This is a genomic window from Acidovorax sp. NN32 (genome assembly GCF_057597245.1).
The window spans coordinates 2,090,028-2,195,657 of record NZ_CP199679.1; the positions used below are offsets into that span (position 1 = coordinate 2,090,028).

Annotated in this window: 129 protein-coding genes, 5 tRNA genes and 1 pseudogene (2 of these 135 running past the window's edge); 71 read left to right on the top strand and 64 right to left on the bottom strand. The window is 63.0% G+C overall.

Going from position 1 to position 105,630, the window contains the following annotated elements; translation table 11 throughout:
* The 8 genes from ACT89O_RS09670 to ACT89O_RS09705 form a co-directional block, all read left to right on the top strand.
* Nucleotides 1-18 carry the final stretch of an ABC transporter ATP-binding protein gene (locus ACT89O_RS09670; RefSeq protein ID WP_487262461.1) on the top strand. Its footprint begins 1,053 nt before the window's first position, so 18 of the gene's 1,071 nt are visible here — the last part of the coding sequence; its start codon lies off the left edge, out of view; it ends in the stop codon at nucleotides 16-18.
* Nucleotides 19-78: 60 nt separating this feature from the next.
* Nucleotides 79-1,371 carry an ABC transporter substrate-binding protein gene (locus tag ACT89O_RS09675; RefSeq protein ID WP_487262462.1) on the top strand — a complete coding sequence of 431 codons (1,293 nt, stop codon included), beginning with the start codon at nucleotides 79-81 and terminating at the stop codon, nucleotides 1,369-1,371.
* 181 nt (nucleotides 1,372-1,552) lie between these two features.
* Complete coding sequence (locus ACT89O_RS09680) at nucleotides 1,553-2,464, top strand: ABC transporter permease (protein ID WP_487262463.1); 912 nt, start codon at nucleotides 1,553-1,555, stop codon at nucleotides 2,462-2,464.
* A 1-nt stretch (nucleotide 2,465) separates the two neighbouring features.
* A complete protein-coding gene (locus tag ACT89O_RS09685; protein WP_487262464.1) occupies nucleotides 2,466-3,353 on the top strand; it encodes an ABC transporter permease in 888 nt (295 codons plus the stop codon).
* A gap of 13 nt (nucleotides 3,354-3,366) precedes the next feature.
* Nucleotides 3,367-4,128, top strand: a complete 762-nt coding sequence (locus ACT89O_RS09690) for a GntR family transcriptional regulator (RefSeq protein WP_121506904.1) — start codon at nucleotides 3,367-3,369, stop codon at nucleotides 4,126-4,128.
* Between the two features lie 16 nt (nucleotides 4,129-4,144).
* Nucleotides 4,145-4,891, top strand: a complete 747-nt coding sequence (locus tag ACT89O_RS09695) for an aspartate/glutamate racemase family protein (RefSeq protein ID WP_218299429.1) — start codon at nucleotides 4,145-4,147, stop codon at nucleotides 4,889-4,891.
* A gap of 52 nt (nucleotides 4,892-4,943) precedes the next feature.
* Nucleotides 4,944-5,168: an AbrB/MazE/SpoVT family DNA-binding domain-containing protein gene (locus ACT89O_RS09700; RefSeq protein WP_056169497.1), complete on the top strand. Its 225-nt coding sequence runs from the start codon at nucleotides 4,944-4,946 to the stop codon at nucleotides 5,166-5,168.
* A complete protein-coding gene (locus ACT89O_RS09705) occupies nucleotides 5,165-5,557 on the top strand; it encodes a type II toxin-antitoxin system death-on-curing family toxin (protein WP_487262465.1) in 393 nt (130 codons plus the stop codon). Before ACT89O_RS09700 ends, ACT89O_RS09705 begins: the two co-directional genes overlap by 4 nt.
* 89 nt (nucleotides 5,558-5,646) lie before the next feature.
* On the opposite strand, the gene nth is transcribed toward ACT89O_RS09705, so the two are convergent.
* Nucleotides 5,647-6,285, bottom strand: coding sequence for an endonuclease III (gene nth, locus ACT89O_RS09710; RefSeq protein WP_487262466.1), 639 nt, complete (start codon nucleotides 6,283-6,285; stop codon nucleotides 5,647-5,649).
* Between the two features lie 88 nt (nucleotides 6,286-6,373).
* The gene (locus ACT89O_RS09715) at nucleotides 6,374-6,850 is read right to left on the bottom strand and encodes an AraC family transcriptional regulator (protein WP_487262467.1); all 477 of its coding nucleotides are present in this window, start codon (nucleotides 6,848-6,850) and stop codon (nucleotides 6,374-6,376) included.
* A 120-nt stretch (nucleotides 6,851-6,970) separates the two neighbouring features.
* Between ACT89O_RS09715 and ACT89O_RS09720 the strand changes: the two genes are divergently transcribed.
* Both ACT89O_RS09720 and ACT89O_RS09725 read left to right on the top strand, forming a co-directional pair.
* A complete protein-coding gene (locus tag ACT89O_RS09720; protein ID WP_487262468.1) occupies nucleotides 6,971-8,161 on the top strand; it encodes an aminotransferase-like domain-containing protein in 1,191 nt (396 codons plus the stop codon).
* Between the two features lie 7 nt (nucleotides 8,162-8,168).
* Complete coding sequence (locus ACT89O_RS09725) at nucleotides 8,169-8,396, top strand: SlyX family protein (RefSeq protein ID WP_015014770.1); 228 nt, start codon at nucleotides 8,169-8,171, stop codon at nucleotides 8,394-8,396.
* Nucleotides 8,397-8,420: 24 nt separating this feature from the next.
* Here the strand turns inward: ACT89O_RS09725 and ACT89O_RS09730 are convergent, their stop codons facing one another.
* Nucleotides 8,421-9,053, bottom strand: a complete 633-nt coding sequence (locus tag ACT89O_RS09730; protein ID WP_487262469.1) for a TetR/AcrR family transcriptional regulator — start codon at nucleotides 9,051-9,053, stop codon at nucleotides 8,421-8,423.
* 97 nt (nucleotides 9,054-9,150) lie between these two features.
* Between ACT89O_RS09730 and ACT89O_RS09735 the strand changes: the two genes are divergently transcribed.
* Nucleotides 9,151-11,205 (top strand): oxidoreductase, encoded by a 2,055-nt coding sequence (locus tag ACT89O_RS09735; protein ID WP_487262842.1) that lies wholly within the window; start codon nucleotides 9,151-9,153, stop codon nucleotides 11,203-11,205.
* Nucleotides 11,206-11,384: 179 nt separating this feature from the next.
* Here ACT89O_RS09735 and ACT89O_RS09740 read toward each other — a convergent pair whose 3' ends face one another.
* The 3 genes from ACT89O_RS09740 to pstS all read right to left on the bottom strand — a co-directional run bounded on the left by ACT89O_RS09740 (nucleotide 11,385) and on the right by pstS (nucleotide 14,813).
* A complete protein-coding gene (locus ACT89O_RS09740; RefSeq protein WP_487262470.1) occupies nucleotides 11,385-12,026 on the bottom strand; it encodes a 3'-5' exonuclease in 642 nt (213 codons plus the stop codon).
* Nucleotides 12,027-12,107: 81 nt separating this feature from the next.
* Nucleotides 12,108-13,643, bottom strand: a complete 1,536-nt coding sequence (locus tag ACT89O_RS09745; protein WP_487262471.1) for a CYTH and CHAD domain-containing protein — start codon at nucleotides 13,641-13,643, stop codon at nucleotides 12,108-12,110.
* Between the two features lie 99 nt (nucleotides 13,644-13,742).
* Nucleotides 13,743-14,813, bottom strand: a complete 1,071-nt coding sequence (pstS, locus tag ACT89O_RS09750; RefSeq protein ID WP_487262472.1) for a phosphate ABC transporter substrate-binding protein PstS — start codon at nucleotides 14,811-14,813, stop codon at nucleotides 13,743-13,745.
* Nucleotides 14,814-15,108: 295 nt separating this feature from the next.
* Between pstS and ACT89O_RS09755 the strand changes: the two genes are divergently transcribed.
* A complete protein-coding gene (locus ACT89O_RS09755) occupies nucleotides 15,109-16,761 on the top strand; it encodes a methyl-accepting chemotaxis protein (RefSeq protein WP_487262473.1) in 1,653 nt (550 codons plus the stop codon).
* Nucleotides 16,762-16,824: 63 nt separating this feature from the next.
* Nucleotides 16,825-17,028 (top strand): hypothetical protein, encoded by a 204-nt coding sequence (locus ACT89O_RS09760; protein WP_487262474.1) that lies wholly within the window; start codon nucleotides 16,825-16,827, stop codon nucleotides 17,026-17,028.
* An 18-nt stretch (nucleotides 17,029-17,046) separates the two neighbouring features.
* Here the strand turns inward: ACT89O_RS09760 and ACT89O_RS09765 are convergent, their stop codons facing one another.
* Nucleotides 17,047-18,333 (bottom strand): sensor domain-containing diguanylate cyclase, encoded by a 1,287-nt coding sequence (locus tag ACT89O_RS09765; protein ID WP_055402290.1) that lies wholly within the window; start codon nucleotides 18,331-18,333, stop codon nucleotides 17,047-17,049.
* Nucleotides 18,334-18,424: 91 nt separating this feature from the next.
* Here ACT89O_RS09765 and ACT89O_RS09770 point away from each other — a divergent pair, with 91 nt between their 5' ends.
* Nucleotides 18,425-18,769, top strand: a complete 345-nt coding sequence (locus ACT89O_RS09770; protein WP_487262475.1) for a DUF6172 family protein — start codon at nucleotides 18,425-18,427, stop codon at nucleotides 18,767-18,769.
* Nucleotides 18,770-18,820: 51 nt separating this feature from the next.
* Here the strand turns inward: ACT89O_RS09770 and ACT89O_RS09775 are convergent, their stop codons facing one another.
* The gene (locus ACT89O_RS09775) at nucleotides 18,821-20,101 is read right to left on the bottom strand and encodes a DEAD/DEAH box helicase (protein WP_487262476.1); all 1,281 of its coding nucleotides are present in this window, start codon (nucleotides 20,099-20,101) and stop codon (nucleotides 18,821-18,823) included.
* Between the two features lie 214 nt (nucleotides 20,102-20,315).
* On the opposite strand from ACT89O_RS09775, the gene ACT89O_RS09780 reads away from it, so the two are divergent.
* The 5 genes from ACT89O_RS09780 to ACT89O_RS09800 all read left to right on the top strand — a co-directional run bounded on the left by ACT89O_RS09780 (nucleotide 20,316) and on the right by ACT89O_RS09800 (nucleotide 22,209).
* Nucleotides 20,316-20,786, top strand: a complete 471-nt coding sequence (locus ACT89O_RS09780) for a DUF2721 domain-containing protein (protein ID WP_121419656.1) — start codon at nucleotides 20,316-20,318, stop codon at nucleotides 20,784-20,786.
* Nucleotides 20,783-21,145 carry a translation initiation factor Sui1 gene (locus ACT89O_RS09785; protein WP_487262477.1) on the top strand — a complete coding sequence of 121 codons (363 nt, stop codon included), beginning with the start codon at nucleotides 20,783-20,785 and terminating at the stop codon, nucleotides 21,143-21,145. The genes ACT89O_RS09780 and ACT89O_RS09785 overlap by 4 nt, the downstream gene beginning before the upstream one ends.
* A 13-nt stretch (nucleotides 21,146-21,158) precedes the next feature.
* Nucleotides 21,159-21,413 (top strand): DUF3820 family protein, encoded by a 255-nt coding sequence (locus ACT89O_RS09790; protein WP_409860715.1) that lies wholly within the window; start codon nucleotides 21,159-21,161, stop codon nucleotides 21,411-21,413.
* Nucleotides 21,410-21,946, top strand: a complete 537-nt coding sequence (locus tag ACT89O_RS09795; protein ID WP_218299447.1) for a hypothetical protein — start codon at nucleotides 21,410-21,412, stop codon at nucleotides 21,944-21,946. The genes ACT89O_RS09790 and ACT89O_RS09795 overlap by 4 nt, the downstream gene beginning before the upstream one ends.
* Nucleotides 21,947-22,035: 89 nt before the next feature.
* A complete protein-coding gene (locus ACT89O_RS09800) occupies nucleotides 22,036-22,209 on the top strand; it encodes a LiaI-LiaF-like domain-containing protein (protein ID WP_171012331.1) in 174 nt (57 codons plus the stop codon).
* 33 nt (nucleotides 22,210-22,242) lie between these two features.
* Here the strand turns inward: ACT89O_RS09800 and ACT89O_RS09805 are convergent, their stop codons facing one another.
* Together ACT89O_RS09805 and ytfE are read right to left on the bottom strand one after the other, a co-directional pair.
* Nucleotides 22,243-22,692, bottom strand: coding sequence for a group III truncated hemoglobin (locus tag ACT89O_RS09805; RefSeq protein WP_409860718.1), 450 nt, complete (start codon nucleotides 22,690-22,692; stop codon nucleotides 22,243-22,245).
* The gene (gene ytfE / locus ACT89O_RS09810; RefSeq protein WP_487262478.1) at nucleotides 22,689-23,459 is read right to left on the bottom strand and encodes an iron-sulfur cluster repair protein YtfE; all 771 of its coding nucleotides are present in this window, start codon (nucleotides 23,457-23,459) and stop codon (nucleotides 22,689-22,691) included. The genes ACT89O_RS09805 and ytfE overlap by 4 nt, the downstream gene beginning before the upstream one ends.
* Nucleotides 23,460-23,551: 92 nt before the next feature.
* Here ytfE and ACT89O_RS09815 point away from each other — a divergent pair, with 92 nt between their 5' ends.
* The gene (locus ACT89O_RS09815; RefSeq protein WP_121506885.1) at nucleotides 23,552-24,082 is read left to right on the top strand and encodes an RrF2 family transcriptional regulator; all 531 of its coding nucleotides are present in this window, start codon (nucleotides 23,552-23,554) and stop codon (nucleotides 24,080-24,082) included.
* A gap of 39 nt (nucleotides 24,083-24,121) precedes the next feature.
* Here ACT89O_RS09815 and ACT89O_RS09820 read toward each other — a convergent pair whose 3' ends face one another.
* From ACT89O_RS09820 to serB, 5 genes are all read right to left on the bottom strand, one after another.
* Nucleotides 24,122-25,156, bottom strand: a complete 1,035-nt coding sequence (locus ACT89O_RS09820; protein WP_121506884.1) for a helix-turn-helix transcriptional regulator — start codon at nucleotides 25,154-25,156, stop codon at nucleotides 24,122-24,124.
* A gap of 195 nt (nucleotides 25,157-25,351) precedes the next feature.
* Nucleotides 25,352-27,460, bottom strand: coding sequence for a xanthine dehydrogenase family protein molybdopterin-binding subunit (locus ACT89O_RS09825; protein WP_487262479.1), 2,109 nt, complete (start codon nucleotides 27,458-27,460; stop codon nucleotides 25,352-25,354).
* Nucleotides 27,457-27,921: a (2Fe-2S)-binding protein gene (locus ACT89O_RS09830; RefSeq protein ID WP_487262480.1), complete on the bottom strand. Its 465-nt coding sequence runs from the start codon at nucleotides 27,919-27,921 to the stop codon at nucleotides 27,457-27,459. Before ACT89O_RS09830 ends, ACT89O_RS09825 begins: the two co-directional genes overlap by 4 nt.
* 157 nt (nucleotides 27,922-28,078) lie before the next feature.
* The gene (locus tag ACT89O_RS09835; RefSeq protein ID WP_487262481.1) at nucleotides 28,079-28,660 is read right to left on the bottom strand and encodes a redoxin domain-containing protein; all 582 of its coding nucleotides are present in this window, start codon (nucleotides 28,658-28,660) and stop codon (nucleotides 28,079-28,081) included.
* Nucleotides 28,661-28,682: 22 nt separating this feature from the next.
* Entirely contained in the window at nucleotides 28,683-29,396 is a 714-nt protein-coding gene (serB, locus tag ACT89O_RS09840; protein WP_121419666.1) for a phosphoserine phosphatase SerB, read from the bottom strand.
* Nucleotides 29,397-29,625: 229 nt separating this feature from the next.
* On the opposite strand from serB, the gene ACT89O_RS09845 reads away from it, so the two are divergent.
* Together ACT89O_RS09845 and ACT89O_RS09850 are read left to right on the top strand one after the other, a co-directional pair.
* Entirely contained in the window at nucleotides 29,626-31,284 is a 1,659-nt protein-coding gene (locus ACT89O_RS09845; RefSeq protein ID WP_487262482.1) for a serine hydrolase domain-containing protein, read from the top strand.
* A gap of 253 nt (nucleotides 31,285-31,537) precedes the next feature.
* On the top strand, nucleotides 31,538-31,756 hold the full coding sequence (locus tag ACT89O_RS09850; protein WP_055400951.1) for a hypothetical protein: 219 nt from the start codon (nucleotides 31,538-31,540) through the stop codon (nucleotides 31,754-31,756).
* A gap of 203 nt (nucleotides 31,757-31,959) precedes the next feature.
* Here ACT89O_RS09850 and ACT89O_RS09855 read toward each other — a convergent pair whose 3' ends face one another.
* The 3 genes from ACT89O_RS09855 to mfd all read right to left on the bottom strand — a co-directional run bounded on the left by ACT89O_RS09855 (nucleotide 31,960) and on the right by mfd (nucleotide 36,440).
* On the bottom strand, nucleotides 31,960-32,148 hold the full coding sequence (locus tag ACT89O_RS09855) for a DUF3149 domain-containing protein (RefSeq protein ID WP_228894656.1): 189 nt from the start codon (nucleotides 32,146-32,148) through the stop codon (nucleotides 31,960-31,962).
* Nucleotides 32,149-32,242: 94 nt separating this feature from the next.
* Complete coding sequence (locus ACT89O_RS09860; RefSeq protein WP_228894658.1) at nucleotides 32,243-32,902, bottom strand: hypothetical protein; 660 nt, start codon at nucleotides 32,900-32,902, stop codon at nucleotides 32,243-32,245.
* A gap of 73 nt (nucleotides 32,903-32,975) precedes the next feature.
* On the bottom strand, nucleotides 32,976-36,440 hold the full coding sequence (mfd, locus tag ACT89O_RS09865) for a transcription-repair coupling factor (protein ID WP_487262483.1): 3,465 nt from the start codon (nucleotides 36,438-36,440) through the stop codon (nucleotides 32,976-32,978).
* Nucleotides 36,441-36,536: 96 nt separating this feature from the next.
* Here mfd and ACT89O_RS09870 point away from each other — a divergent pair, with 96 nt between their 5' ends.
* Nucleotides 36,537-37,451: an IspD/TarI family cytidylyltransferase gene (locus ACT89O_RS09870; protein WP_487262484.1), complete on the top strand. Its 915-nt coding sequence runs from the start codon at nucleotides 36,537-36,539 to the stop codon at nucleotides 37,449-37,451.
* Between the two features lie 109 nt (nucleotides 37,452-37,560).
* Nucleotides 37,561-38,040, top strand: a complete 480-nt coding sequence (gene ispF / locus ACT89O_RS09875; RefSeq protein WP_218299458.1) for a 2-C-methyl-D-erythritol 2,4-cyclodiphosphate synthase — start codon at nucleotides 37,561-37,563, stop codon at nucleotides 38,038-38,040.
* Between the two features lie 215 nt (nucleotides 38,041-38,255).
* Here the strand turns inward: ispF and ACT89O_RS09880 are convergent, their stop codons facing one another.
* Nucleotides 38,256-39,251, bottom strand: coding sequence for a Bug family tripartite tricarboxylate transporter substrate binding protein (locus tag ACT89O_RS09880; RefSeq protein ID WP_487262485.1), 996 nt, complete (start codon nucleotides 39,249-39,251; stop codon nucleotides 38,256-38,258).
* Nucleotides 39,252-39,265: 14 nt separating this feature from the next.
* A complete protein-coding gene (locus tag ACT89O_RS09885) occupies nucleotides 39,266-40,306 on the bottom strand; it encodes a porin (protein ID WP_487262486.1) in 1,041 nt (346 codons plus the stop codon).
* A gap of 209 nt (nucleotides 40,307-40,515) precedes the next feature.
* On the opposite strand from ACT89O_RS09885, the gene ACT89O_RS09890 reads away from it, so the two are divergent.
* Nucleotides 40,516-41,865 carry a class-II fumarase/aspartase family protein gene (locus ACT89O_RS09890; RefSeq protein ID WP_487262487.1) on the top strand — a complete coding sequence of 450 codons (1,350 nt, stop codon included), beginning with the start codon at nucleotides 40,516-40,518 and terminating at the stop codon, nucleotides 41,863-41,865.
* Here ACT89O_RS09890 and ACT89O_RS09895 read toward each other — a convergent pair whose 3' ends face one another.
* The 4 genes from ACT89O_RS09895 to ACT89O_RS09910 form a co-directional block, all read right to left on the bottom strand.
* A complete protein-coding gene (locus ACT89O_RS09895; RefSeq protein ID WP_121506872.1) occupies nucleotides 41,866-43,020 on the bottom strand; it encodes a GntR family transcriptional regulator in 1,155 nt (384 codons plus the stop codon).
* 86 nt (nucleotides 43,021-43,106) lie between these two features.
* On the bottom strand, nucleotides 43,107-44,150 hold the full coding sequence (locus tag ACT89O_RS09900) for a LacI family DNA-binding transcriptional regulator (protein ID WP_487262488.1): 1,044 nt from the start codon (nucleotides 44,148-44,150) through the stop codon (nucleotides 43,107-43,109).
* 107 nt (nucleotides 44,151-44,257) lie between these two features.
* The gene (locus tag ACT89O_RS09905; protein WP_487262489.1) at nucleotides 44,258-44,509 is read right to left on the bottom strand and encodes a hypothetical protein; all 252 of its coding nucleotides are present in this window, start codon (nucleotides 44,507-44,509) and stop codon (nucleotides 44,258-44,260) included.
* A gap of 539 nt (nucleotides 44,510-45,048) precedes the next feature.
* On the bottom strand, nucleotides 45,049-45,603 hold the full coding sequence (locus tag ACT89O_RS09910; protein ID WP_487262490.1) for a hypothetical protein: 555 nt from the start codon (nucleotides 45,601-45,603) through the stop codon (nucleotides 45,049-45,051).
* A gap of 367 nt (nucleotides 45,604-45,970) precedes the next feature.
* Between ACT89O_RS09910 and ACT89O_RS09915 the strand changes: the two genes are divergently transcribed.
* Together ACT89O_RS09915 and gudD are read left to right on the top strand one after the other, a co-directional pair.
* Nucleotides 45,971-46,945 carry a Bug family tripartite tricarboxylate transporter substrate binding protein gene (locus ACT89O_RS09915; protein ID WP_121506869.1) on the top strand — a complete coding sequence of 325 codons (975 nt, stop codon included), beginning with the start codon at nucleotides 45,971-45,973 and terminating at the stop codon, nucleotides 46,943-46,945.
* A gap of 50 nt (nucleotides 46,946-46,995) precedes the next feature.
* Complete coding sequence (gudD, locus tag ACT89O_RS09920; protein WP_487262491.1) at nucleotides 46,996-48,348, top strand: glucarate dehydratase; 1,353 nt, start codon at nucleotides 46,996-46,998, stop codon at nucleotides 48,346-48,348.
* Nucleotides 48,349-48,451: 103 nt separating this feature from the next.
* Here gudD and ACT89O_RS09925 read toward each other — a convergent pair whose 3' ends face one another.
* Both ACT89O_RS09925 and ompR read right to left on the bottom strand, forming a co-directional pair.
* Nucleotides 48,452-49,993, bottom strand: a complete 1,542-nt coding sequence (locus ACT89O_RS09925; protein ID WP_228894678.1) for an ATP-binding protein — start codon at nucleotides 49,991-49,993, stop codon at nucleotides 48,452-48,454.
* A gap of 19 nt (nucleotides 49,994-50,012) precedes the next feature.
* Complete coding sequence (ompR, locus tag ACT89O_RS09930; protein WP_010460834.1) at nucleotides 50,013-50,744, bottom strand: osmolarity response regulator transcription factor OmpR; 732 nt, start codon at nucleotides 50,742-50,744, stop codon at nucleotides 50,013-50,015.
* 217 nt (nucleotides 50,745-50,961) lie between these two features.
* On the opposite strand from ompR, the gene ACT89O_RS09935 reads away from it, so the two are divergent.
* Complete coding sequence (locus ACT89O_RS09935; RefSeq protein WP_487262492.1) at nucleotides 50,962-51,675, top strand: SIMPL domain-containing protein; 714 nt, start codon at nucleotides 50,962-50,964, stop codon at nucleotides 51,673-51,675.
* Between the two features lie 121 nt (nucleotides 51,676-51,796).
* Here the strand turns inward: ACT89O_RS09935 and ACT89O_RS09940 are convergent, their stop codons facing one another.
* Entirely contained in the window at nucleotides 51,797-52,579 is a 783-nt protein-coding gene (locus ACT89O_RS09940; RefSeq protein WP_121506865.1) for a 3-hydroxybutyrate dehydrogenase, read from the bottom strand.
* Between the two features lie 115 nt (nucleotides 52,580-52,694).
* Between ACT89O_RS09940 and ACT89O_RS09945 the strand changes: the two genes are divergently transcribed.
* From ACT89O_RS09945 to ACT89O_RS09960, 4 genes are all read left to right on the top strand, one after another.
* Nucleotides 52,695-53,666, top strand: a complete 972-nt coding sequence (locus ACT89O_RS09945) for an alpha/beta fold hydrolase (RefSeq protein ID WP_487262493.1) — start codon at nucleotides 52,695-52,697, stop codon at nucleotides 53,664-53,666.
* Entirely contained in the window at nucleotides 53,663-55,879 is a 2,217-nt protein-coding gene (locus tag ACT89O_RS09950; protein ID WP_228894684.1) for a RelA/SpoT family protein, read from the top strand. The genes ACT89O_RS09945 and ACT89O_RS09950 overlap by 4 nt, the downstream gene beginning before the upstream one ends.
* Before the next feature lie 114 nt (nucleotides 55,880-55,993).
* Nucleotides 55,994-56,070: transfer RNA gene (locus ACT89O_RS09955), tRNA-Val, on the top strand.
* 45 nt (nucleotides 56,071-56,115) lie between these two features.
* Nucleotides 56,116-56,559 (top strand): hypothetical protein, encoded by a 444-nt coding sequence (locus ACT89O_RS09960; protein WP_487262494.1) that lies wholly within the window; start codon nucleotides 56,116-56,118, stop codon nucleotides 56,557-56,559.
* Between the two features lie 87 nt (nucleotides 56,560-56,646).
* Here ACT89O_RS09960 and ACT89O_RS09965 read toward each other — a convergent pair whose 3' ends face one another.
* Nucleotides 56,647-57,735 carry a mechanosensitive ion channel family protein gene (locus ACT89O_RS09965; protein WP_487262495.1) on the bottom strand — a complete coding sequence of 363 codons (1,089 nt, stop codon included), beginning with the start codon at nucleotides 57,733-57,735 and terminating at the stop codon, nucleotides 56,647-56,649.
* Nucleotides 57,736-57,971: 236 nt separating this feature from the next.
* On the opposite strand from ACT89O_RS09965, the gene phaR reads away from it, so the two are divergent.
* Together phaR and rimO are read left to right on the top strand one after the other, a co-directional pair.
* On the top strand, nucleotides 57,972-58,532 hold the full coding sequence (phaR, locus tag ACT89O_RS09970; RefSeq protein WP_055402453.1) for a polyhydroxyalkanoate synthesis repressor PhaR: 561 nt from the start codon (nucleotides 57,972-57,974) through the stop codon (nucleotides 58,530-58,532).
* Between the two features lie 181 nt (nucleotides 58,533-58,713).
* Nucleotides 58,714-60,105, top strand: a complete 1,392-nt coding sequence (gene rimO, locus ACT89O_RS09975) for a 30S ribosomal protein S12 methylthiotransferase RimO (RefSeq protein WP_487262496.1) — start codon at nucleotides 58,714-58,716, stop codon at nucleotides 60,103-60,105.
* 83 nt (nucleotides 60,106-60,188) lie between these two features.
* Here rimO and ACT89O_RS09980 read toward each other — a convergent pair.
* Nucleotides 60,189-61,258: pseudogene (locus ACT89O_RS09980) on the bottom strand (IS3 family transposase); the annotation flags it as partial.
* 42 nt (nucleotides 61,259-61,300) lie between these two features.
* On the opposite strand from ACT89O_RS09980, the gene ACT89O_RS09985 reads away from it, so the two are divergent.
* A protein-coding gene (locus ACT89O_RS09985; protein WP_487262497.1) for an IS3 family transposase occupies nucleotides 61,301-62,526 on the top strand; the annotation gives its coding sequence in 2 pieces (ribosomal slippage) (nucleotides 61,301-61,658 and nucleotides 61,658-62,526; 1,227 coding nt in all).
* 88 nt (nucleotides 62,527-62,614) lie between these two features.
* Here the strand turns inward: ACT89O_RS09985 and efp are convergent.
* The 3 genes from efp to ACT89O_RS10000 all read right to left on the bottom strand — a co-directional run bounded on the left by efp (nucleotide 62,615) and on the right by ACT89O_RS10000 (nucleotide 65,363).
* On the bottom strand, nucleotides 62,615-63,169 hold the full coding sequence (gene efp, locus ACT89O_RS09990; protein WP_008906801.1) for an elongation factor P: 555 nt from the start codon (nucleotides 63,167-63,169) through the stop codon (nucleotides 62,615-62,617).
* Nucleotides 63,170-63,309: 140 nt separating this feature from the next.
* On the bottom strand, nucleotides 63,310-64,464 hold the full coding sequence (gene earP / locus ACT89O_RS09995; RefSeq protein ID WP_487262498.1) for an elongation factor P maturation arginine rhamnosyltransferase EarP: 1,155 nt from the start codon (nucleotides 64,462-64,464) through the stop codon (nucleotides 63,310-63,312).
* Entirely contained in the window at nucleotides 64,461-65,363 is a 903-nt protein-coding gene (locus ACT89O_RS10000; protein WP_142145203.1) for a LysR family transcriptional regulator, read from the bottom strand. The genes earP and ACT89O_RS10000 overlap by 4 nt, the downstream gene beginning before the upstream one ends.
* Nucleotides 65,364-65,768: 405 nt before the next feature.
* Here ACT89O_RS10000 and ACT89O_RS10005 point away from each other — a divergent pair, with 405 nt between their 5' ends.
* The 10 genes from ACT89O_RS10005 (at nucleotide 65,769) to ACT89O_RS10050 (ending at nucleotide 75,591) form a co-directional block, all read left to right on the top strand.
* A complete protein-coding gene (locus tag ACT89O_RS10005; RefSeq protein WP_487262499.1) occupies nucleotides 65,769-66,974 on the top strand; it encodes a CaiB/BaiF CoA transferase family protein in 1,206 nt (401 codons plus the stop codon).
* Nucleotides 66,971-67,951 (top strand): hydroxymethylglutaryl-CoA lyase, encoded by a 981-nt coding sequence (locus ACT89O_RS10010; protein WP_487262500.1) that lies wholly within the window; start codon nucleotides 66,971-66,973, stop codon nucleotides 67,949-67,951. Before ACT89O_RS10005 ends, ACT89O_RS10010 begins: the two co-directional genes overlap by 4 nt.
* A gap of 46 nt (nucleotides 67,952-67,997) precedes the next feature.
* Entirely contained in the window at nucleotides 67,998-68,978 is a 981-nt protein-coding gene (locus tag ACT89O_RS10015; protein ID WP_487262501.1) for a Bug family tripartite tricarboxylate transporter substrate binding protein, read from the top strand.
* Nucleotides 68,979-69,063: 85 nt separating this feature from the next.
* Entirely contained in the window at nucleotides 69,064-70,044 is a 981-nt protein-coding gene (locus ACT89O_RS10020; RefSeq protein WP_121419688.1) for a Bug family tripartite tricarboxylate transporter substrate binding protein, read from the top strand.
* A gap of 97 nt (nucleotides 70,045-70,141) precedes the next feature.
* Nucleotides 70,142-72,133, top strand: a complete 1,992-nt coding sequence (uvrC, locus tag ACT89O_RS10025; protein WP_487262502.1) for an excinuclease ABC subunit UvrC — start codon at nucleotides 70,142-70,144, stop codon at nucleotides 72,131-72,133.
* Nucleotides 72,134-72,175: 42 nt separating this feature from the next.
* Nucleotides 72,176-72,742: a CDP-diacylglycerol--glycerol-3-phosphate 3-phosphatidyltransferase gene (gene pgsA / locus ACT89O_RS10030; RefSeq protein ID WP_055400785.1), complete on the top strand. Its 567-nt coding sequence runs from the start codon at nucleotides 72,176-72,178 to the stop codon at nucleotides 72,740-72,742.
* A gap of 368 nt (nucleotides 72,743-73,110) precedes the next feature.
* Entirely contained in the window at nucleotides 73,111-73,383 is a 273-nt protein-coding gene (locus ACT89O_RS10035; protein WP_008906675.1) for an HU family DNA-binding protein, read from the top strand.
* Between the two features lie 15 nt (nucleotides 73,384-73,398).
* A tRNA-Val gene (locus ACT89O_RS10040) sits at nucleotides 73,399-73,474 on the top strand.
* Nucleotides 73,475-73,534: 60 nt separating this feature from the next.
* Entirely contained in the window at nucleotides 73,535-75,466 is a 1,932-nt protein-coding gene (locus tag ACT89O_RS10045; protein ID WP_487262503.1) for a SurA N-terminal domain-containing protein, read from the top strand.
* A gap of 49 nt (nucleotides 75,467-75,515) precedes the next feature.
* Nucleotides 75,516-75,591: transfer RNA gene (locus ACT89O_RS10050), tRNA-His, on the top strand.
* A gap of 74 nt (nucleotides 75,592-75,665) precedes the next feature.
* On the opposite strand, the gene ACT89O_RS10055 is transcribed toward ACT89O_RS10050, so the two are convergent.
* The 32 genes from ACT89O_RS10055 to ACT89O_RS10210 form a co-directional block, all read right to left on the bottom strand.
* Nucleotides 75,666-76,685, bottom strand: a complete 1,020-nt coding sequence (locus ACT89O_RS10055; RefSeq protein WP_487262504.1) for a tyrosine-type recombinase/integrase — start codon at nucleotides 76,683-76,685, stop codon at nucleotides 75,666-75,668.
* A gap of 54 nt (nucleotides 76,686-76,739) precedes the next feature.
* Nucleotides 76,740-76,985, bottom strand: a complete 246-nt coding sequence (locus ACT89O_RS10060; protein ID WP_487262505.1) for a hypothetical protein — start codon at nucleotides 76,983-76,985, stop codon at nucleotides 76,740-76,742.
* A gap of 64 nt (nucleotides 76,986-77,049) precedes the next feature.
* Complete coding sequence (locus ACT89O_RS10065; RefSeq protein WP_487262506.1) at nucleotides 77,050-77,970, bottom strand: recombination-associated protein RdgC; 921 nt, start codon at nucleotides 77,968-77,970, stop codon at nucleotides 77,050-77,052.
* 74 nt (nucleotides 77,971-78,044) lie between these two features.
* Nucleotides 78,045-78,542, bottom strand: coding sequence for an HD domain-containing protein (locus ACT89O_RS10070; RefSeq protein ID WP_487262507.1), 498 nt, complete (start codon nucleotides 78,540-78,542; stop codon nucleotides 78,045-78,047).
* A gap of 41 nt (nucleotides 78,543-78,583) precedes the next feature.
* Complete coding sequence (locus tag ACT89O_RS10075; protein ID WP_487262508.1) at nucleotides 78,584-79,198, bottom strand: hypothetical protein; 615 nt, start codon at nucleotides 79,196-79,198, stop codon at nucleotides 78,584-78,586.
* A gap of 34 nt (nucleotides 79,199-79,232) precedes the next feature.
* Entirely contained in the window at nucleotides 79,233-79,385 is a 153-nt protein-coding gene (locus ACT89O_RS10080) for a hypothetical protein (RefSeq protein WP_487262509.1), read from the bottom strand.
* On the bottom strand, nucleotides 79,382-79,702 hold the full coding sequence (locus ACT89O_RS10085) for a hypothetical protein (RefSeq protein WP_487262510.1): 321 nt from the start codon (nucleotides 79,700-79,702) through the stop codon (nucleotides 79,382-79,384). Before ACT89O_RS10085 ends, ACT89O_RS10080 begins: the two co-directional genes overlap by 4 nt.
* Nucleotides 79,689-80,024 (bottom strand): hypothetical protein, encoded by a 336-nt coding sequence (locus ACT89O_RS10090; protein ID WP_487262511.1) that lies wholly within the window; start codon nucleotides 80,022-80,024, stop codon nucleotides 79,689-79,691. The genes ACT89O_RS10085 and ACT89O_RS10090 overlap by 14 nt, the downstream gene beginning before the upstream one ends.
* Before the next feature lie 134 nt (nucleotides 80,025-80,158).
* Nucleotides 80,159-80,317 carry a hypothetical protein gene (locus ACT89O_RS10095; RefSeq protein WP_487262512.1) on the bottom strand — a complete coding sequence of 53 codons (159 nt, stop codon included), beginning with the start codon at nucleotides 80,315-80,317 and terminating at the stop codon, nucleotides 80,159-80,161.
* On the bottom strand, nucleotides 80,314-80,820 hold the full coding sequence (locus tag ACT89O_RS10100; RefSeq protein ID WP_487262513.1) for an HNH endonuclease: 507 nt from the start codon (nucleotides 80,818-80,820) through the stop codon (nucleotides 80,314-80,316). The genes ACT89O_RS10095 and ACT89O_RS10100 overlap by 4 nt, the downstream gene beginning before the upstream one ends.
* On the bottom strand, nucleotides 80,813-81,628 hold the full coding sequence (locus ACT89O_RS10105; protein WP_487262514.1) for a hypothetical protein: 816 nt from the start codon (nucleotides 81,626-81,628) through the stop codon (nucleotides 80,813-80,815). The genes ACT89O_RS10100 and ACT89O_RS10105 overlap by 8 nt, the downstream gene beginning before the upstream one ends.
* A complete protein-coding gene (locus tag ACT89O_RS10110) occupies nucleotides 81,625-81,783 on the bottom strand; it encodes a hypothetical protein (protein WP_487262515.1) in 159 nt (52 codons plus the stop codon). Before ACT89O_RS10110 ends, ACT89O_RS10105 begins: the two co-directional genes overlap by 4 nt.
* Nucleotides 81,770-83,116 (bottom strand): hypothetical protein, encoded by a 1,347-nt coding sequence (locus tag ACT89O_RS10115; protein WP_487262516.1) that lies wholly within the window; start codon nucleotides 83,114-83,116, stop codon nucleotides 81,770-81,772. The genes ACT89O_RS10110 and ACT89O_RS10115 overlap by 14 nt, the downstream gene beginning before the upstream one ends.
* Entirely contained in the window at nucleotides 83,113-83,277 is a 165-nt protein-coding gene (locus ACT89O_RS10120; protein WP_487262517.1) for a hypothetical protein, read from the bottom strand. The genes ACT89O_RS10115 and ACT89O_RS10120 overlap by 4 nt, the downstream gene beginning before the upstream one ends.
* Entirely contained in the window at nucleotides 83,277-84,509 is a 1,233-nt protein-coding gene (locus tag ACT89O_RS10125) for a hypothetical protein (RefSeq protein WP_487262518.1), read from the bottom strand. Before ACT89O_RS10125 ends, ACT89O_RS10120 begins: the two co-directional genes overlap by 1 nt.
* Nucleotides 84,510-84,540: 31 nt before the next feature.
* The gene (locus ACT89O_RS10130; protein ID WP_487262519.1) at nucleotides 84,541-84,873 is read right to left on the bottom strand and encodes a hypothetical protein; all 333 of its coding nucleotides are present in this window, start codon (nucleotides 84,871-84,873) and stop codon (nucleotides 84,541-84,543) included.
* Nucleotides 84,874-84,931: 58 nt separating this feature from the next.
* Nucleotides 84,932-85,426 carry a siphovirus Gp157 family protein gene (locus ACT89O_RS10135; protein WP_487262520.1) on the bottom strand — a complete coding sequence of 165 codons (495 nt, stop codon included), beginning with the start codon at nucleotides 85,424-85,426 and terminating at the stop codon, nucleotides 84,932-84,934.
* A gap of 162 nt (nucleotides 85,427-85,588) precedes the next feature.
* The gene (locus ACT89O_RS10140) at nucleotides 85,589-86,038 is read right to left on the bottom strand and encodes a hypothetical protein (protein ID WP_487262521.1); all 450 of its coding nucleotides are present in this window, start codon (nucleotides 86,036-86,038) and stop codon (nucleotides 85,589-85,591) included.
* Nucleotides 86,039-86,046: 8 nt separating this feature from the next.
* Nucleotides 86,047-86,697, bottom strand: a complete 651-nt coding sequence (locus tag ACT89O_RS10145; RefSeq protein ID WP_487262522.1) for a hypothetical protein — start codon at nucleotides 86,695-86,697, stop codon at nucleotides 86,047-86,049.
* Between the two features lie 26 nt (nucleotides 86,698-86,723).
* A complete protein-coding gene (locus ACT89O_RS10150) occupies nucleotides 86,724-87,374 on the bottom strand; it encodes a DEAD/DEAH box helicase family protein (protein ID WP_487262523.1) in 651 nt (216 codons plus the stop codon).
* A gap of 195 nt (nucleotides 87,375-87,569) precedes the next feature.
* Nucleotides 87,570-87,809 (bottom strand): hypothetical protein, encoded by a 240-nt coding sequence (locus ACT89O_RS10155; RefSeq protein WP_487262524.1) that lies wholly within the window; start codon nucleotides 87,807-87,809, stop codon nucleotides 87,570-87,572.
* A gap of 123 nt (nucleotides 87,810-87,932) precedes the next feature.
* Complete coding sequence (locus ACT89O_RS10160) at nucleotides 87,933-88,613, bottom strand: hypothetical protein (protein ID WP_487262525.1); 681 nt, start codon at nucleotides 88,611-88,613, stop codon at nucleotides 87,933-87,935.
* A complete protein-coding gene (locus ACT89O_RS10165) occupies nucleotides 88,606-88,782 on the bottom strand; it encodes a hypothetical protein (protein ID WP_487262526.1) in 177 nt (58 codons plus the stop codon). Before ACT89O_RS10165 ends, ACT89O_RS10160 begins: the two co-directional genes overlap by 8 nt.
* Complete coding sequence (locus tag ACT89O_RS10170) at nucleotides 88,761-89,021, bottom strand: hypothetical protein (protein ID WP_487262527.1); 261 nt, start codon at nucleotides 89,019-89,021, stop codon at nucleotides 88,761-88,763. Before ACT89O_RS10170 ends, ACT89O_RS10165 begins: the two co-directional genes overlap by 22 nt.
* Nucleotides 89,018-89,281 (bottom strand): hypothetical protein, encoded by a 264-nt coding sequence (locus ACT89O_RS10175; protein ID WP_487262528.1) that lies wholly within the window; start codon nucleotides 89,279-89,281, stop codon nucleotides 89,018-89,020. Before ACT89O_RS10175 ends, ACT89O_RS10170 begins: the two co-directional genes overlap by 4 nt.
* Nucleotides 89,278-89,601 carry a hypothetical protein gene (locus ACT89O_RS10180; RefSeq protein WP_487262529.1) on the bottom strand — a complete coding sequence of 108 codons (324 nt, stop codon included), beginning with the start codon at nucleotides 89,599-89,601 and terminating at the stop codon, nucleotides 89,278-89,280. Before ACT89O_RS10180 ends, ACT89O_RS10175 begins: the two co-directional genes overlap by 4 nt.
* On the bottom strand, nucleotides 89,594-89,770 hold the full coding sequence (locus ACT89O_RS10185; protein WP_487262530.1) for a hypothetical protein: 177 nt from the start codon (nucleotides 89,768-89,770) through the stop codon (nucleotides 89,594-89,596). Before ACT89O_RS10185 ends, ACT89O_RS10180 begins: the two co-directional genes overlap by 8 nt.
* A gap of 444 nt (nucleotides 89,771-90,214) precedes the next feature.
* Nucleotides 90,215-90,580 (bottom strand): DNA cytosine methyltransferase, encoded by a 366-nt coding sequence (locus ACT89O_RS10190; protein WP_487262531.1) that lies wholly within the window; start codon nucleotides 90,578-90,580, stop codon nucleotides 90,215-90,217.
* Nucleotides 90,581-90,671: 91 nt separating this feature from the next.
* Entirely contained in the window at nucleotides 90,672-90,827 is a 156-nt protein-coding gene (locus ACT89O_RS10195; protein WP_487262532.1) for a hypothetical protein, read from the bottom strand.
* A gap of 290 nt (nucleotides 90,828-91,117) precedes the next feature.
* Nucleotides 91,118-91,333: a hypothetical protein gene (locus ACT89O_RS10200; protein ID WP_487262533.1), complete on the bottom strand. Its 216-nt coding sequence runs from the start codon at nucleotides 91,331-91,333 to the stop codon at nucleotides 91,118-91,120.
* A 46-nt stretch (nucleotides 91,334-91,379) separates the two neighbouring features.
* A complete protein-coding gene (locus tag ACT89O_RS10205) occupies nucleotides 91,380-92,120 on the bottom strand; it encodes a methyltransferase (RefSeq protein ID WP_487262534.1) in 741 nt (246 codons plus the stop codon).
* A 514-nt stretch (nucleotides 92,121-92,634) separates the two neighbouring features.
* Nucleotides 92,635-93,291, bottom strand: coding sequence for a LexA family protein (locus tag ACT89O_RS10210; protein WP_487262535.1), 657 nt, complete (start codon nucleotides 93,289-93,291; stop codon nucleotides 92,635-92,637).
* A 72-nt stretch (nucleotides 93,292-93,363) separates the two neighbouring features.
* On the opposite strand from ACT89O_RS10210, the gene ACT89O_RS10215 reads away from it, so the two are divergent.
* The 26 genes from ACT89O_RS10215 to ACT89O_RS10340 all read left to right on the top strand — a co-directional run.
* Complete coding sequence (locus tag ACT89O_RS10215) at nucleotides 93,364-93,576, top strand: Cro/CI family transcriptional regulator (RefSeq protein ID WP_487262536.1); 213 nt, start codon at nucleotides 93,364-93,366, stop codon at nucleotides 93,574-93,576.
* Nucleotides 93,577-93,579: 3 nt separating this feature from the next.
* The gene (locus ACT89O_RS10220; RefSeq protein ID WP_487262537.1) at nucleotides 93,580-93,972 is read left to right on the top strand and encodes a hypothetical protein; all 393 of its coding nucleotides are present in this window, start codon (nucleotides 93,580-93,582) and stop codon (nucleotides 93,970-93,972) included.
* Nucleotides 93,973-93,975: 3 nt separating this feature from the next.
* Nucleotides 93,976-94,152, top strand: a complete 177-nt coding sequence (locus tag ACT89O_RS10225; RefSeq protein WP_487262538.1) for a hypothetical protein — start codon at nucleotides 93,976-93,978, stop codon at nucleotides 94,150-94,152.
* 3 nt (nucleotides 94,153-94,155) lie between these two features.
* Complete coding sequence (locus ACT89O_RS10230; RefSeq protein WP_487262539.1) at nucleotides 94,156-94,314, top strand: hypothetical protein; 159 nt, start codon at nucleotides 94,156-94,158, stop codon at nucleotides 94,312-94,314.
* A complete protein-coding gene (locus ACT89O_RS10235; protein ID WP_487262540.1) occupies nucleotides 94,311-94,727 on the top strand; it encodes a transcriptional regulator in 417 nt (138 codons plus the stop codon). The genes ACT89O_RS10230 and ACT89O_RS10235 overlap by 4 nt, the downstream gene beginning before the upstream one ends.
* Nucleotides 94,724-94,975 carry a hypothetical protein gene (locus tag ACT89O_RS10240; protein WP_487262541.1) on the top strand — a complete coding sequence of 84 codons (252 nt, stop codon included), beginning with the start codon at nucleotides 94,724-94,726 and terminating at the stop codon, nucleotides 94,973-94,975. Before ACT89O_RS10235 ends, ACT89O_RS10240 begins: the two co-directional genes overlap by 4 nt.
* Nucleotides 94,976-95,075: 100 nt before the next feature.
* Entirely contained in the window at nucleotides 95,076-95,936 is an 861-nt protein-coding gene (locus ACT89O_RS10245) for a hypothetical protein (protein WP_487262542.1), read from the top strand.
* Nucleotides 95,933-97,471, top strand: coding sequence for a DEAD/DEAH box helicase (locus ACT89O_RS10250; RefSeq protein ID WP_487262543.1), 1,539 nt, complete (start codon nucleotides 95,933-95,935; stop codon nucleotides 97,469-97,471). Before ACT89O_RS10245 ends, ACT89O_RS10250 begins: the two co-directional genes overlap by 4 nt.
* Nucleotides 97,468-98,325: a toprim domain-containing protein gene (locus tag ACT89O_RS10255; RefSeq protein ID WP_487262544.1), complete on the top strand. Its 858-nt coding sequence runs from the start codon at nucleotides 97,468-97,470 to the stop codon at nucleotides 98,323-98,325. Before ACT89O_RS10250 ends, ACT89O_RS10255 begins: the two co-directional genes overlap by 4 nt.
* 467 nt (nucleotides 98,326-98,792) lie before the next feature.
* Complete coding sequence (locus ACT89O_RS10260) at nucleotides 98,793-99,035, top strand: LexA family protein (protein WP_487262545.1); 243 nt, start codon at nucleotides 98,793-98,795, stop codon at nucleotides 99,033-99,035.
* The gene (locus ACT89O_RS10265; protein ID WP_487262546.1) at nucleotides 99,029-99,448 is read left to right on the top strand and encodes a hypothetical protein; all 420 of its coding nucleotides are present in this window, start codon (nucleotides 99,029-99,031) and stop codon (nucleotides 99,446-99,448) included. The genes ACT89O_RS10260 and ACT89O_RS10265 overlap by 7 nt, the downstream gene beginning before the upstream one ends.
* The gene (locus tag ACT89O_RS10270) at nucleotides 99,445-99,897 is read left to right on the top strand and encodes a DUF1367 family protein (protein WP_487262547.1); all 453 of its coding nucleotides are present in this window, start codon (nucleotides 99,445-99,447) and stop codon (nucleotides 99,895-99,897) included. Before ACT89O_RS10265 ends, ACT89O_RS10270 begins: the two co-directional genes overlap by 4 nt.
* Nucleotides 99,894-100,025 (top strand): hypothetical protein, encoded by a 132-nt coding sequence (locus ACT89O_RS10275; RefSeq protein WP_487262548.1) that lies wholly within the window; start codon nucleotides 99,894-99,896, stop codon nucleotides 100,023-100,025. The genes ACT89O_RS10270 and ACT89O_RS10275 overlap by 4 nt, the downstream gene beginning before the upstream one ends.
* On the top strand, nucleotides 100,022-100,294 hold the full coding sequence (locus ACT89O_RS10280) for a hypothetical protein (RefSeq protein ID WP_487262549.1): 273 nt from the start codon (nucleotides 100,022-100,024) through the stop codon (nucleotides 100,292-100,294). The genes ACT89O_RS10275 and ACT89O_RS10280 overlap by 4 nt, the downstream gene beginning before the upstream one ends.
* A complete protein-coding gene (locus ACT89O_RS10285; RefSeq protein ID WP_487262550.1) occupies nucleotides 100,291-100,797 on the top strand; it encodes a DUF968 domain-containing protein in 507 nt (168 codons plus the stop codon). The genes ACT89O_RS10280 and ACT89O_RS10285 overlap by 4 nt, the downstream gene beginning before the upstream one ends.
* Nucleotides 100,794-101,135: a hypothetical protein gene (locus tag ACT89O_RS10290; RefSeq protein ID WP_487262551.1), complete on the top strand. Its 342-nt coding sequence runs from the start codon at nucleotides 100,794-100,796 to the stop codon at nucleotides 101,133-101,135. The genes ACT89O_RS10285 and ACT89O_RS10290 overlap by 4 nt, the downstream gene beginning before the upstream one ends.
* Nucleotides 101,132-101,398, top strand: coding sequence for a hypothetical protein (locus ACT89O_RS10295; RefSeq protein ID WP_487262552.1), 267 nt, complete (start codon nucleotides 101,132-101,134; stop codon nucleotides 101,396-101,398). Before ACT89O_RS10290 ends, ACT89O_RS10295 begins: the two co-directional genes overlap by 4 nt.
* 75 nt (nucleotides 101,399-101,473) lie before the next feature.
* Nucleotides 101,474-102,007: a hypothetical protein gene (locus ACT89O_RS10300; protein ID WP_487262553.1), complete on the top strand. Its 534-nt coding sequence runs from the start codon at nucleotides 101,474-101,476 to the stop codon at nucleotides 102,005-102,007.
* Between the two features lie 228 nt (nucleotides 102,008-102,235).
* Entirely contained in the window at nucleotides 102,236-102,460 is a 225-nt protein-coding gene (locus tag ACT89O_RS10305; protein ID WP_487262554.1) for a hypothetical protein, read from the top strand.
* A 15-nt stretch (nucleotides 102,461-102,475) separates the two neighbouring features.
* Nucleotides 102,476-102,754, top strand: coding sequence for a hypothetical protein (locus ACT89O_RS10310; RefSeq protein WP_487262555.1), 279 nt, complete (start codon nucleotides 102,476-102,478; stop codon nucleotides 102,752-102,754).
* Between the two features lie 166 nt (nucleotides 102,755-102,920).
* Nucleotides 102,921-103,385 (top strand): hypothetical protein, encoded by a 465-nt coding sequence (locus ACT89O_RS10315; protein WP_487262556.1) that lies wholly within the window; start codon nucleotides 102,921-102,923, stop codon nucleotides 103,383-103,385.
* A gap of 147 nt (nucleotides 103,386-103,532) precedes the next feature.
* Nucleotides 103,533-103,608, top strand: a tRNA-Met gene (locus ACT89O_RS10320).
* A 4-nt stretch (nucleotides 103,609-103,612) separates the two neighbouring features.
* A tRNA-Trp gene (locus ACT89O_RS10325) sits at nucleotides 103,613-103,688 on the top strand.
* 107 nt (nucleotides 103,689-103,795) lie between these two features.
* Nucleotides 103,796-104,011: a hypothetical protein gene (locus ACT89O_RS10330; RefSeq protein ID WP_487262557.1), complete on the top strand. Its 216-nt coding sequence runs from the start codon at nucleotides 103,796-103,798 to the stop codon at nucleotides 104,009-104,011.
* A gap of 242 nt (nucleotides 104,012-104,253) precedes the next feature.
* Nucleotides 104,254-104,970 carry a hypothetical protein gene (locus tag ACT89O_RS10335; protein ID WP_487262558.1) on the top strand — a complete coding sequence of 239 codons (717 nt, stop codon included), beginning with the start codon at nucleotides 104,254-104,256 and terminating at the stop codon, nucleotides 104,968-104,970.
* Between the two features lie 25 nt (nucleotides 104,971-104,995).
* Nucleotides 104,996-105,630, top strand: the 5' portion of a protein-coding gene (locus tag ACT89O_RS10340) for a terminase large subunit domain-containing protein (RefSeq protein WP_487262559.1). It continues 58 nt past the right edge of the window; only the first 635 of its 693 coding nucleotides appear in the window; it begins with the start codon at nucleotides 104,996-104,998; its stop codon lies off the right edge, out of view.

The window sequence follows — 105,630 nt, forward strand, 5'->3', positions numbered from 1 at the left end:
ATGGCCGTAGCCGCCTGACCGCGTCGCCACGCTCCTCTTTTTTCACCCGTCCCCTTCCGCAACCCAAGGAGTTTTCCCATGTCCGATGCTTCCCGTGCTGATTCCCCTGTTGTTGTCCCTGAAGCCACTGGTGTGGCGCGCCGCTCGCTGCTCAAGGGCACGGCGGGCATCCTGGCCGCTGGCATGTTCCCGGCCGTGCATGCGCAAGAGAAGATCGTGCTGCGCTACTTGGGCACGGCGGTGAACCAGGACAAGGCGATTGCCGAGAAGTTCAAGGCCGACACCGGCATCGAGATCCAGTACGTGGCCGTGACCACGGACGACGTGACCAAGCGCGCCGTCACCGCGCCCAACAGCTTTGACCTGATCGACACCGAGTACTTCTCGCTCAAGAAGATCGTGCCCACGGGCAACCTCAAGGGCATCGATACCAAGAAGATCAAGAACGCCGACAAGATCACCACGCTGTTCACCACCGGCATGGTGGCGGGCAAGGCCGTGGGCGACCAGGGCACCGCGCCCAAGAAAGTGATCTACCTGGAAGGCGAGAAGTCCAAGAAGTTCGCGACTGCGCCCACGCAGTTCATGAGCCTGATCCCCACCGTGTACAACGCCGACACCCTGGGCATCCGCCCCGACCTGATCAAGCGCCCCATCAACTCCTGGGCCGAGCTGCTCAACCCCGAGTTCAAGGGCAAGACCGCGATTTTGAACATCCCCTCCATCGGCATCATGGACGCCGCCATGGTGGTTGAGGCCATGGGCATCTACAAGTACCCCGACAAGGGCAACATGACCAAGAAGGAGATTGATCTCACGATCAAGACCCTGATCGAAGCCAAGAAGCAGGGCCAGTTCCGTGCGCTGTGGAAGGACTTCAACGAGTCGGTGAACCTGATGGCTTCGGGCGAAGTGGTGATCCAGTCGATGTGGAGCCCGGCCGTCACCGCCGTGCGCACCAAGGGCATCGCCTGCAACTTCCAGCCCCTGAAGGAAGGCTACCGCGCCTGGGCCGCAGGCTTTGGCCTGCCCTCCACGCTGAGTGGCCGCAAGCTCGATGGCGCGTACGAGTTCATCAACTGGTTCCTCGACGGCTGGGCCGGTGCCTACCTGAACCGCCAGGGCTACTACAGCGCCGTGCTGGAGACCGCCAAGTCCAAGATGGAAGCCTACGAGTGGGCCTACTGGATGGAAGGCAAGCCCGCCACGCAGGACATCAAGAGCCCCAATGGCGATGTGCTGGCCAAGGCCGGTGCAGTGCGCGACGGCGGCAGTTATGAGTCGCGCATGGGCGGCATCGCTTGCTGGAACGCGTTGATGGACGAGAACAACTACATGGTGCAGAAGTGGAATGAATTCGTTGCTGCATAAGGAGTGCACCCCCTGAGGCGCTGCGCGCCTTCACCCCTCTCTCGACCCGCTGTGCGGGTCGGGAGGGGGACGCTCCCGGCGCGGCGGGGCGGCCCTTGCGCGGGAGCACTGGCATTGGGCCGCGACGGTTTCAACAGCCGGCTGCGAAGCACAGCCCGCTAGATATTTGATTGCAAACACCATGAGCACGACCACACAGTCCTTACCTGCTGCAGCTGTCCCCGGCCGCAGCATTGCCGCCTGGTGGCAGGCCGCGCCGTTCACGCTGGTGTTCGCACTGTTCTTCCTGGTGCCGCTGGCGCTGATCGTGATGGTCAGCTTCTGGGACTTCAACGAATACGAGCTGTTGCCGGGCTTCACGTTCAAGAACTACGTGTCGATCTTCGCGGGCTGTGGCGATGCGTCAGACGGCCTGTGTGTCACGCTCAAGACGTATTGGTCCACGCTCAAGTTCAGTTTTCTGGTGTGGCTGATCACGCTGGTGATCGGCTTCACCGTGGCCTATTTTTTGGCCTTCCATGTGCGCTCTTCGGGCATGCAGACGCTGCTGTTCGTGCTGTGCACCATTCCGTTCTGGACGTCGAATGTGATCCGCATGATCTCGTGGGTGCCGCTGCTGGGGCGCAACGGTTTGGTGAACCAAACCTTGATGGGCATGAACCTCATCGAGACACCTGTGGAGTGGCTGCTGTTCTCGGACTTCTCGGTGGTGCTGGCCTTTGTGCACCTGTACACCATGTTCATGATCGTGCCCATCTTCAACAGCATGATGCGCATCGACCGCAGCCTCATCGAGGCGGCCAGCGACAGTGGCGCGAGTGGCTGGCAGACGCTGTGGAACGTGATCGTGCCGCTCTCGCGCACCGGCATCATCATCGGCTCGATCTTTGTGATCACCATCGTCATGGGCGATTTCGTGACAATCGGCGTGATGGGCGGGCAGCAGATCGCATCGATTGGCAAGATCATCCAGGTGCAGACGTCCTACCTGCAGTTCCCGCTGGCGGCGGCCAATGCCGTGATCCTGCTGGCCGTGGTGCTGATGATCATCTGGGGCCTCACGCGCCTCGTCGATATCCGCAAGGAGCTGTGAGATGAAAGTGCACGATTCCCGCCCCGCCAGCTTCTGGCCCCTGGCCATCTTCTTTGCGCTGTTCGTGCTGTTCATGTACGGGCCCATGTTCGTCATCTTCATCCTGAGCTTCCAGGGGCCTGAAGGTGGGCTCACGTTTCCTATGCGCGGCGTGTCGTTGCACTGGTTCACCAAGCTGGCCGAGGGCCTGGGCGTGGTGGACATCGGTGCGGCGCTGTGGCGCTCACTGGGTCTGGGTGTGGCGGTGATGCTGTGCACCGTGGTGTTGTCGGTGCTGGCCGGGCTGGCGTTTCGCAAGCGGCTGGCGGGCGGCAACACGCTGTTCTTCATCGTGGTGGCCAGCCTCATCATGCCGTCCATCATCGTGTCGCTGGGCATCGGGCTGGAGTTCCGGCTTATCGACAACGGCATCAAGGCGGCCCTTGAATGGCTGGGCATGGAGAGTGCGCTGGAGGGCTACGGCACGTCGCTGGGCCTGTTCACCTCGGCCCTGGGCGCGCACCTGACCTGGACGCTGCCGTTTGGCCTGCTCATCATGTTTGCGGTGTTCAACCGCTTCAACCCTGCGTACGAAGAAGCCGCACGCGACCTGGGCGCCACGCCCTGGCAGGGCTTTGCGCATGTGGTGCTGCCGCTGATCGCTCCCTCGGTCGTGGGCATTGGCATGTTCGGCTTCACGCTCAGCTGGGACGAGATCGCCCGCACCTCGCAGGCCATTGGCGACGTGAACACGCTGCCGCTGGAGCTGCAGGGCCTCACCAGCACAGTGACCACTCCCTCCATCTACGCACTGGGAACGCTGACCACCGTGGTCTCCTTCGTTGTCATGGGTATCACGCTGGCGCTGGTGTGGGCCTTGGGCCGCAGGCGCAAGGGCCGTTCGGGGTAAAAACGGCGCCCTTATGACAACCACCCTCCCCAAGCCCCGACGCGCGCGCGCTGCGGTCACCGAACCGCCCGTGCAGCCCGACACGACAGGCCAGCTCAGCGACAACGACATGTACGACCGCATGATCTCGGCCATCCTCGACCACCGCCTGCCACCCGGCACCAAGCTGGTGGAGGACAAGCTGGCGGCGGCCTTTGGCGTGTCGCGCACACGCGTGCGGCCCGTGCTGGTGCGGCTGGCCAACGAACAGGTCGTCACGCTCACACCCAACCGGGGCGCATCGATAGCGCAGCCCACGCCGCAAGAGGCGCTGGAAGTGTTCGAGGCCCGCCGCCTGCTCGAGCCGCGTCTGGTGGAGCTGTTCATCGCCAACGCCACCGATGCCGACATCGCCGCACTGCGCACCTGCATCGACGACGAAGAGGCCGCGCGCGCCAGCGGTGACATGCGTCGTGCGATCCGCCTGTCGGGTGATTTCCACCTGCACATCGCGCAGGCCGCAGGGCACCAGACGCTGGGCCGTATCCTGCGCGAGCTGGTCTCGCGCACCTCGCTCATCCTCATGACTTACAGCCCCAGCCACGCGCGAGAGCGCGAGGAGGCTACCGCCTGCGGCTGCCGCGAGCACCGTGCGTTGATTGATGCGATCCGCCTGCGCGATGCGCGCGAGGCCGCGCGCCTCATGCTCAAGCATTTGGCGCGCATTGAAACGCAGCTGGAGTTCACGCCACCGGCTGCCGACACGCCCGACCTGGCACAACTGCTGGGCGCCTGAATCCTGCCACCTTGTTATGCGCCAACTGCTCGTCATCAACCCCAATACATCGGCCAGCGTCAGCGCCTTGCTTCAGCGGCATGTGCAGGCTGCAGCGGGCTTGCATGTAGCGGTGCGCACGGCCACGGCGCGTTTCGGCGCCCCCTACATCGCCTGCGAGGCCAGCTATGCAGTGGCGGCCCACGCCGCGCTGGATGCCTGGGCGAATGAACTGTCACAACACCAGCCGCAGCCTGATGCCGTGCTGATAGGCTGTTTTGGCGACCCGGGCCTGATGGCACTGCGCGAAAGCAGCCCCGTGCCTGTGACTGGGCTGGCCGAAGCGTCTTTCATCGAAGCCGCTCGCCACGGGCGCTATGCCATCGTTACGGGCGGCGAGCGCTGGGGGCCCATGCTGCAGCGCCTGGCACAGGCGCTGGGCCACGCGCACGCGCTGGCTGGAATCCACACCGTGGCACCCACCGGCGCTCAGCTGGCGGCCGACCCCGAAGCCGCCCGCACGCTGCTCGCCCAGGCCTGCCGCGACGTGGTGCGGCAAATGGGTGTGCAGGCCGTCATCCTGGGCGGGGCGGGGCTGGCCGGCATGGCTGCTCTGGTGCAGCCGCAGGTGACGGTACCGGTGATCGATAGTGTGGTGGCTGGTGCCACCTGGGCGCTGCGTGCGCACCCCGTGCCTCCAGAGCGCAAAGTGCCTGGATTCGATGTGGCGTGGGCGGGGGTGTCGGGGGAGATGACAGCGCTGGGAGTGGCCGGGGTGGTTTGACGCGGGGTGGTAGAAAGTCTAGTATTACGTTTGTAATTACTCGGGGTTTCCCATGCACACTCTCAAACTCACCCAGGTGGGCAACTCTGTCGGCGCGATTTTCCCAAAGGAACTGCTGGCGCGGTTGCAGCTGGAAAAGGGCGACGAGCTGTATGTGACGGAATCGCCTGACGGTTTGCGGATCACCACCCATAACCCCGAATTTGAAGCGCAGATGCGCGTGGCGCGCGAGATTATGAAAGAGCGCCGGGCCGTACTGCACGAGCTGGCCAAATGAGCGAATGGGTCTGGCTGAACCGCGCCGTCATCATTGCCATCCACGAAGTGCAACTGGCCGAACATGGGGGCGGGACAGGCGTTCGCGATCCAGGCTTGCTGGATTCGGCCCTGGGCAAGCCGCAGCAGCTGAACAACTATGGCGAGCCGCCGCCTGATGCAGCCGCGCTGGCAGCCTCGTATGGCTATGGAATTTCGCGCAACCATCCGTTTATTGATGGAAACAAGCGAACGGGCTATGTGTCTGCCGAATTGTTTCTGCGGCTCAATGGCTGGCGCCTCACCGCCGACGATGCATCGTGCGTGGTCACCATGCTCGCTGTTGCCGCTGGCGATATCACCGAAGAGGCCTTCGCCGCCTGGCTGCGGGCACATGCCGTCGCTTGCTAACGGAGATTTCAAGCATTTTCCGCCCTAGCGCTTGACCAATAAGCGCTAGTTGCTATAAAAACAGAAGCAATTTACCTGGTTCGCTCAACTCAAGGCGCCAACGTCTTCGGCTGGTAGTCGCAATACCTGCTCACCGCACACTCCCAGCAGCGCGGCTTGCGTGCCTGGCACACGTAGCGGCCGTGCAGGATGAGCCAGTGGTGCGAATCCACCGCATAGGCGGCGGGCACGCGCTTCATCAGCTGCAGTTCCACCGCCAGCGGGTTCTTGCCGGGCGCGAGGCCCGTGCGGTTGCTTACGCGAAAGATGTGCGTATCGACCGCCATGGTCGGCTCGCCGAAGGCCACGTTCAGCACCACATTGGCCGTCTTGCGGCCCACACCGGGCAGGGCTTCCAGGGCTTCGCGCGTGCGCGGCACCTGGCCCCCATGCTGCTCCACCAGGATGCGGCAGGTCTCCATCAGGTTCTTGGCCTTGGTGCGGTACAGGCCGATGGTCTTGACATAGCCCTCCAGTCGCTCAAGCCCCAGGTCCAGGATGGCCTGCGGCGTGCCCGCTACCGGGAACAGCTTGCGCGTGGCCTTGTTCACGCCCACGTCCGTGGCCTGGGCCGACAGCAGCACGGCAGCCAGCAGCTCGAACGGCGTCGTGTATTCGAGCTCCGTGTTGGGCATGGGGTTGGCGGCCTTCAAGGTGGCAAAGAAAGGCTCGATGTCAGACGTCTTCATGGGGGGCGGGGTGGGTTGTTTATGTACTGCGGCATGCGGGGCTGCGCCCGCGCCTGCATCGTTTTCGCGAGGGTTAGAACGAACTGCCTCAGTGGGTGCGCTGCACCGCCAGGCACAGCCAGCAGGGGAACGCGCCCGTAGCGGGGTTGACGGCAAAGTCTTCGTCGTAGACCTCGATGGCGGGCCGGAGGGCAGCTTCCCAGCCTGCGGGGATCTGGCCTGGGGCCATCATGCTGGCCCAGGCTGCGCCAATCTCCGGCCCGGTACCGACGAAACGCAGGCAGGCGTAATCGCCACCGGCAAAGTCCTGGATCATGGCCTCCGTGCCGGTGCGCAGCCCCACGCCCACTTGCACGCAGGCGTCGTAGCGGCATTGCGCGGGCGGGGTGCATGCGGGGTTGTCCAGGCTGATGCCGTAGTACTTGGGGCGTGGCTCGCTCAAACGATTTGCTTCGCACCAGCGGCCGAACCGCTCCCAAAGTTGCGTGAGCGAAGGGCCATAAGGGCCTGTCTGGCGCATATAGGCAAGGCGCATGCGGGGCAACTGACGGATTTCGAGGGGCATGGTTAGTCTCGGTGGTTGTGCGGTCGGCCAGGTTTTTGCCCCTGCAGTCTAAGCCGCAGGAAACCTGCACGCCAATTGGCGACAATGCGGAATCCTTTGCCACCAACTCCTGCCCACGCCATGCAATTCGCCGACCGCCTGAACAACGTAGAAACCTCCGCCATCCGCGAACTCTTCAAGCTGCTGGGCAAGCCCGGCATCATCAGCTTTGCGGGCGGCTTCCCTGACAGCGCCATGTTCGACGTGGAGGGCATCCGCGCTGCCAGCAACGCCGCCCTGGCCGAAGAACCCGGCGCCGCGCTGCAATACGGTGCGACCGAAGGCTACAACCCATTGCGCGAGCAGCTGGCCGCCTTCATGAACAGCAAGGGCACCAGGGATGTCGCGGCCGACAACCTCATCGTCACCACTGGCAGCCAGCAGGCGCTGGATCTGCTGGGCAAAACCCTCATCAGCCCCGGCGACAAGGTGATTGTGGAAGGCCCGACCTTCCTCGCCACCATCCAGTGCTTTCGCCTGTACGGCGCCGAACTCATCAGCGCGCCCATCGATGGCAACGGCGTGAAGACCGACGAGCTGGAAAAGCTCATCGCCGAGCACAAACCCAAGTTCGTCTACCTGATCCCCACCTTCGGCAACCCCAGCGGTGCCATGCTGAGCCTGGAACGCCGCAAGGCCGTGCTGGAGATGGCCGTCAAGCACAACACGCTGATCGTCGAAGACGATCCTTATGGCGACCTGTACTTTGGCGATGCACCCCCGCCCAGTCTGCTCAACCTGTCGGCTACCGTGCCCGGCAGCCGCGATCTGCTGGTGCACTGCGGCAGCTTGAGCAAGGTGCTGTCGCCCGGCCTGCGCGTGGGCTGGATGATTGCCCCCGCCGAGCTGCTGGGCAAAGCCACCATGTGCAAGCAGTTCAGCGATGCACACACCAGCACCTTTGCCCAGGCCACGGCCGCGCAGTACCTCAAGGCCGGCCGCATGCCCGCCACGCTGGCCCATGTGCGCAAGGTGTACGCCGAGCGCGCACAGGCCATGGGCGATGCGCTGCGCAAGGAGCTGGGGAACGCCATCGAGTTTGTGCAGCCCCAGGGCGGCCTGTTTGTGTGGGCGCGCCTGACGGGTGCTGGCGGCAAGGTGGCTGACGGCAATGTGCTGGCCAAGCGCGCGATTGAAAAGGGTGTGGCCTTTGTGCCCGGCACGCCGTTCTTCTGCGCCAACCCCGACCACGCCACCTTCCGCCTGTCGTTCGCCACGGCCGATGTGGACAAGATCCGCGAAGGCGTGGCGCGCCTGGGCCAGGCCATCTGAAGCGTCGATGTCTGACGCCAACGATCTCGCCAACGTTCTCCAGCGCCTAGAAAGCCTGGAGATCAAGGCCAGCTTTACCGAAGACCTGCTGGACCAGTTGAACATGACCATCTACCAGCAGCAGCAACTGATCGACCGGTTGACGCACGAGGTCATCCAGTTGCGCCAGCAGGCGCCCGAAGGTGGCTCGAACGGCCCGCGCAACCTGCGCGACGAGCTGCCGCCGCATTACTGATCGGAGCTGATCCGATCGCTCGGTCTACGCCCTGACGGACCGCCACGCTGCGTCCGCCAGCTCTGCGCGGTACGTGGTGGGCGAGGGCAGGCCGCCCTGGCCTGCATTGCCTGACAGCCACGCCCTGCAATAGCTCTGCACCGGCCCCATCACCAGCGACGGCATCAGCTCGCACGGCAGGTTGCGCAGCGCGCCCGATTGGCGGTGGGGCTCGAACCAGGCCACCAGCGCCTGGTTGCGGCGCCGCGCTGCCTCGGCCAGGTCGGGCGTTCGCGGGCCCGCTGCCATGGCGCCCCGGGACTGGAAAAGAAAACGCGCCCGCTCGGGCTGCGCCACCACCCAGTCCAGATAGCCGGTGACCAGGGCCAACACGCCCGCCTCCACGCCCTGGGCGGCATCCAGTTGCGCCTGCACGCTGCGCGACTGGTCGTGAAAGATGTCAAAGAACAGCGCCGCCACGATGCCGTCGCGGTTGCCAAAGTGGTGATAAATGCTGCCCACGCTGGCCCCGCAGCGCGCACGCACGCCGTCGATGGTCACCGCGTCCACGCCCCCTTCGGCCGCACAGGCCAGGGCGGCGTTCAGGATGTCCTGGCGGCGGTCGGTGGTTGCGTCGGCAGGGGATGAGGTGGGGGTCGGGGAATTGCGGCTTGCCATGGAACGGGATTCTAGAATAAAGTTCTAGAAAATACTTCTAGTCCACGATCCTTCCATGCATTCCTCTCCCATTGCCGCCCCTGCAGCCGCTGCCTCCATGCCCGGCACTGCCTTGTACCCGCACCTGCTTGCCCCGCTCGATCTGGGCTTCACCACCCTCAAGAACCGTGTGCTCATGGGCTCCATGCACACGGGCCTGGAGGACGGGCGCGACCTGTCTCGCATGGCGGCGTACTTCCGCGAGCGGGCCGAGGGGGATGTGGGCCTGATCGTGACGGGTGGCTTTGCGCCCAACATCGCGGGCTGGGCCAAGCCGTTTGCGGGCACGCTGGCGACCTCGGGCGCCGCCAAACGCCACCGCGTGGTGACGGACGCGGTGCATGGTGCGGGCGGCAAGATCGCGCTGCAGATCCTGCACACGGGGCGCTACGCCTACCATCCGCTGGCGGTGGCGCCCTCGCGGCTGCAGTCGCCCATCTCGCCGTTCACACCGTTCGCGCTGTCGGCGCGCGGGGTGGAGCGGCAAATTCGTGCGTTTGTGAACTGTGCCGTGAAAGCGCGCGAGGCGGGCTACGACGGCGTGGAGGTGATGGGATCGGAGGGCTATTTCATCAACCAGTTCCTGTCGCAAACCACCAACCTGCGCACCGACGCCTGGGGCGGCGACTACAGCCACCGCATGCGCCTGCCGGTGGAGATCCTGGCCCGCATGCGCGAGGCCGTTGGCAAGGACTTCATCATCATCTACCGCCTGTCGATGATCGACCTGGTGCCCGGCGGCAGTGCGTGGGACGAGATCGTCACTCTGGGCAAGGCCGTCGCTACGGGCGGGGCCAACATCGTCAACACCGGCATCGGCTGGCACGAGGCGCGGGTGCCCACTATTGCCACCAGCGTGCCGCGCGCAGCGTTTGCCTGGGTCACGCAGAAGATGAAAGCCGAGTTTGCAGCGGCGGGCATTTCCACGCCGCTGGTCACCTCCAACCGCATCAACACGCCCGAGGTGGCCGAGCAGGTGCTGGCCGATGGCTGCGCCGACATGGTGTCGATGGCGCGGCCACTGCTGGCTGATGCGGCGTTTGTGAAAAAGGCCGCCGAGGGTCGGGCAGACCGCATCAACACCTGCATCGCGTGCAACCAAGCCTGCCTGGACCACGTGTTCCAGAACAAGACCAGCAGCTGTCTGGTGAACCCGCGCGCTTGCCACGAGACCGAACTGGTGTACCGCCCGGTGTCGTCGCGCAAGCGTGTGGCGGTGGTGGGCGCAGGGCCAGCGGGCCTGACCGCCGCCACCGTGGCCGCCGAACGCGGGCACGAGGTGCATCTGTTCGACGCCGCGCCCGCCATCGGTGGTCAGCTCAACATGGCCAAGGTGATTCCTGGCAAGGAAGAGTTCCACGAAATGCTGCGCTACCTGGCCACGCGGGTGGAGGACACCGGCGTGCAATTGCACCTGAACCAGCGCATGTTGGCCACCGACCTGGCGGGCTATGACGAGGTGGTGATTGCCACTGGTGTGGAGCCACGCGACCCGAAGATCCCCGGCCAGGACCACCCCAAGGTGCTGAGCTACATCGACGTGCTGCGCCATGGCAAGCCGGTGGGCGAGCGCGTGGCCATCATCGGCGCGGGCGGCATCGGCTTTGACGTGGCGGAATTCTTGACACATGGCGACCACCCCTCCACCACGCTCGATTTGCCCGCCTGGAAGGCCGAATGGGGCATCACCGACCCGGCTGAGGCGCGCGGTGGCCTGGCCGCCAGCGGCCCGCGCGTGACGCCCCCTGCACGGCAGGTGACGCTGCTGCAGCGCAAGAAGGGCAAGCTGGGCGGCGGCCTGGGCAAGACCACCGGCTGGATCCACCGCACCACGCTCAAGATGAAACAGGTGCAGATGGTGAGCGGCGTGAACTACGAGCGCATTGCCGACGAAGGGCTGCTGGTGTCATACGGCGACAAGCGCGAAGACCCCACCTGGATTGCGTGCGACACCGTGGTGCTGTGCGCGGGGCAGGTGCCGTTGCGCAGCCTGGCGCAGGAACTGGAGGCCCAGGGCCGCAAGCCCCACCTCATCGGTGGTGCGCTGGAGGCCGGCGAGCTGGACGCCAAGCGCGCCATCGACCAGGCGGCGCGGCTGGCAGCCCGGCTGTAGGTCGGTGCGTACATCGCCTGCAGGGGCTCACAGGGCCTCACAGGGCCTGTCAGGCGTGTTGTTGAGGTCTTTTTGGCTGGTAGCGCCAGTGGAATATGTCTGAGCAGCTATATTTTTGATAGTGAATACAGGATGGCGACTGCCGTGATGGGTCACGGCGGCTGTGCCCTCCTTGTCCCTCAGGCGGACAGATTCAAGGCGTTGAACACCCGCAGCGCTGCCCACGCATCGTTGGCTGCGTAGACCAGTTGGGCCTCAGTCAGCCGGGCGTTGGCCCAGTTCGATGTCGCGGCTTTCTTGGACTTGATGAAGCGCTTGTTGAACAGCACGGCCACGGCGCCTTTCACGCCCATGTCTTTGCGGTAACCACGCTGTCGGAACACGGTGTTGAGCTCCAGCACATCGGCTGGTTGCACGCCCAGTTTGTGCTGGATGCGTTTGGTGTCATCCCCCAGCCCAAAGCCCGCCTTGGTCACGCCGCGCAGGGCCAGCAGCTCGGCCACGCGGGCACGGCAACCGGGGTCGTGCAGCTGGAACACCCAGGCGGTTTCCAGCGTGGCCAGCTGCACGATGTGGGGCCCGTCGGACTGTTCGCCCTGCACAAAGGTGGGTTTGGATTCGGTGTCGAACCCCCAGGCGCTGGCCGCTGCCAGAGCATCACAGGCCTTGTCGGCCTGTTCTGGGGTGGCAACGAGGCTGATGCGGTCCGTGCCCAGGCGCTCGAAAGGTTCCAGCAGGGCGATCTGGTCTTTGTCGGGGGTGCTGCGGTGGGCGGTGCGCGAAGGCGGGTGGGTGCGCTGGGGAGGGGGAGATGCCGTCATGGGCCCATTGTGCCGTGCCAACTTGGGAACCCCGCTGTGACCCGCGATGGGGGTACGGCGCGTCTACTGCAGCTACCGCTCTCAGCGCTTGCCCGCCTTGCGCAGGCGGGGCATGTCGGCAAGGTGGGCCAAGGCCTTTTCGCAGTCAGCCACCGTCAACGCCTCCCGTGCAGCCAGCCAGCCCACGCCAAACCAGGCCCGCGGGTCCGTGGCAGCGATGTCGCTGTACAGCACGCGGGCCACACGCTCATCGCCCAGCCGGCCCAGAGCCGTCAGCGCAGGCTGCAGGCTGGCGAGGAACGATTCCCCCTCGGCGTCCAGCGCAGGCGCGACAAATTCCGTCAGGTAGCGCAAACGCTTCAAGCGCTTGCGCAGGCGGTGTTGTTCCTCCACCGGCAGGGCGGCAAAGTCTTGGGAGCCGTGGCGCACCTTGGCGTGCAGGCGGCGCAATCGCTTCTGCAGCAGGCGGCGGGTGTCCTTCGCGTCCAGGGCTTCTTCTGCGGCCGCCGGCGGGGCGTCCTCGCCCTGGGCCGTGAACGCCATGAGGGCGATCAACGCTGCCTGGAACGCTGGCATGCGCACGATGGCTGCGGCGGATGGGGCGGGGGCGTGCCCCGCCGCCACAATCACATCCAGGGCAGGCGCACCCGCATCGCGCAGATCGGCAACGATGGACTGCAGGGCTTGGCCCTGGTCGCGCAGTTGGCCCAGGCGCTGGAACACCTCCACCAGCGGCGGCTCCCAGGCGGGGTCGAATGCGCCGGGTGCCAACGGCGCCAACTCGCGCAAGGCGGTGCGTAAGCGGCGGATGCCGATGCGCAACTGGTGCACATGCTCTTCATCGCCCCCGCCTTCGACGATCTCGCTGGCGTTGGCCAGGATCTGGTGGAGGCAATGGGCCACTGCCGCGCGCTGCAACGCGCGCCCGTTCAGGAAGTGCTTTGGGATGCCACTGGCCTTCATCGGGGTGGCCTTGGTGGCGGGCCGTGCCCATTGCGGGGCCAGCAGACGCTCGCCTCGCTCAGCCTTGGACACCGTGCTCAGAAACAGCCCATGCCGTGTGGCCCACCGGGTGGCGATGGCCACCAGGCCCGCCAGCGGGCCGGCCTTGAGTTCCAGCTCCAGCTCGCAGACGCGGGCCTCTTTCTGATGCGGCGTACCGCGATGGGCGATGACTCGGCCGGTGTCCAGAGCCAGCTCCACCACACCGCCCTTGAAGGCGATGTCCCGTGTCACGCGGTCCATCTCGGTGCCGTAGGTTTCGGTCAGAGGGCCGCTGGCGGCCTGCAGAGCACCCAGCAGCCGTGTGCCCGCCACGGTGCCTGCGTGCAACTCAGGCTGGGGCTCTGGGGCGGGGCCTGTGGCGTGGGCTTGGCCCCGGTCCACGTTGTGCTCCTCGCGGTCCAGCGGTCCGTTGCCCAGGGCCTTGACGGTTTGCACCCACTGGTCGCCCTCGCGGCGCAGCCGAAAAGCAATGCCACGCGACGACAGCGCTGCATCGGGCGTATCGAAGTAGCGGGCCTCCATACGGATGTGCGCGTGTGTGCCCCTGCGCGCGGCGGCCTGCACCGCAGCCAGGCGCTCTGGGGGGATGCAGAACTTGAACTCGATTTCCATGAAGACGGCGCCTGGTGGTGGGGGCGGCAGAGCCTGCCGGTGAAAGATTAATAGAAATCCCAATGATCGATTTTAAGGGTGGAAATCATGAGTGCCGGATTATTGCTGCAAGGGTGCGGACGATGAAATCAGGCTCATGCCCAGGGGAGTGCCATTTTTATCGCGGATGGAGGTAATTGCCTTGAAAGCCGATGCCTGAACCCGGTCTGGTAATCGCACAAAATTGTTTTCATGGACGAGGGTGTCGCCATTGAGAAACGACCAGATAATGAATTTGAGGGCCAGGGTGGTTTGCTCTGGATTTTGAGTGACTTTGGGGAACACCACAAACGTGCCCATGGTGATGGGCCACACGGCTTTGCCGGGTTTTTGTGTCAGCGTATTGTGGAAGGCCCCGGTGGCTGGCCACTCGCTGTTGGCCAGTGCGGATTTGAAAGCGTCGATGGAGGGTTTCACAAAAACACCCTCGGCATTTTTCATCTGCACCGATGCCAGGCCATATTCGGCCACATACCCAAAATCCACATAACCGATGGCACCCGCCGTGTCGCGCACACCCTTGGCCACCCCATCGCTCCCCTTGAAGGCCAGAAATCCTTCGGGCCATTGGATGCTGGTCTTAGCCCCGTGGGAAGCCTTCCATTTCGGGCTGACCTTGCCCAGGTAATCGGCGAAGTTGTAGGTGGTGCCCGAGCCGTCGGCACGCACCACCACCTTGATGGGCATATCGGGCAGCGGAGTCTCGGGGTTCAGCGCGGTGATCTCGGGGGCATTCCAGCGGCTGATTTCGCCCAGGAAGATGCGGCTGAGCACCTCGCCCGTCAGGCGCAGCTGTGCGTTTTGGACTTTGGGCAGGTTGACGATGGGGCTGATGCCGGTGATGGCCACGGGCAGTGCGAGCAAGCCGTGTTCGATGAGGTCCTTGTCAGGCGGGTAGACATCGGTGGCGCCGAAGCCCACGGCCTGTTGCTGGATCTTTTTCATGCCTGCGCTGGAGCCCACCGGGTCGTAGTCCACCCTGGAGCCGGTGGCTCTGGCGTAGGCCTTGGCCCAGCTGCGGTAGATGGGGGCTGCGGCCGACGAGCCCGCGCCCGTTACGGCTTGTGCCCTGGCCTGGTCCGCCTGCAGCAGTGCAAGTGCCAGCATGAATACGGTATAGATATATTTCATGAATTTTTGTGTGTTGGTTTTAATTAATAAGGATGTGGCTGTGAAATTCTGACCATGGGCCTATGCCCGGCAGGGGCATTAGAGTGATTTATGAAGTCTCAGCTTGTCAATGCGGCGCCGATTTTAACCACTGGAATGAATGGGGAATGTTTATCCCATCGTCATTATTTTGTCACTTGAAACAATTAGTATCAGCCGCGGCAGACGTAGACCTTGCTGGCAAGGCGTGCGCGCCAGCTGATGCGGTGGCAATGACCCCGGCTGCCCACCCAGTGAACCTTCATGAGAGATTCAGATGCTTCAAAAAATCAAGATTGGCACCCGGCTGGCGCTGGCGTTTGCAGTGCTTTTGCTGCTGATTTCTGCACTGGCTGCGGGGGGCATCAGCGGTGCCAAGCGCCTGACCGAGCGCAGCGCGGCGCTGTATGGTGACCGCACGGTGCCCCTGGGCGTGCTGGCAGAGATCAGCCACCTCACGCAGCGCAACCGGGTGCTGGTGATGGACATGCTGATGGACCCGGGTACTAGCAACCTGCAGGCCAGCCACGCCGCGTTGACTGCCAACGTGGAGCGCATCCACACGCTGTGGACGGCGTATTCCGGCAAGGCGCTGGTTGCTGAGGAGCAAGGCCTGGCTCAGGCCTTTGCCGATGCCAATGCCACCTACCTGGACAAGGGTCTCATCCCGGCTGCCTCGGCATTGGTGGCAGGCAAGTACGACGATGGTTCCGAGCTTTATATCAACCAGATCCGCCCCAATGCGGCCAAGGTGCAGGACGCCATCGAGAAGCTGGTGGCCCTGCAGATCAACGTGGCGGCGGCAGAGTTTGCCGGCGCACGGGAGATGAGCAACACCATTCACTGGTGGATGCTGGCGGCCACCGGGCTGGCCCTGGTGGCGGGGGCTGCGATGGCGTGGGTCATCACCCGCTCCATCTCGCGCCCTTTGCGCCAGGCGGTGGTGCTGGCCCGCACGGTGGCGGGTGGCGATCTGAGCGCACAGATCGATGTGCGCGGCACGGATGAAACCGCAGAACTGCTGGGCGCTCTGCGGGAGATGAACCACCAGCTGGTGCGCGTGATCACCGAGGTGCGCTCCAGCACCGAAACGGTGGCACAGGAGGCCGTGCTGATTGCGGGCGGCACCGAAGACCTGGCGCGCCGTACCGAGGTGCAGGCGTCCAATCTCCAGGAGACGGCCGCCTCGATGGAGCAGCTCACCATCACCGTGCAACACAACACGGACAACGCCCACCGCGCCACCGAGCTGGCCCAAGAGGCCGCCAAGGTGGCCAACGAGGGCGGTAGCGTGATGCGCGACGTGATCACCACCATGCAGGAGATCAGCGTGCAGTCGCAAAAGGTCACCGACATCATCAAGGTGATTGATGACATCGCGTTCCAGACCAACCTGCTGGCCCTCAATGCGGCGGTGGAGGCGGCCCGCGCGGGTGAGCAGGGACGCGGCTTTGCCGTGGTGGCGGGCGAGGTGCGTGGACTGTCCCAGCGCAGCAGCACGGCCGCCCGCGAGATTCGGGGCCTGATTGCTGCCAGTGTGCGTGGTGTGGAGCGCGGGTCCACCCTGGTGGGCCAGGCGGGCGAGCGGGTGGCCAGCACCGTGCAGCGTGTGGACGAGGTGATGGAACTCATCAGCGAGATCAAGGATGCGGGGCAGGAGCAGGCCCGCGGCATTGCGCAGATCGGCGAAGCCGTGCGGCAGCTGGACGCCGCCACGCAGAAAAATGCCGCGCTGGTGGACGACAGTTCGTCGGCATCCACCGGCATGAAGAACCAGGTTAGGCGCCTGCTGGAGGTCGTTCACCAGTTCAGGCTGGCGCCTGACGGCGCTGGGGATGCCTTGGAAGGAGGCTACCGAGGTACGCAGCCACTGCCTGCCCTGCCAGCAAGGGCTTCATCCCCCAAGCAATTGTCCCTGGCACCCCGCTGACTGGACGCACAGGACCGGTGCGGTGCAGGTCATCAGATTCTTTTGCTATGGGGAAGATGCTCCATGAACCGCACAGACGTACTCATCGCCATTGCCGAGATTGCGCGGACGGGCGGTGCCTCTGCGCCCGAAGACGCCATCTCGCAGCTTGCCGTGATCATTGATGGCCTGGAGCTGTCGGGCAGCGGCTCTGAACAGGTGATGGAGATGCTGCTGCGGATTGCCGCCTGCCTGTGGAACCTGCAGCAGGAACGCATGCGTTGGTAAGGCGCAGCCGCAGATAGGTTATTCGGCTACTTGGCGATTCGGCTGTTCGCCCAAGGGTTCCAGCGAAGCGATCTGGTCGCGCCCCTGGTTTTTGGCCAGGTACAGAGCCTGGTCGGCGCGGTCGAGCATGTCGCGCAGGCTGCGGTCTGCCTGGCGGAAGGTGCTCAGGCCCAGGCTGGCCGTGATGCCGTAGGCGTGGCCTGCCTCGTCGCTCAGCTGCAGGGCGCGAACGCCATGCAGGATGCGTTTCGCCACTTCCAGGCCCTCGTCCATGCTGGTCAGCGGCAGCAGCACGCCAAACTCTTCGCCGCCCAGTCGGCCCACGGTGTCGCTGGCGCGCAGCTGGTTTTTGACGGCCTGCGCAAACGCCACCAGGGCGCGGTCGCCTTCCAGGTGGCCAAAACGGTCGTTGATGGATTTGAAATGGTCCAGGTCCAGCATCAGCAGCGTGAGCGGCTCGCCATTGCTGCGTGAATGGGCATACACCGACTCCGCGCATTCCAGAAATGCGCGGCGGTTGGCCATGCCGGTCAGCATGTCGGTGGTGGCCAGGCGCTGCAGCTCACGCTCCAGGTTCTTGCGCTGGGTCACGTCGCGGTAAATGCCCTCCACCCCTGCGAAATTGCCAGCATGGTCGTACAAGGCGTGGCTGCTGATGGAGATGTCGATCACGGTGCCGTCGCGCCGCACCATCTGGCCCGGAAAATCCGACACCTCGCCATGCTCCATGATGGCGGCCTTGAACGCGTCGCGGTCAGTGCTTTGCGGGTAGTACGACTCGGCCGTGCGGCCCTCGATTTCGTGGGGCTCGTAGCCCAGCACCCGGCGCACGCCAGGGCCCACATGCTGCACGATGCCCTGGGCATCGGTGCGGTAGTAGACGTCCTGCATGTTCTCAAAAAGGCGACGGAAGTTCTGCTCGCTCTCGCGCAGCTGGGCCTCGATCTCGCTCTGGTGGGTCATGTCCAGACCACACATCAGCACGGCGGGGGCTCCGTTCCATTCCACAGCTACGCTGCTGATGAGCACCATGCGCAGGTTGCCCTGCAGTGTGCGGATGCGAAATTCAGACGATTTGTTGGGCCGCCCGCCCTGTTCGGGCACAGCGACCTGCTGGATGCGGTTGGTAGAACGCACCCGGTCCATGGGATGCACAAAATCGCCCGAGAGGCGGCCGATCAGGCTATCGGTGCTGGGCGCTTCCAGCAGCGCCATGCTGGCAGCGTTGGCAAAGCGGATGGCGCCCTCCTGCGTGACGAGCACGGCCGCTGGCAGTGTGTGCAGCAGACTGAGGTCGTGGAACATCGGGCTTGGCGGTAACCAAAAGTAATGCACCATTGTGGCACTGGGGTGCCCGGCTGGGAATCCATATCTGTCACAGGCGGTACCATCACCCATGAGAAAAACTTTCCAACTCCATGTTGAAGGCAAGAACCGGGACCGCGTTCTGGATGCCGTCAAGCACGAAATCCGCAAGTACATCAAGCGCGAACGGCGCCGCGACCTGCCCGAAGGCGCTGATTTTTGGGACTTTGACTGCCAGTTTGGCCGCACCAAGGAAGACGCCGCCGTGGCGCACCTGTCGGCCTTGACCGGGCTGATCAACGGTGTGGCCGCTGAGGGCGGTGCGCAGTTCTATGTCGAGATTCTGGCCAAGCCCGCCAAGCGCACGCCACGGGCGCCGGGCGAGCCGCAAGGTGCTGATGCGGATGGCATGGACGACGACGGCGAAGAGGTCTGAGACTGAGGCTGCTTGGGCGGCCGCCCTTCATGGCGCTTCCAAAGGCTCCTCTCAGGAGCCTTTTTTATGGGCGGCGGAGGGCGATTCCGGAGCTACCACTGCTGCTGCGCGCAGCTTGTCCTTTTTGCTGGGCCGCTTGCCCTTGATGCCGCCGGTGCCCTGGGGATCTGTGGATGAAGCGGGCGCAGGGGCCTCGGTGGGTTCAAAACCCGCAATGTGTTCGCGCGGGATGGTGAGGTGCTGACGTTTTTCGATGAGGCGGAAATGTGCTTCGGCATCGGCCGTCACAAAGCTCACGGCCACACCGCTTTCGCCCGCGCGGCCCGTGCGGCCGATGCGGTGCACATAGTCCACGGCCGAGCGTGGCAGGTCGTAATTGACCACCGCAGGCAACTGCGCAATGTCGATGCCGCGTGCGGCCAGGTCGGTGGTCACCACCACCTGCCAGCGTTCATCCTTGAACTCCTGCAGCACCTGTTTGCGCGCGCCCTGGCTCAGGCCGCCGTGGAAGGGCGTGGCAAAGATACCCGCTTTGTAGAGCTTTTCGGCCACATGCTCGGCAGCGTATTGCGTGGCCACAAACACCAGCACGCGCGACCAGTTGTGTTCCTTGACCAGATGGCGCAGCAGTTGGGTGCGGCGCACGGCGTCCACCGCAATGGCCCGTTGCTCGATGGCCGGTTCGTTGCCCGGCGTGTGGGGCACCTCCACGCGCAACGGGTTGTTCAGCAGGCCATCGGCCAGCGCTTGCACGGCGGCAGGGAAGGTGGCCGAGAAGAACAGGTTCTGCCGCTGCGCAGGCAGCAGCGCCAGCACGCGCTGCAGTTCTTCGGCAAAGCCCAGGTCCAGCAGGCGGTCGGCCTCGTCCAGCACCAGGTGCGCCACGGCAGACAGGCGCAGCGCTTTGTGGTCTACCAGGTCCAGCAGGCGGCCCGGCGTGGCCACCACAATGTCTGCGCCGCCACGCAGGCCCAGCATTTGCGGGTTGATCGAGACGCCGCCGAACACAATGGCCACTTTCAGCGGCTGCTGCAGGTGCTGTGCCAGGCTGCGCAGCACCTCGCCCACCTGGGCGGCCAGCTCGCGCGTGGGCACCAGCACCAGGGCGCGCACCCGGCGTGGGCCGCCGGTGGCGCTCAGCTGCAGCTGCTGCAGCAAGGGCAGGGCAAAAGCGGCTGTCTTGCCCGAACCCGTCTGGGCGGCTCCCAGCAGATCAGCCCCCTGCAGGATGGCCGGGATGGCCCCCGCCTGGATGGGCGTGGGCGCTACAAAACCCGCTTTTTCTGCAGCGTGGACAAGGGCAGGGGACAAACCGAGGGAGGCAAAGGGCATGGAGGCAGCGCTGGGGCGGCGTTGAAAGGGGGACGCACAACAGCGCGATTGGGGGGAAAGGGATGGGGCGATTGTCGCCGCAGTTGCTGCCTAAGCCCCTGCACGCGCGTCAGGCAGTCAAGGCCGTGCGCCGCTGAGCCTGGCTGCGCGCGCCATCACCCTGATAATTGGGCCACCGGCGGTTCGCCGGTTTTTCCTTTGTTTCCCAAGCACCATGGCCCTCACCCTTGACTCCTCTGCCATCACCCACGGCATCCAGCTGGCGGTGGCCCCCGTGTTTTTGCTCACGGCCGTGTCCGGCATGATTGGCGCTGTGGCGGGCCGGTTGGCCCGCATCATCGACCGGGCCCGCGTGGTGGAAGACCGCGCCCGCGCCAACACTGAGCCCGAGTTTCTGGCCCGCGCCTACAACGAACTGGCCGACCTGCGGCTGCGTGGGCGGCTGGCCAATGGCTGCATCGGGCTGCTCACGTTCTGTGCGTTCCTGATCGGCATCACCATCATCCTGCTGTTCCTCGGCGAGACCACCAACTTCCAGTCCAACCGCTTGGCCGTGGCGGGTTTTCTGGCGGGGGTGGTGTCGTTTTTGCTGGCGCTGGTGTGTTTTCTGACCGAGACCATGCTGGCCACCCGGCTGCTCAACTTTCACATGCTGCAGCAAGAGGTGGAAGGAAAAAAGCCATGAAGTCGTTGGCTGACCTGGGCGGCCTGGTGTATTCCACCGAGTCCGGCCGCATGTGCCCCGGCTGCCGCCAGCCCGTGGCGCAGTGCACCTGCAAGCAGAACAAGCCTTTGCCCACCGGAGATGGCATCGTGCGGGTGTCGCGTGAAACCAAAGGCCGGGGCGGCAAGGCTGTGACCCTGGTCAAGGGCGTGCTGGTGGACGCGGCCGCACTGGAGCAGCTGGGCAAGCAGCTCAAAGCCGCTTGCGGCAGCGGTGGCACGGTGAAGGACGGCGTGATCGAAGTGCAGGGCGACCATGTGGAGCGCGTGATGGCCGCACTGCAAAAGCTGGGCCACAAGGTCAAGCGGGCAGGCGGCTGAGGAGGGCTGTCCGATGGACTCGGAAAAATTGCAGCGCCTGGTCACCACCGAGATGCCCTACGGCAAATACACAGGCACGCTGTTGGCCGACCTGCCCGGCAACTACCTGAACTGGTTTGCGCGCGAGGGCTTCCCCAAAGGCGAGCTGGGGCAATTGCTGGCGCTGATGCACGAGATTGACCACAATGGGCTGTCGGACCTGCTCGCGCCATTGCGCGCGGTAGGCGGTGTCGCGCCGACCCAGCCACTGAAAAAGGAAATCCCATGAAGGCCACGCCGGTTGTTGTCACGTTGTGTGTGATGGCGCATGTGGGGGCCGCGCAAGCAGCCTTTTGCACCTTTCCTATCTTCGATGGCCCCTATCGCAACGTTTCTGCGGCGGGATACGCATCGGCGGATCGGCCCGTGATCGCTTGCACCATGGTGCAGAGCGATTCCGCCCAGTACGGAGCCACGGCTGTGATGGCCGAGACGCTGGAGGGTGACGCGAAGCTGGAGGTCCGGTATACCGACAAGCCCTATCCCGTCCGGATTGCCGACGACTGGCGGCAAGACCTGTCGCCCTATTACCAGGACGTGCTGAGAGTGCGACTTCGCGCCCCTGCGCGCGAGACCGATGCGGCCCTGGCGCTGACTGCCGCACCCGGCGCACCCCTCGGCATGGGGTTCGGCATGTGTGTCTACGGCTATCCAAAGGCCGGCACGGCCTGGACCAGCGTGTCCATCAGCAGCCTGGGCAAATATGTTGCCGCCAGCGACACCTGCTACGAGCCTCCCCCGCTTTACTTCGAGCGCAACTGATGGCGGCGGCCCAGCGGTCTCCTGCCATGGGCAGGCGTGGGCAGGCATGTGATACTGACTCCAGTCACAACAACTCCGAGGGAATGTACATGAAAGGCCATATCGCAGCGATCGTCCTGGTCGTTTTGGGCGTGTTTTTTTTGCTGACCAATCTGGGGCTGATCAGCATCAGTCTGCGCGAGCTGCTGCGGGTGTGGTGGCCGGTGGCGCTGATCGCGGTGGGCCTGGCGCTGTTCTTCACACCGGGCGACAAGAAGAAGTAGCCCTGGCGCAAAGGCCCAGGCCAGGGCCTTGATTCAGTGCCCGCCGTGCCCAGTGTGTCCGCTGTGCGGCGTCACAAACGCCGGGTCGCTGCCAAAGAAACCCCGGAACAAATTGCGCGCAATGCCGTGTGCTGCTACCTGCAGGTCGTGCGCCACCTTGGGGGCAAACAGGCGGCTGGTGTGCTGCTGCCACAGCCCCACCCAGGCGGCAAAGTGGGCGGGAGTCACGCCCTCCAGCGCCATGTGTTTGCCAAACACGTCGCCCTTGAAGCTGCGCGTGCCCAGTGCCACCGTGCTCCAGAAGTCCACCAGCCGCTGCAGGTGGGCGTCCCACTGGCCGTGCAAGGCTTTTTCAAACACGGGCCCCAGCAGCGGGTCCTGGCGCACATCGCCGTAAAAGCCATGCACCAGCTGCGTGATGCTTTCCACGCTGGGTGGCGCGTGGCTCCCGGGGCTGTCGGATAAAGGCGTTTGCTGCGTCATGCCTGCAGTGTGCCCACACTGCTGCAGGCGCAGCCTGACGGACCGCAACCTTGCGACGAGGGCGCTGCGCCGGCTTCGAACGCCGGGAACAGCACGTTGTTCTCCAGGTGGATGTGGTTGATGAGGTCATCGCCCAGCTGGGCAATGCCTGCATACAACGCGCGCCAGGTATTGCAGGCGCCTTGTGGGGGCGTGGCGTCGTTGGTCAGGGCGTTGAGCTTGTCCAACGCTTCGCCGTGGTCCACGTGTTCGGCTCGCATCATGCCGATGGGCTGGCCCACAAAGGGGTTGCCGCCACTCTTGAGCATGGGGAACAGCACCTGCTCTTCCTTGAGCATGTGCGAGAGCAGCTCTTCGTGCATGGTTTCCAGGTGGTCGGCCAGCCCGGCGGGCACATGGGGGTTGTCGCGGTGCACGGCCTCCACGCGGCGGGCCATGCGGATCAGCTCGGGCAGCTGCTGGCGGTGCACCTCGTGGTAGCGCGCCAGGATGTGGTCGATCAGTGCGCTGGGCGATGCGGCTTCGGGCACGGCGTCGCTGCGTTGCAGGGCCGCCAGCTCGGCCAGCACGGCGTTGGCATCCAGCCCCTTGTCGGCAGCCGCCTTGGCCAGACTCACCTGGCCGCCGCAGCAAAAGTCGAGCTTGAGCCGCCGGAACACCGCCGTGGCACCGGGCAGTTGCACCGCCATCTGGCCGATCTGCTGGTCGGCGCTGAGCGGGGCGGGGTGGGCGGAGGCAGCTTCCAGATGGTCAACACGGGCATTCATGGCAGGTCCTTTTAAAGATTCATTTGATGTGAATATTTTATTCAATAAAATTCGTCCTGCATACCTCTTTCAATTGACCTGCGGCAAAAACCATGCGCCTGACCCAATGGACCGACTACACGCTGCGCGTGCTCATGTACTGCGCAGCCACCGAAGGCCGCGAGCAACCTGTAACGATCATCGAGGTGGCCGAGGGCTACGGCATCTCGCGCAGCCACTTGATGAAGATCGTGCAGCAGCTGGCCGCCCAGGGGCTGCTGGAGACCACGCGCGGGCGGGGCGGTGGCATGCGGCTGATGGTGCCGGCGTCGGCCATCAACATCGGCGCCGTGGTGCGTGCCACCGAGACCGACTTCAACCTGGTGGAATGTTTTGATCCCGGCACCAACCAGTGCCGCCTGAGCAACCACTGTCGCCTCAAGGGCGTGCTGTGGCAGGCCATGCAGGCCTACCTGGCGGTGCTGGACAGCGTGACGTTGGCCGACCTGATGGCACCGGCCGCTGCGGGTGGGTCAGCTGCACGCGCCCTGCTGCCCACGGTGGCGCTGCCCCGGGGCGGCAGCGCCATGCGCAAGCGAGCACCCGTGGCCGGGTTGCCCTCCAAAGCCGAAAATATTGAATAAAATGGCCCATTGCGCTCGATAGATATCGAGTTTTTGCTATCAAATTGATAGTAAATCCGACCCTCGCATGCCTCCGACTGCAAATGCCTGCCGGTAGCGCGCCGGAGTCAGGCCCACATGGCGTGCAAATTCGCGTGTGAAGTGGGGCTGGTCGGAAAAACCGCACGCAAACCCGATTTCTGCGAGGCCATGCGGGCTCTCCAGCAGCCATTGCGCGGCCACGCGAGCGCGGGCCTCGGTCACGATGTGGCGGCAGCTCAGGCCGCTGTCGGTCAGCGCCCGCTGCAGGCTGCGGCGGGCCAGGCCGGTGTGCCGGGCCAGTGCATCCACCGTGTGCTGCGCGGCCGGGTCGTGCAGCACATGGCGCGCCAGCTGGTGCGCCAGCGGCGGCCAGGGCAGGGCATCGCACAGATGGGTGGCGGGCTTGGGCTGCTGAGTGGAGGTTGTGGGTGCGTTGCTGTCGTGAGGTTCCCAGTGCAAGGTCCAATGGCCTAGCAACCTTCGCGCGGCCAGCGGTGCCAGTTGCGCGTGCAGTTCCGCCGGGGTGGCGACAGGGGCTTCCATCCGCAGGTTCACGCGGTGGCCTGCGGCCTCGGGCGCGCCGATCTCCACCCGCACCCCGCGCACGCCCAGGGCCTGGCTGGCACCCACCAGCACGCCCAGCACGGCCAGGCTTTCGGTGGGGTGGGGTTCTTCCGGCACACCGGGGCGCGCGTGGTGGCGCAGTGCCAGCGTGCCCGGGGCGCTGGCGGTGACGCTGACCTGGTGGCGCGAATGCACATATCGCTCCAGCCGCTGCCAGCGCGCCAGTAGCTCTGGCGGGTGGGTGGCGCCCAGCAGCGCACGGTGCACCGGGTCGCCCGCCAGCAGATCCACCCGCTGCGCCAGCTGCAGCAGTGTGCCCAGGCCGCCCTGATGCAGCACGGCTTCGACCACGCTGCGTTTGTAGGCCAGGGGCACGTGGCTCGCGGCCAGCCCGTCGGCACCCGGTGGGGGCGGTGGCGGCACCAGCCCGTGCGCGGCCATGGCGCGCACCAGCAGGCGGACCATGGCGGCGCTGGCAAAGTCTTGCATGGGCGGATTGTGCCGTTGGTGCTGCCCCGCTAGGGATGTCCTGCATAACCCTCGCGAGTCGGTGGTAGTGCGGATCGGGATGGGCCGCAAGGCGTCTTTTCGCAGCCAATAGCCCGGCTATTGGCAAGAAAAGCAACGCAGCGGATCGCCCGAGGCCGCGCTATCACGGACCGCAGGGAGTTATGCAGGACATCCCTAGTCCCGCGTGCTCAAGGCCTGCAGCACATCCGCGCTGCGCACCGGCAGGCGGGCAAAACGCACGCCGGTGGCGTCGCGCAGCGCGTTGGTGATCGCTCCAGCCCCGGCCACCATGGCGGTTTCTCCGGCACCGGTGGGCGGCGCGCTGCTGTCGATCAGGTGCACATGCAGCGGCGGCACGTCGCCCATGCGTGGCAGCGGGTAGTCGGCAAAGCTGGCAGCGGCCACGCCCGAGCGGGCCACGGGCAGTTGCTCGTGCAGCAACATGCCCACGCACCACACGAGGTTGCCCTCGGTCTGCGCACGCACGCCGTCAGGCTGCAGCACCAGGCCGCAGTCGTGCGCGCACCACAGCGCCGTTACGCGCACCTGGCCGGTGGCGCGTTGCACCTCCACGTCGGCCACGGCGGCGGCGTAGCTCACGCCCTTGTAGATACCGCCTGCGATGCCGCGCCCGCGCAAGGTGGTGGCGTCGCTGGCGGGGCGCTCTGGCCAGCGGGCCTCGGCGGCGGCGCGGCGCAGCACCTGGGCCAGGCGTGCATCGGTGGTGTGCTGCAGGCGCCAGTCCAGCGGGTCGGCCCCAACGTGGCGCGCGCATTCGTCCATGGCGCTCTCGACCACCAGGGTGTTGGGCCCCGCACCCAGGCCGCGCCAGGGGCCGGTGTGCACGGGCAGGCGCTGGGCGGTGAACTCGATGCGCTGCTGGGGCACGTCGTACGGCATGTGTGCGCCGCGCGCCACGCCGCTGTCGCCCGCCAGGTCGGCCAGGGTCTGCATCCACACCGGCATGGCGGCGGGTGTGAACAGGATGTGGCTGCTGGCCAGCGCATGCCACCAGTGGGTGATGCGCCCGCCCTGCACCCGTGCCCGCACGCGGTGGCTGGAGGGTGGGCGCTGGAAGCCCTGGGCAAACTCCTGCGCGCGGCTCCATTGCACCTTGACGGGCGCCCCCACAGCCTGGGCGAGCACGGCGGCCTCCAGCTCCACCGTGCACAGCGTGCGGCCGCCAAAGCCGCCGCCGATGCGGCAGGCCTGCACCTCGATACGTTCGGCATCCAGGCCCAGCTGGCGAGCGAGCACGTCGCGCATGTAGAACAGGTCTTGGGTGCCCGCCCATACCTTCAGGGCGATGCCTTGGTCTGCGGCAGCCAGCCAGTGCGCCGTTGCGCTGCGCGGCTCGATGGGCGCGTGGGCGGCCAGGGGCACGTCCATGCGCAGGTCCAGCGTCCATGCTGTGTCTGTGGGCAGGTCGTCCTTGCGCAGCCGGTGCTGCAGCGCGCCCCGGCGCAGGTGGGTGTCGATGTCGATGCGCTCATCGATGGCGGCCTGCTCGAAGGCGCTGCCATCTTCCACCTGCCATTGCACGGCCAGCGCGGCCTCGATGCGGTCGAGAGCCGACGGCGTGCGCGCCACAATGCCCAGCCCCAGGCTGCCCATCTGCGCGAGGCGCGGGTGCTGCACCACGGCCACACAGGCCGGGTCGGCGCGGGCGGCCGCCTCGTCCCACGCCTGCGGGCGCGAGGTGATTTCGGCCGACACCGGTGCGCGCAGCACGCGGCCATAGAGCAGGCCGGGCAGGCGTGTGTCGCCCGCAAACAGCGGCTGGCCGGTGACGAGGGCGTGCAGCTGGCCCGGTGCCACCGCAGTTTCTTTGGTGGCCCCCGTGCGCGGCTGCAGGCTGCGCAGCGCGCTGGGCGCAATGTCGCGCGCGGCCAGCGTGCCCGTGGTCTGGCCTTGCGCCAGGGCCTCGCGCAGCGTGGCGCAGGCACGGGCCAGGGGCAGGGCAAAGTCCTGCACGCTGGCGCTGCCCACGGTGGCGCGCACGCGGGCGATGTGGCGGGTGCTGGGCAGTTGCAGGTGTACCTGCGCGGGCGGCACACCCAGCTCGGCAGCGGCCAGGCCCTGCATGGCGGCGCTGATCTGCTGACCCATTTCGGCGCTGGGCAGCCACAGGGTGTAGCGGCCGTTTTCGTGCCGTATCCAGCCCAGCGCGTCATTGGCGGTGGAAGTGGGGCGCTTGGGGATCACCGGCACCAGGCTGCAGCCCGCCAGCGTGACGGTGAGTACCCCGGCGCCTGCCGCTGCCAAAAACTGGCGGCGCTTCATGACTTCGCACCCTCAGCAGCCTGGTGGATGGCCGCGCGCACCCGGTGCTGGGTGCCGCAGCGGCACAGGTGGGCCGACATGGCGGCGTCGATCTGTGCATCGCTCGGGCGGGGCGTGGCGCGAAGCAAGGCCACGGCGCCCATGATCTGGCCGCTCTGGCAGTAGCCGCACTGGGGCACGCGCAGGTCCAGCCAGGCTTGCTGGATGGGGTGCAGCGTGCCGTCGGGCGCCGCCAGCCCCTCGATGGTGGTGACGGCGCGGCCCTGCAGCCCGCGTGCCGTGTGCAGGCAGGCGCGTTGCGCCACGCCGTCAATGAGCACCGTGCAGGCGCCACATTGGCCCATGCCGCAGCCAAAGCGGGTGCCGGTGAGGCCCAGCGGCTCGCGCAGCAGCCAGAGCAGGGGGTCGTCCTCCCAGCCGGGTGGTACGGGCTGGGGCTGTTGGTTCAGGGTGATGTGCATGCGGGCCTCCGTGGGTGGTACGGGGCCAGTGTGCAAAGGCGGAGGCGGTTGGTCTTGAAGATCTGCGCCAAACAGATCAGAGCGGTAACTTTGGCGTCGGGCCGGGGATTTGAATGAAAATGGCCTCCAGCGCTTTTCCATCAAGCGCTAGAGGCTATCATTTTGGAAGCATTGCACTCCACTGCGGCATGGTTTGCGCCCACCACAGCCGCAGGCGCATGGCCCATTCGGGTGTGTAGCCCGAGGTGGCGAACCGCACTTGGCCGTGCGCGTCGATGACCACCAGCGCGGGCACGGCGCGCACGCCCCAGCTGCGTGACAGGGTGCCCTGCGGGTCCACCGCCGTAGGCCAGACCATGCTGCGCTGGCGCTGCACCTGGGCCACCTTTTCGGCGTTGCCCGACTGCATGGCCACACCCAGCACGGGCCAGTCGGCGGACAGGCTGGCGATGCTGGGCTCTTCCAGCTTGCAGATGGAACACCATTCGGCCCAGAAGTGCACGGCCACGGCCTGACCGGGGTGCTGGGCGCGCCACTGGGCCAGGGTGGTGGGGGCGGTGGCGCCAGCGCTGGGGGCCATCACCAGCGCCACATCGGGCGCAGGGCTCTGGGGCAGGTCGCGCGTGCGCCAGGTGTCTACCGCCACGATGGCGACCCAGGCGAGCGCGAGGGTGGCCAGGTGCTGCTTCCAGCTTTTGCGCAAGGACTGCGCGGCACGGGTGGCAAGGGCCTTCATCATGGCGGGGCTGTGGTGTCGCGAATCAGCGCAGCACTTCCAGCAGCCGGTCCAGCCCGCCCTGGTTGATGGCCACCTTGGCCTGCGCGCGCACGGCGGGCTTGGCGTGGTAGGCCACCGACAGGCCCGCCGCGCCCATCATGGGCAGGTCATTGGCGCCATCGCCCACGGCAATCGCCTGCTGGGGCGAGATGCCCATGAGCGAAGCCACTTCCAGCAACGTGCGGCGCTTTTCGGCGCCATCACAGATATCGCCCCAGGCCTGGTCCACCATGCGGCCGGTGAGTTGGCCATCTTGCACTTCGAGCATGTTGGAGCGGGCGAAATCAATGCCCAGCCCGGCCTTCACGCGGTCGGCAAAAAAGGTGAAACCGCCAGAGACCAGCAGCGTCGTCAGGCCTGCAGCCTTGGCGGCGGTGATCAGCTCCTTGGCGCCTGGGTTAAAGCGCAGGCGCTCGGTGAACACCTGTTCCATGTGCTGCACCGTCACGCCCTTGAGCAGGGCCACGCGCTGGCGCAGGCTTTCCTTGTAGTCGGTGATCACGCCTTGCATGGCCGCTTCGGTGATGGCGGCCACCTCGGCCTTGCGGCCTGCGGCGTCGGCGATTTCGTCCACGCACTCGATGTTGATGAGGGTGGAGTCCATGTCAAACGCGATGAGCTTGTAGCTCGACAGGGACAGGGGGGCTTCAATGCCCTGGACAACAAGGCCGGGCGCGAATTCGGTAGCGTGGGTCATGGCAGAACGTGGGAGTCGATTTTTTGGGGAGCACAACCTGCAATGGTATCGCCCGCGCCTGCGTACTCGACAGCCCCAAACCGTATCGCCCCGCAGGGCATAAATTCCGCGGCTCGCGGCCGAGAGCGGTTGCTTCCAGCTCTTGGGTTTGCCTTGGATGCGGACGATGTGCAGTACGGGCCCATGGGCGCATATGATTTCTGCACAACATGCACTGAGGGTACTGACGATGGCCATGCACAGAGACGGCAACGCGGGAGAGAAAGTCTCCGCGACATGGATCAACCGCAGGCAGGCCACGGCCGTACTGCTGGCCAGCGCGGCGGTGCCTTTTACCCCAGCGGGAGCGCAGGATGCAGCGGCCCCCGCATCACCTGCCGCATCCCCCGCTGCATCGGCTGCCGAAGCCCCTCTCGCCGCTATCTGGCCTGCTGACGACTGGGCAGAAAGCACGCCCGAGGCGCAGGGCATGGACTCCGCAGCGCTGGCCAAGCTCGTCGACTTTGGCGCAGCGCAGGGCATGGACAGCCTGCTCGTCACCCGACACGGCAGCCTGGTGGCCGAGGCCTTCTATGCCCCGTACCGCGAGGGGCTCAAGCATGCCGTCAACTCCACCACCAAGGGTGTCGTCGCCACGCTCACCGGCATGGCCATCCAGGACGGGCTGATCGCCTCGCGCGATGCGCCCGTGCTCGACTTCTTTGCTGACCGCAAGGTCGCCGACGCCGATGCCTCCAAGAAGGCCATGACTGTGGGCCACCTGCTGGACATGACCTCGGGCCTGAACTGGATCGAGCCGCTCAGCGACGCCGTGCCCGAGACCATGCTGCAGCTGACCCGCACGCGCGACTGGCAGGGCTTTGTGCTCGACCGGCCCATGGCCCAGGCGCCCGGCACGGGCTTCAACTACAACAGTGGCAACACCCATCTGCTCTCGGCCATCCTGGCGCACAAGACCGGCGGCAGCACCCTGGCCTATGCGCAAAAACGCCTGTTCGGCCCCCTGGGCATCACCGACGTCCGCTGGCGCAAGGACCCGCAGGGCCTGGAGGTCGGCGGCTGGGGCCTGTACCTGCACCCACGCGACATGGCGCGCATCGGCTACCTCTACCTGCGCAAGGGCCAGTGGAACGGCCGCCAGCTGCTGCCCGCCGCCTGGGTGGAGCAGGTCTTCAATTCCGTGGTGGACATGGGCTTTGGCACCAGCAACGGTGCGCCCGCCTTCAAGTACGCCAACGGCTGGTGGAGCATCCCGTCCAAGCGCGCGTACTTCACGGCCGGCTTCAACCGCCAGCTCATCGTGGTGCTGCCCGACCTCGACGTGGTCGTCGCCGTGACCGGCCGGCGCCACTACCCGCTGCCCCTGTTCATCGACCACATCACCGCCGCCGTGCGCTCGCGCGAGCCCCTGCCTGCTGACGCTGCCGGGCAGGACCATCTGGCCGCCCGTATCCGCGACGCCGGGGTGGAAAAGCCCAGCGCCATCCCCACCACCACGCCCGAACTGGCCGCCACCGTTTCGCGCAAGGCCTGGCTGCTGGAGCGCAACGGCATGGGCATCCAGCGCCTGGTGCTGGATCTCACGCCTGCCAACCCGCGCTATGAGGTCACCTTTGACAGCAGCCGTCCCGATTTGCCGCGCGAGCCGGTTGCCGGCCCGCTGGGCCTGGACGGCAAGTACCGCACCGCGCAGCAGGGACCCAATGCGGTCATCGCCATCAAGGGCCACTGGCTTGATGCGCAGACCTTTCAGCTCATCTCGCGCTCGGTGGCGGATGGCGAGGTCACCGTGGTCACGCTGAAATTCGAGGACGGCGGGAAGGCGGTGAATGTGGGGTTGGAGAACAACTGGGGGTTCAGGGCGCAGGTGCGGGGGCGCGGGGAGTAGCGTTTCGGCTTTGCGCGACCATCGGCAATGAAGCTACCAGGTTCAGCGCCACGGTGACCAGCCCGGCTCTGGCCAGTTTCTTCCATGATCAGGGCTGGATGGTCGCGTTTCCCGAGCGCCGGGGGCTCGGCGTGCCCCGGTTGATATTGGCGCTCTCGGCCGCATGTTGATGGTTGTCAGGTAGCCTTGGGCTTCCACTTCCCAGCACCAGCAGGTGCCCTCGCCAGCAAGACCCGCTACCGATAGACCACCGATGAAGACCATTGACGAAATGCTGCACCTGGACTTGCTCACCGCCGAGCAGCACGTTGACATCAGCGCATGGATTGCGCAGTCAGCCTCTCCCGAAGAAATACTGCAGATGCCTGCGCCCCTGTGGCAGGCCCTGGAGCGCGCCAGCAAAGTGATGGGCATCGACGAGGACCTTTTGCGACCACCGTCGTTCGATGCGGACAGTCTGGCGCTGGGCTAAGACGCTTGTGCCGCTGGCGGCAAGCTTGGCTTGGGTGTCCGGGTCGAAAAGGGCGGCATGCACTGCGCGCTGGAGTTTGGCGGCAACGGGCCGTGGACCATGGCAGAACGTGGGAGCGGTTTTTTAAGGGCTACAGCCCGCAATCGCATCGCCTCCTCGGCTTCCCCGTGCCGGGCTACGGCGCTCAGACCGTGCGGGCCGGATCAGCGCGAAGGCGGCAGGCTCTTGCCGTTGCCCGTGCGCCCGGCGGTGGCGGGGTTGGGCGTAGGTGGTTCGTTCATCTTGACCAGGAACATGCGCAGGAAAAACGCGGCCATGCACAGCATGAACCCGATGCCAATGATGCTCATCAGCCCGTAGTCGGTAGAGAAAAGATCGTTCAGCAGCTTCATGGTGGGGCACTCCTTGTTGGTGTGATGTCCACTATCGCGCTGCAAAGGCGGATACCCCTTGCGCTGTGTCAACCATCGCTGCAGCAGCCGAGGCTCAGTCCGGCCGGGGCAAGTACAGCCGGTCCGACCATGTGGCCAGCCACTCGGGCTTGAAGGCCACAAAAATCGCCGCGAGCATGCCGGTGACAAACCCATCGCCCCAGGCCATCAGCCAGCGCGCCACCAGCGACAGCTCATCGCCCACGCCGGGCAGCAGGTGGCCGCTCCACTGCGACAGGACGCCCGCTGCAAACACACAGACCACGGTGCCCAGAAACGCACGGCCCAGCACATAGACAAACGGTTTGGTGCCCGTGTAGCGCCGCAGCAGCGCACCCAGGCCCAGCCCCAGCGTGGCGGGCACCACGCCCAGCCACACCGTGGCACCCAGCGCATCGGCCCAGGCCATCGCTGGGGAGATCAGGCAGGCCACGATGCCCACGCCCATCAGCACCGGGATCGCCAGCGGCCAGCCCAGCATCAGCACCACCAGGCAGGCGCCCGACCATTGCAGCTGCAGCGGCATGGCGTGCAGTGTGGGCAGGGCCCACAGCCAGGGCAGGAAGACCAGCGTGGCGAGCAGTGGCGTCCACAGCGCAGACGGCGCGCCCTGCGTCTCGTGTGCCAGAGGCTTGCGGTTGGCCAGCATGCGCCAGGGACGGGCCGCCAGAGCGGTAACCAGAGCGACGAGGGCGAGGGCGGCTTCCAGCCACATGGTTCTGTTCGCTATGCTATTAATAGCTACTAGCGCTTTCCAGATAAGCGCTAGAGGCCAATTTCATTAAAAATCAAGCAACCACCAGTGGCTGCCCCAGGCTGCGCAAGATGTCCCGCACCATCTGTGCCCGGTCCTTGGGTTCTTTCAGCTCGCGCTCGATGCGCAGCTTCTCGTTGCCCGCCAGCTTGATGTGCTTGTTTTTCTGGATCAGCTCGATGATGCGCATCGGGTCGATGGGCGGCTGGGGCTTGAAGGTGATGTTGATGACGCCAGGGGCCGCATCCACCTTGACCACGCCGTAGGGCTGGCTCAGCACGCGCAGGCGGTGCACGTCGATGAGGGTCTGGGCCTGCGGCGGCAGCTTGCCGAATCGGTCCACGATCTCTTCGAGCAGGCCGTCGATCTGGTCGGGGTTCTTGGCCGTGGCCAGCTTCTTGTAGAACGACAGGCGCAGGTGCACGTCGCCGCAGTAGTCGTCGGGCAGCAGGGCGGGGGCGTGCAGGTTGATGTCGGTGGTGACGGACAGGGGCGACAGCAGGTCCGGCTCCTTGCCGGCCTTAAGCGCCTTGACGGCTTCGTTGAGCATCTCGTTGTACAGCTGAAAGCCCACCTCCAGCATGTTGCCGCTCTGGTTCTCGCCCAGCACCTCGCCCGCGCCGCGAATCTCCAGGTCGTGCATGGCCAGGTAGAAGCCGCTGCCCAGTTCTTCCATCTGCTGGATGGCTTCGAGCCGCTGCTGCGCTTGCTTGGTCAGTCCTTCCACGTCGGGCACCATGAGATAGGCGTACGCCTGGTGGTGGCTTCGGCCCACGCGCCCGCGCAGCTGGTGCAGCTGCGCCAGGCCGAACTTGTCGGCGCGGCTCATGATGATGGTGTTGGCGGTGGGCACGTCGATCCCGGTCTCGATGATGGTCGAGCACAGGAGGATGTTGTAGCGCTGGGCCACGAAGTCGCGCATCACGCGTTCGAGCTCGCGCTCGGGCATCTGGCCGTGGGCCACGGCGATGCGGGCCTCGGGCAGTATCTCTTCGAGCTTCTGGCGGCGGTTCTCGATGGTCTCCACCTCGTTGTGCAGGAAGTACACCTGCCCGCCGCGCTTCAATTCGCGCAGCACCGCCTCGCGGATCACGCCCGTGCCCTCGTTGCGCACAAAGGTCTTGATCGCCAGGCGCCGCTGCGGCGCGGTGGCGATGACCGACAGGTCGCGCAGGCCTTCGAGTGCCATGCCCAGCGTGCGCGGGATGGGCGTGGCAGTGAGGGTGAGCACGTCCACCTCGGCGCGCAGGGCCTTCATCTGCTCCTTGTGGCGCACGCCAAAGCGGTGCTCCTCGTCGATGATCAAGAGGCCCAGGTTGTGGAACTTGGTGGATTCGCTCAATAGCTTGTGCGTGCCGACCACGATGTCCACCGTGCCGTCGCCGATGCCCTTGATGGCGGCGGTGATCTCCTTGCCCGAGCGAAAGCGCGAGACCTCGGCCACCTTCACCGGCCACTTGGAAAAGCGGTCCACCAGCGTCTGGTAGTGCTGCTCGGCCAGCAGCGTGGTGGGCGCCAGGAAGGCCACCTGCTTGCCGCCCGTGACGGCCACGAAGGCTGCGCGCAGCGCCACCTCGGTCTTGCCGAAGCCCACATCGCCGCAGACCAGGCGGTCCATGGGGCGGGGGCTGATCATGTCCTGGATGACCGCGTGGATGGCGGCGTTCTGGTCGGCCGTTTCTTCAAAGCCGAAGTCGTTGGCAAAGGTCTCGTAGTCTTGCGGGCTGTAGCGGAAGGCATGGCCTTGGCGTAGCGCGCGGCGGGCGTAGATGTTGAGCAGCTCGGCCGCGCTGTCGCGCACCTGTTCGGCGGCCTTGCGCTTGGCCTTTTCCCACTGGCCGCTGCCCAGCTTGTGCAGCGGCGCCTCGTCGGCGCTCACGCCGGTGTAGCGGCTGATGAGCTGCAGCTGACTCACGGGCACATACAGCACCGCCTTGTCGGCGTATTCGAGGTGCAAGAACTCCTGCATGGCGGGCGTGCCGTCGGGGTTCTTGTTGCCCACGTCCATGTTGACCAGGCCGCGGTAGCGCCCGATGCCGTGCTGGCTGTGCACCACCGGGTCGCCCACGTTCAGCTCGGCCAGGTCCTTGATCAGTGCCTCGACATCGCTCACTTGCTCCTGTTTCTTGCGCCGGCGCGTGGTGGGGCCTGCGGCAAACAGCTCGGTCTCGGAGACGAAGTCGATGCCGTCCTCGATCCAGCTGAAGCCCACGGTGAGGCCCGCGGTGGCGATGCCCACCTTTTCGTCGGCTGTGCCCTGGAACTCGGCCAGCGAGTCGAAGGCCGGAGGGTTCACGCCGCTGGCGCGCAGAAAGTCGAGCAGGCTCTCGCGCCGCCCATCGCTCTCGGCCAGCAGCAGCACCCGGTGCTGGGTGTTGCGGAGGTGGGCGTGCAGGCGCGCCAGTGGGTCCTCTGCCCCGCGCACCACCGAGAGGTCGCCGAGCTTCTGGAAGTGGGGGTTGTCGGCAATGTCCTCTACCCCGGGGCGGATGGACAGCTGGGCATGCTCCTTGGCGCGCGTGTAGAACTGATCGGCTGAGAGGAACAGCGCCTCGGGCGGCAGCACTGGGCGCTCCGGGTCGCCTTGCACCAGGCGGAAACGGTCTTTCGTGTCCTGCCAGAAGCGCTGGAACGCGGGCTCCAGGTCGCCATGCAGCACCACCGTGGCCTCGCCGCCCAGGTAATCGAACACGGTGGCCGTTTCGTCGAAGAACAGCGGCAGGTAGTACTCGATGCCGGCCGTGGCCACGCCCGCGCCCATGTCCTTGTAGATGCGGCTCTTGGTCGGGTCGCCCTCGAGCATCTCGCGCCAGCGGCTGCGGAATTTGGCGCGCGCCTCGTCGTCCATGGGGAACTCGCGGCCGGGCAGCAGGCGCACCTCGGGCACGGGGTACAGGCTGCGCTGGCTGTCGGGGTCGAACGTGCGGATGCTGTCAATCTCGTTGTCGAACAGGTCCACGCGGTAGGGCACCAGCGAGCCCATGGGGAACAGGTCGATCAGCCCGCCGCGCACCGCGTATTCGCCAGGGCTGACCACCTGGGACACGTGGCTGTAGCCTGCCAGGGTGAGCTGGGCTTTGAACTTGGCTTCGTCGAGCTTTTGCTTGACCTTGAAGTGGAAGGTGTAGCCCGCCAGGAAGGAGGGCGGCGCGAGGCGGTACAGCGCTGTGGTGGCAGGCACCAGCACCACGTCGGCTTCACCCTGGGAGATGCGCCACAGCGTGGCCAGCCGCTCGCTGATCAGGTCCTGGTGCGGGCTGAAGGTGTCGTAGGGCAGCGTCTCCCAGTCCGGGAACAGCGCGCAGCGCAGGCCCGGCGCAAAAAAGGCCATCTCGTCGATGAGCCGCTGTGCATCGGTGGCGTCGGCCGTGACGATGGCGGTGGTGCGGCCCCCTGCCTTGTCACGTTCGGCCAGACGGGCCAGTAGAAGGGAATCGGCGCTGCCCACGGGGCGGGGCAGGGTGAAACGTTTTCCGGGGGAGAGTTTGGGCAGTTCCATGCGGACGGTGTCGTCTGGGCCCACCGCATCCCCAGGGGCGCGAAACACGCACGGGCTGGATCGGAGGGCAACGGAGGATTTTAGAATGAGCGCTTCATGATTGCTCCCTTGCTCCAACCCCCGCTCGCCCCTTTGTCTGCCCATGGGCGATTCTGGGCGCTGGTGCCCTGTGCCGGAATGGGCCTGCGGGCTGTTGCGGCGGGCGCTGCAGCCCCCGCGTCCGCCTCCGGCAATGCTGCGCCATCGACCTCGACAGTGGCTGCGTTTTCGGCTGTGGACGTTGCGGCGCCCCCGCCCACATCCTCTTTGCCCAAGCAGTACCACCTGGTGGCGGGCCAACCGATGGTGCTGCACACGCTCGCGGCCTTTGCCGGTGTAGGGCGGCTGCTGGGCACCCTGGTCGCGGTGGCCCCCGGGGACCGGTTTTTGGACACGCATGCGCACCCCACCTTTTTTGTGGTGGAGTGTGGCGGCCCTACGCGGGCCGATACGGTGCTGGGCGGCCTCAAGGCGCTGCTGGAACGGGGCGCGCAGCCGGATGACTGGGTGCTGGTGCACGATGCCGCGCGTTGCCTGGTCACGTCCGAGCAGATCGACTCCCTCATCGACCAGTGCGCTGGCGACAGTGTCGGGGGCCTGCTGGCGCACAAGCTGGCCGACACGCTCAAGACCTCCATCGACGGCCCCGGCGGCGTGCGTGTGGCCTCCACGGTGGATCGCAGCGACAAGTGGCTGGCCCAGACGCCGCAGATGTTTCGCATCGGCCCCCTCATGGATGCCATCGACAAGGTGGGTTCCAACGTGACCGACGAGGCCAGCGCCATGGAGGCCATGGGCCTGCACCCGCGCCTGGTGCCAGGTGGGGCGCAGAACTTCAAGGTCACCTATCCGGACGATTTTGCGCTGGCGGCGGCTGTACTGGCTGCGCGTGCGCACGGCACGACGCTGGAGCGTTTTGGGGGCGACCGTGGCCAGGTGACTACCGCACCGGGCAAAAAGAATCTGTTCTAGAACCGTTTCCTTCAGTGCTTTAACCCCGGCCTCACGGCGCCGTGGATGAGTGCGGCGGGGGCGCAAGGCAATACAACGCCGCAAGGCACGCAACAACAAAGGCAAGCGGATGAATTTCAGGATTGGTGAAGGTTGGGACGTGCACGCCCTGGTGCCCGGTCGTCGGCTGGTGATTGGTGGCGTGGACATTGCCCACCCCACGGGGCTGCTGGGCCACTCGGACGCCGATGTGCTGCTGCACGCCATCACCGATGCGCTGCTGGGCGCAGCTGCCCTGGGCGACATTGGCAGCCATTTCCCCGACACCGACGCTGCCTTTCGCGGTGCCGACTCCGGCGTGTTGCTGGCCGAAGCAGCGCGGCGCGTGCGTGCGGCGGGCTATGAGATCGGCAACATCGACAGCACCGTGATCGCGCAAGCTCCGCGACTGGCTGCGCACATTCCCGGCATGCGCGCCGCCATTGCACGGGCCGTGGGCATCGCTGAGGGGCAAGTCAATGTGAAAGCCAAGACGGCCGAGCGCCTTGGGCCCGTGGGGCAGGGACTGGCGATGGAGGCTCGGGCGGCGGCGCTGATCTATGCGGCCTGAATTTTTGCGCTGACCGGGCCGGGCGGCATTGTCTATTCGCAACCTGCGCGGCATCCCCCGTCCGAGGGGGATGTCTGTCTTGCCCACGCTGCGAGGAGTGCGGGGCCTGAACCACCAGGAGAGGGCCACACACTCCGCAATCCGGTATCCAAAGCAAAAAAGAGCGTTGGGGGCTGCGCTGCGTCCCATGGTTTTGCCACGCTTGCCGCGCGACTTCACTCCATCGTGATCTGGGATGTCGTCACGATATCGCGGTACAGCTTCGCCTGCGGTTTGATGAATGTCTTGAATTCAGGACCGTTCAAGGGGGCGACCGTAATGCCTGCTTCCTGCAGCTTCTGCCGCAGCTCGGATTGCGAAAGCGCTTCCTGCAGTGCCTTGTCGGCGGCGTTCACAGTCGCGGCGGGCGTGCCCGCCTTCATGAAGAGGCCTTGCCACAATGGCAGTGCCATGCCGGAGAACCCCTCCTCCTCTCCAATGCGCTTGACGTCAGGCAGCTGCTGCACCCGTGCGGTGTCGGAGACCGACAGCGCCCTGATCTTGCCGTCCTTGAGAAATGGCATGGCCGTGGAGAGCACCAACATGGCGCTGTCCACCTGTCCGCCGACCAGGTCGTTGGTGATGTGGGTGCCACCTCGGTAGGGTACGTGCAGCATGGACACCTTCGCCTGCTTGTTGATCAGCGCGCCGTACAGGTGCTGCATCGTCCCGATGCCCGGCGTGGCGAAGTTGATGCTGTCCTTGCCACCCTTGCGCAGCGCGGCGACAAGATCTTGCAGGTTGGCGTAGGGAGACGCCTTGCGCACGGCAAAGATCATCGGGACGGTGGTCATGCGCCCCACCGGAATGAAATCATTCTCCCAGTCGAGCTTGACCTTGGGGTTGACCATGGGCACGACCACTGTGTCGGTGCCTCCCATGTAGATCAGACTGCCATCGGCCGGGCCGTTGAGCACCCGCTGTGCGGCCAGCATGCCGCTGGCGCCCGCCACGTTCTCGATGATGACGGTACGGCCTAGCCGCTTGCCCAGCTCGGTCGCAACAATGCGCGCGACAAGATCTGCGCTTCCGCCAGCGGAATAGCCCACGATCAGTGAGATGGGTTTGGTATTGCCGCTGTCGCTCTGCGCCTGCGCGGTGTGGTTGATAAGAGTGCCCGTGCTCACAACTGTCATCGCGGCGGCCTGACGGAGGAGTTGTCTGCGTTGCATGTGGTGACTCCTGTTCAGAATGTGTGCTTCACGCCAAAGTCGATGGCTGTGGTGCGTGTGAGGCTGTCGCGCTTGGCTGTGCCGAGGTTGGTGTAGAGCAATGTGCGTTTGCTCAGGTCGTACTGAAGACCAGCGCCGATCATCTGCGAATCGAGTTGGGTGGCGGGTTTCAGGTGCCCAACCATGAGGTAGGTACGACCAAAACTCAGCGGCACCATGGCCGACACGCTGTAGGCCGTGGCATCGCCATTGACCCCGCCTTTGGCGCGGCTGTAGCTGGCCTTGGTGTGAACCACGCCGAAGTCGTACCCGCCTGCCACCAGAGCCAGGTGGGTGCTGGAGTCAAGCCGATCGAACGCAGCGCCCACCCATACGGGCCCGTTCTTGTACTGCAGGTTGCCCGAGGTGGCGTTGCTGCGCACTCCTTCGCCAAAAGCGCCTGCAATCTCCATGCTCACGCCAGAGATCACGGGTGATTTGTAGCCTACGGCGTTTGCCCAACGGATGTTGGATGCTTCTGCGGGAGCCGCCACTGGCGTGTAGTTGGCATAGGTGTAGGCAGAGCCCAACTGGCTCACGTAGCTCCAATAGGTGGGGTCTGCATTGAGAGCCACTGTGTAGGCAGCCGAGTATTCGCGCCCCGCATACACCTCGCCCCACTGCTTGCTGCCTACTGCCACCACCGAGCGGCCCAGCCAGTAGATGCTGGGATTGCTTGGAGCGCCCGTGTCAGCGGCAAAGCGGTGCTCGATCTGAAAGCGGGAGTAGAGACCGCCGTCCATGTCCTCGCGGCCCATGAACCCCAGGCGCGACGTGTTGCCGGCCTTCATGGTCCAGACCCTTGGCGCCACGCCGCGCCCGGGTAGCAGGGCGCCGGGGGTTGTGCCCCCATTGGCACGGGCCAGGCCCTGGTCGACGATGCCATAGATGGTCAGCGAGGACTGGGCCTGCGCTGTACCGCAGGCCCCGAGGCTGGCCAAGGCGACGCACAGCAGTGCGGTGTAGGGCGCTGAAGAGGTTGGGCAAGCCGTGCTTGCCAGGAAATGCCGTGTCATGGATTTGTCTCCGTGGATTGTGGTTTGGCGGTTGCATGTGAATTGTATGTATTGAATTCTGTTAATGCAATACAATGCAATCAAAGGGTGGTCGCTAATTCGCTGGCACTTGGCTTTTGAATGCGGCTTGCCTTCGATGGACAACGCAATACAACACAATCTACGGATATACCCGTAGTTGTATGGATGGAGCACACATGGCGATCGGTATGTTCGAATCTTTCATCACGGGTCACTGGTTCAGTGCACCTGCCAAGGCCATCTGGAGCGATTCGGCCACTCTGCAGGCCTGGCTGGACGTGGAGGCGGCCTTGGCCCACGCCCAGGCCGGGCTGGGGGTGATACCTGCCGAAGTGGCACCGGTGATCGCTGCCCAGGCTCGGGCAGAACTGTTCGACCTGCCGCAATTGGCAAAGGCCATCGCTTTCGCACAACACCCGCTGGTGCCGGTGCTCCACCGGTTCGAGGAGCTGTGCGGTGAGCCTGCGGCTGGCTTCATCCACTGGGGCGCGACCACGCAGAACATCTTCGACACGGCCAGCGCACTGCAGATGGTGCGAACCCACAGGCTGCTGGCAGGGCACTTGGATGCCGCCATAGCAGCATTGGCCGCGCTGGCGTTGGAGCACCAGGCCACGCCCATGGCAGGTCGCACGCATGGCCAGCACGCGTTACCGATGACCCTGGGCTTCAAGCTCGCGGGCTGGGTCGATGAACTGGACCGTGGCCGCCGTCGCCTTGCCGAGCGGCTTGCCTCCTCGTTTCCAGCCAGCATGGGGGGCGCCATCGGCACCTTTGCTGCCACCGGGCCGCTCGGGCCCGCAGTGCAGGCGCTGATGGCGCAGCAACTGGGCCTGCTGTCGGCCGACATGCCGCTGCGGTCGTCCTATGACCGGGCCAGCGACTATCTGGCCGCACTGGGCCTCCTGGCGGGCACGGCACAGAAGATCGCGCAGGACGTGGTCTTCCTGCAGCGCACCGAGGTCGGTGAAGTGGCGGAAGCCTTTCACATCGGGAAGGTGGGCAGTTCCACCATGGCGCAAAAGCGCAACCCTTCCATGGCACTGCTGCTGGTCAGTCTGGCGCGCATGCTGCGTACGCGCACCCAGGCCGCGCTGGAGACCATGGTGCGCATGGACGAGGGTGACTCATCGGCCACCAACGTGGCCGATACGCTGCTGCCCGAGATCGCCATCATCGCCACCTCGGTGGCCGAGACGCTGGCGCGGCTGGCGCAAGGCCTGGCGGTCAACCCGCAGGCAATGTCCCGCAACCTCGCAATGACGCGGGGGTTGATCGCCTCTGAGGCTGTGATGATGCGGCTCACCCGCCTTATGGGCCGGCATGAGGCGCATCGCCTGCTCTACGCGGCGGCGCAGCGCTCGCAGTCTGAGGGCGTGCCTTTCATCGACGCGATCCGCGCACAGCCGCCGTTCAATGGCGGTGCCTTGCCGGATGACTTGCTGCAGGCGCTGGATGCACAAGCCTATGTCGGCGAATCGGCGCGGCTCGTGGTGGACACCGTGGCGCGCGTGGCACCCGGCTGCGTGGAGCCATAGCTACCGCGCAGGGGCTGCTACCGATGTGCCCGCACGGTGCGTGACCGGCGTCAGGTGCACGCCGTAGGGTGTCCCTGCGTCAGCCCAACGCGCCGTGATGGCGCGGTGCAGGGCATCGACCTGGTCAGCCACGCTGCAACCGATCACCTCGAAAAAGTCCGCATGTTCGCTGGCCAGGTCCGTGCGGCCGAGCAATACCACGCTCAGCTGCGCGGGCACTGAAATCCCGCTGTGGGCCAGCAGGCGCTGGAAGAGGGCGCCATCCTCGATGCCCCAGGCCACCAGGGCTGTAAAGGGCAAAGCGCTCGCGCTGTCGGCGCCCTTCGCGCGGACCTGGATCTGTTCCACCAGTCGGGCGGTGTAGTCCTCGTGCGGCAGCATGTCCAGCGTGATTTCCTGCAGCACCACATCGGACAGCGTGGCTTGCAAATACTTAAAGCGCCGACGCCCGAGCTGGGTGGCCAGAAAGGGGTGCGAGGTGCATGCGTAGGCAATGCGCCGGTGGCCTTGCTCCATCAGCAGGGCGATGGCGGCTGCCAGCGGCTCGCCCCACTCGGTGCCCACGGCCTCGACGTCGGCACCCACCAGCGCAGCCCCGTCCACGGCCAGCACGTCGCACTTGTCGCGAAGAGCCGCCAGAAGGGCGATGGGAATGGCCTTGAAGGTGGATTGCACCACGCAGGCATCGAAGCGCGGCAGGCCCTTGAGCACCGTGAGCGCATGGTCCGGGTCGTTGTACGACAGCTCCAGCACCCGGTGCCCGTCGGCCGCAAGGCGGTGCTGCAGACTTTCGATCAGCACGCGCCCGCGCGCAATGCTGATGGAGCGGCGCAGCAGCAGCACCGATTTCACAGTGGAGGTGACTGCCGCAGGGGCTTTGGGATGCGGGCTTTTGCTCGGTAAGGGACTCGTTTCAGTCGTCGTCACAGGTTGCGAACCTGCGCCCAGGAAGTAGGTGCCCCGACCCACCTGGGCATCAATCAGCCCCTTTTCCTTGAGGCCTTGGAAAGCCCGCTGAACCAGCATTTGCGATGCGCCAAAGCGCTTCATCAATTCGCGGATGGTGGGGAGTCGGTCGCCCGGGCGGGCTTCGTGGGCGAGTTGTTCCAGGAATTGCTCGAGATCTGGCGAGGGGCTGCTGCGCATGGTGTTCATACAATACACCACAAATTGAACGGTATTGGCCTGTAGAGATATGCCCGTGCGTCCGACCTGGATCTCTGGTGGTGCCAGGCTACCCGCTATGCGCTCTCGCGCTCCATGATCGAAAAGCCGATATCCACCACCGGCTCCGCCACGGTCTTTCCCTCCGCGCGGTCGGCAATGAATCCTGCCGCCGTCTGGCCCATGCGCGTGCCGTCGATGCGCACGGTCGTGAGGCTGGGGATCACGGTCTGGGCGAACTCGATGTCTCCGAAACCGACGACGGCCAACTGGTCGGGGACCGCCATGGCGCGCGCCCGCGCCTCGGTGAGGACCCCCAAGGCCAGCATGTCGGAGCTGCAGAACACGGCATCGATGTCTGGCTGGGCGGCCAGCAAGGCCGCCAGACCCGCACGCCCTTCGGTGTGGGAGGTGGGTGATTTCTCCAACTGCAAGGCGGGCTCGCGCAAGCCCAGTCGGCCCGCTTCGGCATAAAAGCCTTTTCGCCGCCGCGCGGCGCGCTCATCGTCGCCGCTGAGCAGCCCCAGCCGGCGCCGACCCTTGGCGTGCAGGTGCTTGCACACGGCGGCGCCCAGTTGTTCGTGCGACAGCCCGACCAGCATGTCGATGGGGTTGGGGGTGAAGTCCCAGGTCTCCACCACAGGGATGCCAGAGGCCTGCAGCAGCCGCCGCCCTTCGGGCGAATGCATGATGCCAGTGAGCACAATGCCGTCGGGCCTGCGGCCCACGATGGCGCGCAGCAGTTCGTCTTCGCGCGAATGTGCATAGCCCACCTGGCCCAGCATCACCTGGTAGCCGCGCAACTCCAGCGCGTCGGTGAGCGATTGGACCATCTCGCCGAACAGCTGCCCCGTGGTGGTGGGCACGAGGGCCGTGACCAGGTGGCTGCGTGCTGAGCGCAAGCCCCCCGCAATGAGGTTGGGCACATAGCCCAGGCTGGAGATGGCTGCCTGTACCCGAATGCGTGTGGGCTCGGACACCTGGCTGGGCGTGTTGATGGCGCGAGAGACGGTGATCATGGACACCCCCGCCTGCTCAGCCACTTCACGCAACGTCACCACCGGTCGGTTGCGAATAGGTTCCGGTGTCTCTGGCAGGGTGCTTGGGGGAGGGGGCGGCATCCGCCGAGTCTATCCACGAAGCGATGATTCCTCAGGACGGGCGCCTCGCTGTTGGTCAGAAACTGCCCAGCAGTCCATCCTATGGGGCGCCCGCCGAACCAGTCCTGCTAGATGGCGTACACGTTGATAACGATAGCCCCGGCAGCATGTCCAATCATTGACTGAAATTTGACCGAAATATCGGGCGTGCCAGCGCCGTTGCTCAACTTGTAGATTTCCTCTGTGCTGAATACCGGGATGCCAGGAACGAGCGTCACGTTGGTGAGGCGGTACTGGCCAGGATGCAGGGTGTCGTAGTTGTTGGGGCTGTTTGCCAAAATGCCTGTCTGGCCAAAGCCGGTAGAGAGAGTGCTGGGCATGGTGCTTCCTTGAAAGTGAATAAGTAATGCGGAGACAGCAGTCAAATGCAATTGCATTGACTCTTGTGTACTGCAGGGCCTTTGAAAAAGAGGCCCTTGAGGATGACCTGCACAACTCCCTGCGGTCTGTGATAGCGCGGTCTCGGGCAGTCCACTGCGTTGCTTTTCTTGCCAATAGCGCGGCTATTGGCTGCAAAAAGACGCCTTGTGCCCCATCCCCATCCGCGCTACCACCGTCTCTCGAGGGTTATGCAGGTCATCCTCAACAGCACCACTTCAGAATATCGAGCGGGTTGGGCGCAGGCGATTACAGTCCATTACGCCAGCTGCAAATCCACGCGCGCGAGCGCAACCATCAGGACAGCGGCAAGCTGCGATGCTGTGCACACCCACCCGGGTGCGATGGCCTGCGAGCCTCTTTTTTGCACAGTGGGTGCATATGGCTTTGGCTGAGGGCCACAGGATCAAAGAAGCGCGGTCCGCTGATACCGCTGCTACCGTTTCCGCCTTTTCGCTGAAAAGCGAAGTAGGGCGTGTAGTTACCCAGCCTCAGGTAGATATGCCTTGAAAAGCTGCTCGTGCAAGGCTGCCAGGGAGGGCGTGACCTGCGGATTGCCGAGGTCATAGGGGTAGGCGGGCAGGGCGGTCAGACCCAGGCGCAGAAACCATTGGCGGGTCTCGTCGAACGTTCCGCCGTAGCAACACTGGGTCAGGATGGCACCCGCGATGTTCGCGGTTCCGCACACCGAGAACTGCGCTTCGTTGCTCAGTTGCACCACCACACTGTCGGCAATGGGTGTTGACGACGGCCCGCGCCAGTAGCCAAAGTAATTGCCTTCATCATCGGCTACCACAAAAGCAATGTGGCGGCAGACCTCGGCGATGGCCCGAAGGTTCGCAGCAATCTCGGGGTCGGCCCGCTCGGCTTCGCTCAGGTCGCTGGTGTCCAACCAGGGGGCCCAGTCGGCCGCTGTGCCCATACAGACGCCGGTGCGGCGTTGCAGCTCTTCCTGGTGATGGAGAAGGACTGCAAGGTCCTGTGGCAGAGGCTCGCCCTGCAATCTGAGAAGAGAGAACTGTGTTTGGATGCTCATGGGCTGGCTAGGCGGGTGGATGCCTAGCGTAACGCAGACTGCAGGCCAAACGCTCCGGGGCTTACAAGCGCTTTTCCCATCAATGGGTTGGTGGTCCTATAACTAAGGGTTTTCCATGGTCTTTGATGCAACTGTTAACGTTAACATTTGCCCATCCAGGCATTCAGAATGCGCCTGTTAATAGGTGTTTGAGGCTTGAATCCGGGTTGATTGATTGAATGAATAGCTGCTTGTATGACCTCTTGCTTTTATTGAGCGGATGTTCACGTTGGTGCCAGCTCGTCGTCAACCTGGGCACACACCGGTTCACTTTCCCCAACCAAGGCCTCGTAGAAGGCCCTTTCACAACTGTTCAGGAGACCTCCCCATGTTCAAGAAACTGCTGCTGATTGCCAGTACCTGCACCATCGCTCTGGCTGCATCGGCCCAGACCGCCGCCACCCCCTGGCCCGAAAAACCAGTCACCGTCGTCGTGCCTTTTCCGGCAGGGGGCTCCACCGACATGGTGGCCCGCGCCATGGCGCAGCACATGGGCGACAAGCTGGGCCAGAACTTCGTGGTGGACAACCGCCCCGGTGCCACGGGCACGCTGGGGGCTGGTGCGGTGAAGCGCGCCGCACCCGACGGCTACACGCTGCTGGTGTCGTCGCTCGGTGCGTTTGTGGTGGCGCCGCACTTGCTCAAAAGCGTGCCGTACGACGCCCTCAAGGACTTTGACTACATCACCGTGCCCGTGCAGGCACCCAACGTGCTGGTGGCTGCCCCCAATCAGAAGGCGCGCACCGTGCAAGAGGTGATTGCCCAGCTCAAGGCCAATCCTGGCAAGGTGAGCTTTGCAAGCTCGGGCAACGGCTCGTCGGACCACCTCTCGGCCGAGGTTTTTTGGCAGCAGAGCGGCACCGAAGGCCTGCACATCCCTTACAAGGGCGGCGCACCGGCCATCAACGACCTGCTGGGCGGGCAGGTGGAGTTCTCGTTCCAGAACGTGAACGCCGTGCTGCAGCACATCCGGGCGGGCAAGCTGCACGCGATTGCCGTCACCGGCGACAAGCGCAGCCCCGTGCTGCCCGACGTGCCCACCTTGGCCGAGGCTGGCGTGGCCGGTGCCGAGGTCTACTCGTGGCAAGGCATGGCCGCGCCCAAGGGCCTGCCCGCCGCCGTGAAGAAGAAGCTTTCGGACGCAGCCATCGCCGCCATGAACGACCCCGCCGTGAAGAAGCGCATGCTCGACCAGGGCCTGGAGATCGTGGCCAGCACGCCCGAAGCCTTCACCGCCTACCAGGCGCGCGAATTCGCGCGCTGGAAGACCGTCATCGAAACCCGAAAAATCACTGCCGATTGAGCCTTGTCACGGGGCGCTTTTGCCCGCCCCAACTTCGTTTCCAGACCACCATGACCACCTCCTCCATCCCTTCCGTCGCCAGCACCCCCGTTGTCACCGAGCTGCGCGTGGTGCCCGTGGCGGGCCACGACAGCATGCTCATGAACCTGAGCGGCGCACACGGCCCCTTCTTCACGCGCAACCTGCTCATCCTGCGCGACAGCGCGGGCAACACCGGGGTGGGCGAGGTGCCCGGCGGCGAGAAGATTCGCCAGACCATCGAGGATGCGCGATCGCTGATCATGGGCCGCCCCATCGGGCACCACAACGCCGTGCTCAACGCCATGCGCGCGCAGTTTGCCGACCGCGATGCAGGCGGACGCGGCCTGCAAACCTTTGATCTGCGCATCACCATCCACGCCGTCACGGCCGTGGAGTCCGCCTTCCTGGACCTGCTGGGCCAGCACCTGGATGTGCCGGTGGCCGCGCTGCTGGGCGACGGCGTGCAGCGCGAGGCGGTGCAGATGCTGGGCTACCTGTTCTACGTGGGCGACCGCGAAAAGACCGACCTGGCCTACCGCACCGAGCCCGGTGCCGACAACGACTGGTTCCGCCTGCGCAACGAGAAGGCCATGTCGGCCGACGGCATCGTGCGCCTGGCCGAGGCGGCGTACGAGCGCTATGGCTTTGCCGACTTCAAGCTCAAGGGCGGCGTGCTGCGCGGCGAGGAAGAGGTCGAGGCCATCCGCGCGCTGCATGAGCGCTTTCCCGAAGCGCGCGTCACGCTGGACCCCAATGGCGGCTGGTTGCTGAAAGATGCGATTCGCCTCACGCGTGATCTGCACGGCGTGATGGCCTATGCCGAAGACCCCTGCGGCGCCGAAGGCGTGTTTTCGGGCCGCGAGGTGATGGCGGAATTTCGCCGCGCCACGGGCTTGCCCACCGCCACCAACATGGTCGCCACCGACTGGCGCGAAATGGCGCACAGCCTGGCCCTGCAGTCGGTGGACATCCCGCTGGCCGACCCGCACTTCTGGACCATGGCCGGGTCGGTCCGCGTGGCGCAGATGTGCCAGGCCTTCGGCCTGACCTGGGGTTCGCACTCGAACAACCATTTCGACGTCTCGCTGGCCATGTTCACCCACGTGGGCGCCGCCGCCCCTGGCCGCGTGACGGCGATTGACACGCACTGGATCTGGCAGGACGGTGAGCGGCTGACGAAGGAGCCGTTCCAGATCAAGGACGGCTTCATCCAGCTGCCCAAGAAGCCCGGCCTGGGCGTGGAGCTGGACATGGACGAGGTCGAGCGTGCCCACCGCCTGTACTTGCAGCATGGCCTGGGCGCACGCGACGACGCAGTTGCCATGCAGTTCCTGATCCCAGGCTGGAAGTTCAACAACAAGGCGCCCTGCATGGTGCGCTGAGGGCTCTTGCGGTCTGGTCGCCGCCACCTTCGGATGTCGAGAGGATGCGCCAAAAACAAAGCCCTCCAGGTGAGAGCTTTGTACATGGGGCAGGGCGGGGCGATCACGCCATCCGGTCTTCGGCGCGACGCCGCGGCAGCTGGCGTTTGACAGACGGGCGCTGCAGCCGCTGCTTGGGGTCTGCACCCTCGGGCAGATCAGTGGCCCGCTGCAACTGCAGGTGGGCTACCAGGCCGCCGGTGCTGGAGTTGGCCAGTGCAAAGATGCCGCCCATGCGCTGCACGGTTTTGTCCACGATGGAGAGCCCCAGCCCCGCGCCTGCCGCTGCGGTGCGCGCAGAGTCACCGCGAAAGAAGGGCTTGGTCAGATTCGACAACTGCTCGGGTGGCACGCCGGGGCCATGGTCGCGCAGTTTGACCAGCACCCAGTTCTCACGGCCTTTGGCGGCAATGTCCACGTTGGTGATACCGGTGTCCTCGGCCTTGCCGTAGCGCCGCGCGTTTTCGAGCAGGTTGGAGATCACGCGGGCCAGTTCCACTTCGTCGGCCAGCACGTTGAGGTCTTCGGGCACGGACATCGTGATCTGCAGTTCGCGATGGTCTTGCACCGCATAGACGCAGGACGACACCACAGCATGCAGGTTGACCGGTGTCAGCGTGACATGGTCCGGCCGAGCGTAGTCGAGGAACTTGTCGATCGTGGCGTCGAGCTGCACGATGTCTGCCACCATGTGCTCGCGGGCCACTTCATCGGTCACGCTCATCTCTGTTTCCAGCCGCAGGCGCGCCAGCGGCGTGCGCAGGTCGTGCGAAATGCCTGCCAGCATCACGGCGCGGTCCTGCTCCAGCTTGGCCAATTTTTGCGCCATGCGGTTGAAGCCGATGTTCACTTCGCGGATTTCGCTGGTCACCACTTCCTCGTCGAGGTGGCTGGCTGCGAAGTCGCCGTCCTTGACGCGGTTGGCCGCGTAGGAGAGTTGCTTGAGAGGCCGGTTGATCAGCCGCGCAATGGCCGCCGCACCGGCCAAGGACAACGCCCCTGCCGTGATCAGCCAGATCAGCCAGGTACGGCCACCTGCCGGACTGAAGCGCGAGCGGTCCATCAGCAGCCAGTTGGGGTCGCCATTGATGTTGAAGCCGACCCACAGGCCGGTTTCCCCATTCACGTTCTGCGCCACGATGGTGTCGGGCCCCAGGCGCTGGGTGAGTTCGTCGGTCAGGCGGTTGCCCAGGGCCGTGCCCTCCAGAAGCTCGAACTTGTCGCGCGGCTCGCGCGGCAGGATGCGCACGCCTTCCTGGTCGGCCATGGTCTTGATGAGCGACACACGAGCAATGGCGTCGGAATGCACCAGCGCTGCGCGGCTCAGGTTGACCAGGGATGCGATCTGCTGCGCGGTGTGCAGGGTGCGCGGCTCGAACTCCAGCGCCCGCAGGGTCTGCAGCCACGCCAGAATGCTCCCCACCAACAGCAGCGCCAGCAGGAAGAAAGTGCGCCAGAAGAGATTGAGGCCCACACGCGCCCGCTGCTCCCGGGCCTGTCGCAAGGACTCCAGGGGGGCGGGGCTGGTGGCGTCGGGGGAAGCGGTCACGGACTGCCGGACCGATGATGAAGATCTCGACCTCGAATTGCCGTCGGAATTGTGCATACAGGCAAGGAAAGAGGGGTCAGCTGGTTCCGTCCGGCACGAACACGTAGCCTACCCCCCACACGGTCTGGATGTAGCGCGGGGCGGCGGCATCCACCTCCACCAGCTTGCGCAGGCGCGAGACCTGCACGTCCAGGCTGCGGTCAAACGGCTCAAACTCGCGGCCACGGGCCAGCAGGGCCAGCTTTTCGCGCGAAAGGGGCTGGCGTGGGTGGCGCACCAGCGCCTTGAGCATGGCAAATTCGCCGGTGGTCAGGGGCAGTTCTTCGCCATTGCGCTGCAGTGCGCGGGTGCCCAGGTCGAAGGTAAAGGGACCAAAGGTCACGACCTCGTTGTCGCCCGAGGGGGCGCCAGGCGCTTCCTGTGCGGGGCGGCGGCGCAGCACAGCGTGGATGCGGGCCAACAGTTCGCGGGGGTTGAAGGGCTTGCCCAGGTAGTCGTCGGCGCCCACTTCCAGGCCCACGATGCGGTCCACGTCCTCGCCTTTGGCGGTGAGCATGATGATGGGGGTGCGGTCATTGGCGGCACGCAGGCGGCGGCAGATGGAAAGCCCGTCTTCGCCCGGCATCATCAGGTCGAGCACGATGATGTCCACGGTTTCGCGCAGCAGAAGGCGGTTAAGCGCCTTGCCGTCTTCGGCGACCATGACTTCAAAGCCTTCCTGCGTGAGGTAGCGGCGCAGCAGATCACGGATTCGTGCATCGTCGTCCACCACCAGAACTTTGTCGGTGCGATTGGTTGTTGTGGCCATCTTGATCCCAAGTCCAATTTGTAACAGAGCCGATTCTGACCACTTGGAACGCCGAAGTTCGGGTTTTGGGGCTGGGTTTGACCAACTGTTACAAGTTTTGCCCAGCTTCGCACGCGCGGTGGAGGGGCTTCATCGCAACGCATGGGCAGTGCGGTTAAGGTGGTGCCCCGCATGGCCCGGCCCCGGGCCGTGCACCGATATCAAGGACACCTTTGTGATGAAAATTACTACTAAATTGATAGCTGCTGGCGTTTTGATTGCTTGCGCTGGTGCCTCTTTTGCTCAAAATTCTCCACCCCCCGAGCTGCGCAATGTCGTGCAGCTGTCGGCCACGGGCACGGTGGAGGTGCAGCAGGACCTGCTGGTGCTCAACCTTGCCACCAGCAAGGAGGCTGCCGACGCCGCCACGGTACAGACACAGCTCAAGCAGGCGCTGGACGCAGCCCTGGCCGAAGCCAAGCGCAACGCCCAGCCCGGACAGCTCGATGTGCGTACCGGCCCCTTCGGGCTGTACCCGCGTTATGGCAAGGACGGGAAGATCAACGGCTGGCAGGGTCGTGCCGAGCTGGTGCTGGAAGGCCGCGACTTCGGGCGCATCACGGCCACGGCCGGCAAGATCCAGACGCTGGCCATCAGCAATGTGGCTTTCGGCCTGTCGCGCGAGGCCCGGGCCAAGGTGGAGGGCGAAGCCCAGACCCAGGCCATCGAACAGTTCAAGGCACGCGCGGCCGAACTGGCCAAGGGTTTTGGCTTCAGCAACTACAGCCTGCGCGAGGTGGCGGTGAACAGCAATGAGATGGTGCCCGGGCCACGTCCGCGCATGATGGCCATGGAGGCCAAGGCGGGCTCGTTCTCTGATTCCGCCGTGCCGGTCGAAGCGGGCAAGGCCCAGGTCATCGTGAACGTGTCGGGTTCGGTGCAGATGCGCTGATTTTTTAGGCAATATTGGCCGCCAGCGCATATCTGGTAAGCGCTGGAGGCTATCAATTTTGCAATTTACCGGGCGCCTGTGCGGGCATGCCACCAGCGATCAGACGCTCGCGCGTGCTTTCTCACTGCGCTGCCCAGCCGCCATCCATGTTCCATGCCACGCCACGCACATTGTTGGCGGCGGGGGAGCAGAAGAACACAGCCAGCTCGCCCAGTTCTTCGGGCGTGGTGAACTGCATGGACGGCTCTTTTTCGCCCAGCAGCAGCTTCTTGGCGTCTTCGTTCGACAGGCCGTGTTCGGCCGCCTTGGCATCCACCTGTTTTTGCACCAGGGGCGTCAGCACCCAGCCAGGGCAGATGGCGTTGCAGGTCACGCCGCTGGTGGCGTTCTCCAGCGCCGTCACCTTGGTCAGACCCACGATGCCGTGTTTGGCCGCCACGTACGCAGCCTTCTGTGCCGAGCCCACCAGGCCGTGCACCGATGCCACGTTGATGATGCGGCCCCAGTTGGCACTCTTCATGGCCGGCAGCGCCAGGCGCGATGTGTGAAAGGCGCTTGTGAGGTTGATGGCGATCACTGCATCCCAGCGCTCCACGGGGAAGTCTTCCACATTGGCCACGTGCTGGATGCCTGCGTTGTTCACCAGGATGTCCACGCGCCCGAACTGCGCGGCGCTGTACTTCATCATGTCCTCGATGTCGGCCACCCGGCTCATGTCTGCACCGTGGTAACCCACTTTGGCGCCAGCGGCTTCGCCAGCTGCCAGCACCTCGGCGCGGGGGCCATCCACATCGCCAAAGCCATTGAGCACGATGTTGGCACCTTGGCGGGCCAGCGCCTTGGCGATGCCAAGACCAATGCCACTGGTGGAGCCGGTGACGAGGGCGGTTTTGCCTTTCAGCATGTGAGTCTCTCCGAATGAATTACGATGCAACGCAAGAAAAAGTCGGCACGCATGAACGAACAATGGGTGCCGACGGCTCCTGCATTATCGAGCGCTGCCCCCGGATTTCGCACCCATGATTGAACCTACGCTGAACTACGTACTGTGCCCTGGCCCGGGGGCGCCTGTGGTGTCTTCCGGTAACTCCTCCGCATCTGCGGCTACACACCATCGCATGGCGTATTGGGAGTGGAATGCCACGGGCAACCCGGCGCATCCCCATGTGGTGGTCTGTGTGCATGGCCTCTCGCGCCAGGGGCGCGACTTCGACACCCTGGCCCGTGCGTTGAGCCAGCATGCCCGCGTGATCTGCCCCGACGTGGTCGGGCGCGGCCAGAGCGACTGGCTGGCTGACCCCATGGGCTACCAGATTCCTCAGTACGCCGCCGACATGCTGGCTCTGCTGGCCCAGGTGCACCAGCAGGCCCCCATCACCACCCTCGACTGGGTGGGCACCAGCATGGGGGGGCTCATCGGCATGGGCATTGCGGGCCAGCCGGGGCTGCCTTTGCCGGTGCCTGTGCGCAGGCTGGTACTCAACGACGTGGGCCCCGTCATCCAGTGGGAGGCCCTGCAGCGCATCGGCTTGTACCTGGGGCAACAGGCACGGTTCGAGTCGCTCCAGCAGGCGGCCGACGCCATGTGGGCGATTTCCACCAGCTTTGGCCCCCATACACCCGAGCAGTGGCTGGAACTGTCGCGTGCCATGGTGCGCGCGTTGCCGGAATCTGCGGGTGGTGGCATCACGCTGCACTATGACCCGGCCATCGCGGTGCCGTTCAAAACACTCACGCAAGAGTCCGCAGTGGCTGGTGAGGCCATGCTGTGGCAGCTGTATGACCACATCACGGCCCGCACCTTGCTGTTGCGCGGTGCGCAGTCTGACCTGCTCTTTCGCGAAACCGCGCAGGCCATGGCGCAGCGCGGGCCCCGGGCACACGTGGTCGAATTTGAAGGCGTGGGGCATGCTCCCACGCTGGTGGCGGGCGATCAGGTGGCTGTGGTCACCGGCTTTTTGCTTTCGGCGGAAGGTGTTGTGGCCGGATGAAAACCTACCCTCCCGCACAGGCGTCCCACACACCCCAGGCCGACGCCGTCCCCCAGCTCATTGCCGCTACCGCACACACCCTGCCTGAGCAGGTGAACGCGCTGGCGCGTGCGCGCGCGTTTGCCGAGCCCTTGATGGCTGGCGAAACGCTGGATTCCGGCGAAAACACGCTGGCCCACGCCGACGCTGTAGCTGCCATCCTCAAGGGCATTGGCGGCTCGGAGGCCATGCAGGCCGCCAGCTATCTGGTGCATGCATGCATTCATCTGAACAAGCCTGAAGAGGTGATCGCCAAGGCCTTTGGTGCCAACTTTGCCGCGCTGGCGGTAGAGACCACCAAGCTCATGCGCGTGCAGCAGCAGGCCCGCACCGCAGAGCACCTGGAAGACCCCGCCGTGCAGACTGAGAACGTGCGCAAGATGCTGCTCGCCTTCTCGCGCGACCTGCGTGTGGTGATGCTGCGCCTGGCCTCGCGCCTGCAGACGCTGCGCTTTCATGCGGCCAGCAAGCGCCCCGTATCGCCCAGCCTGGCGCGCGAGTCGCTGCAGGTGTTTGCACCGCTGGCCAACCGCCTTGGTATCTGGCAGGTCAAGTGGGAGCTGGAGGACCTGTCCTTTCGCTTCCTGGAGCCTGACACCTACAAGGAAGTGGCCCGCCTGCTCGACGAAAAGCGGGGCGAGCGCGAGGTGTACATGGAGCAGCTGCGTGGGCGGCTGGAGGCCGATTTGCGCGCGCGCAGCATCAGCGCCAGCGTGCAGGGGCGCCCGAAGCACATCTACAGCATCGTCAAGAAGATGCGCGGCAAGTCGCTCAACTTCGATCAGGTGTTTGACATCCGCGCGCTGCGCGTGGTGGTGCCCACGGTGAAGGACTGCTACGCGGCCCTGAGCTGGGTGCACGAGCAGTTCAAGCCCATCGTGGAGGAGTTTGACGACTACATCGCCAAGCCCAAGCCCAATGGCTACCAGTCGCTGCACACCATCGTGCGCGACGACAACGGCAAGCCCATCGAGATCCAGATCCGTACCCAGGCCATGCACGACCATGCGGAGCACGGAGTGGCGGCGCATTGGGCCTACAAAGAGGCAGGCAGCAAGGGCTATGCAGGGGTTTCGGCCACGGGTGAATACGACGCCAAGATTGCGGTGCTGCGCCAGTTGTTGGCCTGGGAGCGCGATCTGTCGGGTGCCTTGCCCAACCGGGGCCTGTTTGAAGACCGCATCTATGTGCTGACCCCAGATGCTGCTGTGGTGGAGCTGCCCCAGGGCGCCACACCGGTGGACTTTGCGTATGCCGTGCACACGAGTGTCGGGCACCGTTGCCGGGGCGCCCGGGTGGACGGCGCGATGGTGCCGCTCAATACACCGCTGCAAAACGGACAGACGGTGGAGATATCCACCGTCAAGGAAGGCCGCCCCTCACGCGACTGGCTCAATGCTGAGCTGGGCTACCTCACCAGCAACCGCGCCAAAGCCAAGGTGCGTGCCTGGTTCAACGCCCAGGCCACACACGAAACCGTGGCCCGTGGGCGCGAGGCGGTCGAAAAGCTGCTGCAGCGCGAGGGCAAGACTGCCATCAAGCTCGACGATCTGGCGGTGCAACTGGGCTTCAAGTCCGCCGATGCCTTGTTCGAAGTGGTGGGCAAGGATGAATTCTCGCTGCGCAACATCGAAACGGTGCTGCGACCGCCCGAGCCGGTTTTGCAGCCCGACGACTATTTGTTGCTCAAGAAAACACGCACCAACGATGCCGCACCCAAGGGCGGTGTGCTGGTGGTGGGCATTGACTCGCTGATGACCCAGCTGGCCAAGTGCTGCAAGCCAGCCCCGCCGGACCTGATCCGTGGTTTTGTCACGCGGGGCAAGGGCGTGAGCGTGCACCGGGCCGACTGCAGCAACTTCCGCGAAATGGCCGCACGCAGCATTGAGCGGGTGATCGATGTGGAGTGGGGCTCCACCTCCAAATCGGCTGCACTGGCTGCCGTGTACCCCGTGGACGTCGCCGTGGAAGCCGCCGACCGTCAGGGCCTGCTGCGCGATATCTCCGAAGTCTTTGCGCGCGAGAAGACCAATGTGATCGGCGTGCAGACGCAGTCGGTGAAAGGCACGGCGTGGATGACCTTCACGGTGGAGGTTGCCGATTCGGGCCGGCTGAACAAGGTGTTGGGCATCGTGGCCGGCGTGCCCGGTGTGCGCTCCGCGCGCAGACGCTGAGTGGCGGGACGGTAGGCATGGAACAAGACCCACGAACATCTCTTTGCCGTTTGCTGTGCTGTTTTGATCGAAGCACTCGATTTTTATGGCTATAATCGTGGTCTAAACAACGACAGGCGCGTAGCTCAGCTGGTTAGAGCACCACCTTGACATGGTGGGGGTCGTTGGTTCGAGTCCAATCGCGCCTACCAAGTTTTTCCCTGAAGGAAACCAGCTTTCAGACCACTGAAAAACTTGTGGAAACCTTGACCAGGTTTCAAAAAGCACAAAGCCACCTTTTTACAGGTGGCTTTTTCTTTGGTCGCGCTCGAATCAGTCCTCTTTTTTATGCGATGTCGGGCGTCGCGGTCGTTCATCGCCCTGGGGATACCGACGAACTTCTTTGTTGGCTCCTTGCACCCATTGGGTTCACCGAGAGTGATGGCGCCTGCGTGCCTGGCGGCAAATCAATGAATTGGTTTTTGTCTGACACGAAGACGCACGGGGTCGCGATAACTTTGGTGGCTTCAAAGAGAAGGGATGCCACCATGAACACTCCATCCAATTCTTCAAGTGTCCATCAGGGTTTTGTGGACACTGATCCTGAACTCGGTCTGTACGACATCCGGATCTTCTGGCTTGCTGCTCTCGCCGCCATCGTTGCGGTGCTTGCCGTGGCGTACTTCAAGATGGGCTATTGAGGAAGAATGCCCGTGTTCCGGCATGGTTGTTATCGTGGCGACATGTGGCGGGGCTTCTTGTGGGTGCATCGATAGCGCTGCCTTGGCTTAGGCCTTCAACGGGGGCTCTTGCGCGAGTGTTCTTGTCGGTGCTTCAGCCCCCTGTGCAGGCACACGCACTTGTGGAAGGCAGTCCGGGTATTCGCGTTGGATGAAGGTCACCAGCGCTTCGCGCACCCGGCACCGCAGGTCGAACGCCAGGCCGGATGATCGTGCGGAGACCAGCACGCGGATCTGGATGGTGCGCTCGGTCACATCGGTGAGCTGCAGAACGTTCACTCGCCTGTCCCACTCTGGTGCGGTTTCCAGCACCCGCTGCAATTCGGCCCGCAGCGGGTCCAGCGGCAGGCGATAGTCGGCAAACAGGAAAACGGTTCCCAGGATTTCAGAGCTGGTGCGTGTCCAGTTTTGAAACGGGTTTTCAATAAACCACTGCAGCGGGATGATCAAGCGCCGCTCGTCCCAGATGCGCAGCACCACATAGGTGCTGGTGATTTCTTCTACCCGCCCCCATTCCCCTTCGACGATGAGCACATCGTCGATACGGATGGGCTGGGCCAGCGCGATCTGCAGGCCGGCGATCATGTTGCTGAAGACCGGGCGCGCTGCAATGCCCGCCACAATCCCCACCACCCCGGCCGACGCGAGCAAACTGGCACCTACTTGCCGGGCCCCTGGAAAAGTCATGAGCATGAGCGCGAGGCCCGCCATCACCACGCCGGTCATCGCCGTGCGCGACAGCACGCGTGCCTGGGTGGCGATGCGTCGGGCGGTGAGGTTGTCTTCCACATCTGCGGGGTGTTGGGCAATGACCCCATTGGCCAGGCCGCCAATTGCGGCAATCAGCAGCCAGCAGGCCCCGCCAATCACCGCCAGGCCATTGAGATGGCGGATACCGCCGATGTACGGCAGATCATCGCTGGCGGCTTGCCATACCAGTTGCAGCGCGATCAACGGCAGCAGAATCCGCATGACCGGTATGCATGCCAGCACCACGGTCTGCACCACGGGGAGGGGGGTTGTTGCGCGGCGCAGGATGATGGCGACCATCCGATGGGCGATGGCTGCCAAGGTCGTGGCAAACAAGGCCGCTACCGCCGTAGCGAGCCAGGGGGAGAGCTGCAAACTTTCGAGCATCGTGTGGAAAGGAGGGCAAACGCCCACTATCGCACCGGCAAACGTATTCAGCTGTCAGACGGTGCGCCGCACCGGTTGATGGGCTGGTGCAGGCCTGTGACGGCTGCGCCTAGCGTGGTGATGCTACCGGGCCTGGCAAGTGTCACCCCAGCGACAGTGGTGCGCAGCTAGTCATCAGGGTATTCCTTTGCTGGTGCCGGGCTGCCCGTTCCCTAGAATGTGCTGCACTGCAATACATGGGCTTCCAGCCCGAGGAGTTCGTCGTGTCCGAACAGAAAAGTGCCGCGCCCAAGTCGGCGCAGCGTGTCATCAAAAAATACCCCAATCGCCGTCTGTACGACACAGACACCTCCACCTACATCACCCTGGCCGAGGTGCGCCAGTTGGTCATGGCCAACCAGCAGGTGGTAGTGCGCGACGCCAAGACGGGCGAAGACCTCACGCGCAGCATTCTGCTGCAGATCATTCTGGAAGAAGAGGCCGGTGGCGCACCCATGTTCACCGAGGCGGTGCTGGCCAACATCATCCGTTTTTATGGCCATGCCATGCAGGGTTTCATGGGCGCGTACCTGGAGAAGAACGTACAGGCGTTTACCGACGTTCAGGCCAAGCTGGCCGAGCAGTCGCAGAGCGTGACGCCAGAGATGTGGGCCCAGTTCATGAGCCTGCAATCGCCCATGCTCAAGGGCATGATGGGCAACTATGTGGAGCAGTCGCAGTCCATGCTCACGCAGATGCAGGAGCAGATGCAAAAGCAGACGGAGCAGATGCTGGGCGCGTTTGGACTCAAGCGGTAGCCTCCCTGAGCCGCTTCGCGGCTTCCCCCCAGGGGGACGCCGCCAGCGCGGCGGGGCGGCCCTTGCGCGGTGGCCGCTGGCCTAGGAGCGCGCCAGTTTCATAGGTCGCGGCGAGTCGCAAGCATTGCAGGCAATTGCCCGTCCCACCGGTCTGACGCCGGAACTGGGACAATACGGGGATATGAGCGAAGCAATTGCCCCCACCAAAACTCCCAAAGTCGGATTCGTCAGCCTGGGCTGCCCCAAGGCACTGACCGATTCCGAGTTGATTCTCACGCAGCTGAGCGCGGAGGGTTACGAAACCTCCAAGACCTTCCAGGGCGCGGACCTGGTCATCGTCAACACCTGCGGCTTCATTGACGACGCCGTCAAGGAAAGCCTAGACACCATTGGCGAAGCCTTGGCCGAGAACGGCAAGGTCATCGTCACCGGCTGCCTGGGCGCCCGCACGGGCGACGACGGCGGCAACATGGTGCGCCAGATGCACCCCAGCGTGCTGGCCGTGACCGGTCCGCATGCCACACAAGAGGTGATGGATGCCGTCCACCTGAACCTGCCCAAGCCGCACGACCCGTTTGTGGACCTGGTGCCGGGCAGCTTTGGTATTGCGGGCATCAAGCTCACGCCCAAGCACTATGCGTACCTCAAGATCAGCGAAGGCTGCAACCACCGTTGCACCTTCTGCATCATCCCCTCCATGCGCGGTGACTTGGTGTCGCGGCCCATTGGCGATGTGCTCAGCGAGGCCAAGGCCCTGTTTGAAGGTGGCGTCAAGGAGTTGCTGGTCATCAGCCAGGACACGTCGGCCTACGGTGTGGATGTGAAGTACCGCACCGGCTTCTGGGACGGCAAGCCGGTCAAGACGCGCATGCTGGAGCTGGTGCAGGCGCTGGGCGAGATCGCCGAGCCCTACGGCGCCTGGGTGCGGCTGCACTACGTGTACCCGTACCCCAGCGTGGACGAGGTGATCCCGCTCATGGCCACGGGCCGCGTGCTGCCCTACCTGGATGTGCCTTTCCAGCACAGTCATCCCGACGTGCTCAAGCGCATGAAGCGCCCGGCCAGCGGCGAGCGCAACCTGGAGCGCATCCAGCGCTGGCGCGAGGCCTGTCCCGAGATCGTGATCCGCAGCACCTTTATCGCTGGCTTCCCTGGCGAGACGGAAGAAGAGTTCCAGCACCTGCTCGATTTTGTGCGCGAGGCGCAGATCGACCGTGCGGGCTGCTTTGCCTACAGTGATGTGACGGGTGCTGCTGCCAATGAGCTGCCGGGCATGTTGCCTCTGGAAGTGCGCGAAGAGCGCCGTGCCCGCTTCATGGCTGTGGCCGAAGAGGTGTCGATTGCCAAGCTGCAGCGCCGCGTGGGCGCCACCATGCAGGTGCTGGTGGATTCGGCTCCCGGCCTGGGCCGCAAGGGCGGTGTGGGCCGCACCTATGCGGATGCGCCCGAGATCGACGGCACCGTGCAGCTGCTGCCGCCCGAGAAGATCAGCAAGACCATGAAGGTGGGCGAGTTCACCAAGGCGCGCATTGTCGGCGTGCGTGGGCACGATCTGGTGGCGCAACCCATTTGATAGCTATATATTTGATAGCTGTTGGCGCTTTCAGGATGAGCGCTGGCAGCTAAAATGTGACCCGTCCTGGAATAGGTTGACACCTATGCGGGATTGAATCCCAGCCGCAATTGGCTTGCAAGAGACGCCCGGTGCATCGCATCGGGCGTTTTGTATTCTAGGGACAGGTGGGGCCGCTGCTCGTTGTATAGACGCACTGACTCGCTCACCATGGTCTTGGCCTGCTCAAGGTTTGCCGGGCGGTGCAGCAGGAATTCCATCTTCAGGATGCCGTTAACCCGTTCTGCCAAGGCATTCTGGTAGCAGTCGTAGCCATCGGTCATCGAGCAGGTGATCTCATGGCGGTCATGGATGCGTTGGTACTCCGCCGAACAGTATTGGATGCCCCGATCAGAGTGGTGCACCAGCTTCTGGCTGGTCTGCCTGTTGCGCAGAGCCATTTTCAGCGCCTGGCTGACCTGAGCAGTCTCCAGCCCTTCATGTACATGCCAGCCCACGATCTTGCGGGAATAGGCATCCGTTACCAGGCTCAGGTAAGCCGGTTTTTCTTTGGTGGGCAGGTAGGTAATGTCTGCCACCCACAGCTGTTCGCAGCCGCTAGGTACCACCTTGGCTGCTGTGTCTTTAAGCAGGTTGGGATGGCGCCGGAAGCGATGGTGGCTGTTGGTGGTCTTGTGGTACGCCCGCTTGGGCAAGACCAGCATCCGTTCATGACGCAGGATGTCGAACAAGGCATCGCGGCCGAGCTTGATGCCCGCGTGCTGCAGCGGCTCCTTCAGAATGAAGTGCAGCTTGCGTGTGCCGATGCGCGGCTGGTGTCGCCGCTTCTCATCGACCATGGCCACTACGCTGGCCTGTTGTTCATCGCGCAGCCGTTGGCAGGCCAGGGCCTTGTAGTGCGCCTGCCGACTGATGCCCATGTACTGGCAAGCCCTCACAACGCTCAGCCCTTGGACGAGCTTTTCTTGGAGGACTTGCCAGCAGGCTTTTTTGTGATGGTTACCCCATGTTCGCGCTTGAGCACATGGATCACCGCCTCAAAGAACTGCGCTTTCTCCTGCGCCTGCTTCAGTTGCACCTCCAGCTCCTTGATGCGCTGCTCGGGTGTCAGCGGCTTGGATGGCTCTTGCATGGGTGTGGGTCTGACCCGTCCTACCCAGCGTTGACACGTGGACCTTTCAAAAGGGCATGTGTCATGAAATCGAGTGTCAAACGCACGCAGCGCGACTACACGCTGGCCTTTAAATTGGCGGTGGTGGAGCAGGTAGAAAGAGGCGAGCTCACGTACAAAGAGGCGCAGCAGCGCTACGGCATTCAGGGCCGCTCGACGGTGTTGGTGTGGCTGCGCAAGCACGGCCGCCTGGGCTGGAGTCCGGCGGCATCATCCGCAGCCATGCCACTAGACAAGACCAAAGGACCGCTCACGCCCGAGCAGCAGATCAAGGCGCTGCAGGTGCAGCTCGAGCAGGCGCAGGAGAAGGCCAGGCTGTTTGAAGCCGTCATCGATGTGCTGCGCAAGGACTACGGGGTGCGCGTCGTAAAAAAGCCTTTGGGCAAGTTCTCTCGCAAAAACTCATCGCAGGGTTGAGCGTGAAGAGGGCTTGCCAGCATATGGGCCACAGCCGTCAGGCGTACTACCAGGGCAGGCGCCGAGAGGCCGATCACCTCGCGAATGCGCAGGCGGTGGTGGAGTTGGTGCGCGAGCAGCGCATGCGTCAGCCACGCATCGGCACGCGCAAGCTGCACTACCTGCTGCAGGAGCCGCTGCAGCGCCAGGGAATAGGTCTGGGCCGGGATGCGATGTTCGACGTCCTGCGCAACGCCAGGCTGCTGGTGGCGCCCCGGCGGGCGTACCACAAGACCACCAACAGCCACCACCGCTTCAGGCGCCACCCCAACCTGCTCAAAGCCGGGCCACAGCAGATTCGCGCCAGCGCCAGCGAACAGGTCTGGGTAGCAGACATCACCTACTTGCCCACACACGGCAAGTTCGTCTACCTGAGTCTGGTCACGGATGCGTACTCCAGGAAGATCGTCGGCTGGCACGTGCATGAGAGCATGCAGACCGAGGAGGTGGCGCAGGCCATGAAGATGGCGCTATCGGGGCGACAGAGCAGTCGGCAGCTGGTGCACCACTCCGACAGGGGTATCCAGTACTGCTCGACGTATTACCAGGCCCTGCACAAGCGCCACGGAGTGATCTGCTCGATGACCGACGGTTACGACTGCTACCAGAACGCGCTGGCCGAGCGGGTCAACGGCATTCTGAAGACCGAACTCTTGTTGCAGCGCCCTGCGGATCTCGCCCAGGCCAGACGCATGGTCGAGCAGTCGGTGCGCATCTACAACTGCGAGCGGCCACACCTATCGCTGAAAATGCAAACGCCCGATGCGGTGCATCGGGCGTCGTTGGCCGGATAGTCCGGCTGGAGTTTTAAACCGTCCTGGGTGTCAACGCTATTCAGGACGGGTCATCGTTCTCCCGCAAGGGAGAACTGCGCAGGGCAGCTTACACGCGCTTGCGGTATTCGCCGGTGCGGGTGTCGATTTCGATCTTGTCGCCTTGGCTGACAAACAGGGGCACGGGCACTTCAAAGCCGGTGGCGATCTTGGCAGGCTTCATGACCTTGCCGGAGGTATCGCCCTTGACGGCGGGTTCCGTCCAGGTGATTTCGCGCTCGACGCTGGTGGGCAGTTCGACCGAGATGGCCTTGCCGTCGTAGAACACCACTTCCACGGTCATGCCGTCTTCCAGGTAGTTCAGCGAGTCGCCCATGTTTTCGGCTTCCACTTCGTACTGGTTGTACTCGGTGTCCATGCACACGTACATGGGGTCGGCGAAGTAGGAGTAGGTGCACTCCTTCTTGTCCAGGATCACGTTGTCGATCTTGTCGTCGGCCTTGAACACGACTTCGGTGCCGAAGTTGCCGATCAGGCTCTTGAGCTTCATGCGCACGGTGGCTGCACCGCGGCCGCCGCGGGCGTATTCGGTCTTCAGGACCACCATGGGGTCCTTGCCGTGCATGATGACGTTGCCGGCGCGGATTTCTTGAGCGATTTTCATAGCAAGTTGCTTGGGTTGGGGCCGCTCAACGCGCGGGCTGGCAAACCGCCTGGTTTGCGCGCCGGTGCATGTTCTGCGGCGAAAGTGCGCGGGGTGGTGGCACTGCTGTGCCGTACCTGATTTGCGCAAAGCCTCGGATTTTACCGTTTTTCGGCGACAAAGCCCAAAAGTTGTGCGACGAGGTTGTCCTGCATCAGCAGGCGCGCACGGGCGGCCTGGGTGCAGGCCGTCCACTCGGCCAGGGTGTCGTCGCCGGGCCATTGCAGCGGCTCGGCGTCCAGTCCGTTCCAGGTCGCGTGGAACTGCCGCAGCGAGGCGGGGGCCTGCAGCCAGTCCAGAAGCGCCCAGAGCTTGTCGTGGTGCGCGTTGTCATGCTGCGGGTAGATCTGCCACACAAACGCCTGGCCCGCCCACAGCGCCCGCACCAGCGAGTCCTCGCCACGTACGGCGTTGAAGTCACAGGCCCAGAGCATCTCGTCAAACGCAGGCTGGGGGCGGTGGGGTAGATATGAAATTGATAGCTGATCGCGCTTGTCAGATAAGCGTTGGAGACCCTTTTGAGCGATATCTTGATCACAGCCCTCAGCCAATGCAGCCCGCACGGCGGCCGTGGGGCGGCCCGGAGTCACCAGCAACTGTGTGGGCCGCGTCTGGCTGTGCCGCAGCAGCTCCGGCAAGGCGGCGGGTTCGTAGCAGAACAGCGAAACCCAGCGCTGCTCGGCGCAACCATCGCCCAGCCCGAAGGCGGCGGCGTGTTCTGCACGCCAGGCGCTGCGGTCAAACGCCTCGCGCCGTGCCATCAGGTCGGGTTCGCGCAGCAAGCCGCCCGTGCCGGGCGTGAAGCCAGGGTAGAAGAACCAGCGCGTCCACCCTGCGGCGGGGCCGGACAGGATGGGCGACGGCAGCCTGTGGTTGCGCTCCACGTAAGCTTCTGCCGACAGGTATTCCAGGTTGATCCAGACTGGTTTGGAGGATTTTTGGCCTCTAGCGCTGGATGGATAAGCGCTGTAAGCTATGAATTCAGGAGCAATGTCGCAGCCGAAGGCCTCCACCATCACATCGGGGGCGGGTTCATCAGGGCTCGGTGGTGGCGAACCCCAGGCGCGCAACTCCACGCCGGGGCAGCCTTGGGGCGCCATCCACTGCAGGGCCGAAGCGTCGTCCACCCACAGGCGCACGCGGTGGCCCAGCGCGGCCAGTTGCGCCACGAGGCGCCAGCACACGCCGATGTCGCCAAAGTTGTCGATTACGCGGCAGAACACATCCCACTGGAGCGGGGGCAGGGGGCGGCTCATGGTGATGGCCCCGTTGGCTGCGCGCGCAGGTGCTCCACCAGCAGCCGGGCAACGCTGGAGAGCGCTTCTTCAGACCGCACACACAGCGCCAGCCGCCGCTGCGCCCAGGTCTCGTTCAGCGTGACGGTGCGGATGGCCAGCGTGCCCCGGTACAGCGCGGCGCTGCCACGGGGCATCACGCCTACGCCCAGGCCCGCGTTGACCATGAGGCACAGCGCGTCGTAGCTCGTCACCTGCATGCGCAGGCGCAGTGGCAGGCCGGCCTCGGCGGCCGCGCGGGTCAGCTGGTTGTTGATGGCGCTGCCCGGGTGCGCGCCCACAAAGTCAAAAGGCAGGGCGTCTGCCAGGCGCACGGACTTGCGCCGCACCAGCGCGTGGCCGGTGGGTACCACCAGCACCAGTTCGTCGGTGCGGTAGGGCAGCAGCGTCACGCGTTCGCCGTAGCTGCCTTCGTTGAGGATGCCCACGTCGGCGGCGTTCTCGGCCACGGACTGGGCAATCGCGGTGCTGATCTGCTCCTGCAGCCGCACATCCACCTGCGGGTGTTGCTCCAGAAAGCTCTGCAACTCGGCGGGTAAAAACTGCGTGATGGCCGAAATATTGGCCACCACACGCACATGGCCGCGCACGCCCGTGCCGTAGTCGCGCATCTGCGTGGCGATGCCGTCCAGATCGTTCAGCACACCGCGCGCCAGGTTCAGCAGCGCAAACGCGGCGGCGGTGGGCTCGGTGCCTTTGTTGCTGCGGGTGAACAAGGCCACCTGCAGCGCGTCTTCCAAGTCGGCCAGGCGGCGGCTCACGGCCGATGCGGCCAGATGCTCGCGCGCGGCTGCAGCGGCGATGGTGTTTTCTTCCATCACGGCAACGAACAGGCGCAGGGAGACGGGGTCGAGTTTCATGGGGCACCGATGGTAGCAAGCCGCGTAGTCCACTGAATCACAGAAATCGGCGGTGCGTGAGGGTCTGGCAAGGCTGCAATCTAGACGCCGGGCGGAGCCGGGTTGCACACCCGGCGAGCACGGCAACGACGAGTGCGGCCTTGCCAGACACTCACCCTGCGGGCCGGGGTTGCAGCGAGCGCGCGCCGGCGTTGCCTGGCTTGCCAAGGCGGCCTGCCTTGGCTGCCCCAGGCGCCTTGCCGCGCATCCCGCTGCAACCCCGGCGCACCGCTGATTTCTGTGATTCAGTGGACTATTGCCATGCCGGATTGCGATGGTGGCTTGTTGCTTGAGCGTTTTGCAGGAGGGCCGCAGGTGCGCATCATTCCCGCCCAGCATCACCGCCCGCAGGAGACACACATTTCCATGGATTCCATTGCATCCCCCGCCGCACTGCAAGGCGTGCGCGTCATCGAAATGGGCCAGCTGATTGCCGGGCCGTTCTGCGGCAAGACGCTGGGCGAGTTTGGCGCCGACGTGATCAAGATCGAAGCGCCCGAGACCGGCGACCCGCTGCGCAACTGGCGCCTGATCAAGGAAGGCACCTCCGTCTGGTGGCAGGTGCAGTCGCGCAACAAGCGCTCGGTGGCGCTGGACCTGCGCCAGAAAGAGGGCCAAGTAATAGCCCGCCAGCTGATTGCCGAGGCCGATGTGCTGGTCGAAAACTTCCGCCCCGGCACGCTCGAAGGCTGGGGCATGTCGCCCGAGGAACTGCATGCGCTCAACCCCGGCCTGGTCATTCTGCGTATCTCGGGCTACGGACAGACGGGGCCGTACCGCGACCTGCCGGGCTTTGGCGCCATTGGCGAGGCCATGGGCGGCCTGCGCCACCTGACCGGCGAGCCCGGCCGCGTGCCGGTGCGCGTGGGGGTGTCGATTGGCGACACGCTGGCGGCGCTGCACGGCACCATCGGCGTGCTCACGGCGCTGTACCACCGCAAGGTCAACGGCGGCAAAGGCCAGGTGATCGACGTTGCGCTGCACGAGGCGGTGTTCAACGTGATGGAAAGCCTGATCCCCGAATACAGCGCCTTTGGCGCCGTGCGCGAGGCTGCGGGCAGCGCGCTGCCGGGCATTGCGCCGAGCAACGCCTATCCTTGCACGGACGGCTGGGTACTGGTGGCGGGCAATGGCGACAGCATTTTCAAGCGGCTGATGGATGCCATCGGCCGGCCCGACTTGGGCGCCGCGCCGGACCTGGCCAACAACACCGGCCGCGTGGCCCGCGTGGAAGAGATCGACGCTGCGATTGGCGCCTGGAGCGCGCAGCGCACCGTGCAGCAGGTGCTGGACGCGCTGGGCGCCGCCCGCGTGCCGGCGGGCAAGGTCTACACCGCCAAGGACATCGCCGAAGACCCGCACTACCGCGCCCGCGACATGCTGCTGACGCAGCAGACGCGCGACGGCTACAGCGTGGAAGTGCCGGGCATCGTGCCCAAGCTCTCGGGCACGCCCGGAACCATCCGCAGCAGTGCGCCGCATTTGGGCGATGACACCGATGCGGTGCTGGCCGAGGCAGGTTTGACGGCCGAACAGATCGCCCTGCTGCGCAGCAAGGGGGTCATTCAATGAGTGCATCCAACACCGTGTGGCAAGGCGCGAACCGCCGCATCCACATGCAGGAGGTCGGCCTGCGCGACGGCCTGCAGATGGAGAAGGCCTTTGTGCCCACGGCCGACAAGATCGCGCTGTGCAATGCGCTGTCGGCAGCGGGCCTGTCCAAGATCGAGGTGACTTCTTTCACATCGCCCACCGCCATTCCCGCGCTGAAAGACGCCGAGGTCGTCATGCGCGAGATCACGCGCAGCCCTGGCACGGTCTACACCGCGTTGGTGCCCAACCTTCGAGGGGCAGAGCGTGCCATCGAGTCGCGCACGGACGAGTTGAACCTGGTCATGTCGGTCAGCGCCACACACAACCTGGCCAATCTGCGCATGACGCAGGAACAGTCGTTTGCGGCGCTGGCGCAGGTGGTGGCGCTGGCGCAGGGCGACAACGTGGCGGTGAATGTGTCGCTGTCCTGTGTGTTTGGCTGCCCCATGGAAGGCGATGTAACCCAGGCCGATGTGTTCGGCTGGGTGCAGCGTTTTGTGGATATGGGCGTGCGTGGCATCACGCTGTGCGACACCACGGGCATGGCATACCCCACGCAGGTGCACCAGATCACGGCGGCCGCCCGCGCGCGCTGGCCGGGGGTGGAGTTCACCCTGCATTTCCACAACACGCGCGGCATGGGGCTGGCCAATGTGCTGGTGGCCATCGACGCGGGTGCGGACCGGTTCGATGCCTCGCTGGGCGGCCTGGGCGGCTGCCCGTATGCGCCCGGCGCCAGCGGCAATGTGTGCAGCGAAGAGATCGTGCATGCGCTGGCGCTGATGGGCTACGACACGGGCGTGGACCTGGCCCGGCTGGTGGCAGCGGCGCAGCAGTTGCCTGTGCTCATCGGCCACGACATTCCGAGTCAGATCGCCAAGGCGGGTCCGCGCCTGGCGCTGCATTCGGTACCTGCGGATTTCGACGCCATCCGCGAAAGAGCGCTTTCGCGTTGAATGCGGGCGAGCCTGCATTCATTCACAACAACAGGAGACAAAAGCCATGACATTTCAACCGATGCTGTCCCGCCGACTCTTCACGGCGGCTATGTTGTGCTCTGCTGCCTTGGCAGCAGGCGCGCAGGACAAGTACCCGTCCAAGCCCATCACCGTGGTCGTGCCCCAGGCTGCGGGAGGCGCCAATGACGCCATTGCGCGCGTGGTGGCGCAAAAGCTCGGCGAGCAACTGGGCCAGAGCGTGATCGTGGAAAACCGCCCTGGTGCGGGAGGCACCCTGGCCACGGGCACCACGGCCCGCGCGCGCAACGATGGCTACACCCTGCTGCTGACGGCCGACAGCGCCCATGTGATTGGCCCCGCGCTGTACAAGAACCCCGGCTTTGACCCGGTGAAGGATTTTGCCCCCGTGGCCCCTGTCGCCACGGCCGGTTATGTGCTGGTGGCGCACCCGTCTTTTCCCGCCAACAACGTGGCCGAGCTGGTGAACTTGGCCAAGGCCAGCCCTGGCAAGTATTCGATTGCCTCGGCGGGCAACGGCACGCTGAACCACCTGATCGGCGAGATGCTGCAAAAGGCCGCTGGCATCCAGCTGCAGCACATCCCGTACAAGGGCTCTGCCGCAGCCGCCACCGACGTGGTGGGTGGGCAGGTGCCGCTGTCGGTGCAAAGCCTGCCGTCGGCCATCGCCTTCATCAAGGCGGGCAAGCTCAAGGTGCTGGGCGTGGTCAATGAAAAGCGCGTGGCTGCGCTGCCCGATGCGCCCACCATTGGCGAGACGATCAGGGGCTTTGGCCAGGCGCCCTGGTACGCGTTGTTTGCCCCGGCCGGCACGCGTGCGCCCATCGTGGCCCAGCTGCAGGCCGAGGTGGCCCGGGCGCTGGAGCACAAGGACGTGGTGGACAAGCTGGCTACCGTGGGCTGTGAACCCTTCAAGGGCACGGCAGCCCAACTGGCGGCGCTGGTGCAGTCCGACCTGCCCAAGTGGAGCCGCGTGGTGAAGGACACCGGCGCCACCGTGGATTGAGCGCCTGAGATGGCTATGGCGGGTGCTGGCTGCCCAGCCGCCGCCCCGGAACGATATTCAACAACAGAGAAAGCGGAGACATCGCATGAACCTGCATCGCAAGCAATTCACGTCCCTGGCCCTGGCGGCCATCGCCACCGGCTTTTGGGGTTCTGCCCTGGCGCAAGGCGCCTACCCTACCAAGACAGTGACCATGGTGGTGCCCACCGCCGCAGGTGGCACCACCGACCTGTCGGCCCGCATGCTGGCCCAGGCCCTGGCGCCGGTGCTGGGCCAGTCGGTCATCGTGGACAACAAGGGCGGTGGCAACGGCAATATTGCCGCCAGCATCGTCAAACGCGCCGAGCCCGATGGTTACACCGTGTTCATGCAGTACTCGGGCTACCACGTCATCTCGCCCCACATCACCAAACAAAAGCAGTGGGACCAGGCCGACTTTCAGCCCGTGGCCAACGTGATCTCGGCCCCGCAGATCATCGTGGTGCGCAACGACCTGCCCGTGAAGACGCTGCCTGAGCTGATGGCCTATGCCAAGGCCAACCCTGGCAAGCTCAACTACGCCTCGTCGGGCAATGGCTCGCTGCAGCATGTCACGGGCGCCATGCTGGAGCAGCAGGGCGGCATCAAGATGGTCCACGTGCCCTACAAAGGAACGGGCCCCGCGCTGCAGGACCTGCTGGGTGGGCAGGTGGACCTGACTTTTGGCACCGCGCCTCCGTTCATGCCCCACATCGCCAGCGGCAAGCTGCGCGTGCTGGCCGTGACGGGCAAGCAGCGGCTGCCCAGCCTGCCCGATGTGCCCACCACGGCCGAGGCGGGTTACCCCAAGGTCGATGCCACGTCGTGGTTCGCGTTGTTTGTACCCGCTGCAGTGCCCAAGCCGGTGGTGGACAAGCTCACTGCCGACATCCGCACCGTGGTGCAAAGCGCGGCCTTCCAGCAAAAGGCGCAAGAGCAAGGCGCCACGGCCGACTACCAGACCCCGGCGCAGCTGGGTGACAAGGTCAAGGCGGACCTTGCCAACTGGGCGCAGGTGGTGAAAAGCTCGAAGATCGAAGCAGAGTAGTGGTCAAATTGGCTGCTAGCGCTTGATGTGTAAGCGCTAGTAGCTATTTTTTTCATAGTACACAGGCCAGGCTGCGCGCGGGGCCACAATACGCGCCATGTCCCATTCCGAAGAACTGCTGGCGCAGGTGGCTGCGCTGCCCGCGCTGCCGGGCGTGTACCGCTATTTCGACGCCCAGGGCGCGCTGCTGTATGTAGGCAAGGCGCGCCACCTAAAGCGGCGCGTGTCGAGCTACTTCACCAAGAACCATGGCGGCACGCGCATCGGCCACATGGTCAGCAAGATCGTGCGCATGGAGACCACGGTGGTGCGCTCCGAGGCCGAGGCGCTGCTGCTGGAAAACAACCTCATCAAGACGCTGAACCCCAAGTTCAACATCCTGTTCAGGGATGACAAGAGCTATCCCTATCTCAAGATCACAGGCACGCCCACGGCCAGCGGCAATGCGCCCGCTCAAGTGTTTCCGCGCATGGCTTATTACCGGGGTGCGGTCGATAAGAAGCACCGTTATTTCGGTCCGTACCCCAGCGCCTGGGCGGTCAAGGAAACCATCCAGCTGCTGCAAAAGGTGTTTCGCCTGCGTACCTGCGAAGACACGGTGTTTGCCAACCGCACGCGGCCCTGCCTGCTATTCCAGATCAAGCGCTGCACTGGGCCTTGTGTGGACTTGATCTCGCCCGAGGCCTATGCCGCCGACGTGCAGCATGCCGAGGCACTGCTGCGCGGCGAAACGCAGGAGGTGCTTAAGGCCATGGAGGTGCGGATGATGGCGCATTCCGACAAGCTTGAATTTGAGCAGGCCGCCGATGTGCGCAACCAGATCCAGGCGCTGTCGCGGGTGCTGCACCAGCAGTCCATCGAGATTGCGGACGACAAGGATGTGGACATCTTGGCCATACGCGTGCAAGGCGGCCGCGCCTGTGTGAACCTGGCCATGGTGCGCGGCGGGCGGCATCTGGGAGATCGGCCGTATTTCCCGGTGCATGTGGAAGACGCTGCCGCCGTGTTCGAGGAAGAGGTCGGTGATGGCACCGATGAGAATACTCCGGCCGCGCCCATTCGCCGTGTCGAGGTGCTGGTGCTGGAAGCGTTCATCGCCCAGCATTACATCGGCGTGCCGGTGCCGCCGGTGCTGGTCACCAGCGAACCAGTGGACAAGGCGTTGCTGGAGGCACTGGGCGACCAAAGTGGTGTGCGCGTGACCGCCATCCACCAGCCGCGCGAACAGCGCCGCGCCTGGCTGGACATGGCGCAAAAGAACGCCGATCTGCAGTTGGCCCGCCTGCTGGCCGAAGAGGGCTCGCAACAGGCGCGCACGCGTGCCCTGGCCGAGGCGCTGGATCTGCCGCCCGAAGATCTGGACCAGCTCACCATCGAGTGTTTTGACATCTCGCACACGGCGGGTGAATCCACCCAGGCATCGTGCGTGGTGTTCCATCACCACAAGATGCAGAGCAGCGAATACCGCCGCTACAAGATCGAAGGCATTACGGGCGGCGACGACTATGCCGCCATGCGCCAGGTGCTGACGCGCCGCTACAGCAAGGTGGCCGAGGCCGCGCGCGAAGCTGGGGGCATCGACTTTGCGGCCAACCCCGCGCCCGGGGGTGAAGAGCCCACCAAGCCCAAAGGTGTGGCACGCCTGCCCGATCTGGTGCTCATCGACGGTGGCAAGGGCCAGGTGGGCGTGGCGCGCGAGGTGTTCACCGCGCTGGGGCTGGATCTGACCCGCATCGTGGGCGTGGAAAAAGGCGAGGGCCGCAAGGTGGGCCTGGAAGAGCTGGTGTTTGCAGATGGCCGCGAGAAGGTCTACCTGGGCAAGGATTCGGCGGCGCTGATGCTGGTGGCGCAGATCCGCGACGAGGCCCACAGGTTTGCCATCACCGGCATGCGCGCTGCACGGGCCAAGGTGCGGGTGGGTGGTGGTCAGCTCGAAGAAATTGCGGGGGTGGGCCCCAAGAAGCGTGCACGGCTGCTGCAGCGTTTTGGCGGGGTGCGCGGTGTGGCTGCGGCCAGTGTGGAGGACCTGGTTACCGTGGACGGCATCTCGCGTGAGCTGGCCGAAGAGATCTATCGCGCCTTGCGTTGAGTCCCCGGCCGGACTGCTCGCCTGCCGTGACACAATCGACCCATGTTCTGGACTATCCCCACCTTGATGACCTGGACGCGCATCGTCGCGATACCTTTGATCGTGGGGGTGTTCTACGCACCGCTGGACCCGGCCACGCGCAACCTCATTGCCACCGTGATGTTTGTGGTGTTCGCCGCCACCGACTGGCTGGACGGCTACCTGGCCCGCAAACTGAACCAGACCTCGTCGTTTGGCGCCTTTCTGGACCCGGTGGCCGACAAGTTTCTGGTGTGTGCATCGCTGCTGGTGCTGGTGCATCTGCAGCGCGCCGATGTGTTCGTTGCGCTCATCATCATCGGCCGCGAGATCGCCATATCAGCCCTGCGCGAATGGATGGCGCAGATCGGCGCGAGCAAGAGCGTTGCTGTGCACATGATCGGCAAGGTCAAGACTACGGTGCAGATGGTGGCCATCCCCTTCCTTCTCTATGACGGGCGCCTGTTCGGTGTCATCGATACCGGCGTGTGGGGCACCTGGCTCATCTGGGCCTCGGCTGTGCTCACGGTCTGGTCGATGGTGTACTACCTGCAAAAGGCATTGCCAGAAATCCGGGCGCGTGTGAAGTAGCAGGAGTGGGGCGCGCGCATCCCGTCGGTGGTTTTTCGGATGAATGCGAGGGACTGTGGCCTGCGCTGCATTGTCGGAACTGGGGTGTCAATACGGAGTGCTGCCCATACGGCGTGTTTGAGACAAAAACGCCCCACAAGCCCTGTCGCAGCGTGAAATACGACTAGAATTCACCCCAACGCTGCGCCAAACCAGCGTGTTGTATTGACACCCGGAAACTCGATGGCTTTAATCTGATGCAGCAGCCACTGCTGTGTATGCCAGTCATTCCCCCGTCTGTTTTCAACCAGCCTCCGGCTGCGCTTTCGGACGTGTGAAGACCAGATATCCGCGAGACATTCCACCAACTCTTTTCCGAGAGGCTTCTTGTGAACAAAACCGAACTGATTGAGCACATCGCTACCAACGCCGACATCTCCAAGGCCGCCGCTGCTCGTGCCCTGGAATCCACGATCGAGGCCGTCAAGAAGACCCTGAAGAAGGGCGGCACCGTTTCGCTCGTCGGTTTCGGTACCTTTGCGGTCGGCAAACGCGCTGCTCGCACGGGCCGCAATCCCCGTACCGGCGCTACGATTAAAATCAAAGCTGCTAAAGTTCCAAAGTTCCGTCCTGGCAAGGCATTGAAAGATGCCTTGAACTGAGGATCAGTTTAGGTGGGGTCCTTAGCTCAGTTGGTAGAGCGGCTCCTTTACACGGAGTAGGTCGGCGGTTCGAGACCGTCAGGACCCACCACCACCGAACAAAGGCGAACGCAAGTTCGCCTTTTGTTTTTTGCCTTCTGAAAGATCGACCATGTTTGAATCCATCCGCAAGCACTCCAAGATCGTGATGATCTTATTGTTCTTGCTGATCATTCCATCGTTTGTGCTGGTAGGCATTGACAGCAACTACTTCTCTGAAAAGAGCCCAGTGGTGGCGCGCGTCGATGGCGACAAGATCAACCAGACTGACTGGGACAATGCCCATCGCATGGAGACCGACCGCATGCGTGCGCAGTCTCCCTCGGTCGATCCCAAGCTTCTTGACTCTCCCCAGGCCCGCTACGCCACGCTCGAGCGCCTGGTGCGCGACCGCGTGCTGGCAGCTGCCGCCAAGGAAATGCACCTGGTGACGAGTGATTCGCGGCTGGCACGCAGTCTGCAGGAGATTCCAGCCATTGCAGGGCTCAAGCGCGCTGACGGTACGCTGGACGCAGAAGCCTATCGGGCCCTGGTGGGTACGCAAGGTTTGACGCCGGAAGGCTTCGAGGCCAATGTCCGCCGCGATCTGTCGATCAACCAGGTCATTGGTGGTGTGATGGGTACCGCCTTCAGTACCAATGCCCAGGTCAAGCTCGCGCTGGACCCGCTCTATGAGCAGCGAGAAATCCAGGTGGTGCGCTTCAAGTCTGCAGATTTCTCTGCCAAGGTTGCGCCCACGGATGCAGATCTGGAGTCCTACTACAAGGCAAATCCCGCAAAGTTCCTTCAGATGGAGCAGGCTTCGGTGGAGTATGTGGTTCTGGACCTCGACAGCGTGCGTTCCGGTATCACCCTCAATGAGGACGACTTGCGCACCTACTACAAGGAAAACGTTGCGCGCATGGCTGGCAAGGAAGAGCGTCGCGCCAGCCACATCCTGATCAATGCCTCCAAGGACGCATCGTCTGCCGACCGTGAGAAGGCCAAGGCACGTGCGACGGAACTGCTGGCCCAGGTGCGCAAGGCGCCAGCCACGTTTGCGGATGTGGCCAAGAAGGCCTCGGACGACAAAGGATCGGCCACCGCAGGTGGCGATCTGAATTTCTTCGGACGGGGCGCCATGGTCAAGCCGTTTGAAGACGCGGCCTTTGCCCTCAAGAAGGGTGAAATCAGCGATTTGGTGGAAACCGACTTCGGTTACCACATCATCCAGCTGACCGACATCAAGGCACCCCGCCAGCCTTCCTTTGAAGAACTGCGCCCCACCATGGAAGCCGAACTCAAGCAGCAGCAGGCGCAGCGCAAGTTTGCCGAGGTGGCGGAGTCATTCACGAACAGCGTGTATGAACAGGCAGACAGCCTCAAGCCGGTGGCAGACAAGCTCAAGCTCAAGGTGCAGACCGCGTCTGGCCTCACCCGCACGCCAGCTCCTGGCGCGGTGGGGCCACTGGCCAACCCCAAGTTCCTGGAAGCACTCTTCTCTTCGGATTCGGTGCAGAACAAACGCAATACCGAGGCCGTGGAAATAGGCCCGAGTCAACTGGCTGCTGGCCGCGTGGTGCAGTACACCCCGACCAAAACCCTGCCGCTGGACGAAGTGCGAGCCCGCGTGCGCGAACTGTATGTGGGGCAGAAAGCCTCTGAGTTGGCGCGCAAGGAAGGCGAAGCCAAGCTGGCTGCGTGGAAAGCGGCCCCGGCCACCGCCAGCGGCCTGGGTGCTCCCATCCAGATTTCGCGTGAGCAGGCCCAGAACCTGCCCCGCCCTCTGATTGATGCAGCGTTGCACGCGCCGACAGCCGACGCGCTCCCAGCTTGGGTTGGTGTGGACCTGGGGAGCGAGGGCTATGCCGTGGTCAAGGTGAACCGTGTGGTGCCTCGGCCGGCTCCAGAGGGCCAGCGCGCGCAACAGGAGCGGCAGCAATATATGCAGTGGTGGGCTTCGGCCGAAGGCCAGGCGTATTACGAGATGCTCAAGAAGCGTTTCAAGGCAGAGATCAAAGCGCCGCGACCCTCGGCCACTTTGCAGGCCGCTGCAGAAAATTAAGCAAATTGGTCTTGGGACTCAAAATCCCAGGCTATAATACAAAGCTACGGTGGCTGTAGCTCAGTTGGTAGAGTCCAGGATTGTGATTCCTGTTGTCGTGGGTTCGAGCCCCATCAGCCACCCCAAATAAACAAAGCCGCTGCAGCTATAAAAGTTGTAGCGGCTTTTGTCTTTATTCCCATGCGTGGGAATATCCAGCCTAAAGGGCCTCGCGCCTGACGGTCCTGGACCGGTCGTAAACGCGGGCCGTCGTCTCCTTGTTTTTGTGCATGTCGGGCAGGGTGCCGTGGCTCTCTTTGTGCGCTGTGGCGTAGTACGCACGCAGGTCGTGGAACGTGAACCGGTCTTCCTTGGACAGCACTTTCTCCTTGATCGCGAGCAATACACACCGTTGCCATAGGGTTTTAAACCCCCGGGCCGTGTAGGCGTTGTTGTCGCGCGTCGGGAACACATACAGGCAGTCGATCCCCCGCTGGGCACGTAGCACCTTCAGGCGGTCGATCAGGGCCTGCAGCTTGGGAGTGATGGCGATCACCTCGATCACCTCGCCCCGCATCTTCCCGCGCTGCTTTGCCCGCTTGGTGCGGACCACGCCCTCGGCTTCGTCGATCTGGGGCCACGACAGATCCAGAAACTCCACTTTGCGGTTGCCTGCAAGGCTGGCGTATTCCGCGGCCATGCCGATGATGCGGCGCTGGGGGGTCTGCTGTTCCACCCATGCCAAAAACTTGGCCAGGACTTCCGGGGCGACCGCCACCGTGCGCGCCTCGCCCCCGTGCGGTTCAACGCCAGCGGTCGCGTTCACCGTGCAGACGCCGATCTTGATGCCGTGGCCGAACAGGCGGGAAAGCAAACTCTTTTCAATGTCGGCACGGCGTGGCGCACCGGCGCGCTCGACGTGGATGTATCGGGCCACAATGGCTGTACCGATTTCCGCGATGTGCATGTGACCCAGCCGGTCGTCCAGTTGCTTCCATGCGCTTTCGTAGTCGTCGCGCGTGGCCTGGGCGTACTTCTTCCACCTGGGGCTGTTGGCCTTGAAGTCTTCCCAGACCCAGCGCAGCGTGCCCATGGGGTTCTTGCCGTCAGGCTGGCCGTTCATGTCCAGCACCTTGCGCAACGCGGTGGCCTTGTCCGTGCCAAGGTTCACAGGCTTCTTGCCCACCGGGTGGTAACGGTAGGTGATGGTTTTTCCATCAGCCCAAAGTCGAGCCTCCATTCTGGGCAGGAGGCCCGCAGCGCTGGCTCGGTCGCGTGTTCGTCCCATGGTTGGCTATCCTGCTGCTGCCGTTTTCCAGCGCGGCCCATTGCTGGGCGGAGTGGCGCTGCCCTTTGCCGTTTCCAAGGCGGGTCGGCTAGTGTAGTGTCGCTCCCATTCTGCGCGCGCCACCAATGGGCGGCCGTTGGGGCGCTGATCCACACGCAGCCCAAGGCCGCGCAGGTAGCGGACTTTGGCGGCATTCTGGGATAGTCCAGCACAGATCCTGTCGATATCGTCGTCTGTGAGGTCGGGGTTCATGGTGTCTTTCTCCTGTGTTCTCGTTCCGGCTGGCCGCCGTAGTAGATGCGGGCGATCCCGGCTTTCATGGCGCACCGGCCCCAGAGCCAGCCAAACCGCTCTCCACTTCGCCGCCCAGCGCCTCGATCAAGTCCGGGATCAGTTTGACCAGCTCGCCCGTGGCAATCGCCACATCGGTGTCAAAACCGCCGTCATCAGACTTGGTGCCTTCAAATACCGTGTCCAAGAACTGCAGCTTGCGCACCTGCAGCCCATCGGTCAGCAGGAACGACACGCGGTCATCCCAGGTCATTGCCAATCGCGTTGGCAGCTTGCCCGCATCGATGTGGGCTTGGACTTCCTCAATGTCCAGAGGGTGGCGCCCGTAGCGCACCACAGCCTTTTCCTCGCTGGTGCTCTTGAGCTCGCACTCGCGGTCCACCGTGAAGCCCCCGGGCGGCTCCTGTTCCTTGAGCCAGTGGGCCATGGCGGCCTGCGGGCTGGTCTGGGTGTTCAGCAGCGACACCGACAGGCCGGGCAGCGCCTCGACCAGCAGGGTGACAACTTCGTCCGCGCGGCCCTGGCTGGAGGTGTCCAGCACCAGCAGGCGCGAGGTGGTGTCGATCCACACCCACATCGATCCCTGCTTGGTGAAGGCCATGGGCAGCAGGTCCAGCTTGGCCTCGTCTTTCAGCTCCTTGCTTTCCTTCTTGCCGGGCTTGCGGCCGGTTTCCTGCTCGATGCGCTCGGCCTTTTCTTTCACGCGGCGGGCCAGCACGCTGCCGGGCAGCACTTTGGATTCGACCATGAAGCGGGCGATCAATTGGCCGCCAATGCTTTCCACCATGGCGCCGTGGGCCTCGCCGCGCGGCGGAGTCCAGCCCAGAGACTTCTCCTGCGTGGCGCCGCACTCCATGAATGGAGCCTTGGCCAAGGCTTCCTCCACTTGAGCGACGGTTGCCATGAAGCTTGGAGCGATGCGATAGATGATGAGGTTCTTGAACATGAGTGGTCCAAAAAAAATAGGCCCCTCTCGGAGCCCTGGTGTGGTGTGTTTGCCTGTTAGGCGGTGGTGGGTGGTTAGGCAACAGGCCAATTGCTTTGCGAGTAGGCCAGCGAGCGCAGCAGTGGGTCTGCTTTGGTCATCACCTCAAGCAATGCGCGCTTTTCTGCCATGTAGGTGACGGCAAACTTTGGATCGTGCATCACGATGCTGCTGGTGTTGCTGATCAGGTCGGCGCACTTGATTGTCTGAATCCAGCCAGAAGCGCCAGCAAGCCGCTCTCTAGAGGCAGCCTTGCGCTCTGCTCGGTTGCCGACTTCAAAATCAGAAAGCAGCGCCACACCGACAGCCACGCGCATCCCGAAAAGTTCCTCGATAGTCTCGCCGGTTACGCCTTGGTCTTCCCGGCAATCATGGAGCCATGCAACGGCCAATGTTTCCTGACTACTGTCTACGGTAGCGACGATGCCAGCGACTTCGGCAAGGTGGTCAACGTACGGGTTGCCCGTGTACTTGCGCACCTGCTTTGCGTGAGCTCGCCTCGCGAACTCCATTGCCTTGAATGCCAAATCCATATCGTTCCCCAAAAAGAATGCCCCTTAGAGGGGCGGTGTGGTTAGGCCGGGGTTAGTTCCTGGCGTTTCTTTTCCAGGTTGTGCTGGGCGACCATCACTTCCCATTCCTCGTGCAAGATGCGACGGCAGCCGGGCAAGTTCATGTCAAAGGCTTCCTCGACTGTCTCGCCGCGCGCCTCGTAATAGGCGATGTGTGCGGCAACGTCCGGGATCAACAGTGCGTATGGACCATCAGGGCCGAAGTAGAGAAATCGGCAGGCATTGAGCATGCTGCCGATGTGCGTCCACCCTTGTGAGTCGGGGCCTTTGTGGCAGAGGGTCAAAGGTACAGAGAAAGCTTTGGAGATAGTTGCTTCTGGATGCGCGTAACCCACCTGAGCCGCGAACTTATCCGCCGCTTCCGTCTTGCGCTTGGGCCAGCACACTCCGCGCCTGTCGGGCTTCTTGAAGTCGGCGTGGTGCTCGTTTCGCTTGAACATCACGCCGCGCAGGACGCCGGTGATGCGGTCGGTGGTGATCTGTTCGGCGCCGTAAAGGTTTGCCAGCGCACGTACTTCTGCGCGTACCCGCTGCACCTCTGCAATGTGCGTCTTCACCAACGACAGTGCTGGATCTCCTTCGATCATGTAGAGCGCGTCCTTGATTTCGTCATCCATTCCGTTCTCCCATAAAAAAGCCGCTCAGTGGCGGCTAGTGAAAAGTGTGAATCGGTTCCGGTTCCTCCGGCTCCGGTGGTGGCTTGTCGGCTTCATCCCGCTCTTTTCGCCAGTCTGTAGCCTCCCAGCGTTCTGGGTAGTGCTTGGCCTCGTAGGCTTCGCGGTAGTCACGGGCGCGTTTGCTCATGGCATGGCCTTCCCTATTTCGGCGGCTGCACGGACGATGGCGCGACGGGTGGCTGTGTACCAATCAGCAGATCCGGTAGTTGCCCAATTTTCTAAAGCAATACCACCCGGATTAGGCCAGTTACCTGGGTTTATGAAGCCAAGCTTCACGGCCAGTCGCAGCGCATCGCCATCGTCGGTAAGTGGATTCCAAAGAAATCGCCCGCCGCAATTCAAACCCTCTACCCACTCATCGCCATAGGCTTGATGCCAGCGCGCCCACTCACCAGATATCCCCGCAGCCTTAGCCGCCAGCTCCAGCATTTCACGGTCTGTCATTTCCTTCTCCTTCGGTATTGAGGGCGCGGATAGCGGCAACAGCGAGTTTCTTGATATACGCCTGATCGGACGTAAAGCACGACGACGAGTTTTCCACCGCCTTCTCACACCGCTCCCGCGCTCGCGCAGCCACAAGGGCGGCATCCTTGCGCAGCTTCTTGCACTCAGCCTGAGCCAGCCCGTACAGGGTGCATAGCTCGGCCTCCTGGGCTTTGAGTTCGGCAATCTCCCGCGCCTGCGCTTCCAGGGCAGTTGCTGCTTCATTGGCTACGCTATCGCCAACCCAGCGCAACCGCTCAATCAAATCAGTGTGTTGGGTCATGGTGCCGCCCTATCTTGAATGCAGCCGCGCTGCAGCAATTCCGATCAAGATTCCGACGATCATCACAAGGCCCATTTCAAGGCGTAGTGTTTGAAAGACGGAGGTGTATGCCATGCAGGCTTCTGGGATTGTGGTCATGGTGCCTCCTTCGGCCAAACAGTGCGGTACTCGGGCCACGATTCCTTGATCGCATCCTCTGCCACGAGCTGCGGGTGCACATCGTCGTAGCCCTCCGGGCGCTTGAGCGCCACCAGGACTTCGTCGTCTTCGACTTCGATGGTGATGGTCTTCATGGTGCTTTCTCCAGGCGGGCGATGGCGGCTGCGTGCGGGTTGCATGAGTGATAAAAATAGGCTGCATTCTGGTATGCAGAATAAGCGTCCTCCTTTTTGTCAAACCTTCCTATGTATTTCAGCTTTCCTTCGACTTTTATCTGTGCTTCCCATTTTTGAGTGAACTTATGCCAATGGACACCACGGTAGCCGGAAGTGTTATTGGATTGCGCCAATCTGTTCTGCATATTTGTTGATGCAGTTGCTTCGCGCAAGTTAGAAATTCGATTGTCAGCCTTGGTTCTGTTGATGTGGTCTATATCATGTGACGGCCATATTCCATGCTTGATAAACCACGCTAACCTGTGCGCTTGATATGACTTTCCTTTAATGCATATCATGCGATAGCCTTTGTTATTTATAGAGCCAGCTGTTGCGCCTTTAACCGCTTTGCCACGACTTACGCGCCAAACAAAATCACCAGTTTCCGGCGTATAGATCAGCATTTCATTAACGTCATTCACGCTCAACATCCTGTCCTCCTTTCATATCCGCCACGCCATGGACGGTGATGCCGTGTGCGCTCTCTACTTCGTCGACAACCTGCCACCAGTTCACCTCCCATCCGTTATCTCCGATGAAGCAATGTTTGTCGTAGATCGCATTGCGCTGTTCCTCTGTCAGAGGCTTGCGTTGCTGCATCTCTGGTCGCCACCACCCCACAAACCCAGCGAAGTCAACAAACCCACGCTGAGGCTGTGTTCCTTCCACTTGCCGCTCAAAGCAGTAGCCGGTGATAACGAATCCCTTCTCTAGCAAGTCGGCCAGCTTGCGGGCGCCAAGTTCGGTGAAGTCGGGAGGTGTCAAGGATTGCTTGACTATTGCGGTGTTTCCAGACTGCGCTGGTTTGAACAGCATCAAGGTCAAGTCAATCACGCATGACCGCAGCGCGTCGAACTCATCCGTTTTTCGGTCAGCCACATCAATGACGCCTTCCATTGCCGCAAGCGTGCGCTCCAAGAACGCCCGTGTCGGCACCGCCCCGGCCTGCGCCTGGGTGGGCTGCGGGGTGGTGAGTGGCAGGTGGTAATAGTGATTGCGCCAAACGATGCGGTCGCACTTGTCCGGCACCATCTGCACATAGCTTTCAGTAAGCGATTGCCCCACCCCTGCAGGTGTGCCCCACTTTGCAACCATCTCTTCAAGCTTTTGCCGGACCGGATGCACTACAGATTCGCCAATACACCCCGCTTGCCGACCTGCGACAGCGGAGGCGTAACGCTCAATTGCGGCCCACAGTTCCGCATCCGTGGGCTGTGTTTGCTCAGTCATGGCTTGCTCCTTGCAAGGATTTCCCGCTCCAGAATCTCCGTGTGCCGCGTAACTTCATCACTGAGATAGTCAGGAAACGCAATTTTCGATGCCAGCATTGCGCTTTCCATGGCGGAAAGCAGGCGCATCAAGCTGAGTAGTTCAGTGGTTGTCATGTTTGCCTCCTTGCTTGCGGGCTGCGCGAATAGCATCTCGTAGGCTGGGCAGCATTTCGTACTCGTAGTTGGTGAACCCGACAAGCGCCCACTTGCCCTTTCGGTGACGCAGGCTCATTTCTGGATGTTGCTCGATGAAGTCCAATAGCGCCGCATCCTCCAGCACGCTGTCTGCCGCCTGGGCGGGTGGGGTGGGAGCAGCGGAGAGCATTGCGCGGTAAATAGCAGCGCCAAGTGACTGAATGGGGCCGCCGGTGTTTTTTGAGTTGGCTTGCCAGTTCAGAAAAGGCTCGCACGCGGCGTTCAGTTGATCCGAAGTCGGCGTGACTGGCACTGCCTGCCATCCCGCTGGTGCCGTCACGCTGTCTACAACTTTTCCAGAGCCGCCGCACTTCTTACATACGTGGTCGAAGTCTGACTTGCCCTCGAAACAGTTGCCACACTCCGCCAGCACGCTGTCTGCCTGGGCGCGATCAGTTCTTGCAGCATTCCAGAATGGCGCGAGCCAGTGCCCCGCTGGCGGCGGATTTGCATCCTGCGCTCCAAATGCCAATGCACCTGTGATGGCATCTGCCACCATTGCGCGGATGCCTTGCGGGTCCTCGTCGATTGAGTAAGGGTACTGCGCTGGCTGGCTGTCTGCCTGGGCGGCTGGTGCCGTGGGGGCAAGCGCCACGTATCCACCTGGGTTGTGCCCATATATGCGTCCTTGGCCTTGCTCTGCTCGCCAATCTGGGTGCACCCAGCCAATCGCCACGGCTGGTGCTTGCCCATGGGATGCGCGCAGGGCGTGGGTGCGGTCTGCGAAGTCGCGCAGGTCGTACTCACTGTACGAGGCTGGGCGGTAATTTTCTGAGTCGCCGCTCTCCTCGTATGAGGGCTCAGGCAGCTCCGCATAGGCCACGCCCTGTGGTGCTGGATGCGCGGTGGCTGCCGTGAGTGCCGCAGCAATCCGGCTTACAGCATCTTCAATGCCTTCGCCTGGGGCAAGCTGTGCGGCTGCGAATAGTTCGTGTGCCAGCTCTGTCTGGGCGGTGGCTGGGTGGTAAAACCGGCACGCTGCTTCGTCTTGGAACTCAGAGTTGCAGCCTGGGTATGGATTTTCTCCGCACATCTGGCAGGTCGCTTCGTCTTTCACTGGATCGGCCTGCACCCCTAGCGCTGCTGTGAGTGCGGCTACCTGGGCGTGAAGGCGGCGGATGAACGCAGCGGTATTTTTTAGCGGCAATGGGTCGAGCCCGAATCCTGGTGCTCGCTCTGCAAACCATTCGAGGCCTTCCGCATGTTTCAGCGCTTCTGTCTGGGCGTGCTCGCCTTGGGTGGGGGTGGTCATTTTGTTTCCTTCTTGTCTGGCTGCTTGCACTTTGGGCAGACGCGCAGCACATGTTTTGATTCACCTTCGGCTTTGCAATCTGGGCAGCGCCAGCGCAAAACGCCATCGCGGCGGACAAGCAGCCCGCCCATGTTTTCGTAGTGAAGCTTTTGCCCGGTCATCACAGCTCCTTTGCCTCAGATGCGGGAATGGTGCCGATGAGGATGCCGCGAAGTCGCAGCAGCTCAACACCGCACCGCGCGTATGCGGCCCTGAATGCGTCACCCTCTGTGCCAGAGAAATGATCTGGAGGCTCTACGCTTAATTGGTAGTTGTGGGCTGTGTCGCTGAATGCGCGGATGAACTCTTTTGGCACTGCCACCATTCCCTCTGTGGGAGATGGGTGGGTGTACACAGGCACTGCATCGGGGTAGTACTCACGCGTTCTTGCAAAGATCGCGCTGCCGGACGGTAGCCGGGACATCCACGCCACCGGCTCACTCCCCGCGCTTGCTGCGCGATTGCCGTGACAGTTTTCGCAATGCCACATCCCGCTGATTGATGAGACCTTGGCGTTGTCCCCGCATACTGGGCAATCAGGGATTGATTCACCACTAGCATTAGCGGAGATTTCGCCATGCAACTTCGTGATCTGTTCCTCTAGGCGCATGCCAATGGGCGTCTTGGCGAAGTGCTCTGCCCACTCGCCATCCTCAAGCAATTGCACTGCTGCGAGCATGTCGTCACGGTGCGCGTCAGGGTCAACAGGCACAGCCAAATTGTCTAGGTGCACACCGCCGTCGATGCGCTTGAGCGCGGTCATCGCGTCCCACACAAACGCATGGTCTGCGGTGATGCAGCCTTCCATGCCAAGGTGGGTGAACAGGTTGTTCAGTGCCGTGTAGAGCTGCCCATTGATCTCGGCGCTCCCCGCACTTGCTGCGAGAGAGGCGTTTGCATGCTCAGCGATAGGGCGCTTTGCAATAGCCGCGTCTACCTGCTTGATCAGCCACGGAGCCCAAAGGTCTGACTCTTGGCTGCGCACCGTTTTCAATGCGTCGATTAACTGGGCATTCATGGACTTCATATCCACTAATTGCTGCTGCAATTCTGCACAACTCGTTTCGGCGTCGCGTCGACGGTCGATGGAGTCGCACAGTTCGCAATAGAGCGGATCGCCCGTCTCTGCGGACATGAGCATCATCGATGCGGGGTGCCCACAGCTCAGCGGTGCGGCACTTGCTGCGAGAGAGGCGCGGGCCTGCCATCCTTGCCAGCGTTCGCAGTGCGTATGCGCGGCCCAATTGCTGTAGCCGGTCGATGCGTAGCCAGTGCCGCAGCGGATGCACCCTGATGGGAGCGGGAACACCTTCTCGAAGTCGTCGCGCTCTGCTGTATTCGTGTCGTCAGCCATACGGCCTCCTGTGGTGTTAGCGGGGGTGCGGTTATGCGGCCTTCTTCAAACCAGCCCAGACCGTTTCAGGCTTATTGGCCTCTTTCTCGCCAAGCCACCAAACGCCTCCCTTGCCGTCATCGCAGGCGCGCTTGGTGCGGATAACCGGCTGCTTTGCGCCCACGTTCTTCACCAGCCACTTTTCGTAGGCGTGGGCAATGGCCCCGGCTCGGCCTGGTGGGCAGACGATGCGCTGGCCTTGCTTGACCTTGCAGAAGATTTCGGCGTACTTGCCTTCATTCGTGCGCTCGCGCCCGGTGTATGGGTCGTTTGAAATGCTCAGGTCGGATGGGCCAATGGGTTGGTATGTGGTTGGCTTCGTCATATCTGGTCCTGAAATGAGAAGACCCGCTACTGCGGGCCTTTGGGTGGGGTGGGGGATGTCAAGTAATGGACAACCGGTCCTTGCGCACGATGCGGGCTCCGGCCACCGCTTCACCCGCCTTGATCGCGGCCTTGATCTTGGTTTTGCTGGGTGTTGGTGGCTTCGGGTCGTTGCACAGCGATGCAGGAAACTCGGCATCCGCATCAATCTCCACCGATTCGTCACGCTCCACATATAGCTTTGCGGCGAACAGGCCCAGTTCGTGTTTCACCTCATTTATTCCCGTGGCCTTCATGCAGTCTGCAAGGTAGGCTTCAAACCGCTCCAGGCGCTTTTCGCGGGCCTCGATCTTGGCAAGCATGTCCTTGATCATGGCCTTGGCGCTGGCAAGCGTTGTGGCTTCTTCCTTTGCGTAGGCCACGCAAGCCACGGCTTTGTTTTGGAACAGATCGCGGCTCTCGGTGTAGCTCTCCAGCAGTTCGCCGGTTTCTGGATCCATCTGGTTGACAGACTCGCGCACGGCCTGGGCCGCGTCAAACAATGTGATGCTCATTTCTTCCCCAAGAAGTAAGAAGGCCAGCGACTTGTGCAGTGCTGGCCTTCGGTTGCTGATTCAGTTCACGGCGTTTTGCGATGTACCGTGCATGCGCCCTGGCTCTTGCTGCCTTGCCCTTGGGCGATTGGGCGTAGGCTCGGTAATCGCGTACTGGCATGGCTAGGCTGCCATGCGCACCAAGGCATGCGCTTCTTTGTGATGCTTGGCACAAAGCCACACCACATCCAGAGGGCGGCTGTAGTCAGGGTGGTGCCCTTCCGGCTTATCGCAGCATTCCGGCACCGCACACACCGGCCATGGGATAACCCGGCCTTTCCGCACTGCGTTGTCCAGCACGTTGTTTGCGCGGCGGCGCTCAGGATGCTTGGCCGCCCACCGCTTCACAGCGGCTTCATGGCTTTCTGCAAAAGCCGGTGTACGCTGATAAGCAGCTCGGGCCGCGACCCTGTGAGGCATGGAACCTCGCAATCGGTCATATTCCCGGACCCGCTCAAGATTCGCTTGCCGGTAAGCATTGGCACTCGCCTTCACACAGTCCATGCAGCGAGACTTGTTGTTTTTATAGAAGCCCGAAGGCTCCTTGTTCGTGTTGCAGTGTTTGCAGAGCATCGCGCCTCCTACCAAGGGATATCGGACTCGACACCATCAAACCCAGACGATGCAGGGTGCCCAGCTGGAGGCCCGCCAGCGCCATCATCACCATGCGACACGGCGTTATTGCGCGCGCCCTTCAGCGGCCGATGGCGAAGCCCTTCAACCATCTTCGGCAGAGCCGCAGGCTGGGCCTTCTTGTCGAGGATCTCGCTGGCCGTCAGCTCGGTGCTTGCCTGAAACACATTCTTGAGCACCATGCGCGTGCCAACGCTGCCGTCCTGCTTTTCATAGTCTTCTGTTTCCAGCAGCACGCCGATTGGCTTGTGCAGGTCTGGGAACAGGGTGCCGTCTTCCTGCACTTCCTTCTTGTTGTCGTAGTCCCACTTGGTGACCTTTCCTGGCTGTGGCTTGATGCCACGCAGTTGCATGCAGGTCATGATTGCCATCAGCGTGTCATAGCCCTGGTAACGCTCACCGTCCTTGCTGGTGGTGTAGATCGCCAGATTGGCCTTCTGGCCTTGTGCGCTTTTGAAGACGAACGCAACGCCGCGCCCGCCCTTCTTGGTTTTGATGTCTTCTGCTTGAACGAACTCGCCGACATACTTGCCGAGTTCTTTGATGGTTGCGCCTGCGGTGTCTGCGTGGCGTGCTGCTTGTGTGTCGAGTTGATACATGGTGGTTTACTTTCGTCGTTGGGAAATCAAGCTGCTTCGGTAATGCCGTAGAAGTCGCAGATGGCTGCATCTACAGCGGCTAAGTCGTTGGGGATGTGTTGATCTGCGAACATGTCGATGGGCGACTTGCAGCAGTCTTGGCCGTTGGTCTGCGTGGCAAACAGGTACTGGCCGTTGATGATTTCGGTGCGCAGGACGATGGTGAAATATCCTTCCGGCACCAGCGTCTGATCAACCATCTTCCCCACGGTCTTCATGCGAACCTGTCCGAAGTCGTCTGTTTGCGTGTGCGCCAGGATGTACACCCGGCGATGCTCTGGCCGCGCGCCAGCAGCTTGGAACACGTTGAATGCGTGCTTTCCAATGTCGGTGAACTTTTCGTAGCCCTTTTCAGTGCTGCGTGTCATCAGTTCATTGACCATCACGGCTTGATAGTCGTCTACGACAACCACGTCATGCGGCGCGGTGCGAAGAATCTTCTCGATTACGACTGGGTCACTTGTTTGAATCACGTTGCCCTCACCCTTGAGGGTCACGCGCGTCACCCAGCCCTTAGTGCGGAACGGAAGTGGCTTCTTGATGCACTGGATCAGCAGCGTCCGCGCCGGGTCCAGATTGCGCAGGCTGGTGCTCTTGCCGCTGCCGCTGTTTCCCAAAATCAGTGTGGCTATGCTCATTTGATGTTCCTCGGTGTGATTGGTCGAATTCCATTTGTGCGCAGGCCATAGCCTCATCGCATGACTCTTGCAAAACTGGATGCATGGCGCACCTCTCAATAAATCGGTGTTGAATACCCCCGCACAAAAGCAAGTGCGAGAGCTAGAGCGCAGCCAAGGAGCCACGCGGCGACATAGGTGGCGGTTTTCATGTGGTCATCTGAACCCAAGGGCTTTCATCACCCGCTGGCAGTGTTTGTCGCGGTCTTCATCAGTTTTCGCTTGCTCCGCAAGAGATAGCATCCCCGCCAGCACTTCGTCTGGCATCCCTATAGCCTTTGCGATGCCTTGCCGGATAAGCGCTGCATCTGCGCGACTCAGCACTACGCCGCTTTCATTAACCGGGCCAAGGGCGCGGACAAAATCTGCCGCGTGTGTGTATGGGTGTCTGCTCATGTTTTTTCCTTCATGCAATCCACGGCGATGCAACCACCACCGCCAGCAACAGCGCAACGACAAAGGCCAGGGCGATTTCGATTGAGTCGCGCTGGCCTTCGGTTAGGTTGAGTTCGTCTTCTGTCATGGGGATGGCTCCTTTGCTGCGGCTTGCTTGCGGGCTGCTATTGGCGACTTGATGTAGCCGTGCTTGACGCCGTATTCAATAGCATCGAATACGTGCTTGATGGCCTTGCGCGAGTCGGCGCACGGGAGCCCGCTACCAGGGCAAACGCCTGATTCGTCTGCGCAGTCGCGGCACCGGCCACCAAAGCGAGCAACGTAGTCGATGTGGGTAGCCGTGAACACCAGCGCCACATCCTCACGCACGCTGTCTGCGTGGGCCTCCCCCTCTGCTGTGTTGGGACGGGCCTTGGAGAGGGCGGCGCGGGCGTCTCCTATGATTCGCCCAGCTACGACATTCCCCTCGTCAATAGTCCCTGTCGGGTCTGTTACGCCGTTACTGAAATCGCCATGCGTCTCGCACATTGAAGTAATGCAATTCAGCGCTTCCTCCAGCTCCTTCACCCGCTCCACAAGTGGATCGCTGCGACGGTTCCAGGCTGCAATCGCATCCGCTTTTGCCTCTGCCATCCATTCGTCTTTAGTTCCATCGCCAAGCGTCTGGATGCGCGTTTCAGCAAGACTCGCGCCGCAGCCTCCGCAGCTCGCGACGATCCACCGGAAGGTCGAGCCTTCTGCAAAATCGAGCCCGACATGCCCGCAAAAAGGGCACGGCCCCGGTGTCGGCTTTGCTTCACCCATGGCTATCCTCCTTGGTCTGTTGTTCACCGCGCATCTCGCGGACGTAGTTGATGTAGCGTGAAGCCTCTTTGTCGTAGCCTCGAATGCGCAGCGCGAAAGCCGCATCGTCCAGGGCTTCAAGCAGGAACGCCACCTTTGCGCTGTCGCTCATTTCTGCGAGATTGCCCATGATTCGCTCCTTGCTTGCGCCACAGCATCCCGAAGGCTTGCGGCAGTGTTTTCTTCTGATGCCATGTCAACGCATCCGGCCATGACAATGACAGCCAGCACCACAGGCACTAGCAGCCATCCACGGCGCATAAAGGCGTAAAAAAACCGGCGGTAGGCCGGTGTCTTGTAGTAGTAGATTGCGTGCCCGTCGCATCGCGTGGTGCGGGGAAAGCGCAGGGTCCAGTTTGAGTCGTTCATCGGAATGTCCCTCGCTCAATGTTCATAAAGCGTGCGCAACTGCTGGCGCCGTTCTCTGCCATGCACAGGCGTGCTTCATCGCAGCCGCAGTTTGGAAAGCAGCAGTTGATGATCCGGTCTCCGCTCAGCGGGTTGCCGTAGTCATCTACGGGCTCGTCATCGTCGTCAGTCGGCGCACCGGCGTTCTCCGCCTTCACCTTAGCCTGCGCCTCTGCGCTTGCCTTCCGTGCTGCTTGGAGGTCTTTGAGTAGCTTGGTCATGGCTTGGCCTTTCCAAGCTCTGCTGCTGCGCGAACGATGGCGCGGCGCACTGCATGGTCATGGTCTTGATTGACCGTATCTTCTTTAAAGAACTGTCCACGCAATGCCCCAGAAATGGTGTTTGCGGTAGCCTCGCATGGCCCGGTGCTAACAGACATGCACAATCTGTTAGCCAGCCGCAGCGCATCGCCGTCGTCGGTGAGCGGCTCCCAAAAGACGAATTGGTTATTGACCACATGGGTGAGCGTGTCGGCCATCCATCCATATTCTTTTAGCCCCGCAGCCTTCGCTGCCCATTCCAGCAATTCACGGTCACTCATCATCTTCTCCAGGATGGTCAGGATCTCTAGGGTCCGGGTGCTCGCGCATCCGGCGTTCCAGTGCTTTCTCACGCTTTGCTTCTTCGCGGGCAAAGAAGTCAAACTCTGGCGGGATGTTGAAGTGACCGCGCAGGCAGTCGGCTATGTCGGGCTGTACGTGGTCGTTCATTGCTGCCTCCATGAAAAAAGCCCGACTACGCGGGCTGTGGGTTAGGTCTGGTTCAGCACGGTCCATGCTGCTGCCGCCACTCGTGGAACCTGTCCGTTCCCAATGGCTTTAAGTCGGTGTGCCCAATGGGCCACCCCATCAACCACTCTGTCCACTCCGGGTTCAGGTGGCCATCCGAATTGGGAGATTTGTGCCGGACCACCTGACTCAGGCGAACCTGGCTTAGCACTCCGTTCTCCGCCCGGTGTTTGAAGGTGCCGCGTTTCGTCTCGTGCATCGACGCTGACGGCTTTCGGTCGCTGTTGTCCGTCGCGCATGGCGTCGGCCACAATCCAAATTCGGTTTCGCAGGTGGGGAGCTCCGGCGTTGTGCGCTCCCAGCACTCCCCATCTCGCATCCATCCCCAGCGCGGCCAGGTCTCCGAGTACACGCCCAAGTCCCCGGCTAGTGAGAGTTGGGCGTGTACTCCACGAACGCGAATCGTGGTCGTACTTCGCCAATGATCCGAGCCATCTCGGACCAAAGGCCGGAGCGCTCTCCGTCGAGTCCGTCACCTTTCCCTGCCACACTGATGTCCTGGCACGGGAAGCCTCCAGAAACCACATCAACAATGCCTCGCCACGGTCGGCCATCAAAGGTTCGGACGTCATCCCATACCGGGAAAGGCGCGAGTGTTCGGTCGTTTTGTCGGGCCAGCAGAACGCTTCGGGCGTAGGCGTTGTATTCGACTGCGCAGACGCAACGCCATCCAAGCAGGTGGCCGCCGATGATGCCTCCACCAGCGCCCGCGAAAAGTGCCAACTCATTCATAATGCTCCATGAAAAAGCCGCCTCAGAGGGCGGCTAGGGTGGGTGGGTGTTTGAGCCGCTATACCGCAGCCTGTGGAGTTGGTTAGCGCCGTTAACTTTCGTATGCCTGTGCGCGTTCTTCCGGAGGCAAGTCAAAGAAGTTTTCAACACCGCCGCGATCTGCTGCACTGCGCATGCGCTCAGCACGCTCATCTGCCGGGCGATCCCAGAATCCGTTATTGCACTGGTAGCTGTCGTCTGGTTCCATGCTCTCTCTCCTGTTCGTTGATTGGTGGGCTACTCGCATCACAGCACGCAGGCGGGGCCTGGCTCTGGCTGCATCTGCTTTTGCCCGTAATGGCTGGTGATTGCTTTGAAGGGCGGACCCGTCGTCGCTCGGGGTTGCACGCCTTTGCAGGGCCTCGCGGTGCGGCTTGTCCTGCATGTTTGTGGTGGGTTTTGATATCCGGAAATCGGACATCAAGCGCTTGCTCTATCAGCGCCGCCGCCCATCAAAGCAATCACCCCAATGGATAGACCATGGGGTGTAGGGGTGGGTTAATCGCGGTACAAATACGCGACAAGGTCGTTGCTTAGTGCTTCAAGCATTTCTGGCGTTGCCTCTATGGTTGCTACGTCACGACCGCCGTTACCGCGACTTCTTACCGTGATTGCGTGTTTCCCGGCTTCGTCGCGATTGATTGATATATACGCCGGGTAGCCTTCTGGCGGCGTCGGGTCGGTGTGAGCAAATATGTTGTGCTGTGAACTCATCTCTATCTCCTAGTTGAAAACAAAGCGCCTGAGGCGCTGGTGGGGGTTAGGCCGGGATGACAGCGATCACAGTGCGAACGCCGGTGCCGCTGGCCTTGAATGAGTTTTCAGGCAGCTGCTCGATGTGACCGCCGTGGTCTTCCACAAACTGCTTGAATGCAGTCGTGCGCGCATCGGTGCGGAACTCGACACCTGCGGCCATCACCGCCACCAGAAGTCCATCAGGCTTGAGGAACTTGTGCGCGTGCAAAACGTGCTTGATGTCGGACTGCTTGAGGAATGGCGGATTCATCACCACGCGGTCATAGACAGGCTCTGGCGCAATGGTCAAAAAGTCTGCCTTGGTCACTGGGCCTAACTTGGGATCGCCAGCCAGGGCTACAAAGTTCGCGTCCATCAGCTCGTAGCAGTCAACCACGGCGCCCAGTTCTGCGCAGGCATAGGCAATAGCTCCCTTGCCCGCACTTGGCTCCAGCACACGCATCCCGCGCTCAATGTCGGCCAGTTCAACCAGCCGCGCCACAACCGCAGGCGGAGAGGGAAAGAAGTTGAATTCGTCCTTCGGTACTTCGACAGCGCCGGACAAGATGATCTGGTCCATGCGCTCGGCCGCTTCGCCGTCGAACACATGTGCACGGGCTTTCTTGTTCCACTTGCCGCCAGCTGCTTCAAGCACCTTGTTCGTGCGCTCGTACAGCTTGCGGTCAAGCTGACCAGTCAGCACCACGTTGTTGCCTGTTGCTTCGGCGGCGCTCAGGACCGCCAGGACTTCGTCATCTACTAGCATGCATGCTCCTGTTGAAAAATCCAAAGCAGCCTCTGTGAAGCGGCTTTGGGTTTGCCATTCCTGCGAATGGCTCGGGTCTTGCTTTTCTTGGCGACCTAGCCTCACCGCCGTATAGAACCCAGCGTTGGATTTCGCAGTGCTGGGGCAGCCGGTCGTTTCCTTCCTTCGCCCTACATATCTCGTTCGCGTTGCCTGATCCCATCCGGGGGCAGAGCGCTACTAGCCTTCACACCGACGATCTTTTCTATACCGCTACCGCCTGCGGTTGCCTTGTGTTTATCCAGCCGGGCTTGCTGCAAGAACCCGAGGTGTGCGCCGATCCGCTTCACCCGATGCCGCTTTGTTTGCGGCACGGGTGTACTTTAGCAGGCTTAAAGAAATGCGCAAGCGCTAAAGCCCATTAAATTCAGCGGGCTAAATACGTAGGACGATACGTAGTGAAAAACAGGCGTAAAAAAACCGCCTGTTGGGCGGCTGGTTCGGCGTCTGCTTTTTCAGGCTTGCTTTTACGCGGTCATAGTTTGCCGCCGTTGCGGTACTCAATAACCCTGCCAATCACGCGCATGGCCGGGTCATCAATCTCAATGGTGGGGAAGGTGGGGTTGAGTGGCTTGAGAAACCACCTCCCACCATCAAACGCCAAGCGCTTGAATGTCGCTTGCTGAGTGGAAACGTCTTTGGCTACCACGTAGTCACCCGGGCCTGATGCGCGCCCAGGGTCCACGATGATGATGGTGCCAGGCGGAAAAGATAGTTCCCCGGGATAGGGGCTTGTCATGCTCTCACCTTCAACCACCAGTGCAAATGCGTTGTCTCCGGGGCTAGAACTAAACGCGGACTCCCATTCGTCCGCTTCCCCCGCTGCATAGTTATCTTGCACATCACTCCAACTTCCGGCTTGAACCCAAGAAATTAGCGGCACGCGCTTTCTCTCGCTTACCGCGCTCACGTTGCCAATGGCGACCATCTTCGGCCCCTTGCCAGTGGCGATCCATACAGCGCTGAAGCCTGTAACAGCTTGTATGCCTGCCGCAGAGTCTGACTTGATTTCCTTGGTTTCGCCAGAAATCCATTGCGTCACTGCTGCGGCGGACTTGCCTGCGGCGCGCGCAAGAGCCGACTTTCTGTAGCCAGCATCCACGATTTCCTGAATTCGTTCACTGAGTGCCATAGCCGGAAATTAAGCCATCTAAAGTGTTAAGTGGGCTTGCTGCCGTTGCTTAAGTGTGCTTAAATGGCGGCCATGAAGACGCAACAAGCAATCGAACTGGCTGGCAACGCAGCATCGCTCGCCAAGCTGCTGGGGATCACCCCGAGTGCCATCACTCAATGGGGCGAGGAAGTCCCCGAAAAGCGCGTATGGCAGATGCGTTTGCTCAAGCCGCGCTGGTTCCGCAAAGCCAAGCCCCTCGCAACCGAGGCCGCTACCGCTGAGCCCACCACTACTGAGGCCTGAGCCATGAACAACGCACCAATCGACTGGTCCTCGTTGATTGCTCGGCTGAAAAGTGCTGGCATGACGCAGACACAAATTGCAGCGGAATGCGGCGTCAAGCAACAGTCCATTGCCTATCTGTCGAAACCAGGGCATCACGATCCTGGTTACTCGGTAGGCGCTCGGCTTCTCGAACTGGCCGATGCCGCCCCACTGTCCGTAGTCGGCGTACTGGAAACGTGCGAACGCAACTTCGTCTTCATCGGCGGCTGCACCTTGACCGACAGGCCAGACCTCCCACTGTCTGCCGACACAAGCTGGCAGATTGATGTGTCGCACTTGCTGGAGTCCATTCGCTGGGCGAAGCAAGTCTTGGGCGGTGCTCTGGTTTCTCCAACTTCCGGAAAGCGGGGCTGAACCATGACCACATTTCTTTGGCTCCTGTTCTGGTTGCTGGTGTTGGAAAACATCGGCCGAATTATTTGGCTGGCCACTGGGCAAATTCCCGCACGCACTCCCGGCCAAGTCGCCATTGATCTGGTTCTCTCCATCGCCCTCTTGTGCTGGGTGATTTCGCTTCTCGGCAAAGGCGCCTAACCCATGGCCCGCACCCATTCCCTCCGTAGTCGCTTCGCAGCGGCCTTTGCTCTGGGCTTCGGCCTGGAGCGCTTTTCTTTCGGTGACTTGTTTTTTGAACATGCCGCCATCGTCCGTTTTTTTTGCCCAAACAGGGTACTCAACCGGGTTCAAACATCATGACGCAGCTTGTAGACCAGCCCGAACTGGCCCTTGTTCGTGCGCCGCATCGCGGCACTGTCCCTCTTGAAATGGTCCGCGCACAGAAGACTGCAGCAGCAGCTTTCACACTGGCCTGCAGCGTCTCTGGCTTGGAAGACAAGGAGATCTACCTGGCACTTGGTATCGACGCCGGGTACTTCTCCAACATCAAAAAGGGCAAGGCCACGCTGCAGGCTGATCTTGTGGGCCAGTTCTGCGAGCTGGTTGGCAACACGATCTATCCAGAGTGGTCCGCATATCAAGTCGGGTGCACCTTGGTGATGGTGAAGACCGAAGCCGAACGCCGCGCCGAACTGGCAGAGCAGCGCGCCCAGGCCGCCGAAGCTGAGAACCGGCTGATGCGTCAATTGCTGCAGGGGAGGGTTGCAGCATGACCGCCATCAACGCATTCCAGCTGGCCCGCCCACGCGGAAAAGACCTCGAGATCCCCGCAGTACCCCCGCGCAAGACCAACACCAGCCGCGCCCCCATGGACGGCCCTATCCGCGCTCTTGATCGCAATGGGCGCCCAACAGTTGGACTGCCGCCTCGGGTGCTGGGCTCGATCTCGATTCAGAACCGCGAAGACGGCCGCGCCAGCCAGGACCGCAATGACGCGATCAAGCGGGGGACTTCGGTATGAGCAGATTGGTTCGATTCATCAAGTCTTGCATTCGCCTGCGCTCGGTGCGTTTGGCGATCTGGCTGGACCAGTACGACAACCACAACCCCCGATACTGAACATGCTCGAACTTGATCAAATCCGCATAGACGGCGGGACTCAATCCCGCGTTGAACTCAGCCAGGAAACAGTGGCCGAGTACGCACAAGCGTTTCAGGCTGGTGCGCAGTTCCCGGCAGTTGTGGTGTTTTTTGACGGCGCGTCTTATTGGCTGGCCGATGGCTTTCACCGCTATTTCGGCGCGCGCGATGCTGGCGAATCCGCCATTGCCGTACAGATCATCAATGGAACCCAGCGCGATGCTGTTTTGTACAGCCTCAAGGCCAACGCTACACATGGTCTCAAGCGCACGAATGCCGACAAGCGCAAGGCGGTAGAGACGCTGCTGAAGGATTCCGAGTGGGCTACGTGGAGTGACCGCAAGATTGCCGAAATCTGCGGTGTGCATCACGACTTGGCCGGAAAAGTCCGCAATGAGCTATCTGGCGGAAACCGCCAGATAAGCGAGCAGCGCACTGTTGAGCGCAACGGCAAAACATATGAACAGAACACCGCGAACATCGGCAAGAAGAAGCCAGCGGAATCGAATTCGATCTCAGTGGCACCCGTTCATCAAGCGGCTGCGCCAGCTCCAAAGTCAGATTCTCTTGACACTCCCGAGGATGACGGCCCAAGCGCTGAGGAAATAGCCGCGCACGCTGCCGCCGAAGCTGCGGACCGCGAGATGGTTGCGAAGCTGCTGGACTCCAATGAACCACTGGCCGCCCTGGTGGCTGAGAACAAGCAGCTCAAGGCCGAGATTGCCCAGCTGAAGATGGCACGCGACAGCTACATGAACCGCTGCAATGAGGCAATTGCGCTGGTGAAGTCCCGCGACCGAAAGATTGCCAAGCTGGAAAAGCTGGTGGGGACGCCAGCATGAGCGCCGTGATGCACCGCCTGTTCGACGACGCGCCGAACTACGCCAGCACCTCGTTTCCAGAGCCGCGCAAGTTTCAACAAGCCGCGCATGAGCAATTGCGCCAGGGCTTCCGCGAAGGCCACAAGAACCAGCTGATCATGGCCCCAACTGGTGCTGGCAAGACCTACCTTGGCCACAGGATCGCGCACGAGGCGTTGGTGAAGGGCCGCAAGGTTGTTTTCTTGTGCGACCGCACGACGCTGATCAACCAGACCAGCAAAGCGGCAGATGCCTATGGCCTCGCAGCCCATGGGATCGTGCAGGCCAATCACTGGCGCCGCAATGCGGAGATGCCTTACCAGATTGCCAGCGCGCAGACCCTCGCTAAGCGCGGCTACTGGCCCGACGCTGACGTGATCATCATCGACGAAGCCCACACGCAGTTGAAGGTGTGGACTGAGTTCATACAGACGACAAAGGCGGCTTGCATCGGCTTGTCTGCTACCCCGTTTTCTCCGGGTCTTGGCAAGCTCTTCACGAATCTGATCAATGCGACCACGATGCACGACCTCACGCAGTCGGGCGTGCTGGTGCCAATGCGCGTATTCAGCTGCAAGCGTGCCGACATGAGCGGAGCCGCTACTGCTGGTGGCGAATGGACGGATGCAGCCGCAGAAGAACGCGGCATGGAAATCATTGGCGACGTGGTGACGGAATGGCTGAAGTTCGGCGACAACCGCAAGACCATCGTTTTCGGCGCGACCATCAAGCATTGTCAGGAGTTGGCCCGCCAGTTCTTGGACGCTGGCGTGATGGCTGCAGTGTTCACCAGTGAAACCACCGCTGCCGAACGCGAACTGCTGCTGAAGGAATACAGCAAGCGCGATTCCGCTCTGCGTGTGCTGATCAGTGTCGAGGCACTTGCTAAGGGGTTTGATGTGCCTGACGTGGGGTGTGTCGTGGATTGCCGCCCCCTTCGCAAGTCCCTTTCTACCGCTATCCAGATGTGGGGCCGTGGTCTGCGTTCTTCGCTCGATACAGGCAAGGTTGATTGCTTGCTGCTGGATCACAGCGGAAATATCACGCGCTTTGCCGAGGACTACACCAGCATTTTCTTTGATGGCCTGGACGCCTTGGACATGGGCGAAAAGTTGGACAAGACCATTCGCAAGGAGCCCGAGGATTTTGAGGCAAAGGGTTGCCCATCATGCGGATACAAGCCCTTTGCGAAGCGCTGCATGTCCTGTGGCTTTGAAAAGCAGGAGATGGCATTGGTTGAGGCCGTGCCTGGGGAGATGCAGGAAGTGATGCTTGGCAAGAAGAAGCTGGCAGACGACCATTCGCACCTTTGGGCGCAGCTGTGCACCTATGCACGCGCCCACAGCGCACCAGAGAAGCAGGCTGGCCGCGCATGGCACCTGTTCCAAAAGATCATTGGCTCGCCACCGCCAAAGACCTATCAATTCGCCAGCACGCCGAACACTGAGATCACGCGCAACGTGCGCAACAAGATCACAAGTTTGAACGTGGCGTTCTCACGCGGGAAGGCCGCATGAGCTTTGTCAACTTCGCCCGTGCCCACGGTGTCGAAATCGACCCGTCGCGCTTGTATGCGTCCGAGCGCATCAAGCGTTGCGGCACAACAGACAAGCCCAGTGGCAAGAACGGCGCCTATTACTGGGACGGTGAGCGCGGTTGGGTATTCAACTGGGCTGCAGAAGCTCGCGTGCAGTGGTTCCACGATGAGAAGGCCACGCCATGGACCGAAGCGGAAAAGGCCGCATGGAAGGCCAAGCGTCAGGCTGCACAAGCATCGCAGGAACAGGGCTACCAACGTGCTGCCCTGCGTGCTGCTGAACTTTTGCGTTCGGCAAAACCATCGGAACACAACTACTTGCACCGCAAGGGATTCCCTGAAGCGCAAGGTTTTGTCGCCGCTGATGGCGCGCTGCTGATCCCTATGCGCAACCTGACCACGAACAACCTACAGGGTGTGCAGGTGATTCGCTGGGACGAAACCGAAATGGCATTCACCAAGAAGATGAGCCCAGGCATGAAGGCCAAGGGCGCCGCCTTTCGCATGGGCGACAAAACCGCGCCAGAGACGTTTCTGTGCGAAGGCTATGCCACCGGCCTATCCATCGTCGCAGCGCTGCGCAGCGTGGGCCTGCGGGCCTCTGTGCTGGTGTGCTTCAGCGCTAACAACCTCGAATTCATAGCGCCACAGATCAAGGGCCGCGTTTTTGTATTTGCCGACCACGACAAGTCCGGCACAGGTGAGAAATCTGCAAAGGCTACAGGCCTCCCGTACTGCATGAGCCCCGTGATGGGCGAGGACGCAAACGACCTCCATGCACGCGCTGGGCTGTTCGCTGTTTGCCAGCTGCTGATGGAGGTGCGCCGCCGCTGAGGAAAAGCGGGGCCTGCACGGGCCTAAAGCGTGCCGCCTGGATGCGTCGGTATTGGTTTAACGACAGGCGCCGGGGGATAGCTGAACTGTGGGAATAGGGGCTGAGATACAGCAAAGGGTGGCGAAGCCAGAGCCCTTGCCCCGAACGTCTGGCGGGTCATGTAACGCGACGGAGCAGCAAGTCGAGACATGTGAAGGCCAAGCCAGGAATGGCTAGGTCTGTCCGCTCAAGAGCAGATGAGGAATACAGGGGACTAGATGAATGACAACGGAGTACGAAAAGCAGCTAGCCCACCTGATCAAGCTGGCAAGCGATCGATCAACAAAGGCCCATTCGTGGCACAGAGCACAGGAGTTGGAGCGATGCGAAACGGGAATGTGGAACGGAATCAGCGAGGAACTACGACAGCACATGGCAAAGCGTGCCGAGTGGCAGGTGGAGCCGCAAGGAAGGAAGGGGTGAAGTCATGAAGGCACGAAAACAGAGACCGTTGACCAGCCGTCAGCAGCAGGTTCTTGGATTCATGCGGGAGTTCTTCTTGGATAACGACCAAATTCCTCCCATTCATGCGATTCAGGAGAAGTTTGAATTTGCTTCCATCAATGCCGCGACAAGTCATGTCATGGCGCTTGCACGTAAGGGGTTCATTGAAAAGAACCTTGTCGGCAAATGGAGATTTGCCCGGGGCCAAAAGGAGGGCGCATGCTGATCCTTGGAATCGACCCCGGCACCCACACCGGAATCGCCAGCTACATCAACGGCAAGTTGATGAACCTTGCCACAGTCGCCCCGGTTGACATTGCGGAGTGCATCGAGGCCACGCGCCCGGCCCGTGTGGTGTTTGAGGATTCGCGCCTGGAGTCTTACACCTGGACCTCCATCAAGTCCCGGCCGGCCGCTTTGAAGATGGCCCGCAACGTTGGCGAGGTGGATGCTCTCTGCAAGCTGATCGTGGCTATCTGCGCGAAGCTGGACATCCCCGCTCACGGCATCAGCCCGACCCGCAAGGGCGCGAAGGTTGACGCGGCGCGGTTCGCGGAAATCACCGGGTGGTCCGGCGCCAGCAATGAACACACGCGTGACGCTGCGATGGTTGCCTACCCATACAGGAATGCCAAATGAAGGCCGTCCTCATCCGTTCCCCCAAGGGCTTGGTGGGCAGCACGCCCGCCGACCAAGATGCTTGGGCCAAGTTCAAGCGCCGTCTCGAAACCATGAAGCCCGGCACATGGCTGCGCATGGAGTGGAGCCGCCCGCGCAACGGCGCCCATCACCGAAAGATGTTCGCCCTGCTGCAGCTGGTGGCAGAGAACAGCGAGACCTACAGCACGCCAGAAAAGGCGCTGGTGGCCGTGAAGCTGGCGGCCGGGTACTTCGACCCAATGCCTGACCCGCGCACTGGCGAGATTGTCCCGGTTCTGCACAGCGTCAGCTATGACGCCATGGACCAGGACGCATTCGAGAAGTTCTACAGCGCCGCGCTGGATGGTGTGTTGCAAGTCATCTTGCCGACCATGCCGCGTGAGACAGCGGAGCACCTGATGGAAATGATCGTGGAGGGCTGGGCATGAGCAACAAATCAGTGGTTGTCATCGGCTGCACGGTGCTGGCGCTTGCTGGCATGGTCGGCCTGCACTTCGGTGTTGAGTACAGCGGATGGGTGTTGTTTGTTGCGCTGATTGGAGTGCTCGGATCATGACGCCGCTGCAAATCCAGATGATGCTGCACTTTCACTGCAGCCCAACACGGTTCGAGAACTGGAGCCCCGCCGCCTCTGATGCTGTGTCCTGGTTCCGCAAGGAGGGGCTGTTGCAAGAGCCGATCAACTTGGACGCCGTGCGCCTATCCAAGCGCGGGGAGGCCTATGTCCATTTCCTGACGACCATGCCGCTCCCATTCGAGACATGGAGCATCCCCGGGCCTTGGAACCCAAGCCTGCCAGGGGATTCACTGAGGGCTTCAGAATGAAGCGCACCGTCTTCCGCCCCCGCGCGCAACACCGCGAGCCACGCGACCCAGACCGCGTGCGTGCCACTCCCACCGTGACATCGGGAGCATTCCGCGCGCCGCAGTCGGTGGTGGCCGCGCCGGTAGCTGCGCCGAAGTCCGAACCAATCCGCAGCAAGGCCTATCTGCGTCTGGTGGCCCAGCTGCCCTGCAAGCACTGCGGAATCTGGGGGCACAGCCAGGCCGCGCATTCCAACCAAGGAAAAGGAATGGGCACCAAGGCCTGTGACCTGCAGACGTTCCCACTCTGTGCCGACCGGCCGGGCCAGCGCGGATGCCACAGCCTTTTCGACCAGGGAGCGCTGTTCAGCAAGGAAGCCCGCCGCCTGATCGAAGCCGCATGGGTGGCCGACACGCAGCGCCAGATCCATGCCATGGGCGTCTGGCCTGAGAAGTACCCATATCCGCATCTATCGCTTGCCGGACAAGCGCAAGAAGCTATCAAATCAGGAGTGAGCAAATGAAGCGCAACGCAGGGCGTCCGGTGGGCGCGCGCATCCGGGAAGTGCTGGAGATTGCAGAGCAACGCGGCACAGCCAACACCACCGAGATTCGGTTAGCCATGAAAGGCCATGTCGAGTCCGCGAACGTCGGCAAGTATTGCAGCCGTGCGGTGGGCCTTGGCCTGCTGGTTGCCGACAGGAGCAAAAAGCCAATTGTGTATCGCGCAGTGGATGGCTGGCGGGATGAGATCGACGCGCGCCCACCTTCGCGTCGTCGTCCAGAGCCCAAGCGCCAGCCCGCGCCGCCGCGTACATGGGGCATGGCAAACAGCGTCTTTGCACTGGGAGCCGCGCAATGACCCCCAACCAGCGCAAGGTGCACAAGTGCCTGTCCATCGACGAGCCCATGACCCGCATGGCGCTATCTCGCAAGACCGGGCTGAACTACAACGCCGTCCACAAAGCCATGGTGTATCTGATGGAGACAGGCCATGCCACCTCCACCTTCATCGACAAGGTGGCGCACTACACCCTGGCGGCCGAGGTGGCGCCTCATCTAGAAACCACCGTGGCCAAGGCAATTCGGCTGCGGCCGGAGCTTCACTCGATTTGGAGCCCCTGAAAAAGGAAAGCCACCCGAAGGTGGCTATCCCGGCCTATTTGACCTGAGCACTCAAATTGTACCGGGAGAATGATGATGACCGAAACCCTTGAATCTACCGAAGCCATCGCAGCGCCAAACCCGAAGCGGCCAATCGGCCCGATTGTCTGGGAAACCATTCTCCAGATGGAGAACGACGGCCGTTTGATCACCCGCCGCAATCTCCGGGAGGCAACGGGCCTCAGCTATGAGCAGATCGACGAGTGCATCAAACGCCTTGAGGCAGGCGACAAGGTCATCAAGGCTGGCGGCGGGCTCATTGAGGTCGTACCGCAGTACGGCGCGGAGCGCGCGCAGAGCTTAACTTTTATGCCAGACGGGCACGTGAAGTGGGAGATGGCAGACGGTGCTGAGGAGATATTTTCACCGCCAGAGGCCTATAAGCACGGGATGCTGTTTCTGGCCTTCGCGCGAAAGTACGAAGACCTGGAGCAGAGCAACAAGGCGCTGATCAGAACGGCGGAACTCACAGCCGAGGTGCGCGAGCTTCGCCGCCGCCTGGCAGCGTTTGAGGCCGCGATGAGGAAGCCCGAGGATGTGGCGCAGCTGCCGTTGCTGGAGGCTGCATGAGCACCGATTGCTACTTCTTGTTTGTCCCGAGAGACGACGGCGAAGCATTGATGGCCGAGTTGCGTGGCGATGGGGCCACGCCACAAACCGGCGCACCGCTGTTTCGCGGAGAGCTTGGGGTGATAGATGGCGGGTTCAGAATCATCCCATCCGCTGGCTTGCCGCAAGGTGTGCCGAGTCATCTCAACACCCGCCCACTCCCATACCCACCAAACCTGAAAGGCCGCTATGCAAGATAAGACCAACTTCCAATTCAACGAACGGGACGCCCAGCAATGGGCAAGAAAGATGTTCGCACAGAGCATGGGGCCATCACCGCTGCTGAAGCTGATGCCCAAGCCCGCGCCACTAACCCGCACCCAGCGCTGGCGCCGCAACATCCGCTGGAAGATCGAAGCCGCTCGCCTGCGGGTGGGGAGTTGGATCGCAGGGGTGGACCTGGACGAACGATGAATGGAGAATGACGACATGACCTCAACAGACTGGAACTTCACCGGGGCGCCATCGGAGCCCGGGTGGTATGTAGTTGAAGCCAACTGGTTGGAACCCAGATCCCCGCTTGTTTTCGCGGCCGAATACAGGGATGGCAAGCTGATCGACGCGGATTGCAAAATTGAGCGCTGGAGCGGTCCGCACGTGTCACAGGAGGCTGCTGAAGCTTTCGCCGCCCAGGAGATCGAGGATGATCAGGACGCAGACGATTGGAACGACGGGAAATCTCACCAACTGCTCCCGGCTGGTATGTGATTCAGATTTGCTGGGATGTTGAAGAAGGCATCCACGTATATGCTGTGGAGTTTCCCGGCCAAGGTTGGGATGGATTCGCGTCGCATCAGCCGAAGTGGCACGGTCCGCACCCATCAAAGCAAGCCGCCCAGGATTGGGGGTATGCACATGATCCAGAGGGGCCGCTATGACCACCACACCAGAACAAACAGAGTCTGCTGAAAATGCAAGGTTTGAGCCGGTTCAAGGCGGGGTTGTGATCTGGGATTCCATAAGTCACATGATGAAAGAAACCGCAGAACAAGCCGCCCGCGACATGCTTGAACGCATGGGCATAGAGAACGCCCAGAGTTTCACAAGCGGGGATCTTGTGGAGCTGGCAAACCTCATTGCCGCGAGCAAAAAGGCAACTCCAGCCCCTGAATGGGAGCCGCTGACATCTGCGCGGCTGGAGAAGCTCAATCAATCCCGCTCAGAGGAACCCGCCACGTACTGGGTGGCAGCCAAGTGCCAGCATCATGGGGAAAAGCCATATCTCGGCACTTACTCGTATTTCGACCAAGTGTTTTACTGCGACGACGAGCGAGCGATTCATGCATCTAACGTCACTCACATCATGGCCGTATACATCCCCGAGTTGCCAAAGACTTGACACCACCGCAGAGCGCGGCATCATGTTTCGTGCGCGATAGACGGCGGCGGCGGTTTCCGGGACGGCCCTCACCGAGACAACCCAGAGCCCGGGGCGCGCGCCTTGAGTCGTATCACAGGATGCTGCGGCAAGGGACTCTCTAAATATCGCGGTGTAGCTCAGATAGTAGAGCGCCGGGCTCATACCCCGAAAGTCGAGGATGCGAGCGCCTCCACCGCAACCAACACGTATCGGTAGCTCAACTGGCAGAGCGCTGGTCTCCAAAACCAGAGGTTGTAGGTTCGAGGCCTACCCGGTATGCCAGACGGCGCTGCAAAAATAGTTTGCGCGAGTGCTTGACAGTGTAGTTACTACACTGCACAATACACCTCATGCACTCGATTTCCGGGTGTGCAAACAAGGGGCGCGACATGACCACATTCAACTTCTCCGCAAACGCAGTGGACTTTGGCAACTGGGAAGCCGACACGCAAGCCAAAGCACAGGATAAGTTCGCATCTGACTCCGGCTACAAGAATTGGATCGATATGTGTGAGCGCGCCGACGAGTTCGGCGGCAACAGTGTCGAAGTTCGGGAAGTCATGGAAAACGGGCGTCTGAGCAGTGCGCTCGCCTACGCAGAATGACGCCAGAAGACCTCCGCGCTTGGCAAGCTCTCATGGGCTACACATACGAGACAGCAGCTGAGGCATTGGGCATGTCTCGATCAGGATTCGCAAAACTGCTAGCCGGGGACCACCCCATTGACAAGAGAACAGCCCTGGCGTGCAACGCGCTAGCGCACAAGATAGGCGAGTGGTCGCCGCCGCAGTAGCAGCCCCCCCAGTAGGGTTCGCCTGCATAGCCCGTCCTCGGAACACTTCGAGGAATGGTCAAACCCACCGCGCAAGACAAAGCGCCACCCACCGCAACAAAGCCTGTAGCCTCAAAGAAGGCCGCAGGTGCTGCTGTGCCCGCCAAGCGCCGCACGGACTGGGAAGCCGTAGAGCGGGACTACCGCACCGGGAAGTTCACCCTTCGCGAGCTGGAAGAGAAGCATGGCGCATTCAACAGCTCCATCGCACGCAAGGCCAAGAAAGACGGCTGGACGCAAGACCTCTCACGCGCCATCCAGCAGGCAACGAACGCCAAGCTGGCCGAGGCTCTGGTTAGCGACCTTGCTAGCGAAGGTGCGCAAAACGCTAGCGCCACAGTGCTTGCTGCTGCGGAAGTCAATAAACAGGTCATTCTGGGGCACCGGAAGGACGTTACGGCCACCAGAAACGTCGCTGCCGCCCTGCTGGAAGAGCTGAGCAGGTCAGCACTGCTATCAGAAGAGCAGGAATTGCTAACCCAGGTGTTAGCAGGAAGCGGTGCAGAGCCCGCTGATGAAGCGCGGATTCGGGCTGTGGTGCAGAAGGCGCTATCGCTGCCCAGCCGCGTCGGCAGTGTGAAGCAACTCGCGGACACGTTTGACAAGCTGCAGCTGGCAGAGCGCCGGGCTTTTGGGTTGGACGATAAGACCGACCGCCCGGAGAGCAGCCTGGCCGAGATGGCGACGGATGAACTCAAGCGCATGCGCGAGGAGCTGCGCAATGGGGGCTAGCCTGGACCCAATGCTGCGCGAGGCGATGCTTGCCGAGATCGACCGCGAGCTTTCGCGCCGCAAGATTGACGAGATGTACCCCGAGGTGGGGCCGCTGCGCCGGGAGTTGTACCCCAAGCACATGGAGTTTTTCAAGGCTGGCGCTGGCTACCGTGAGCGGTGCGCCATGGCGGCCAACCGTGTCGGGAAAACTGAGGGCATGGGCGGCTATGAGACAGCGCTGCACCTGACTGGGCGCTACCCGCAATGGTGGACAGGACGCAGATTTGAGCATCCTGTGCAGTTCTGGGCAGCTGGCAAGACCAACGAAACGACCCGCGACATCGTGCAGCGCAAGCTGTTCGGCCCTGTGCGTGGTGCTGGACCGGAAAAGCACTTTGACGGCACGGGCCTGATTTACGGCGACTCCATCGGCAAGATCGCATGGAAGCAGGGCGTGTCCGACCTGGCCGACACCGTGCTGATTCAACACGTTTCCGGCGGGTGGTCAGAACTTGGGCTCAAGTCCTACCAGCAGGGGCGCGGGAGCTTTGAGGGCACAGAGCGTCATGGCATTTGGCTTGACGAGGAACCACCGCTTGAGATCTACAGCGAATGCCTGATACGCACGGCAACCACTGACGGCATTGTTTACATCACCTTCACACCCCTGGAGGGCAC

Coding starts and splice junctions, on each gene's coding strand:
- ACT89O_RS10275 (WP_487262548.1), top strand. CDS start 99,894: ATGAGCAACAAATCAGTGGTTGTCATCGGCTGCACGGTGCTGGCGCTT.
- ACT89O_RS09885 (WP_487262486.1), bottom strand. CDS start 40,306: ATGACACGGCATTTCCTGGCAAGCACGGCTTGCCCAACCTCTTCAGCG.
- ACT89O_RS09675 (WP_487262462.1), top strand. CDS start 79: ATGTCCGATGCTTCCCGTGCTGATTCCCCTGTTGTTGTCCCTGAAGCC.
- ACT89O_RS09770 (WP_487262475.1), top strand. CDS start 18,425: ATGAGAAAAACTTTCCAACTCCATGTTGAAGGCAAGAACCGGGACCGC.
- earP (WP_487262498.1), bottom strand. CDS start 64,464: ATGAGCCGCCCCCTGCCCCCGCTCCAGTGGGATGTGTTCTGCCGCGTA.
- ACT89O_RS10185 (WP_487262530.1), bottom strand. CDS start 89,770: ATGAACGACCACGTACAGCCCGACATAGCCGACTGCCTGCGCGGTCAC.
- ACT89O_RS10300 (WP_487262553.1), top strand. CDS start 101,474: ATGACCGAAACCCTTGAATCTACCGAAGCCATCGCAGCGCCAAACCCG.
- ACT89O_RS10190 (WP_487262531.1), bottom strand. CDS start 90,580: ATGAATGAGTTGGCACTTTTCGCGGGCGCTGGTGGAGGCATCATCGGC.
- ACT89O_RS10055 (WP_487262504.1), bottom strand. CDS start 76,685: ATGGAGGCTCGACTTTGGGCTGATGGAAAAACCATCACCTACCGTTAC.
- ACT89O_RS09790 (WP_409860715.1), top strand. CDS start 21,159: ATGGACTCGGAAAAATTGCAGCGCCTGGTCACCACCGAGATGCCCTAC.
- mfd (WP_487262483.1), bottom strand. CDS start 36,440: ATGGAACTGCCCAAACTCTCCCCCGGAAAACGTTTCACCCTGCCCCGC.
- ACT89O_RS10310 (WP_487262555.1), top strand. CDS start 102,476: ATGACCTCAACAGACTGGAACTTCACCGGGGCGCCATCGGAGCCCGGG.
- ACT89O_RS10010 (WP_487262500.1), top strand. CDS start 66,971: ATGAGTGCATCCAACACCGTGTGGCAAGGCGCGAACCGCCGCATCCAC.
- ACT89O_RS10215 (WP_487262536.1), top strand. CDS start 93,364: ATGAAGACGCAACAAGCAATCGAACTGGCTGGCAACGCAGCATCGCTC.
- ACT89O_RS09870 (WP_487262484.1), top strand. CDS start 36,537: ATGATTGCTCCCTTGCTCCAACCCCCGCTCGCCCCTTTGTCTGCCCAT.
- ispF (WP_218299458.1), top strand. CDS start 37,561: ATGAATTTCAGGATTGGTGAAGGTTGGGACGTGCACGCCCTGGTGCCC.
- ACT89O_RS09915 (WP_121506869.1), top strand. CDS start 45,971: ATGTTCAAGAAACTGCTGCTGATTGCCAGTACCTGCACCATCGCTCTG.
- ACT89O_RS09945 (WP_487262493.1), top strand. CDS start 52,695: ATGATTGAACCTACGCTGAACTACGTACTGTGCCCTGGCCCGGGGGCG.
- ACT89O_RS09745 (WP_487262471.1), bottom strand. CDS start 13,643: ATGGAAATCGAGTTCAAGTTCTGCATCCCCCCAGAGCGCCTGGCTGCG.
- ACT89O_RS10085 (WP_487262510.1), bottom strand. CDS start 79,702: ATGACAGACCGTGAAATGCTGGAGCTGGCGGCTAAGGCTGCGGGGATA.
- ACT89O_RS09705 (WP_487262465.1), top strand. CDS start 5,165: ATGAGCGAATGGGTCTGGCTGAACCGCGCCGTCATCATTGCCATCCAC.
- ACT89O_RS09940 (WP_121506865.1), bottom strand. CDS start 52,579: ATGCTGAAAGGCAAAACCGCCCTCGTCACCGGCTCCACCAGTGGCATT.
- ACT89O_RS10235 (WP_487262540.1), top strand. CDS start 94,311: ATGACGCAGCTTGTAGACCAGCCCGAACTGGCCCTTGTTCGTGCGCCG.
- ACT89O_RS10165 (WP_487262526.1), bottom strand. CDS start 88,782: ATGGGCAATCTCGCAGAAATGAGCGACAGCGCAAAGGTGGCGTTCCTG.
- ACT89O_RS10000 (WP_142145203.1), bottom strand. CDS start 65,363: ATGAAACTCGACCCCGTCTCCCTGCGCCTGTTCGTTGCCGTGATGGAA.
- ACT89O_RS09910 (WP_487262490.1), bottom strand. CDS start 45,603: ATGAGCATCCAAACACAGTTCTCTCTTCTCAGATTGCAGGGCGAGCCT.
- ACT89O_RS10070 (WP_487262507.1), bottom strand. CDS start 78,542: ATGGATTTGGCATTCAAGGCAATGGAGTTCGCGAGGCGAGCTCACGCA.
- ACT89O_RS09900 (WP_487262488.1), bottom strand. CDS start 44,150: ATGCCGCCCCCTCCCCCAAGCACCCTGCCAGAGACACCGGAACCTATT.
- ACT89O_RS10240 (WP_487262541.1), top strand. CDS start 94,724: ATGACCGCCATCAACGCATTCCAGCTGGCCCGCCCACGCGGAAAAGAC.
- ACT89O_RS10315 (WP_487262556.1), top strand. CDS start 102,921: ATGACCACCACACCAGAACAAACAGAGTCTGCTGAAAATGCAAGGTTT.
- ACT89O_RS09680 (WP_487262463.1), top strand. CDS start 1,553: ATGAGCACGACCACACAGTCCTTACCTGCTGCAGCTGTCCCCGGCCGC.
- ACT89O_RS10135 (WP_487262520.1), bottom strand. CDS start 85,426: ATGAGCATCACATTGTTTGACGCGGCCCAGGCCGTGCGCGAGTCTGTC.
- uvrC (WP_487262502.1), top strand. CDS start 70,142: ATGTCCCATTCCGAAGAACTGCTGGCGCAGGTGGCTGCGCTGCCCGCG.
- ACT89O_RS09890 (WP_487262487.1), top strand. CDS start 40,516: ATGTTCGAATCTTTCATCACGGGTCACTGGTTCAGTGCACCTGCCAAG.
- ACT89O_RS09965 (WP_487262495.1), bottom strand. CDS start 57,735: ATGCTCGAAAGTTTGCAGCTCTCCCCCTGGCTCGCTACGGCGGTAGCG.
- ACT89O_RS09755 (WP_487262473.1), top strand. CDS start 15,109: ATGCTTCAAAAAATCAAGATTGGCACCCGGCTGGCGCTGGCGTTTGCA.
- ACT89O_RS10060 (WP_487262505.1), bottom strand. CDS start 76,985: ATGAACCCCGACCTCACAGACGACGATATCGACAGGATCTGTGCTGGA.
- ACT89O_RS09685 (WP_487262464.1), top strand. CDS start 2,466: ATGAAAGTGCACGATTCCCGCCCCGCCAGCTTCTGGCCCCTGGCCATC.
- nth (WP_487262466.1), bottom strand. CDS start 6,285: ATGAAGACGTCTGACATCGAGCCTTTCTTTGCCACCTTGAAGGCCGCC.
- ACT89O_RS10145 (WP_487262522.1), bottom strand. CDS start 86,697: ATGTATCAACTCGACACACAAGCAGCACGCCACGCAGACACCGCAGGC.
- ACT89O_RS09695 (WP_218299429.1), top strand. CDS start 4,145: ATGCGCCAACTGCTCGTCATCAACCCCAATACATCGGCCAGCGTCAGC.
- ACT89O_RS09690 (WP_121506904.1), top strand. CDS start 3,367: ATGACAACCACCCTCCCCAAGCCCCGACGCGCGCGCGCTGCGGTCACC.
- ACT89O_RS10020 (WP_121419688.1), top strand. CDS start 69,064: ATGAACCTGCATCGCAAGCAATTCACGTCCCTGGCCCTGGCGGCCATC.
- ACT89O_RS10225 (WP_487262538.1), top strand. CDS start 93,976: ATGACCACATTTCTTTGGCTCCTGTTCTGGTTGCTGGTGTTGGAAAAC.
- ACT89O_RS09730 (WP_487262469.1), bottom strand. CDS start 9,053: ATGGCAAGCCGCAATTCCCCGACCCCCACCTCATCCCCTGCCGACGCA.
- ACT89O_RS09825 (WP_487262479.1), bottom strand. CDS start 27,460: ATGAAGCGCCGCCAGTTTTTGGCAGCGGCAGGCGCCGGGGTACTCACC.
- ACT89O_RS10015 (WP_487262501.1), top strand. CDS start 67,998: ATGACATTTCAACCGATGCTGTCCCGCCGACTCTTCACGGCGGCTATG.
- ACT89O_RS09850 (WP_055400951.1), top strand. CDS start 31,538: ATGAAGACCATTGACGAAATGCTGCACCTGGACTTGCTCACCGCCGAG.
- ACT89O_RS10175 (WP_487262528.1), bottom strand. CDS start 89,281: ATGACCAAGCTACTCAAAGACCTCCAAGCAGCACGGAAGGCAAGCGCA.
- ACT89O_RS09835 (WP_487262481.1), bottom strand. CDS start 28,660: ATGATGAAGGCCCTTGCCACCCGTGCCGCGCAGTCCTTGCGCAAAAGC.
- ACT89O_RS10005 (WP_487262499.1), top strand. CDS start 65,769: ATGGATTCCATTGCATCCCCCGCCGCACTGCAAGGCGTGCGCGTCATC.
- efp (WP_008906801.1), bottom strand. CDS start 63,169: ATGAAAATCGCTCAAGAAATCCGCGCCGGCAACGTCATCATGCACGGC.
- ACT89O_RS10160 (WP_487262525.1), bottom strand. CDS start 88,613: ATGGGTGAAGCAAAGCCGACACCGGGGCCGTGCCCTTTTTGCGGGCAT.
- ACT89O_RS10115 (WP_487262516.1), bottom strand. CDS start 83,116: ATGACCACCCCCACCCAAGGCGAGCACGCCCAGACAGAAGCGCTGAAA.
- ACT89O_RS10210 (WP_487262535.1), bottom strand. CDS start 93,291: ATGGCACTCAGTGAACGAATTCAGGAAATCGTGGATGCTGGCTACAGA.
- ACT89O_RS10220 (WP_487262537.1), top strand. CDS start 93,580: ATGAACAACGCACCAATCGACTGGTCCTCGTTGATTGCTCGGCTGAAA.
- ACT89O_RS09815 (WP_121506885.1), top strand. CDS start 23,552: ATGCGCCTGACCCAATGGACCGACTACACGCTGCGCGTGCTCATGTAC.
- ACT89O_RS10170 (WP_487262527.1), bottom strand. CDS start 89,021: ATGAACGACTCAAACTGGACCCTGCGCTTTCCCCGCACCACGCGATGC.
- ACT89O_RS10330 (WP_487262557.1), top strand. CDS start 103,796: ATGACCACATTCAACTTCTCCGCAAACGCAGTGGACTTTGGCAACTGG.
- serB (WP_121419666.1), bottom strand. CDS start 29,396: ATGACCCACGCTACCGAATTCGCGCCCGGCCTTGTTGTCCAGGGCATT.
- ACT89O_RS10280 (WP_487262549.1), top strand. CDS start 100,022: ATGACGCCGCTGCAAATCCAGATGATGCTGCACTTTCACTGCAGCCCA.
- ACT89O_RS09775 (WP_487262476.1), bottom strand. CDS start 20,101: ATGCCCTTTGCCTCCCTCGGTTTGTCCCCTGCCCTTGTCCACGCTGCA.
- gudD (WP_487262491.1), top strand. CDS start 46,996: ATGACCACCTCCTCCATCCCTTCCGTCGCCAGCACCCCCGTTGTCACC.
- ACT89O_RS09735 (WP_487262842.1), top strand. CDS start 9,151: ATGCCCGGCACTGCCTTGTACCCGCACCTGCTTGCCCCGCTCGATCTG.
- ACT89O_RS10270 (WP_487262547.1), top strand. CDS start 99,445: ATGAAGGCCGTCCTCATCCGTTCCCCCAAGGGCTTGGTGGGCAGCACG.
- ACT89O_RS10265 (WP_487262546.1), top strand. CDS start 99,029: ATGCTGATCCTTGGAATCGACCCCGGCACCCACACCGGAATCGCCAGC.
- ACT89O_RS09715 (WP_487262467.1), bottom strand. CDS start 6,850: ATGCCCCTCGAAATCCGTCAGTTGCCCCGCATGCGCCTTGCCTATATG.
- ACT89O_RS10250 (WP_487262543.1), top strand. CDS start 95,933: ATGAGCGCCGTGATGCACCGCCTGTTCGACGACGCGCCGAACTACGCC.
- ACT89O_RS10195 (WP_487262532.1), bottom strand. CDS start 90,827: ATGGAACCAGACGACAGCTACCAGTGCAATAACGGATTCTGGGATCGC.
- ACT89O_RS09765 (WP_055402290.1), bottom strand. CDS start 18,333: ATGTTCCACGACCTCAGTCTGCTGCACACACTGCCAGCGGCCGTGCTC.
- ACT89O_RS09700 (WP_056169497.1), top strand. CDS start 4,944: ATGCACACTCTCAAACTCACCCAGGTGGGCAACTCTGTCGGCGCGATT.
- ACT89O_RS10130 (WP_487262519.1), bottom strand. CDS start 84,873: ATGACGAAGCCAACCACATACCAACCCATTGGCCCATCCGACCTGAGC.
- ACT89O_RS09740 (WP_487262470.1), bottom strand. CDS start 12,026: ATGACGGCATCTCCCCCTCCCCAGCGCACCCACCCGCCTTCGCGCACC.
- ACT89O_RS10095 (WP_487262512.1), bottom strand. CDS start 80,317: ATGAAGACCATCACCATCGAAGTCGAAGACGACGAAGTCCTGGTGGCG.
- ACT89O_RS09720 (WP_487262468.1), top strand. CDS start 6,971: ATGCAATTCGCCGACCGCCTGAACAACGTAGAAACCTCCGCCATCCGC.
- ACT89O_RS09760 (WP_487262474.1), top strand. CDS start 16,825: ATGAACCGCACAGACGTACTCATCGCCATTGCCGAGATTGCGCGGACG.
- ACT89O_RS10155 (WP_487262524.1), bottom strand. CDS start 87,809: ATGAGCAGACACCCATACACACACGCGGCAGATTTTGTCCGCGCCCTT.
- ACT89O_RS10065 (WP_487262506.1), bottom strand. CDS start 77,970: ATGTTCAAGAACCTCATCATCTATCGCATCGCTCCAAGCTTCATGGCA.
- ACT89O_RS10140 (WP_487262521.1), bottom strand. CDS start 86,038: ATGCTCTGCAAACACTGCAACACGAACAAGGAGCCTTCGGGCTTCTAT.
- ACT89O_RS10335 (WP_487262558.1), top strand. CDS start 104,254: ATGGTCAAACCCACCGCGCAAGACAAAGCGCCACCCACCGCAACAAAG.
- ACT89O_RS10080 (WP_487262509.1), bottom strand. CDS start 79,385: ATGAGCAAACGCGCCCGTGACTACCGCGAAGCCTACGAGGCCAAGCAC.
- ACT89O_RS10255 (WP_487262544.1), top strand. CDS start 97,468: ATGAGCTTTGTCAACTTCGCCCGTGCCCACGGTGTCGAAATCGACCCG.
- ACT89O_RS10205 (WP_487262534.1), bottom strand. CDS start 92,120: ATGCTAGTAGATGACGAAGTCCTGGCGGTCCTGAGCGCCGCCGAAGCA.
- ACT89O_RS09935 (WP_487262492.1), top strand. CDS start 50,962: ATGAAAATTACTACTAAATTGATAGCTGCTGGCGTTTTGATTGCTTGC.
- ACT89O_RS09860 (WP_228894658.1), bottom strand. CDS start 32,902: ATGTGGCTGGAAGCCGCCCTCGCCCTCGTCGCTCTGGTTACCGCTCTG.
- ACT89O_RS09830 (WP_487262480.1), bottom strand. CDS start 27,921: ATGCACATCACCCTGAACCAACAGCCCCAGCCCGTACCACCCGGCTGG.
- ACT89O_RS10045 (WP_487262503.1), top strand. CDS start 73,535: ATGTTTGAATCCATCCGCAAGCACTCCAAGATCGTGATGATCTTATTG.
- ACT89O_RS10110 (WP_487262515.1), bottom strand. CDS start 81,783: ATGACAACCACTGAACTACTCAGCTTGATGCGCCTGCTTTCCGCCATG.
- ACT89O_RS09795 (WP_218299447.1), top strand. CDS start 21,410: ATGAAGGCCACGCCGGTTGTTGTCACGTTGTGTGTGATGGCGCATGTG.
- pstS (WP_487262472.1), bottom strand. CDS start 14,813: ATGAAATATATCTATACCGTATTCATGCTGGCACTTGCACTGCTGCAG.
- ACT89O_RS10125 (WP_487262518.1), bottom strand. CDS start 84,509: ATGGCTGACGACACGAATACAGCAGAGCGCGACGACTTCGAGAAGGTG.
- ACT89O_RS09780 (WP_121419656.1), top strand. CDS start 20,316: ATGGCCCTCACCCTTGACTCCTCTGCCATCACCCACGGCATCCAGCTG.
- ACT89O_RS09855 (WP_228894656.1), bottom strand. CDS start 32,148: ATGAAGCTGCTGAACGATCTTTTCTCTACCGACTACGGGCTGATGAGC.
- ACT89O_RS09785 (WP_487262477.1), top strand. CDS start 20,783: ATGAAGTCGTTGGCTGACCTGGGCGGCCTGGTGTATTCCACCGAGTCC.
- ACT89O_RS09880 (WP_487262485.1), bottom strand. CDS start 39,251: ATGCAACGCAGACAACTCCTCCGTCAGGCCGCCGCGATGACAGTTGTG.
- ytfE (WP_487262478.1), bottom strand. CDS start 23,459: ATGAATGCCCGTGTTGACCATCTGGAAGCTGCCTCCGCCCACCCCGCC.
- ACT89O_RS10120 (WP_487262517.1), bottom strand. CDS start 83,277: ATGACCGGGCAAAAGCTTCACTACGAAAACATGGGCGGGCTGCTTGTC.
- ACT89O_RS10180 (WP_487262529.1), bottom strand. CDS start 89,601: ATGAGTGACCGTGAATTGCTGGAATGGGCAGCGAAGGCTGCGGGGCTA.
- ACT89O_RS10295 (WP_487262552.1), top strand. CDS start 101,132: ATGACCCCCAACCAGCGCAAGGTGCACAAGTGCCTGTCCATCGACGAG.
- ACT89O_RS10290 (WP_487262551.1), top strand. CDS start 100,794: ATGAAGCGCAACGCAGGGCGTCCGGTGGGCGCGCGCATCCGGGAAGTG.
- pgsA (WP_055400785.1), top strand. CDS start 72,176: ATGTTCTGGACTATCCCCACCTTGATGACCTGGACGCGCATCGTCGCG.
- ACT89O_RS10230 (WP_487262539.1), top strand. CDS start 94,156: ATGGCCCGCACCCATTCCCTCCGTAGTCGCTTCGCAGCGGCCTTTGCT.
- ACT89O_RS09805 (WP_409860718.1), bottom strand. CDS start 22,692: ATGACGCAGCAAACGCCTTTATCCGACAGCCCCGGGAGCCACGCGCCA.
- phaR (WP_055402453.1), top strand. CDS start 57,972: ATGGGCTTCCAGCCCGAGGAGTTCGTCGTGTCCGAACAGAAAAGTGCC.
- ACT89O_RS10090 (WP_487262511.1), bottom strand. CDS start 80,024: ATGACCCAACACACTGATTTGATTGAGCGGTTGCGCTGGGTTGGCGAT.
- ACT89O_RS10305 (WP_487262554.1), top strand. CDS start 102,236: ATGCAAGATAAGACCAACTTCCAATTCAACGAACGGGACGCCCAGCAA.
- ACT89O_RS09895 (WP_121506872.1), bottom strand. CDS start 43,020: ATGAACACCATGCGCAGCAGCCCCTCGCCAGATCTCGAGCAATTCCTG.
- ACT89O_RS10200 (WP_487262533.1), bottom strand. CDS start 91,333: ATGAGTTCACAGCACAACATATTTGCTCACACCGACCCGACGCCGCCA.
- ACT89O_RS09845 (WP_487262482.1), top strand. CDS start 29,626: ATGGCCATGCACAGAGACGGCAACGCGGGAGAGAAAGTCTCCGCGACA.
- ACT89O_RS10285 (WP_487262550.1), top strand. CDS start 100,291: ATGAAGCGCACCGTCTTCCGCCCCCGCGCGCAACACCGCGAGCCACGC.
- ACT89O_RS09925 (WP_228894678.1), bottom strand. CDS start 49,993: ATGCACAATTCCGACGGCAATTCGAGGTCGAGATCTTCATCATCGGTC.
- ACT89O_RS10105 (WP_487262514.1), bottom strand. CDS start 81,628: ATGACTGAGCAAACACAGCCCACGGATGCGGAACTGTGGGCCGCAATT.
- ACT89O_RS09905 (WP_487262489.1), bottom strand. CDS start 44,509: ATGCCCAGCACTCTCTCTACCGGCTTTGGCCAGACAGGCATTTTGGCA.
- ACT89O_RS09950 (WP_228894684.1), top strand. CDS start 53,663: ATGAAAACCTACCCTCCCGCACAGGCGTCCCACACACCCCAGGCCGAC.
- ompR (WP_010460834.1), bottom strand. CDS start 50,744: ATGGCCACAACAACCAATCGCACCGACAAAGTTCTGGTGGTGGACGAC.
- ACT89O_RS09725 (WP_015014770.1), top strand. CDS start 8,169: ATGTCTGACGCCAACGATCTCGCCAACGTTCTCCAGCGCCTAGAAAGC.
- ACT89O_RS10075 (WP_487262508.1), bottom strand. CDS start 79,198: ATGGATGACGAAATCAAGGACGCGCTCTACATGATCGAAGGAGATCCA.
- rimO (WP_487262496.1), top strand. CDS start 58,714: ATGAGCGAAGCAATTGCCCCCACCAAAACTCCCAAAGTCGGATTCGTC.
- ACT89O_RS10260 (WP_487262545.1), top strand. CDS start 98,793: ATGAAGGCACGAAAACAGAGACCGTTGACCAGCCGTCAGCAGCAGGTT.
- ACT89O_RS09820 (WP_121506884.1), bottom strand. CDS start 25,156: ATGCAAGACTTTGCCAGCGCCGCCATGGTCCGCCTGCTGGTGCGCGCC.
- ACT89O_RS10245 (WP_487262542.1), top strand. CDS start 95,076: ATGCTCGAACTTGATCAAATCCGCATAGACGGCGGGACTCAATCCCGC.
- ACT89O_RS10150 (WP_487262523.1), bottom strand. CDS start 87,374: ATGAGCATAGCCACACTGATTTTGGGAAACAGCGGCAGCGGCAAGAGC.
- ACT89O_RS09800 (WP_171012331.1), top strand. CDS start 22,036: ATGAAAGGCCATATCGCAGCGATCGTCCTGGTCGTTTTGGGCGTGTTT.